We start from the raw sequence: 108,955 nt of genomic DNA on the forward strand, positions 1-108,955 counted from the left end.
CGCCAGCTCGGTTCCCAAGGTTCGAGAAAGGCGCGGCTCTCGCTGCGCAGGCGGAACCATTGCCGGTAGTCGCCCTGGCGCGGCAGGCGCAGGTAGTGGTCCGGCCCGGAAATCTCGACGGGGTCGGGATGCCGCGACAGGAACCGAAACATCGATCTCGCCATGAACACCCCCCGTCAGGCCATCCTCTCGTCTTAGCGTAAAAACAGGCCGACCGGAACGGGGAGGGGCGACGGCGCCTGCCGCAGATCGCGGCGGCGCCAAACGCGTGTGCGGCGCCCGGCCGTCGCCGTTTTCAGCCGGCGCGCGCCCTCATTCCGCGGCGGCGCGGGCGGTCCTGCGCGACAGGCCTGTCACGATCTCGTCCATGGGCGCGAGCTGGCCGAGCGGGCCGATCGCCGAGAGCGTTGGGGTCGTGTCGAAGAAGAGGCGGCCGGCAAGGTCGGTCAGCCGCTCGACGGTGATGCCGGACAGGCGCTCCATCAGCTCGCCGTTCGGGATCGGCCGGCCGTAGAGCATCATCTGCCGGGCGATCTGGCCGGCGCGCGCCGCCGGGCTTTCCTGTCCCATCAGCAGCTGGGCGCAGATCTGGGCGCGGGCGCGGTCGATTTCCTGGCCGTCGATGTGGTCGGCGGCCTTGCGCAGCTCCTCGACGATGACCGGCATCAGTTCCGGCAGGTTCTCGCCGCCGGTCGCGGCATGGACGCCGAAGATGCCGGTGTCGGAGAAGCCCCAGTGGAAGGCATAGACCGAGTAGCAGAGGCCGCGATGCTCGCGCACCTCCTGGAAGAGGCGCGAGGACATGCCGCCGCCGAGGATGTTGGCGAGGATCTGCGAACAGTAGAAATCGCGCGCGTGATAGGCCTTGCCCTCGAAGCCGAGAAGCACCTGCGCGTCCATCAGGTCGCGTTCCTCGCGCCGGTCGCCGCCGGTGTAGCGGGCGGTCTCGTTGACGGGCGGCGCGGCGGGCAGGACCGGCAGGCCGTCGAAGCGGCGCTCGACCTGGCGGACGAAGGCGTCATGGTCGACGGCGCCGGCGGCGACCACGAACATGCGGTCGGTCGTGTAGTTGCGCCCGAGATAGGCCCTGATCTCGTCGGCCGAAAACGACATCACCGTCTCCGGCGTGCCGAGGATCGGCCGGCCGACCGTCTGGTCGCGGAAGGCGGTTTCGGCGAAGCGGTCGAAGACGACGTCGTCGGGAACGTCGTCGGCCGCGCCGATCTCCTGCAGGATGACGTTCTTCTCCCGCTCCAGCTCGTCCTCGTCGAAGGAGGATTCGGTCAGGATGTCGGCGAGGATGTCGACGGCGAGCGGCACGTCGTCCTTGAGGATGCGGGCGTAATAGGAGGTCGTCTCGGTCGAGGTGGCGGCGTTGACCTCGCCGCCGACATTCTCGATTTCCTCGGCGATCTGGCGGGCGGTGCGCCGCGCCGTGCCCTTGAAAGCCATGTGCTCGAGGAGATGGGCGATCCCGTGCTCGTCCGACGTCTCGTTGCGGGACCCCGACTTGATCCAGGTTCCGAGAGCGACGCTCTCCAGATGCGGCATGGTTTCGGTGACGACGGTCAGCCCGGAGGCGAGCCGGGTGCACTCAACTTTCATCATGCGTCTTTCTGCGCTTCAGCTCCGGATGCGCGCATGTTCGCCGATAAAGCCTTCGACGGCCTCAAGCTCGGGCTCCAGAATGGTGAAACGCTCCTCCCGTTGCATCAGGCCAGCAAGCCACGTCGGAAGCGCCGGGTCAATACCGCAGGCCGATTTTACCGCATCGGGGAATTTCGCCGGATGGGCGGTGGCGAGCACCACCATCGGCACCTGCGGGTCCGTGTGCCGTTCGGCGACGAAGACGCCGATGGCACTGTGCGGGTCGAGGAGGTAGCCGCTCTGCTCCAGCGTGCGGGAGATGGTGGCGGCGACCTCTGCCTCGTCGGCGCGGCCGGCCGAGAAGAGGGCGCGGATCGCCTCCAGCGCCTGCGGCTCGATCTCGAAGGCGCCCGACTGCTTCAGCCCGGCCATCGCCGCGCGGAGCTTGCCCGCGTCACGGCCGTAGGCCTCGAACAGCAGGCGCTCGAAATTCGAGGAGATCTGGATATCCATCGACGGCGAAGTGGTCGCCTTCACCGCGCGCATCTCGTAGCGGCCGGTGGCGATCGTGCGGGCAAGGATGTCGTTCTCGTTGGTGGCGATGACGAGGCGGGCGATCGGCAGGCCCATGCGGCCGGCGGCATAGCCGGCGAAGACGTCGCCGAAATTGCCGGTCGGCACCGTGTAGGCGATCGCCCGGTCCGGCGCGCCGAGGCTGACGGCGGTGGTGAAATAATAGACGATCTGCGCCATGATCCGCGCCCAGTTGATCGAGTTGACGCCCGACAGCGCCACCCCGTCGCGGAAGGCGGCGTCGTTGAACATCGCCTTGACGAGGGCCTGGCAGTCGTCGAAATTGCCGCGGATCGCCATCGCGTGCACGTTCGCTTCCCTCGAGGTCGTCATCTGGCGCTGCTGCACCGGGGAAACCTTGCCTTCCGGGAAGAGGATGAAGATGTCGGTGCGCTCCCGCCCGGCAAAGGCGTCGATCGCAGCACCCCCGGTGTCGCCGGAGGTGGCGCCGACGATGGTGGCGCGGGCGTCGCGCTCGGAGAGGACATGGTCCATCAGCCGGCCGATGAGCTGCATCGCCACGTCCTTAAAGGCGAGCGTGGTGCCGTGGAACAGTTCCATGACGAAGGTGTTCGCGCCGATCTGGACGAGCGGCGCCACCGCCTCGTGGCGGAAGGTGGCATAGGCCGCCTCGATCATCCCCTTCAGCGCCTCCGGCGCGATCTCGCCGTCGGTGAAGCGCTCGATGACGGCGAAGGCGACCTCCTGATAGGATTTTCCGCGCAGCGCCCGGATCTCGTCGGCGGAAAACTGCGGCCAGGTTTCCGGAATATAGAGGCCGCCGTCGCGGGCAAGCCCCGCCATCAGCGCGTCGCGGAAATCGAGGGCAGGGGCCTCGCCCCGGGTGGAGACATATTTCACCGGTCACATCCTTCGTCAGGCCGTCGGCCGCGCCGGGACAGTCCGCTCGCAGGATGCGGTTCCGCCTCAGCCGGGCGACGGCGGGCGCGCGGGCATTTTTGCGCCGCCCCCAATCGATTTTTCCGTTGGCCGCTGCTATAGAGCATCGCGACGGGTCCAGAAAGACCCCGCGCGATCTTTCCGGCGACCGGCCGGGAACGGCGGCGCGATGCGGTTCAGGGTGAGGGTTTCGAACGTGTCTGGCAGAGTTTCCCGGCGTCTTCTCGCGGTCAGTGCCGCCGTCCTCCCGCTTCTGGCGGGGTGCAACACGCCTGACACCGGCGGCGCGATCGAGGCGGGCGGCAGCGCCGCCGCGCCGACGCCGGCGGTGATCCAGGGCGCCTGCCCGCAGGTCTACCTGCGCGACGGCACGGCGAGCTACCGCACCTATGCCAAGGGCGCCAAGGACGATCCGACCAAGGTCGTCTACCAGGCCTCGCTCGCCGACACGACGCGCCAGTGCGTGCAGAGCGCGACGCAGCTGACCGTCACGGTCGTCGTCCAGGGCCGCGTCGTCGCGGGTCCCGCCGGCGGGCCCGGCACGGTCAACCTGCCGATCCGCGTCGCCGCCGCCGACGGAACCTCGACGCTCTATTCGGAGCTGACGCAATATCCGGTCTCCGTGCCCGCCACCGGCACGACCCAGTTCGTCTTCACCAAGGCGGAGGTGACGATCCCCGCCGGTGCCGGCGCCGACACCAAGATCTTCGTCGGCTTCGACGAAGGCCCGCCGCCGAAGAAGAAGCGCACCTCCTGACCGGCCGCAGCCCCGCACGACGGACAGCGCTTTCCGGCGCCGTCCCGCCCGTCAATAGGACGAAGCGGTGGTGAAGAGGGCGCGCTGCGCCGCATAGGCCCGGACGAAGGCGGGGCGCGCCTCGCCGCGCGCGACATAGGCGGAAAGGTTTGGATAGGCGTCGAGGAGGCCCGAGCGGCCGAGCCGGCGCAGCACCGTCACCATCATCAGGTCGCCGGCCGTGAACCCGCCCTCCAGCCATTCGGCCCCGCCGAGCCGGCGGGAGAGGGGCGCGAGCCGCGCATGGACGCGGTCTTCCAGAAGCGGCAGGCGTTCGGCATGCCAGGGCCTGTCGCGTTCGAAGAGAAGCGCCATCGAATGCTCGACGATCGCCGGCTCGATCGTGCTCAGCGCGGAAAACATCCAGGCGATCGCGCGCATCCGCGCATCGGCCTCCGCCGGCAGCAGGCCCGCATGGCGCTCGGCGATGTGGAGCACGATCGCGCCGGATTCGAAAAGGGTCAGGCCGGCCTCCTCGAAGGTCGGGATCTGCCCGAAGGGATGGCGGGCGAGATGCGCCTCGCCTTTGAGGTCGGCAAAGGAAAGAGCGCGCACCGTATAGGGCTCGCCCACTTCTTCGAGCGCCCAGCGCACGCCCATGTCGCGCGCAAGGCCCCTGCCGCCATCCGGCGAACGTTCGAACACGGAAATCGTCGCGGCCATGGCGGCCCTCCCTGGCTGTCTCCCATGAAGACGGCCGGCGAGGCCCGGTTCCGACAGGTGCGGCCGGAATTTTCCCCGCCGCTGCGAAGCGTGGACGGGCCCCTCAGGCCGACAGGCTCTCCTGCCACTCGGACAGGGCGGCGATGACGCCCGGCAGCATGCTCATGCGCGAGACGACCGTCTCGGCGCCGGCATCGGTCAGCCGGTCGGCATGGCCCGGATAGGTGTGCGAGGCGCCGGTGAAGCCGACGACGCGCATGCCGGCGGCCCGTCCCGCATGGACGCCGTGCACCGAATCCTCGACGACGAGCACGCGCGACGGATCGATGCCGAACTGCCGTGCGCCGTGCAGGTAGATGTCCGGCTTCGGCTTGACCCGGTCGTCGCCGAGGTCGCGGGCCGAATAGATATGCGTGCCGAAATGGCCCTTGAGCCCGGTCGCCGACAGCATCAGGTCGAGGCGCGGCGTCGTCGAGTTCGAACAGACGCCCTTCGGCAGCGTCAGGCGTGCTAGCGTCGCGGCGATGCCGTCGATCGCCTTGACGGCGGCGAGGCGCTTGTCGAGCAGCCCGTCGACCTTGTCGATCAGCGAGGCGGAGAAGGGCACGCCCGCTTCCTTCTCGATCGTCAGCAGCATGTCCTTGAAGGTCAACCCGGCGAAGCGCACCGCCAGTTCCTCGGCGCTGATCGGATGGCCGGCCTCCGTCAAAAGCGACGCTTCCACCTCTGCCGCGATGATCTCGGAATCGACGAGCACGCCGTCGCAGTCGAAGAGGATGAGGTCGATGCCATTCATGTCGGGGAAAAATCCTTTTGGAGCGATGGCCTGTCTCATACACGACATGGCCTGCGACCTCAATCGCCATGGCCGGATGGCTGCCATGCGTCGTGTCCGTCCCTGTCCATTTGCGGATGATTTTCGCGATTTGATGCAGGCGCTTCAGGCTTTGGTAACCATCTTCGGTAACCATAAGGACATTCGAAGTTCCCGAGTAAGCGTAAGGTGCGTGTTGTCCATGGCCCGATTGTCTTCCAGGTTTTCGCCGGAATCCTCCCCCCGCCACGCCGTCTCGACCGGCTGGGTCGATACGATCATCAAGGGCGACTGCGTCGCCGCGCTGGAGGCCTTGCCGGACAAAAGCGTCGATGCCGTCTTCGCCGACCCGCCCTACAATCTCCAGCTCGGCGGCGCGCTGCATCGCCCCGACCAGTCGCTGGTCGACGCCGTCGACGACGAGTGGGACCAGTTCGCCTCTTTCGAAGCCTATGACGCCTTCACCCGCGCCTGGCTGCTCGCCGTGCGCCGCGTGCTGAAGCCGACGGGCACGCTGTGGGTGATCGGCTCCTACCACAACATCTTCCGCGTCGGCGCGACGCTGCAGGATCTGAACTTCTGGATCCTCAACGACATCGTCTGGCGCAAGACCAACCCGATGCCGAACTTCAAGGGACGGCGCTTCCAGAACGCGCACGAGACGCTGATCTGGGCCGCGCCGAATGCCAAGGCCAAGGGCTACACCTTCAACTACGATGCGATGAAGGCCGCCAATGACGATGTGCAGATGCGCTCCGACTGGCTGTTCCCGATCTGCTCCGGCTCCGAGCGGCTGAAGGGCGAGGACGGCAAGAAGGCCCATCCGACGCAGAAGCCCGAGGCGCTGCTCGCCCGCATCCTGATGGCCTCGACCCGGCCCGGCGACATCGTGCTCGACCCGTTCTTCGGCTCCGGCACCACCGGGGCGGTGGCCAAGCGCCTCGGCCGCCATTTTGTCGGCATCGAGCGCGAGCAGGACTATATCGACGCGGCGACGGCCCGTATCGCGGCGGTCGAGCCGCTCGGCGGCGCGACGCTGTCGGTGATGACCGGCAAGAAGGCCGAGCCGCGCGTCGCCTTCAACACGCTGGTCGAGGGCGGTCTCCTGCGCCCCGGCACGGTGCTGACCGACGCCAAGCGCCGCTACAGCGCCATCGTGCGGGCCGACGGCACGCTGGCGAGCGGCGGCGAGGCCGGATCGATTCATCGCCTGGGCGCGAAAGTGCAGGGCCTTGATGCATGCAACGGATGGACGTTCTGGCACTTCGAGGATGGGCGAGCCCTGAAGCCCATCGACGATCTCCGGACCGTCGTCCGCAACAGCCTGGCGGCCATCGGGTGATCAACCACCCGACGGCCTGACGGGGGAACGTCCCGACGTCCGGTTTTCGTACCTTCAGTCCCGGACGGCACGGACGAGACGCACCCGGGGTTCGCAAGAACCCCGGGTGATCGCGTTTGAGGGGCCTGCGACGCCGCATGAGATGATGCATGCGCAACAAAAAACCCCTCGCCGCAATGTGCGGGCGAGGGGTTCCGTCGTCGGGGCGACGGGCGCCGATCAGACGTAGAAGTCGCCGAGGGTCAGCGTCGAGACGCCGCTCACCTTGATCTGGAAGTCGGCGACGCCGTCGCCGTCGACATCGCCCGACACGACGCCGCCGCGGAAGTTCAGTTCACCGGCGGTGCCGCTGAAGCCGAGCTTGCCGATAAAGGTGAACTTCTGGTCGCCGGCACGGAATTCGTTGGCGTCGATGTCGCGCAGGTCGATCTTGTCGCGCTGGGCGCGGCTGAAGTCGAGGATCACGTCGCGGTAGCGGCCGACGGCGCTGTCGTCGATGGAGGCGAACTTGAACACGTCCGCGCCCGCGCCGCCTTTGAGGAAATCGTAGCCGAGGCCGCCGGTGAGGGTGTCGTTGCCGGTGCCGCCCTCGAGCGTGTCGTCGCCCGTGCCGCCGAGAAGCGTGTCGTTGCCGGCGAGCCCGAAGAGGAAATCGTCGCCGTCGAGGCCGGAGAGCACGTTCTTGGCGCTGCTGCCGGTGATGTCGTCGTCGGAATCGGTGCCAACGGCGTTCTCGATGCTGATCAGCGTCTCCCTGCGGCCGGCGCCGGTCGAGGCGAACTTCCCGCCGAGGTCGATGGTCACGCCGCGGCCGGCCTCCACGTCGTCCTCGTCCTGCAGCTCGTAGCTGATCGTGTCGATGCCGGTGCCGCCGTTGAAGTAGTTGTTGAAGCCGACCGACAGGAAGGTGTCGTTGCCGCTCTCGCCGTAATAGTCGCTCTCGACGCCGAGGATCTCGAAATAGTCGTCGCCGGCGCCGCCCTTGACGATGTCGAAATCGCCGTCGAGTCCGTCGAAGGCGTTGAGGATGTAGGTGTCGTTGCCGGCGCCGAGATAAATCTTGTTGCCCCCCTCGAAATCGTTCTCGACCCGATCGTTGCCCGTCCCGGCATCGACATAGTTGAAGCCGCCATCGGGGCCGACGAGATCGAGATAGATCTTGTCGTTGCCGCCATAGCCGTAGATTTCCACTTCGATGTCACCGTCCTGGTAGATGACGTCGTTGCGGTTGGTGCCGTCGATGATGACTGTCATGGATGTCGCTCCCAAAGCGTTTTCTAAAAAGATGACGTGACGATAGGCGCTAATCCATGAACCATGCCTGAACCATTCTGGGCGTTTTGGCGGCGCTTCCGCGGCCTTTTCCCGTCAGGCCGCGATGCCGTGGCCGGCAAGATCGAGGCGGAGCCGTTCGGGGTCGGTGAACACCACCGCCTGCCATCCGGCGCCCCGCGCGCCGTCCACATTGGCCGGACTGTCGTCGATGAAAAGGGTGCGCTCCGGCGTGAGCCCGAAGCGGGCCGCGTGATGCCGGTAGATCGCGACGTCCGGCTTGATCAGGCCGATCTCGGCCGACACGGTGACGCCGCGCGACATCGTCAGGAAGGGGAACTTCGCCCGCGCCTCGGCCAGCGTGTCGGCGGCGAAGTTGGTCAGCATGGTGACGTCGCGGCCGTCCCCGATCAGGCGCTTAAGGATCGCGACCGTACCGTCATAGGCATGGGGCACCATCTCGATCCAGTGGCGGCGGAAGCCGCGGATGCGTTCCTCCTGCTCCGGGTGGAGGCCGATCAGCAGGTCCTCCGCCTCGCGCCAGCTGCGGCCGCGATCCTGCTCGAGGTTCCAGTCATGGGTGCAGACGGTCTCGAAGAAGCGGCGCCGTTCGGCCTCGTCCGGGATGATCCGCGAAAACGGGATGTTCGGATCGTAGTGGATCAGCACCTTGCCGATGTCGAAGACGATGTGGTCGATGGCGGTCATGTCACGATATCCTTTCGCGGGAACGCGCCGGGTATAGCCTGCGTGATCACCTTTTTCATGACGGTCGGCAAGGCTTGCGCCGCAAGGGTCGCCGACGGTTCCCACCAGCCTTCGGGCGGATTGACCCTGGCGGCAAGCCGGACGCGGTAGACGGTAAGTTCCAGCGCGAAATGGGTGAAGACGTGGCGGATGCCGCCGCAGGCCTCCCAGCGCGCCGGAAAGGGGGCGGCGCCGGTGTCCGTCTCCCCGTCGGCCCGCGCCGTCCAGGCGCTGCCCGGCACCTCGGTCATGCCGGCGAGGAGGCCCGTGCCGCCGCGCTTCCTGAGAAGCACCGCGCCGTCGCCGTCGATCGCGACGAAGGCGGCGCCCTTGCGCTCAGGCTTCGTCTTCTTTGCCGCCTTCAGCGGATATCGCTCGGGATCGCCGTCACGCCGGGCGCGGCAGAGGCCGTTCAGAGGACAGAGCGCGCAGGCCGGCCGCTTCGGCGTGCAGATCGTCGCGCCGAGGTCCATCATGGCCTGTGCGAAATCGCCGGGCCGGTCGGCCGGGGTGATCGCCGCCGTCAAGGCGCGAAGTGCGGGGCGCGCCGAGGGCAGCGGCGTCTCGACGGCGTGGAGGCGCGAGACGACGCGCTCGACATTGCCGTCGAGCACGGCGCTCTGCCGGTTGAAGGCGATCGCCGCGATCGCCGCCGCCGTATAGTCGCCGATGCCCGGCAGCCGCTTCAGCGCCTCCTCGGTATCGGGAAAGCGCCCGGAATGGTCGCGCGAGACCGTCTCGGCGCATTTTTTCAGGTTGCGCGCCCGCGCATAGTAGCCGAGCCCGGCCCAGGCCTGCATCACCGCCTCGGTCTCGGCGGCGGCGAGGGCGTCGACCGTCGGCCAGAGCGAGAGGAACGTCTCGAAATAGGGTTTGACCGCCTGCACGGTCGTCTGCTGCAGCATCACCTCCGACAGCCAGACATGGTAGGGATCGGCCGTCCGTCCGGCCTTCGCCATCGGCGGCGTGATCCGCCAGGGCAGGCTGCGGTGGTGGCGGTCGTACCAGTTAAGGATCAGGCGGGCGGGGAGGGGGCTTTGCTCTGGGTCGGTCATCATTTGCCGGGAGGATCGGTTTCGCGCTATAGATGGCCGAGCGCGCCGCGATCCGCAAGGCGGCGCCCCGGTGAGTGAGACCCGTGAAGCAAGCCTACAGACCGCGTGGCGCAACGCAGATCAGCGATGTGGCGAACCGCCTGATCGACCCGGTGCTGACGCGCCGGGCCGGGATCAACACGCTGCTGCTCGGCTCCTGGGACGAGATCGCCGGCGCGGATTTCGCCGATTGCACGCGGCCGGAGCAGATCGCCTGGCCGGCGCGCGGCATGAACGCGCGGGACGGCGAAGGCCACCGGCCGGGCGTGCTGACGATCGCCTGCGAGGGATCGCGCGCGCTGTTCCTCAGCCATGCGCAGGGCGAGCTGATGCAGCGGATCAACGGCTTCTTCGGCTTTCCCGCGATCGGCCGGATCCGCATCGTGCAGAAGCCGGTCGTCGCCGATTCGCGCCGGCCGCGCCGGGCTCCCGTCCTCAACGGGCCTGCCGCTGTGAGGCTCGACGCGATGGTCGGCGAGGTCGAGGACGAGCGGCTGCGCGCGGCGCTGACCCGGCTCGGCACGGCGGTGCTGGCGCAGGCGGGCAAAAAACGGGCGCCATCATGACGCAGTCACAATTCTTTGAATTCGCTGCTGCTCACAGACCTTGTGGCCGCCATGGCGGCGCGTTATCCGGTCTCACACGCTTTCCATCCCTCCTCCTTCACGGGTGAACCATGTCCCTGAACGAACAGAGCTCGCGCCTTTCCCTCCTCGCCCGCCGGCGCTTCATGGCTGGGACGGCGGCGGCCGTCGCGGCGCTCGCGCTCGCCTCCTGCAGCGGCGAGGAACAGGCCTCGACCGCGACGCCCCCCGGCGTCGATCCCGTGACGACCGCGACCACGACGGCGGCGGCCGAGCTGCCCGAGGCGGAGGGCACGGTCGACGTGGCCAAGCTGATGGAGCCGGGCGCGCTGCCGGAAATGTCGATCGGCAAGGCCGACGCGCCGGTGACCATCGTCGAATACATGTCGATGACCTGCCCGCACTGCGCCAGCTTCCACGTCAACACCTTCGACGCGATCAAGGAAAAATACGTCGACAGCGGCAAGGTCCGCTTCGTCATCCGCGAGTTCCCCTTCGATCCGCGCGCGGCGGCCGCCTTCATGCTGGCGCGCTGCGCCCCCGAGGGCCAGTATTTCCCGATGGTGTCGATGCTGATGAAGCAGCAGCGCCAGTGGGCGGCGGCCGAGAACGGGCGCGATGCCCTCCTGCAGATGTCGAAGCTCGCCGGTTTTACACAGCAGAGCTTCGAGGCCTGCTTGACGAACCAGAAGCTTCTGGATGATGTGAACACGGTGATGCAGCGCGGAGCCAAGGATTTCGGCGTCCAGTCGACGCCCACCTTCTTCATCAACGGCACGCGCTATTCCGGAGACATGTCGGTTGACACCATGTCGGCCCTTATCGACACGCTGCTCTAGGCGTCCGGAAAACAGGGTCTTTTCCGGCGGGCGCGTCCGCGCGTCCGCCGTTGTCCGGTCTGGCCCATGAAGTTCAACAAGCTCCGCCTCGTCGGCTTCAAGTCCTTCGTCGAGCCCTCCGAATTCGTCATCGAGCGCGGCCTGACCGGCGTCGTCGGCCCGAACGGCTGCGGCAAGTCGAACCTCGTCGAGGCGATGCGCTGGGTCATGGGGGAGAACTCCTACAAGAACATGCGCGCGTCCGGCATGGACGACGTCATCTTCTCCGGCTCCGGCAACCGCCCGGCGCGCAACACCGCCGAAGTCGGCCTCTTCCTCGACAATTCCGACCGCACCGCGCCGGCCGCCTTCAACGACAGCGACGAGATCCAGGTGACGCGCCGCATCGAGCGCGAGAACGGCTCGGTCTACCGCATCAACGGCAAGGAGGCGCGGGCGAAGGACGTGCAGCTCCTCTTCGCCGACGCCTCGACCGGGGCGCGTTCGCCCTCGATGGTCGGGCAGGGGCGGATCGGCGAGCTGATCCAGGCGAAACCGCAGGCGCGCCGGCAGCTGCTCGAGGAGGCGGCGGGCATTTCCGGCCTCCATTCCCGCCGGCACGAGGCCGAACTGCGCCTGCGCGGCGCGGAAACCAATCTGGAGCGGCTGGAGGACGTCACCACCCAGCTCGAAAGCCAGATCGAGAGCCTGAAGCGCCAGGCGCGCCAGGCGAACCGCTTCCGCATGCTTTCTGCCGAGATCCGCCGCCACGAGGCGATGCTGCTGCACATCCGCTGGGTCGAGGCGAAGGAGGCCGAAGGCGAGGCGACGAGCCAGCTCAACCAGGCGACCTCCGCCGTCGCCGAGAAGGCGCAGGCGCAGATGGAGGCGGTGAAGACGCAGGCCATCGCCAGCCTGAAGCTCCCGGAACTGCGCGAGGCGGAGGCGACGGTCGCCGCGACGCTGCAGCGGCTGCAGATCGCCCGCGCGCAGCTGGAGGAGGATGCGGGCCGCGCGCTGCGCCGGCGCGAGGAGCTGCAGCGGCGGCTCCTGCAGCTTGCCGAGGACATCCGCCGCGAGGAGCGGCTGCTCTCCGACAATGCCTCGATGATCGCCCGGCTCGACGCGGAGGAAGAGGACCTCGCCGAGGCCGCCGCCGATGGCGGCGAGGCCGGCGAGGAGACCCGCGCGGCGCTCAATGCCGCCGCCGCGACGCTCGCGGAAAGCGAGGCGGAGATGGCGCGGCTGACGGCCGAGCGGGCCGAGGCCCAGGCGCTCTCGCAGCAACTGGAACGGCTTATCCGCGATCTCGCCGGACGGCGCGAGCGCTTCGCGCGCCAGCGCGCGGCGCAGGATGCCGAGCTTGCCGATCTCGACCGCCGCATCGCCGCGATCGCCGATCCCGTCGAGAAACGCGAACTGGCGGAGGCGGCCGCGGAACTGGCGATGGAGGCCGAGGGCGCTGCCGCCGAGACCGAATCTGCGCTTGCCGCCGCCCGCCGCGCCGAATCGGCCGCCCGGCCGCTCGCCGAGACCGCCCGCGCCCGCGCCGCCTCGATCGAGACGGAGGCCCGCACCATCCGCCGTCTCATGGAGGCGTCGGCGCCGGGCGGCGCGCTGCCGCCGGTCTCCGACGGCATCCGTGTCGATCGCGGTTTCGAGGCCGCCTTCGGCGCTGCCCTCGGCGACGATCTCGATTCCCCCGCCGATCCGTCGGCGCCCGCCCACTGGCGCGAGCCCGGCAGCCGCGCCGGCGATCCGCCCCTGCCCGACGGAGCGATCCCGCTGATCGCCCATGTCTCCGCCCCCGAGCTTCTCGCCCGCCGCCTCTGGCAGGTCGGCATCGTCGACGACGCGGCGGTGGCGGAGCGCCTGCTTCCCTTCCTGAGGCCCGGCCAGCGGCTGGTGACGCGCAAGGGCGACGTCTGGCGCTGGGACGGCCATGTCGCCGGCGCCGACGCGCCGAGCCCGGCGGCGATCCGGCTCGAACAGAAGAACCGTCTCTCGGACCTGGAGGATGAGGCCGAGGCGGCGCTGGAGGAGCGCGACCGCGCCGAGGCGCGCCTTGCCGAGGCGGCCGAGGCCGTGCGCGCCGCCGACCAGCAGCAGGCGCGCGCCCGCGACCAGGAGCGCCACGCGCAGCGCCGCCTCGCCGAGGCACGCGCCGCGCTCGCCGAGGCCGAACGCGCCTCGGGCGAGCTGAAGACCCGCCGCGCCGCGCTTCAGGAGGCGCGCGCCGACCTTGACGCCCAGTGCGAGGATCTCGATCTCCAGATCGAGGAAGCGGCCGAGACCCGCGCAGCGCAGCCGGATGTCTCCGACCTCGACCGTCGGCTCGCGCTCCAGTCCGCCACCGTTTCCGCCGAACGGGCGCGGCTCGCCGAGGCCCGCGCCACCCATGAGGGCCTGGCGCGCGAAAGCGAGGCGCGCCGCCGCCGTCTTCTCGCCATCGCGGCGGAGCGTCGCAGCTGGGCCGATCGGATGGCGGGCGCCGAGGCGCAGGTCGAGACGCTGCGCGAGCGCGAGGCCGAGGCCCGCGAGGCGATCGATGAACTGACCGACGCGCCGGATCTCTTCGAGGACAAACGCCGCGCGCTCATGAACGAACTGACGAAGGCGGAGGCCGCCCGGCGCGCCGCCGCCGATGCGCTGGCCGAGGCCGAGACCCGCCAGCGCGACAGCGACCGCATCGCGACGACGGCGCTTTCCGCGCTTGCCGAGGCGCGCGAGACGCGCGGCCGGGCCGAGGAACGCCTCGTCTCCGCCCGCGAGCGCCGTGTCGAGGCCGAGACGCGCATCCGCGAGACGCTGAACGTGCTGCCGGCGGACGTCATGCGGCTGACCGGGCTCGGGCCGGCCGACCCGCTGCCCGAGGTCGCCACGATCGAGCGCGACCTCGACCGGCTGAAGATCGAGCGCGAGCGTCTCGGCGCCGTCAACCTGCGCGCCGACGAGGAGCAGGCCGACCTCACGGAAAAGCTCTCCGGCCTGCTCGCCGAGCGCGAGGACGTCATCGAGGCGATCCGGCGCCTGCGCGCCGCCATCCAGAGCCTCAACCGCGAGGGCCGCGAGCGGCTGCTTGCCGCCTTCGACGTGGTCAACCGCGAGTTCCAGCGCCTCTTCACCCATCTCTTCGGCGGCGGCACGGCGGAATTGCAGCTGATCGAAAGCGACGATCCGCTGGAGGCCGGCCTCGAAATCCTCGCCCGCCCGCCCGGCAAGAAGCCGCAGACGATGACGCTGCTGTCGGGCGGCGAGCAGGCGCTGACGGCGATGGCGCTGATCTTCGCCGTCTTCCTCACCAATCCGGCGCCGATCTGCGTGCTCGACGAGGTCGACGCACCGCTCGACGACCACAATGTCGAGCGCTACTGCAACCTGATGGACGAAATGGCGGCCTCGACCGAGACCCGCTTCGTCATCATCACCCACAACCCGATCACCATGGCCCGCATGAACCGCCTCTTCGGCGTGACCATGGCCGAGCAGGGCGTGAGCCAGCTCGTCTCCGTCGACCTGCAGACGGCCGAGCAGATGCGCGAGGCGGTCTAGCCCTTCCGCCGAGACAGGCTCTGTCGCAATTATGCTGCAATGCAGCAAGATTATCCGGCTTCGTCATTTCCAAGGACGTGCATTTGCGCTAAACCTCTGAAACATCAGTTCCGGGTGGAGAAGGGCGATGACCAAGTGGGTGTACACTTTCGGCGGGGGAAAAGCCGAAGGTGGCGCTGGCGAGAGCGACAGGCTGGGCGGCAAGGGCGCCAATCTTGCCGAGATGTGCAGTCTCGGCCTGCCGGTGCCGCCGGGACTGACGATCGTCACCGATGCCTGCGTCTGGTTCTATGCCCATGGCAAGGCGCTGCCGCCGGGGCTCAAGGATCAGGTCCGCGCCGGGATCGCGGGCATGGAGGCGATCACCGGCCGCACCTTCGGCGACACGAGGAAGCCGCTTCTGCTCTCGGTGCGTTCCGGCTCGCGCGCCTCCATGCCCGGCATGCTCGACACCGTGCTCAATCTCGGCCTCAACGACCGTTCGGTGCAGGCGCTCGGCCATGATGCCGGCGATGCGCGCTTTGCCTGGGACAGCTACCGCCGCTTCATCCAGATGTATGGCGACGTCGTCATGGGCCTCGACCACGAGGTGTTCGAGGAAATCCTGGAGGACGAGCGCGCCCGCCTCGGCCACGAGCTCGACACCGAGCTTTCCGCCGTCGAATGGCAGCATGTCGTCCAGCTTTACAAGGACGCGATCGAGGAGGCGCTCGGCGAGCCCTTCCCGCAGGACCCCGAGGTACAGTTGTGGCGGGCGATCGCCGCCGTCTTCTCGAGCTGGATGAACGCGCGCGCCATCACCTATCGCCATCTGCACGATATCCCCGCCGCCTGGGGTACGGCCGTCAACGTCCAGGCGATGGTCTTCGGCAATCTCGGCAATGCGTCGGCGACCGGCGTCGCCTTCACCCGCAATCCCTCGACCGGCGAGAAGGCGCTCTACGGCGAGTTCCTCGTCAACGCGCAGGGCGAGGACGTCGTCGCCGGCATCCGCACGCCGCAGAGCATCACGGAAGCGGCGCGCCTGGCGTCGGGCGGCGACCGGCCGTCGATGGAAAAGCTGATGCCGGAGGCCTTTGCCAGCTTCTCCGCCATCTGCGAGCGGCTGGAGCGGCATTATCGCGACATGCAGGACGTCGAGTTCACCATCGAGCGCGGCACGCTGTGGATGCTGCAGACCCGCTCCGGCAAGAGGACGGCCAAGGCGGCGATGCGGATTGCCGTCGACATGGCCGAGGAAGGCCTGATCACCCGCCACGAGGCGGTCGCCCGCATCGATCCCGCCGCCCTCGACCAGCTGCTGCATCCGACGATCGACCCGCGCGCGCGCCGCGACATCATCGGCTCCGGCCTGCCGGCCTCGCCGGGCGCGGCCACGGGCGAGATCGTCTTCACGTCCGAAGAGGCGGTGGCGGCGGAAAAGGAGGGGCGCAAGATCATCCTGGTGCGCATCGAGACCAGCCCCGAGGACATTCACGGCATGCATGCGGCGGAAGGCATCCTGACGACGCGCGGCGGCATGACCAGCCATGCGGCGGTCGTCGCCCGCGGCATGGGCATCCCGTGCGTCTCGGGCGCCGGCAACATCCGCGTCGACCTGCGCAACGAGCAGATCATCGCCGGCCCGATCGTGCTCAACAAGGGCGACCTCATCACCATCGACGGCTCCTCCGGCCAGGTGCTGAAAGGGCGGATCGCCATGCTGCAGCCGGAGCTGTCCGGCGATTTCGGCCGCATCATGCAATGGGCCGACGCGGCGCGGCGCATGACCGTGCGCACCAATGCCGAAACGCCGCAGGATGCCCGCGCGGCCCGTTCCTTCGGCGCCGAGGGCATCGGCCTCTGCCGCACCGAGCACATGTTCTTCCAGGGCGCCCGCATCAACGTCATGCGCGAAATGATCCTCGCCGAGGACGAGAAGGGGCGCCGGGCCGCGTTGGCGAAGCTCCTGCCGATGCAGCGCTCCGATTTCGCCGACCTCTTCTCGATCATGCACGGGCTTCCGGTGACGATCCGCCTGCTCGATCCGCCGCTGCACGAATTCCTGCCGAAGACGGACGCCGAGATCGCCGATGTCGCCCTCGGCCTCGGCATGGAGCCGGCGGCGCTGCGCCGCCGGGTCGATGCGCTGCACGAGTTCAATCCGATGCTCGGCCATCGCGGCTGCCGGCTGGCGATCTCGTATCCGGAAATCGCCGAGATGCAGGCGCGCGCGATCTTCGAGGCCGCCGTCGACGCCGCGCGCGAGACCGGCGCGCCGGTTGTCCCCGAGATCATGGTGCCGCTCGTCGGCCTTCGCGCCGAGCTCGACTACGTCAAGGGCGTCATCGACGCCGTCGCGCGCGAGATCATCGACGAGTCCGGCATCGGCATCGAATATCTGGTCGGCACGATGATCGAGCTGCCGCGCGCCGCCCTTCAGGCCCACAGCATCGCCGAGGCCGCCGATTTCTTCTCCTTCGGCACCAACGACCTGACCCAGACCACCTTCGGCATCTCCCGCGACGACGCCGCCCGCTTCCTGCAGACCTATATCGAGAAGGGCATCGTCAGCCGCGATCCCTTCGTCGAACTCGATTATGACGGGGTGGGGGAACTGATCCGGATCGCCTCGGAGCGCGGCCGGCGGACGAAGAACGGGCTGAAGCTCGGCATCTGCGGCGAGCATGGCGGCGACCCGACCTCGATCCGCTTCTGCGAGGAGGCGGGGCTCGACTATGTCTCCTGTTCGCCCTTCCGCGTGCCGATCGCCCGGCTCGCCGCCGCCCAGGCGGCGATCGGCCAGGGCGGCTGACCGGCATTTATCATAAGGTCAACAATTTCTAAAGAAACCAAATCTGGTCCTTCCGAAGGGTGCGGGACCGGCGTAGAAATGTGTGCGTCCCCGCGACGGAACGACAGGCTTGGCGTGCCTGGCTGAGACGCGGGCCGATGGGCCTTCCGTGCGCGACGCCCGCCCGGACGACACGAACGCGATGATGACGCAGGCCGGAGCGGCGCGGGCCGCCGGCCATGCCCTGGGGGACGGAATGGCTGAGATCTACGGCACGAACGGCAGCGAACGGCGCGACGGCACCGAGGACGGCGACTATATCTACGGCTGGGCCCAGGGTGGCGACACCACGACCGATACCGGCGACGACCTGATCTATGGCAATGGCGGCGGCGATGTCATCTATGGCGGCGGCGGCAAGGATACGATCCATGGCGGTGCCGGCCGCGACTATCTCTACGGCGAGGCCGGCGACGACACGCTCTATGCCGGCGAAGGCGGCGCCAGCGCCTATGGCGGCATCGGCAACGACACCCTCTATGGTGGCGATGACTATGATACGCTCTACGGCGAGGCCGGCAACGACACGATCTATGGCGGCGGCAATGACGATTACATCGTCGACGGCGCGTGGAACGACGCCAGTGGCAGCGACACGCTCTACGGCGATGACGGCAACGACACGATCTCGTCATACGGTGGCAGGGATACGATTTCCGGCGGGCTCGGCAACGATTCCCTGGAGTATGACCGCAGTTACGTCCTGACGGGAATCACCTTCAATTTCGTCTCCGTCGACGCGGTCACGACCTTCGTCGGCGAGGGATCGACGGTCACCGGCGTCGAGACCTTCCGCATTACCACGGGCATCGGCAACGACACGATCGTCACCGGCGGCGGCGCCGACCAGATCACCACCCGCGAGGGCAACGACACGGTCCGCTCGGGCGCAGGTCGCGATTCCGTCTATGCCGGACTCGGCAACGATTTCATCGACGGAGGTGACGAGGCGGACTCGCTCTATGGCGAGGGCGGCAACGACGAGATCCACGGCGGCGGCGGCGATGATACGATCACGGACGGCGACTCCAACGATCCGACCGGCAACGACATCCTCGACGGCGGCGCCAACAACGACTACATCACCTCGCGCGGCGGGGCAGACACGATCGATGGCGGCGCCGATTTCGATGATCTGGCGCTCTACCGCAGTTCCGCCACTGCCTCGCTGACCTTCGTCGTCACCGCGACGGGCGCGGTGACGACGCTTGTCAACGACGGCACCACCGTCGTCAATGTCGAGCGCTTCGACATCGCCACCGGCTCCGGCCATGACCGGATCACCACTGCCGACGCCGACGACCGGATCGACACCGGCGCCGGCGACGACACCGTCGATGCCGGCGAGGGGTCGGATACGGTCTATGGCGGCGCGGGCAGCGATACCATCCTGCTTCGGGGCGGCTCGAATTTCGCCGATGGCGGCGCCGACAACGACACGATCACCGCCGGCGACGGCCGTGACACGATCTACGGCCGCCACGGTTCCGACGACATTTCCTCGGGCGGCGGCGACGATTACATCTATGCCGACGACTACAACGACGTCGGCGGCAACGACCGGGTCGATGCCGGGGCAGGCGACGACACGATCGCCTCCTATGCCGGCCGCGACACGATCGACGGCGGCGCCGGCACCGACTATCTGACGCTCGACCGTACCAAGGCGAAGGCGAGCCTGACCTTCGCCTTCACCGGACCGTCCGGCGTCACCACGCTCGTCGGCGACGGCACGACCGTCACTGGCGTCGAAAGCTTCGACATCGACACCGGCTCCGGCCATGACCGGATCACCACCGGCGACCTCAACGATTCGATTTCCGGCTATGGCGGCAACGACACGCTGACGGGCAATGGCGGCAGCGACAATCTCGACGGCGGCGCCGGCAACGACACGCTCATCGGCGGCGCCGGCTACGACTATCTCTACGGCCAGGACGGCAACGACACGCTCGACCTCGGCGCTGGCGGCGCCGCCGCGCGCGGCGGCCTCGGCAACGATATCTATATCCAGAGCGCCGGCGGCACCAACGACTATATCACGGAAGCGAATGCCGGCGGCATCGACGAGGTCCGGTCTTTCTACACCTATGCCCTGCTCTCGGTGGCGAGCTCCGAAGGCGTCTTCGAGAACCTGACGCTGATGGGGACGGCGGCGATCAACGGCACCGGCAACGAGATCGCAAACGTCATCAAGGGCAATCGCGCGGCGAACACGCTGACGGGGCTCGGCGGCAACGACTCGATCGACGGCGGCGCCGGCGCCGACCGCATGTATGGCGGGACCGGCAACGACACCTATGTCGTCGACAATGCCGGCGACCGCGTCTACGAATCCGCGAACCAGGGCACCGACACGGTCAACGCGTCCGTCAGCTTCTCGCTGGCGGGGCAGGCGCTCGAGGCCCTCGTCCTGACCGGCGCCGCCGCCATCAACGGAACCGGCAATTCGGGGTCGAACACGATCACCGGAAACGCCGCCGCCAACATCATCGACGGCGGCGTCGGCGCTGATCTCATGGCCGGCAAGGAGGGTGACGACGTCTACTTCGTCGACAACGTTCGCGACCGCGTGATCGAGGCGAGCAACCAGGGCACCGATACGGTCAACAGTTCCATCAGCTTCTCGCTGGCGGGACAGGCGATCGAGAACCTGGTGCTGACCGGAACCACGGCGATCAACGGAACGGGCAATTCCGGCGCCAACCGGATCACCGGCAACGCCGCGGCCAATATCCTCGACGGCGGTATCGGTGTCGATGTGATGGTCGGCGGCCTCGGCAACGACACCTACATCGTTGACCACATTCGCGACGTCGTGCTGGAAACGCGCGGCGGTGGGACCGATACCGTGCTGGCCTCCGCCACCTTCTCGATGGAGGGGCAGGAAATCGAGATCCTGACGCTGACCGGCACGGCCGCGATCAATGCACGCGGCAACAGCGGCGCCAACACGATCACCGGCAATTCCGCCGCCAACCTCATCGACGGCGGCGGCAGTGCCGACCTGATGGCGGGCAAGGGCGGTGATGATATCTACATCGTCGATCACATCCGCGACCGGGTGATCGAGGCGAAGAACGAGGGAACGGACACCGTCCGCTCCTATGTCAGTTTCTCGCTTGCCGGCCAGGCGCTCGAAAATCTCGTCCTCCTCGGCGCGCAACCGGTGAACGGCACCGGCAACAGCGCGGCAAACGCCATCACCGGCAATGTCGGCAACAATCTGATCGACGGCGGCGCGGGCAGGGACGTGCTGGCCGGCGGCGGCGGTTTCGATACCTTCGTCTTCTCCACGGCGCTCGGCAGCAGCAATGTGGACCGGATCACGGACTTCGACGCCGCGCAGGACGACACGATCCGCCTGTCCTCCGCCATCTTCACCGGCCTTTCCGCCGGCGGGCTCGGCGAGGCGGCGTTCAAGGACCTGGGCGTTGCCGGCGCCACCGTCGACGACAGCGACCGCATCCTCTACAATCGTTCGACCGGCGTGCTCTCCTTCGATCGGGACGGCAGCGGTGCGGCCTTTTCCGCCGTGACGTTCGCGATCCTCGACAACAAGGCCCTGCTCGGCCACGCCGATTTCATCATCGGCTGACATGGGGCCCGCGTCGCGGCGGACGGAACGTCTCCGCCGCGATTTCCCTGAAGACAGCGGGTCGCGACGGCGACCGCGTCCGTTGCGCAATGCCTGTGAACCGACCTTTGCGGCGGCTTTCGCGCGGCGGGCGATTTCGCCTATAGTCGCGCGAGCCATGACCCTCGCCGCCCGTGCGGGCGGCGCGACATCCGGAAGCCGATGATCCGCTACGAGCGCCCGCATTCCCGATCCGCTTCGCTGGCGCGCATCCTGGCAAGGCTCGCCTGCGCAATCTTCCTCGTCGCGCTCGGCCTCCACCGTTTCGGCGCCCTACCGACGGCGCAGTTCCTCGGCATCGCCATCGGCACGGCCCTGATCGCCGCGACCGCCTGCCTGCTCGCCGTCGTCGGTCTCGTCCGGCTCTGGCAGGTCGCGGCGAAGGGAGGGCGAGCCTCGCTCGCGGCCCTGCTCTACGCGGCGCCGCCGCTGGCCTTTGCCGGCTTCTTCCTCGCGGCCTTCCTCCTGCGGCCGGCGATCCACGACGTCAGCAGCGACACCGCCGATCCGCCCGCCTGGGTCGTTCCACCCCTTGCTGTCGCGGCGACGACGCCGGCAAGCCTTGCCGCCGATCACGCGGCCCAGGCGCAGGCCTATCCCGAGCTGATCGGCCGGCGCTATGATGGCGGCCTCGACCGCGTCCTCTCCGACCTGCGGCAGGTGGCGCAGGAGAACGGCGTCGTGCTTCGGAAAGCCGAAGAGAGCACGGACGGTCCTGCGCAGCCCCCCGCCGGAACGCCTGCGAGCGAGGCGGGAGAGCCGCTTCCCGACACGGTGCCGGTCCCGAGCGCCCGCCCCGTGCTTCCGGGCGATCTCGCCGCCATCGGCCAGCCGCGCGAGGCCCTCCTCCAGGGCGAGTGGCGCACGCCCCTCGTCGGCCTTCGCTACGACGTGGTCTTTCGCCTGCGGGAGGACGCGGAAACGACACTGGTCGACATGCGCATCGCGCCGCGCTTCGGCCGGCACGGTCTCGGGCTCGGCGCGGATTTCGCCGGCCGGTTCCTGCGGGCGCTGGATGCCAAGCTGCTCGGGATCGCCGGCGACTGACGGGCAAGGCGGGCCAGGCATCCGGCTGCGGTCGGCAGGTCCGCGCTCCGGCCGGAATCTCCCGGATCAGCCCGGGCGGTAATGCCCGTCGAGCGCGGGCGGGCCGTCGGTCGCAACGGCGCCGCTCTCCACCAGGCGCTCCAGATGGGAAAACACGGAGAGGGCGGCGGCCGGATGCAGGCGCGGATCCGTCGTCGCATAGAGCGCGCGGACGATGGCGCCGATCTTGCCGTCTCCGGCGATGACGCGTTCGAGGATGGCGCGTTCGCGCAGGCGGCGGTGCGCCCTCAATGCCCGGAGAAAGGTCTGCGGCCGCGTGACCGGCCCGCCATGGCCGGGCAGGAGCAGCCTGTCGTCGCGCGCGATCAGCCGGTCGAGCGAGGCGAGATAATCGGTCATCGATCCGTCCGGCGGTGCGACGATGGTGGTCGACCAGGCCATGACATGGTCGCCAGAAAAGAGGATGCGCGCCGCGCCGTCGAGCGCGAAGGCGAGGTGATTGGCCGCATGGCCGGGCGTCGCGACTGCCGTCAGCGCATCGTCGCCGAAGACGAGGCGCTGGCCGTCGGCGATCGTCCGGTCGGGGACGAAATCCGTGTCCGCGCCCTCCGAAAGCGGGTTGGTCTCGCCGGCATGGAGCGGGCGCGCCGACCGGTGCGGGCCTTCCGCCAGAACCGGCGCGCCGGTCAGCGCGCCGAGGCGCCGGGCGAGGCGGGAATGGTCGCGGTGGGTGTGGGTCACCAGGATAAGGCGGACGCGCCGGCCCTCGATCGCGGCAACGAGGGCGGCGAAGTGGCGGGCGTCGTCGGGACCGGGGTCGATGACCGCGACGTCCTTTCCTCCGACGACGTAGCTGTTCGTTCCATGGAAGGTGAACGGGCCCGCATTAGGCGCGGTGACGCGCAGCACACCCGCCGCGACGCGCACCGGCCGTCCGTGGCGGGGCTCGAAGGCCAGCTCGAATTCGGGCGTCTCCATGCGTCCGGTCAGCTCTGCTTGTACTCGATCTCGATGAAGGCCATCGGCGCGTCGCCGGCATTGACGACATTGTGCTCGACGCCGGCATCCCGGCGGTAAACCGTGCCCTCAGCGATGTCGACCCGGCGCGCGCCGGCCGTCTCCTCGATCAGGAAAGCGCAGGGCGTCATGGCGACGACCACATAGTCGAGGCCGTGGACATGGTGGCCCGTCGCCGCGCCGGGCTCGAAATCCCAGCGGGTGACGCGCACCTTGTCGTCCTCGAGAAGCAGGGTGGGCATGGCCGGTGGCCGGGCGGAATAGGGCATGGTGGTCTCCGGAACGCGCTTGCTGCGGCGATGCCGCGCCGATCTTGCCGGACCCTAGCGCAGTTCGGCGCGGCGGGAAACGCCGCAAAGGCCAATCCCCGCCTTGTCTGTTGAAGGGGGAGGGACCGGCGCATCTGCGGCCCAATCCGCATCGGAGCTGGCGCCCGGGCCCGACGACAAGTCAGAGGGAGAGGGCATGTCCCTGAGTCCGTCTTCGCCGGACAGGCCTGAAGCGCCGTGCGGCCTTTTAAATTCGCCGTCCCGGCCGACAAAGCGATTGTCGGCCGTGACGGCTTTTGCTATCACGCGCCGGACAGCGCAAGGCCCGCAGGCAGCGGCCGGCCGCGTTGGGGCGTAGCCAAGCGGTAAGGCAGCGGTTTTTGGTACCGCCATCCCCTGGTTCGAATCCAGGCGCCCCAGCCATTTCTATTTTATTCAATGAAATTAAATATTTGCGAGTCATTAAACGGCGCTAAGTGTTACAACTTGGTGGGTAATCCACGCAGACCATGTGACTATTCCACGCCTCTTGCCAATCCCTAGATTTCTGCGCAACTTAAGAGCGAGGCGTTGGGGAGGTCATATGGATTTCATATCTTGGCTGCTTGCGTTGATCGGCATCCGCAGTGATCGCGCCATGCATCAGAGCGACAGGCGGGCTGAGGTGGCGCGCCTGAATGCCGAGGTTGCCGGTGACGTTGGCCGCACACTCGATATTCTGTCGTTGGCGACACCGCGCCTGAAACGGCTGGCGTCTCAGATTGCAATAGATCATCCTGAAATACATCTGACCGTGGTGAAATTTCTGGATGAGCAGCAATCATTCGCATTGGCGTTGATGAGGCAAACAGAGGAAAACAAGATAAAAATTGCCGCGGCGGAAAGCTTTCCCGACTGGGACAAAGCAGTACGTGATTTTCAGGAATGGCGCATCACTGCATCGCGCATACCCCCATGGGTCCAGGGAATCGTTGACCGATACGATGCGGCGTTTCTTGAAAATGGCATACGGTAGTGGCAAAGCCCATCATACACGCATCGATCAGCGTATTGCCGAGGCTCAGGCCGAGTTCCTGCAAGCAGAGTGTCTGCCGATCGAGATCTGTTCGCCTTTCTGCCACGTTTGACCGATGCAGGACTTTCCGAAGATCAGCATTATTCTTCACCGGGATCGCGCAAATCTCCCTGAGGTTCTCTGGCATCGGGCTCTGCCTTAACCGCAGGCCCTCGGTCGTTCACGAGACCTGCACGACATCAAGCTGCGGCGTGCCCGGCATGGGGAGCTTCAAGGACTGGGCGGGCGACGTGTCTGGCGGCGCCCGCCTGCCATGCACCGGAACCCGTCAGTCCCGTCCGAGGAATTCCTCGCAATAGGATTGGCCGGCATCGCTCTTGCGGTCGCCGAGGATGCGGACGGAGCGGATGATGTAGTCTTCCGAAACGGTGATCTGGACGGAGCAGCTCAGAGAGACGGTGCGGGCAGGGCTCAGTCGCTTGCCGCGCTTGCCGTTCTTCAGCGTTTCGTATTCCGCCGGAATGCGCCTGGTCTTGTAGCCGCCCTTCCAGGCGTAGACCGTGCTGCCGCCGCTCTCGACGTCGGAGGCTGGCGGGCCGTATTTGGCGAAGAACATGCCGGCCGGCTTGCCGTTCCATCGCGTTTCGACGGCGTTGGTCGAAAGGCCGACCGTGGTGCAGCCGGTCAGCGCCAGAGTCAGGGCCAGCGTCGAGGCGCCGGCTGCAATCATGCGGAAATTCATGTCGTTGTCCCTCTATATGCGGATGGCAGAGAATCGCGCGCCGCGCTTGCCCCGGCGTGGTGGCGCCAGCGTCCGCCCTCGGCCTTCAAGCCCGTCTCGTGGAAACGTGCAGCGGTTTTGCGAAAAGACATGCGTAAAACCGAAGGCCTGGGGCGTGCGGGCGAATCTGGAAGATCGCGACACGCTTTAGCGTCAAACCACGGCGATGAGAATTGCGCAGGACGACGGACATCGCGATTTTGCACCGCTATGGGATTTGCGCCACGCCCGCCGCGCTCTGGTCAAGGGTGGAACAATCGCGAGGCTTATCAGAGGTTTGATCGGGATGTCCCGGATGCGGTCCGGGTGTCATGGGCAAAAGTTTCACGACTCCGTCAAAAACCTCCTTTTGCCGCTTGTGGAAACAAAACGGCTGTTCTATAGAGGCGCCGCTGGTCACGGAGTGTAGCGCAGTCTGGTAGCGCACGTCGTTCGGGACGACGGGGTCGCAGGTTCAAATCCTGCCACTCCGACCAGTCAATCCCCTGATTTAAAACTTATTTTTGTCTATGATGACGCCGCACGCCCGCTGGCGCCGCGGCTTGCCGTCGTCTCTTCGCCCGACAGTGCCGCAAACGTGATTTCGGCCTCCGGACGCTCCGGGTTAGGCTTTGTCCCGTGCACCCTCAACGGAGAATGGGACGATGACCAGACTTTTCGTGCTCACCGCCGCTCTCGGCCTTTCCGCCTCGGCCGCCTTCGCCGAATGCAGCTATCACAACAAGGTCAATGCCTCCGTCGACGTCGACCGGACGATGACGACGGCGAGCGTGCCTGCCGACGAGGCGCCCAAGGACGTGGTGCTTCTGAAGCAGCAGCGAACGCAGGTCCAGCAGCAAACGACGGAGTAAGGCCCGGGAAGCGGGGCCGGTCGTCCCCGCTTCCGCGCCTGATCAGGGCAGGCGGGGCTGTCTCTCCCGCCGCAGCTAAAGCGTGTTTCGCAAAAGCGTGCATCGGTTTTGCGAGACACGCGTAAAAACAAAGACCTAAAGCGTACGAGCGAATCTGAAAGATCGCTACATGCTTTAGTGCGCGTCCCCCTCCGGTCTGAAGGTGGCGACGCGGTAGGCATAGAGGCCGACCATCAGGATCAGAATGGCGGTCGACACCGGATCGACATAGGCCGCGACCGTGTCATAGGCCTGGCCGAGCAGGTAGCCGGACAGTGCCAGCGCCGAGGTCCAGAGCAGCGTGCCGACGGCGGAAAAGGCGAGGAAGACGGGCGGGCTCATCGCCGCGATCCCGGCCGGCAGCGAGATCAGCGTCCTGACCGCAGGGACCAGCCGGCCGAAGAGGACGGCGAGCGGTCCCCTGTCGCGAAACCAGCGGTTGGCACGGGTGATGTCGGCGGGCGTCAGCGTCAGCCAGCGCCCGTGCCGCGCCGCCAGCCGCGTCAGCCGTGCCTCGCCGAGCGCCCTGCCGGCATAGTACCACGGCACGAGGCCCGCGAGCGACCCGATCGTCCCGGAAAGGATGACCGTGACGATCGACATGTCGCCCTGCGTCGCGCGGAACCCCGCCAGCGGCATGATCAGTTCGGACGGGATCGGCGGGAAGATGTTCTCCAGGAACATCAAGAGCGCGATGCCGAAAGGGCCGAGCGACGTCATCATGGCCTGGACGAAGGATTCCATCACGCCTCGCGAGAAGAAAGGACGGGTCGAAGGGATAGGGCTGCCAAAGCGCTGTTCGATCCTGTCGAACCGGCACGGTGCGCCATGGGATTTTCTTTGGAGCACAAGCGCGCCGATCCTCGTGTCCCTCCGGTCGGATGATGCGCTGAAACCTGTCGCGATCGTCCAGCTTCGCTTCGATGCCGGAGGCATTTATCTCCACGCCCGTCTTTTCGCGACACGGCTGCATGCGCCGGCGAGACCTGTTCAGAGATCCGCATCGCTGTCGGGCGAAGGCCGTCACCCCGTTCCGTGACGCCGGCTTGCACGACAATCGCTCCCTTCCTCATTGCATGGATTGTGCGGACCGCGGTTCCATATGGGGCGCGGGCGCGGGAGTGTCGAGCCGGTGGCGAGGTCGAAATCGCCGGATTTCCTCTTCTCGGGAGCAGAAACGGAGGCCTGAGGCGCATTTCCGGTATCAGCGGCCGGCGAGCTGCGCCGGCAGCGCCTCCAGCAGGGCATCACGGGCCCGGGCGCCGGCCGAGCCGGGCTGGCGCGCCTCCTCCTGGATCAGCCGGGCGAAAACGACGGAACGGCCCGCGATCCTGCCCCAGCCGACATACCAGCCCCACGGATGCGCCCGGTCGAAACGGCCGCGCGCGTCGCGGGGATAGGCCATGCCGGTCTTGCCCTGCACGCTGGAACCGTCCACGAGGTGGCGGCGCTCGACAACGTCCAGCGTTGCGGCGATGGCCGGCTTGCCGACATCAAGGCTGCCGGTGACGAGCTTCCGCAGAAAGGCAACCTGCTCGCGCGGCGAGATCGCCAGCGACGAGGCGATCCAGGCGCGGTCGAGCCCGTTCGCCTTGCCCGGATCTCCGGAGACGTCGGCGTTGCCGTAGTCGAACCGGCGGACATAGCGCTCGAACGCCGCGCTGCCGAGCGCATGGGTGATGCGCTGCGAGTACCAGACGACAGAATGCTCGAGCCAGTGTCGCGGATCGGTCGGCTGTTTCCAGGCTGCCCCGCCCCAATCGGCGTCGCCCTTGCGATAGGCGAGCCGCGGTGCGTGGGCATCCTTCAGGAAGCCGGACTCATAGCCCATCAGCGCGAGCGCAATCTTGAAGGTGGAGGCGGGCGTCACGCGGCGGGCGCAGTCGCCGTCCTCGATCAGCACCGCGCCCGTATCCGTATCGGCGACCAGCGTGCAGATCTCGCGCGCGGATGCCGGGGCGGCAAAGGGCAGGCACAGAAGAAGGAGGACGGCAATGCGGCGTGAGGACATGAGAGCTCCCTGACGGTCTTTCGGCCATCAACCGGAGCTTCGCGGTATTCTCAAGGCAAGGCCGGAGCGGCAGTGCGCATGCGTGAGGAGACTGGAAGCCGTCGCGCGGACGCGCCGGGGACGCAACCGCGCGACAGGCGGGCCGTGCCGCCGCGCGGTCCTCCGGCCGCCCGTCCGGTTCCGCCCGCGTCCCCGTCAGCGGAGCGCGGGCGGCTCTGACGGCGCGTCAGCCGTCGAGGCCGTCGAGGATCTCCTGCGCGCGGGCCGTCGAGATGCGGCGCACCTCGACCTCGTCGCGCCGGTCGGCGAAAACCTCGGAGGCGAGCAGGCGGTCGGCGAGGTCCGCCGGCAGCGACAGCAGCACGCGGGCATTGCCGGCATTAAGCCCGCCGACATTGGCGCGCTTGCCGAGGATCATGCCGCCGGCCACCGTATTGTTCGTGTCGGGATCGATCAGGATGAAGGCGCCGGTGGTGCGGTTCTGCTCATAAGGGTCGAAGACCGCCTGTTCGTCGAACGCGAGATGCACCTTGCCGATGGCATTCATCGCCAGCGTTTCGGAATGGGGTGCCCATTTGCCCGTCTTCAGGTCGAGCTGGCTCGTCGGCTGCACGACGACGCGCTGGCGGCGGCTGCCGGATTTCAGCCAGTAGCGCTTGGCCGGCTCGATGCCGCCCGGCTGCAGCGCGACGAGCTGCGCGTCGAAGGCAAGGCCGGTCTGCGGCTGGCTGTCGATCGCGACGATCATGTCGCCGCGCGCGACGTCGACCTGGCGGTCGAGCACCAGCGTGATCGCGTCGCCGGCGACCGCCGCGTTGCGCACGAGGTCGAAGGTAACGATCTTCGTCACGTTGGCGACCATGCCGGAGGGTAGGATGACGACCGAATCGCCCGGCTTCACCGCGCCGCCGGCGACCGTGCCCTGATAGCCGCGGAAGCTTTCGCCCGGGCGCGAGACGCGCTGCACCGGCAGGCGGAAGCCGACCGTCTGCGCCGAGCGCACCGTCGCAAGCTCCAGCACCTCGACCAGCGTCGGGCCGTCATACCAGGGCATGGAGGCGCGGCCGTCATAGACGACGTTCTCGCCCTTCAGCGCCGAGACCGGGATCGCGGTGACCTGGCGCACGCCGAGCGACAGGGCAAGCTCGCGGAACTCGTGGCTGATCTCGTCGAAGCGGGCGCGATCGTAGTTCGTCAGGTCGATCTTGTTCACCGCCAGAACGAACTGGCGGATGCCCATCAGCGTCGCGATCGTGGCGTGGCGGCGCGTCTGTTCGAGGAGGCCCGCGCGGGCGTCGACCAGAAGCACGGCGAGATCGGCGGTCGAGGCGCCGGTCGCCATGTTGCGCGTATACTGCTCGTGGCCGGGCGTATCGGCGACGATGAAGGAGCGTTTGTCTGTGGCGAAATAGCGGTAGGCGACGTCGATGGTGATGCCCTGTTCGCGCTCGGCCTGCAGGCCGTCAAGCAGCAGCGCGAAGTCGGGCAGGCCGAGATCGTTCTGCTTGCCGGAGGAATCGCGCTTCAGCGTCGCGGCCTGGTCTTCCTTCACCGCCTTGGTGTCCCAGAGCAGCCGGCCGATCAGCGTCGACTTGCCGTCGTCGACACTGCCGCAGGTGATGAGGCGCAGCGGACGCGTGTCGCGGGTGACAGGGTGCAGCCCGGCGGCGGGGCGATGGGCCGCGTCCTCGGCGGGAACGGCCGCGGTCTTCGGGGAGGCGGTCATCAGAAATATCCTTCGCGTTTCTTCTTTTCCATCGAGCCGGACTGGTCGCGGTCGATGGCGCGGCCCTGCCGCTCGGAGACGGTGGCGGTTTCGAGTTCGGCGATGATGTCGTCGAGCGTGGTGGCGGTCGAGCGGATCGCGCCGGTCAGCGGGAAGCAGCCGAGCGTGCGGAAGCGGATGACGCCTTCCTGTCTCGTCTCGCCGGGCAGGAGTTCGAGGCGCGGGTCCTCGGCCATGATCATCATGCCGTCGCGCTCGACGAAGGGGCGCTTCTTGGCGAAATAAAGCGGCACGATCGGGATGTCCTCGGCCTGGATGTAGCGCCAGATGTCGACCTCGGTCCAGTTCGACAGCGGGAAGGCGCGCACGCTTTCCCCTTTTCTGATCATGCCGTTATAGATGTTCCACAGTTCCGGGCGCTGGTTGCGCGGGTCCCAGCGATGGTCGGGAGTGCGGAAGGAATAGATGCGCTCCTTGGCGCGGCTCGCCTCCTCGTCGCGCCGCGCACCGCCGAAGGCGGCGTCATACTGGCCGGCGTCGAGCGCCTGGCGCAGTGATTCCGTCTTCATGATGTCGGTGTAGAGCGCCGAGCCGTGGGTGAACGGCGTCACGTTCTCGGCCTTGCCGCGCGGATTGATGTGCTCGATCAGGTCGAGATCGTATTCCTTGACGATGCGGTCGCGGAAGGAAATCATCTCCGCGAATTTCCAGCCGGTGTTGACGTGCAGCAGCGGAAAGGGCACGCGGCCGGGATAGAAGGCCTTGCGGGCGAGATGCAGCAGGACGGAGGAGTCCTTGCCGACCGAATAGAGCATTACCGGCCGCTCGAACTCGGCGGCGACCTCGCGGAAGATGTGCACCGCCTCGTTCTCCAGCGCCTTCAGGTGCGGATCGAGCGGCGGCTTGACGCTCTGCGGGTTGTGGAGTTCCGTTTCCGGACGGGTTTCAGACATGTCGGGTCTCCGAAAGAGCGGGACGGGCTGCGGGCTCAATGGCTGGCACTCGCGGCCTCGGGCAGAAGGGTCGAAGCGGCTTCGGGCACGTGCAGGCCGCATTCGCGTTTTTCGTCGTTCTCCCACCACCAGCGGCCGGCCCGTTCGGGCTCGCCCGGCTTGATGGCGCGGGTGCAGGGCTCGCAGCCGATCGAGGGATAGCCGCGCGCATGCAGCGGATTGACCGGCACGTCGTTCGCCAGAACATAGGCGCGGATCGCCTCGATATCCCAATCGGCGAGCGGATTGACCTTGATCAGGCCGCGCTCGGCGTCAACCTCGGCAAAATGCGTTTCCGCCCTTGCGCCGGACTGACCGCGGCGAAGGCCGGTGATCCAGTAGTCGGCCCCTTCGAGTGCCCGCGCCAGCGGCTTCAGCTTGCGCACGCCGCAGCAGGCATGCCGCGCCTCGACGCTCTCGTAGAAGCCGTTCAGCCCGTAGCGCGCCGCATAGGCGTCGATGTCGGCCTGTTCCGGATGAAAACGCTCGATCATGATCCCCGTCGCCTGCTCGGTGCGCTCGATCAGCGCGACGGTCTCGTTGAAGAGGCGGCCGGTGTCGAGCGTTGCGACGCGGATGGCACGCGCGTGCCGGCCGATCGCGTCGGTGATCACCTGGTCCTCGATGCCGAGAGACGTGGTGAACACCGCCCGCCCGCCGCGACAGGCGATGAGCGCGAGACGTTCTGCGAGCGTGAGGGAGGAGAGCTGGCGGTCGAGCGCCAGGGCGGTGTCTTCAAGACTGTCGGCGGACATGACGGCAATTCCTGTCTGGCGCGGACACCATGCGGCGCTGCCGCGCAGCACGCATCCGTTCGTAGAACCGAAAGGCCACCCTGCCGTCGCAACGACGGACATGGCGGCCACCCGATGCGAGCCACTATCGCAGCCGCGAAGGCAAAGAAACAGCAAAAGCGGTTTCTATTGGCGCGGGCCTTGAGCAAATATGACCACGCCGAGGAAGTTCGGCAAAAATTATAGTAAATCAGTAGATTGACTTATTTAAACTTTGCCGCCCGCATGCCGGCGGGCTATTTTCCGAGCGATGTTCTGCTTCCAACCGGCGCCGCTCCTTCACGTCCCGGCGGATGCGCATCAACAAAACTTGAGCACCCCTTTTCGCAAGCCACCCGCGACACAGATCGCAGGGGAGCGTTTCGACCAAGGGAGGTGTGCATGCGAATGACCCTGGCAGCCGGCGTCGTGGCGACGGCGGCATTCGCGGCCGGCGGTGCCGTCGCCCATCATGGCTGGAACTGGGCGGAGGACGAGCAGACGGAACTGAGCGGCACGATCCTGAGCGTCGTCGTCGCACCGCCGCATCCGTCACTGGAAGTGGAAACCGCCTCGGACGGTGTGTGGCGGATCGAGCTCGGCAATCCGCGCCAGACCGAGCGCGCGGGCTTCACCGAGGAATCGGCGAGGCCCGGCGACCCGGTCGTCGTCCTCGGCAACCGCGCGCTGCAGGCCGGCGAGAGGCGGATGAAGGCGGTGCGGATCACGATCGCCGGCAAGGCCTTCGACGTCTATCCGGAACGCATCCACACGGAATGATCCGTGCTCTTGCCCTTCCTCGACGCGCTGGCGGCCAGCGAACCCGCCAGGCTCCTGCGTGCGTCCGCCACGGCCTATCTCGTGATCAACGCGGCGCACATCCTGTCGATCGGGCTGATCGTCGGCGCGATCCTGCCGCTCGACCTGCGGCTGGCCGGTGCCCTGCGCGCCGTGCCGCTCCGCGTCATCGCACCCTTCCTGTCGCGTGTCGCGGCGACCGGCGTCGCCTGCGCCGTGGTCACCGGACTTGCGCTTTTCAGCGTGCGGCCGGCGGAGTATGCGTCCAATTCGGCCTTTCTGGCAAAGATCGGCCTGGCCGCCCTCGGTCTCGCCAACGCGGCCGCCATCCGTTTCGGTGGTGACTGGAGCCGGGTGCTGGCGGGCGGCCCCGTCTCCGTGAGGTTGCGGATCCATGCGATCCTCTCCCTTGTCGTCTGGGTCGCGGCCGTGCTTGCGGGGCGCTGGATCGGCTTTCTCTGACGCCTACCGGTCGCTGACCGCCGCGCGCGGGTTTTGCCAGGGGATCTGGTTGGAGCGCGGCAGGCGCTTGCCGAGGATATGGTCGGCGGCCTTCTCTCCGGTCATGATCGACGGGCCGTTGAGGTTGCCGTAGGTCACATGCGGGAAGATCGATGAGTCCGCGACGCGCAGGGCCTCGATGCCGATGACCCGCGTCTCCGGGTCGACGACGGCCATCGGGTCGTCGCGCTCGCCCATCCGGCAGGTGCCGCAGGGGTGGTAGGCGCTTTCGAGGTGCTCGCGCAGGAAGGCATCGATCTCCTCGTCCGTCCGCACGCCTTCGCCCGGCTGGATCTCGGGGCCGCGGAACGGATCGAAGGCCTTCTGGCCGAAGATCTCGCGGGTGAGGCGCACGCAGTGGCGGAATTTCTCCCAGTCCTCCGGATGGCTCATATAGTTGAAGCGGATCACCGGATCGGCCATCGGATCGGCCGAACGCAGCGTCACATGCCCGCGCGACTTCGACAGGTTGTAGCCGACATGGGCCTGGAAACCGTGGCTCTTCGCCGCCGCCTTGCCGTCATAGGAGATGGCGACGGGCAGGAAATGATACTGGATGTCCGGCTGGCGGAGCCCCGGCGCCGAGCGCAGGAAGGCGCAGGCCTCGAACTGGTTCGAGGCACCGAGCCCGGTGCGGGAGAGCAGCCATTGCGCGCCCGCCACGCCCTGCCAGAACCAGGGCAGCCAGGAATAGAGCGACACCGGCTTGGTCGAGACCTGCTGGAAATAGAACTCCATGTGGTCCTGCAGGTTGGCGCCGACGCCGGGCCGGTCGGCCTTCACCTCGATGCCCATGTCCTTGAGGTGCTCACCCGGGCCGATGCCCGACAGCATCAGCAGCTTCGGCGAGTTGAACGAGGAGGCCGAGACGATCACCTCCCGGTTCGCCTTCACCACCTCGATCCGGCCGGCCCGCTCGATCTCGACGCCGGTGGCCCTGCCATTTTCCACGACAATACGACGGGCGAAGCAGTGTATGAGCGAGACGTTCGGCCGCTTCAGCGCCGGCTTCAGATAGGCGTTCGCCGCCGACCAGCGCCGGCCATTGTGGATCGTCTGCTCCATCAGGCCGAAACCTTCCTGCTTGGAGCCGTTGTAATCCTCGGTCAGTTCGAAGCCGGCCTGCTTTCCGGCATCGAGGAACGCATGGAACAGCGGATTGGTCGCCGGCCCGCGCCGGACATGCAAGGGCCCGTCCGTGCCGCGCCAGCCCTCCTCGCCGCCGTCAGAGGTTTCCATCCGCTTGAAATAGGGCAGCACGTCCTGGTAGCTCCAGCCGCGCGCGCCGAGCGCTTCCCAGCGGTTGTAGTCTTCGGCATGGCCGCGCACATAGACGAGGCCGTTGATCGAGGATGAGCCACCGATCACCTTGCCGCGCGGCGCGGTGATGCGGCGGTTGTTGAGGTTCGGCTCGGGCTCGGAAAGATAGCCCCAGTTGTAGCGCTTCATGCTCATCGGCCAGGCGAGCGCGGCCGGCATCTGGATGAACGGCCCGAAATCCGAGCCGCCATACTCGAGCACCAGCACGGTGTTCTTCCCGTCCTCGGAGAGCCGGTAGGCCAGCGCCGATCCGGCCGATCCGGAGCCGACGATGATGAAGTCTGCGCTGGTCATGATATCAGTGCCTCGTGTCCGCTGCAGCCGCAAGGGCGTGTATGGTCTGGTTGCGGAAAATATCGCTTATATGGATGGTTGGCGAATGAAGCGGATCGGCTATTCGCCTGCTGCCGTGAAGCGCTTGGCGCGCCTGCAGCCGAAGCGTAACGCGGCCATCATCGCGAAACTCGAAGCCTATGCGCTCGGCGCCGTGGTTGATATCCGCAAGATGAAGGGAAGCGAATTCCACCGCATGCGGGTCGGTCAGGATCGGGTCATCATCGACGACAAGGGAATGGTTGTCATGGTGATCGATGCCGGTCCTCGCGGTGGCACCTCCAAGGAATGACGTCAGATGAGCGACGCTCAGAAAATCACCATCAACGGGAAGAACTACGTTCTTCTGAGCGAGAAGGATTATGAGGATCTGGTCGATGGCTTTCAGGCTGCGGAAATCATGGCACGGGTCGCCGCCGGCGAGGAGACGTGGCCGCACGCACTCGTCGTGGAACTCCTGAGCACCGACAGCCGCATCCGCACCTATCGCACCTACAGGGGCATGACCGTCACCGAACTCGCAGAGGCCGCCGGCATCTCGCAGCCCTACCTCTCCGAGATCGAGAACGGCAAGAAGACAGGCTCGGTCGACGTGCTGAAGCGCATCGCCAAGGCGCTCCGCGTCGATCTCGACGATCTTGTCGTCGATGTCGAGCCGGACTGAGGCGCCCATCAATACGGCGCCTCGCACGTGCCCATGGCGACGTAGACCGTCTTCAGCTCGGTATAGTGCTCCAGTGCCGCGACCGAATTCTCCCGGCCGAAGCCGGATTGCTTCGAGCCGCCGAAGGGGATTTCCACCGGGCAGAGATTGTAGGTGTTGATCCAGAGCGTGCCCGCTTCCAGCCGGTCGACAACGCGGTGGGCGCGGGCGATGTCGGCGGTGAAGACGCCGGCGGAAAGGCCGAATTCGGTGCTGTTGGCGCGCGCGATCACCTCGTCCTCGCCCTTGAAGTCGAGCACGCACATGACCGGGCCGAAGATTTCCTCGCGGGCGATGGTCATCCGGTCGGTGACGTCGGCGAAGACGGTCGGCTGGATGTAGGTGCCTTCCGCCGGCACGGAATTCGGGATGGCGCCGCCGGTGACGAGCCGCGCGCCTTCCGCCTGGCCCTTGGCGATATACTCCAGCACCTTGGCGCGCTGCGCCTTCGACACCATCGGGCCGAGCTGGGTCGCCTCGTCCATGGGATCGCCGATGACGATCTTTTCCGTGCGCGCCTTCAGGCGGGAGAGAAACTCGTCCTTGATGCCTTTCTGCACGAAGACGCGGGTGCCGTTCGAGCAGACCTGGCCGGTCGAATAGAAATTGCCGAGCATGGCGCCGGAGACGGCGCTGTCGAGATCGGCGTCGTCGAAGACGATCAGCGGCGACTTGCCGCCGAGTTCCATCGTCACATGCTTCAGCGATCCGGCGGCGGCCGCCGCCACCTTGCGCCCCGTCGGCACCGAGCCGGTCAGCGACACTTTTGCCACGTCCGGATGGTTGACGAGGAGCGGCCCGGTGGCGCGGTCACCCTGGATGACGTTGAAGAGGCCCTTGGGCAGGCCGGCCTCGATCAGGATCTCGGCGATCTTCAGCGCGCCGAGCGGCGTCATTTCCGAGGGCTTGAACACCATCGCATTGCCGGCGGCAAGCGCGGGGGCCGCCTTCCAGCAGGCGATCTGCTGCGGATAGTTCCAGGCGCCGATGCCGACACAGACGCCGAGCGGCGCCCGCTTCGTATAGGCGAAGTCGCCACCGAGCGGGATATGCGACCCGTTGAGGGCGGCGGGCGCGATGCCGCCGAAGAATTCGAGCGAATCCGCGCCCGAGGTCGGATCGGCGACGATCGTCTCCTGGATCGGCTTGCCGGTGTCGAGCGTTTCGAGCTCGGAAAGCTCCCGGTTTCGCGCGCGCATGATCTCGGCGGCGCGCTTGAGGATGCGGCCGCGCGCGGTCGGGCTGATTGCCGCCCATTCCGGCTGGGCGCGCTTCGCCGCCGCGACCGCCATCTCGACGATGGTCGGCGTCGCGGCGCGCAGCTTGGCGATGACTTCGCCGGTCGCCGGATAGACGCTGTCGAACGGCGCGCCCTCCATGTCCTCGACATAAGTGCCGTCGATGAAGTGCGAGGCTTTCGGCTGGGCTTTCATGCGCGGTTCTCCGGCGTCCGGGCCTCGTGGGCCTGCAAGAATGTTTCGAGGAGTTTCGGCTGCCGCGTCCAGGCGGCCTTGAAGGCGTCGAGATAGATCGCCGCCGCCTCCTTGCTGCCGGCGGCGACGAAGTCCGATTTCGGCGGCCTCGGCCATGCGCCGCCGCGGGCGGCGATAGCAAGTGCCGGCAGCACATGGGCGTTGCATTCGTCGATCGCGGCAACATGCGCGGCGAAATCGATCTTCCTGCGTGTGGCGATATCGACGAGCAGGCGCGTCGCGATGAATTCGATCGACCAGTCGTCCGGATAGTCGGCGAAGAGGACCTTACAGGTGCCGTAGTCGCCGTCCTCCGCCGCCATCTGCAGCAGCAGCATGCGGATGCCCTGGTTGTCGCCGGGATTGAAGCCCTTCAGGCGCTTGAACACGTCGATGGCTTCGGGGCGGTCGCCGGCCTGCACCAGCGCGAGGCCGAGATTGTGCTGCGCGCGCATCCACGGCCGCATGCCGAGAAAGCCCCAGAGTCCTTCCTCGTCCCCGGCGCTTTGCGCGATCACGGTCGCAAACAGCCGGTCGCCGATCCGCACCGCCTCGCGAAACAGCGCGATCCGCTCGCCATGGGTCGCCGCATGGATGCCGAGGATGTTGTAGGCGTCGAGCGCGTCGAGATCGACGTCGATCGCCTTGCGCGCGAGCTTCACCCGCTGCGCCGCGGTCTCCGCATCCCAGGCCTCGCTGACGAGGTCATCGGCCGGGCTGTCGATATCCGGTCCGAAACCGCCTTCGTGGAAAATGGCCTTGCGCGGCCCCTCGCGCTTCCTGGTTTTCCGCATGCCTCACTCTCCCCTCGGATAACGTTTCGATTCTTCCAGAGTATCGAGGTTCATGTGGTTGCGCATGTAGCGTTCGGAGGCCTTTTGCAGCGGCTGGTGGTCCCAGGGATAATAGGCGCCGTTCCGGAGCGCCTCGTAGACGATCCACCGGCGCGCCTGGCTCTGGCGCACGCTCGCGTCGAAGGCGGCCATGTCCCAGCGCGCCTCGCGCATCTGCCGGAAGGCGTCGAGCGTCGCGCGGATCACCGGAGCGTCCGAGGTGGCGAGGTTGTCGAGCTCCCGCGGATCGGCATCGAGGTCGTAGAGCTGCTCCGGGTCGAGGTCGCAATGGATGTATTTCCACTTGCCCTCGCGGATGCCGACCAGCGGCGCGTGGGATGCTTCCGCCGCATATTCCATCAGCACCGGCGAGACCCGCGCCGCGCCGTTGATGACGGGCACGAGGCTTTCCCCGTCCGTCCAGGGGATCACCTCGTCCATCGAGATGCCCGCCAGATCGCAGAGCGTCGGCGTCACGTCGAGCGTGGACACCGGCGCGAGATGCAGGCCGGGCTTCACCCCGGGCCCGGCGATCATCAGCGGCACCCGGGCCGAGCCCTCGAAGAAGTTCATCTTGAACCACAATCCGCGCTCGCCGAGCATGTCGCCATGGTCGGAGCAGACGAGGATCAGCGTGTCGTCGAGCATGCGGGTGCGCGTCAGCGTGTCGATCAGTTCGCCGACCTTCTCGTCCAGATAGGAGATGTTGGCGAAATAGGCGCGGCGCGAGCGGCGGACATCCTCGTCGGCAATCGCGAAGCTGGCATGATCGCAGGAGTGCAGGATGCGGGCCGAATGCGGATCCTGCGTGTCGAGCATGCCGACCTCGGGCATCAGATGGGCGCAGTCCTCATAGAGATCCCAGAATTTTTTCCGCGCCACGTAGGGGTCGTGCGGATGGGTGAAGGAGGCGGTCAGGCACCAGGGACGGCGGCCGGCATCGTCGGCCTCGCGGGAAAGCTGGTAGAGCTTCTGGTTGGCGAGGAAGGCGACCTCGTCGTCATACTCCATCTGGTTGGTGATCTCGGCGACGCCGGCGCCGGTGACCGAGCCCATGTTGTGGTACCACCAGTCGATCCTCTCGCCGGGCTTGCGGTAATCCGGCGTCCAGCCGAAATCGGCGGGATAGATGTCGGTGGTCAGCCGTTCCTCGAATCCGTGCAGCTGGTCCGGCCCGACGAAATGCATCTTGCCGGAGAGCGCCGTGTAATAACCGGCGCGGCGCAGGTGATGGGCGAAGGTCGGGATCGAGGAGACGTATTCGGCGGCGTTGTCGTAGACCTCGGTGCGGCTCGGCAGCTGGCCTGCCATGAAGGAGGCGCGGGCCGGCGCGCAGAGCGGCGAGGCGGTGTAGGTGTTGCGGAAGCGGGCCGAGCGCTGAGCGAGCCGCTTCAGGTTCGGTGCGTGCAGGAAATCGGCCGGGCCGTCCGGAAAGAAGGTCCCGTTCAGCTGGTCGACCATGAGGATCAGGATGTTCGGCCGGTCGGCGGTCATGCGCGCTGTCCTTCGAGGGCGTTCAGATGCAGGGTGATGGAGCGGTCGGTCAGCGCGATCGCCTCCGCGCTCGTCAGCGGCGAGGAATTCAGCGCGCGGCGGATATAGAGGCCGTCGATCATCGCCGCCGCCGCTTCGGCGATCCGTGCCGCTTCCGCCCGGCCTGAGAGCGGGCGGAGACTGGAGACGAGATTGGAACGGAGCCGCCGCGCATAGAGCGTCAGCAGGCGGCGCGTCTCGTCTGAACGATGGGCGTCGACATAGAAGGCGAGCCAGGCGGCCACCGTCGCGGGATCGAACTGGTCGGCCTGGAAACTGACGGCGATGATGGCGGAGACCCGCGCGCGCGGGCTTCGCGCGGCCCGAAGCGCCGCCACCGCGTCCTGGCGGAGCTGGCGCAGCAGGCTGCGCACCGTCTCGAGCAGCAGGCGCTCCTTGCTGCCGAAATAGTGGTGGGCGAGGGCGGCCGACACGCCGGCGTCGCGGGCGATGTCCGCCATGGTGACGGAGAGCGTCCCCTGGTCGCCGATCACGCGCAGCGCCGCATCGACGAGCGCCCTGCGCCGCAACGGCTCCATTCCGGTCTTCGGCATCGCTTTATCCTTGTCCAGAAGAGAAAGTGTATTTTTGATTGATCGGTCAATCAATCAAAATCGCGACGTTTGCCGTTCGACCGGCGGCGGCAAGGCGACCCGTCCGTGCCGATCCTTTTTCGTCTGGGTCTCGGGGTGGAACAGAGCGGCGCCGTGTGGCAAGGACGGGCAGGGCGGACATGGACGGAGGATGACCGGAATGATGCTTTCCTGGACGTTCTGGGCACTCGCCTCGGCGGTCTTTGCGGCGCTCACCGCCATCTTCGCCAAGATCGGCATCGAGAATGTCGCCCCCGATGTCGCGACCTTGGTGCGCACAGTGGTGATCCTCGTCGTCGTCGCGGCGATCCTGACCGCCACGCGGGGCTGGCAGGCTCCGTCGACGATTTCCGGCAGGAGCTGGCTGTTCCTCATTCTGTCGGGAGTGGCGACCGGCGCGTCCTGGCTTTGCTATTTTCGCGCGCTGACGCTCGGCGACGCCGCCCGCGTCGCCCCGGTCGACAAGCTCAGCGTCGTTCTCGTCGCCGTCTTCGCGGTCCTGTTCCTCGGCGAGAAACTGTCGCCCGCCCACTGGTTCGGCGTCGGCCTCATCGGCGCCGGCGTCGTTCTCCTCAGCCTGAAGATCTGACGATGCCGGCTCTCAGAGGATGAACATGCCCTTGGCAAGGATGAGCGCATCGTCGAGATGGATCGCCATGTCCGCTTTCCGGTCGCCGTTGACGTCCATGAAGACATAGGTGTCGGAGGCCTTGGTCTCGTAGCGCAGCTCGCCGGCCTTGCCGCTGAAGGCGGCCGTTTCGATGAAGGTGAAGGCCTGGTTGCCGTTTGCCTTGCCATTGGCGTCGATCGCCTTGAGATCGATCCGGTCGCCGGCCGCAAAGTCGAAGATCGTGTCGCGACCGCGCGCGCCGGGCGTCGAGTCCGCCGTTGCCCGATAGAGGAAGACATCCCTGCCGGCGCCGCCATGGAGGTCGTCGGCGCCCAGGCCTCCGGTCAGCCGGTCGGAGCCCGCGCCGCCCGCCAGCGTGTCGTCACCGGCACCGCCGTCGATGCGATCGTTGCGATTGCCGCCGGTGACCGTGTCGTTGCCCTCTCCGGCCAGAAAGGTGGTCGCGGCCTTCCAGCCCGCGATCCTGCCGGCATTCGGCAGGAAGACGACGTCGTTGCCGCCCATCGCGTCGTAAAGTGCCTCGCCGGCGGCGATCGCCTCGGCCTGCTTGGCGGTCAGCGCGTTGAAATCGACCGTGTTGTTGAAACTGGTGAACAGGCCGGGCTTCAGTTCGAAGCCGAAATCGCCGTCGGGGTCGACATTGTCGCCGAGAACCTTGTCGCCGTTGCGAATGCGCATGGTCACCCCGCGATCGAGCGTCATGCGGTGAAAGTTCTGCAGCGACATCTCGAAAGTCGAGGTGCCGGTCTGCATGAAGACGTTGGCGAAGCCGTCGCCGTCAAGGGCGCGCCCCACATAATTCCCCGTCACCTTGACGTAGACGACGTCATTCTTGACGTAGCCGAGCGTTCCGAGTTCCAGCACGAAAACGCGCAGGGCGGGATCGACGTGAATAAAATCGTTCATGATAAAATCCTTGATAAATGAAATCCTTGCCAACAGCGCTCGATGATCTTCGTTTGCCGGGCCGTGTCAAGGCGTTCCTTCGGGGCCGCGTTGTTCAACGCGCCGCGTCATCAAACCTTCATGCCGGGGAAAGTGTTTCTTGAGCAAATGGGGTCATCTTCCGCGGCGACGCCGCCGTTCCCGCGCGGGAGGGGGCGATGCCCGGAGATAAGCCATGCTGACCGCAAAAGCGCCCGAACCCGCCCTCGTCCGACGCTATGCCGGCGCCCAGATGATCACGCTTGCCAAGCTCGTCCTCGAGACCGCCTTCCAGCCGATCGTCGAGGTCGCGACCGGGCGCGTCTTCGGCTATGAATCGCTGATGCGCGGCCATGAGCGGCTCGGCTTCGAGACGCCGCTGATGCTGCTCGATCAGGCCGCCGGGAGCGGCCAGCTTCTCGCCGTCGAGCAGCTTCTGGCGTCGCGCGCGCTGGCGAAGTTCGCGACCCTGCCGGACTTCGCCTCGACGACGCTGTTCCTCAATCTCGATGCGCGGCTGATCGGCACGGGCGGCGAGGTGCTCGACCGCCTGGTCCAGCACCTGCGCAAGGCCGGCATCCCTCCGTCCTCGCTCTGCTTCGAACTGTCGGAGCGCGTCGACAACACCAGCGTGCCGGATTTCGCGGCGCTGGTGGAGCGGATGCGCCGGGCCGGCTTCAAGCTCGCCATCGACGATTTCGGCGTCGGCCATGGCGAGATGAAGCTGCTCTGCGACCATCCCGTCGACTACCTGAAGATCGACCGTCATTTCGTATCCGGCATCGACCGCCATCCGCGCAAGCGCCAGATCGTCAAGGCCATCGTCGCGACCGCCCATGTGCTCGGCATCCGCGTGATCGCGGAAGGGGTCGAGACGGAGGCCGAGGTCCTCGCCTGCCGGTAACAGGGCGTCGACCTGATCCAGGGCTGGTACGTCGCGCGCCCGACGGTGCATCCGGCCGAGCTTCCCGCAGCCTTCCCCCATCTCGGCCGCGCGACCCTTCACCGGTCCTCGACGGCAAGCCTCGACGAGATCTTGATCCGCCGCCAGATCGAGCACCTGCCGACCGTCTTCGAGAACGACGGCATCGACACGGTCTTCGAGCTCTTCCGCCGCAATCCGCGCCAGGCCTTCTTCCCGGTGCTGAACGCCAATGGCGAGCCGCGCGGCGTCATCAACGAGTACCACCTGAAGGAATACATCTACCGGCCCTTCGGCCGCGACCTTCTGAAGAACAAGGTCTACGAGCGCTCCGTCTCCTATTTCGTCGAGCGGGCGCCGATCGTCGGCCTCGATGCCGGGGCGGAACGGCTGATGACCATCTTTGCCGACATGGATGGCAGCGCCTGCATCATCCTGACGGAGAACATGCGCTATGCCGGCGTCGTCTCCGCCGCCTCGCTGATCCGCGTGATCAACGAGAAGCGGTTGAAACGCGCCCAGGACCAGAACCCGCTGACCGGCCTTCCGGGCAACCGCGCCATCGGCGACTTCATGCTGTCGGCCGGCCGCGACGAGGACGCGACGCGCTTCTTCTGCTACTGCGACTTCGATAATTTCAAGCCGTTCAACGACACCTACGGTTTCCCCGCCGGCGACCACGCGATCTCCCTTTTCGCCGCGCTGATGCGGCGATACGTCTTCTCGGAAGGCAGCTTTCTCGGCCATGTCGGCGGCGATGATTTCTTCATCGGCCTGTCCGGCTGGCAGCGCGACGACCTCGTCGAGATCCTCGAACGCCTGCTCGGCGATTTCCACGACGACGTCGTCGCGCTCTATTCGCCCGAGGACCGCAGCGCCGGCCAGATCCTCGGCCATGACCGCAACGGCGTCGAGCGGATGTTCCCGCTGCTGCGCTGCTCGATCGGCGTGCTGGAACTGCCGGCCGGGCTTCTTCTCGACGATACGACCCGCATCGGTCCGGCGATCGCCGCCGTCAAGGCGCTGGCGAAGGACAGCGGCGAGGGCCTGACGCTGCGCGTCTTCGGCGACGCCGGCTGAACGCCCGCGCTTCAAAAAGACCGCGAACGGGCTTAAACCGGAGGGAGAACACCAGAAGGAGGCGAGAATGACGCTGCCGCAGACCATGACCCATGTCGATCTCGTGGCGGCCGGCGGTCCGGAGAACCTGCGGCTCGTGGCCGGGCGGGTGCCCGTGCCGAAGCCGGGCGAGATCCTCGTGCGGGTCGCCGCCGCCGGCATCAACCGGCCCGACGTGCTGCAACGCGAGGGCGCCTATCCGCCGCCGCCGGATGCGAGCCCGATCCTCGGCCTCGAGATTTCCGGCGAGGTCGTGGCGCTCGGATCCGGGACGACCGGCTGGCGCATCGGCGACCGCGTCGCGGCATTGTGCAACGGCGGCGGCTATGCCGAATACTGCGCCGTTCCCGGCACGCAGGCGCTGCCCTGGCCGGACGGCTACGACGCGGTGCGCGCCGCCGCGCTTCCCGAAACCTTCTTCACCGTCTGGGCCAACGTCTTTTCCATGGCCGGGCTGAGGGCGGGCGAGACCCTGCTCGTCCACGGCGGATCGAGCGGCATCGGCACGACGGCGATCCAGCTCGCCTGGGCGCGCGGCGCGACCGTGCTGGCGACGGCCGGCAGTGCCGAAAAATGCGCCGCCTGCGAGGCGCTCGGCGCGCGCCGCGCGATCAACTACCGGACGGAGGATTTCGTGGCCGTCGTCAGGGAAGAAACGGGCGGTGCCGGCGCCGACGTCATCCTCGACATGGTGGGCGCCCCCTATTTCGGCCGCAACCTCGCCGCGCTCGCCCCGGACGGTCGCCTGTCGATCATTGCCTTCCTCGGTGGGGCGAAGGTGACGGATGCGAGCCTCGCGCCGATCCTGTCGCGACGCCTGCAGGTGATGGGGTCGGCGATGCGGCCGCGCACGGCGGCCGAGAAACAGGCGATCCGCGACGATCTCCTGCGGGAGGTCTGGCCGCTCGTCGCCTCCGGCGCGGTTGCCCCCGTCATCCAGTCCGTCCTGCCGCTCGCGCGGATTGCCGATGCCCATCGCGAGATGGATGCCGGCGCCCATATCGGCAAGATCGTCGTCACCGTCGGCTGATCCCGGCGCTCAGGCGGCGAGGCGCCCCGCAGCCGGCGGCCGGCTCAGCGCGACGAGATCGGCGCGCAGCCTGAGCGCGTCGCCGCCGGGCAGCTCCGCCTCGATGTCGCGGTGCAGCCGCGTCCAGATCGGCACCGCGGCGATGAGCGCCGCCATGCCGCTTTCCGTGAGGCTCAGCCGCCGGGAGCGCCGGTCCTTCGGGTCGGGCGTCACCCTGACGAGGCCGCGCTGCTCGAGCGGCTTCAACGCCGCCGTCAGCGTGGTGCGGTCCATGGCGAGCAGCGCCGCGACCGGCGCCATCGGCGGCGGCTCGGGCCGGTTCAGCGACATCATCAGGGAAAACTGGCCGTTGGTCAGGCCGACGGGACGCAGCGCCTCGTCGAAGCGCCGCGCCAGCGCGCGCGCCGCCCGCTGGGCATGCAGGCAGAGGCAGGTGTCGCGGACAAGCAGCGTCGTCTGGAAGGGAACGGAATCATCTTTTGACATGGGGTAATTATGTTGATATCAACCTTTCACGTCAAGGCGCCCGTCCGGCAGGGCCGTTGAAAAATCGGCGCGGCCGAGGGCTCCGGGCCCTTGTTTTTAGCGCCGTGTTCGCGATGCGGAAGCGGCCGGCTTCGTGCTTGAGGGGGACGCGGTCGGCGATCGTTTTCGCGGGAGCCGGTCGAGGACGCCGCTGCAGGGCGTCGGGGGCGCCACGCGGCCGTCACGGACGGCGCGATACAAGGGATGAAACCGCAAGAGGAGGAATGAGCGATGGAGTTTTCGAAGCCCGGCAGGGAGCATGCGTTTCTGCAGCGGCTGGTCGGCGAATGGGTGGCGGTCTCCGAGCGCCACGGCGAGACGACGCGCGGCGCCGAGGACCTGAACTGGGTCGAGACGACGCGCTCAGTCGGCGGCCTGTGGTTCATCAGCGAGGGGCACGGCACGATGCCGGACGGCGACCCCGCCCACATGGTGATGACGCTCGGCTACGATGCCGAGGCCGGCCACTATGTCGGCACCTGGATCGGCTCGATGATGACGAAGCTCTGGATCTACAAGGGCTGGGTCGAGGCGGACGGCCACACCCTCATCCTCGAGGCCGAGGGGCCGCGCATGGACGGGGAGGGGACGGCGCTCTATCGCGACGTGATCACGCTCCTTGACGACGATCACCGCCGCTTCGCCGGCAGCATCCAGCAGGAGGACGGCGCCTTCCGCGAGTTCATGTCCTCCGATTTCAAGAGAAAGGTCTGACCCCATGTCCGGATATCACGGAAAACTCATCTGGGCCGAACTGATGACCACCGACACGGCGGCGGGCGGGGCCTTCTACGGCGATGTCGTCGGCTGGCGGGTGCGGGACATGAGCATGCCGGACATCGGGACCTACCATGTCTTCGAGATGGACGACGAGGGCGGCGTCTGCCACGGCGTCGGCGGCATGATGACGATCCCGCCGGAGCTCGACGGCAAGGTGCCGCCGAACTGGACCGGCTACATCGCCGTCGACGACGTCGACCGCTCGGTTGCCGACGCCGTGGCGCTCGGCGGCAGCGTCCGGCGCCCGGCCGAGGACATTCCCTCGATCGGCCGTTTCGCCGTGATCGCCGATCCCCATGGCGGCGTGGTCTGCATCATGACGCCGCTGCCGATGCCGGACGCGCCGCCGCCGCCGTCGATGGTGGCGCGCGGCCAGGTCGGCTGGCAGGAACTCTACGCCGGCGACCTCGAGGAGGCCTTCGCCTTCTATTCGAAGCTCTTCGGCTGGACCGTCAACCAGGACATGGACATGGGCGAGATGGGCGTCTACCGCATCTTCGCCTACAAGGGCGAGCCGGTCGGCGGCATGATGAAGCGGCCGGCGACGATGCCGATGGCCTTCTGGTGCTATTATCTCAACGTCGAGGCGATCGACGCGGCGATCGCCCGCGTCACGGGGAAGGGCGGCAAGATCGTCTTCGGGCCGCAGGAGGTTCCGGGCGGAAGCTGGATCGTCCAGGGGGTCGATCCGCAGGGCGCCTTCTTCGCGCTGGTCGCGCCGAAGCGCTGAGGGTTTGACGGGCGGCGTCATGCCGCCCGTGATCCTCCGTCGATCGCCTAGACGAGCAGGTCGCCGGTGCCGATCGATGCGAGCTGCGTGTTGGCGAGCCAGACCTCGGCGCCGCCCTCGAAGCGGAAGACGACGTCGGCGCCGGCCTGCGACGCATGGCCGAGCGCGTCGGTCGCGGTGGTGAAGTCGAAGGCGGTCAGGTCGAGCTTGTCGGTGCCGCCCTGGAAGTCGGTGACGCGGTCGAGGCCTGAGAGCTTGTCGAAGACGAAGATGTCGGCGAGCGTGCCGCCGGTCAGCGTGTCGTTGCCGGGCCCGCCGACGAGCACGTCCCGCCCCGCGCCCCCGTCCAGGCTGTCGTTGCCGTCGCCGCCGTAAAGCACGTCATCGCCCGCGCCGCCCGCGAGCGTGTCGTTGCCGGTGAAGCCGTCGACAACGTCGTTGCCGGCGCCGGCCTTGACCTTGTCGTCGCCGCCCCCGGCAAGCAGAAGGTCGGCCTTGGCCGTGCCGTTCAGCGTCTCGGAGCCGGCCTTGCCGATCTTGGCCGCCAGGATGCCGTCGGCCCGCATCGGCTTGCCGAAGTTGAAGTCGCCGAAGATCTTGACGATCGAGCCGTCCTTCAGCGTCGCATAGCTCGCCTGGCCGTTCATCGTGCCCATTTCGCCGGGGGTCTTCAGATAGTCGAAGTGTTCCGTGACGATCTCGCCGGAGACCGCCTTGCCGCGCGCATCGAAATAGCGGATCACATGGTCGAGCTCGGGCGAGCCGAGGATGCCGCCGGTCGACCAGGCGACGGCGAAACCGCCGGACTTCAGCGCCACCACGTCGGGCTGGAACTGGCCGCCGGCGCGCTCGACATTGACGAGGATGTCCTTGCCGATCGCCTTGCCATTCTCGGCGAAGACGCGGGCGCGGATGTCGAAGTCGAGCGCGTTGCCGTAGTTTTCGCGCGACGTCCAGACCGCGACGAAGCCGGTCTTCAGCTCCGCCGTCTCGATGCGCATCGAGGCGGCGTCGAAGGCGGTCAGTTCCTCGGTGCGGGTCGTGTTGAGCTGGAAGGCCTTGGCCGGCTTGCCGGCGGCGTTGAAGGCGCTGCCATAGATCTGGTGGTCGGTGTAGTTGCGGTAGAAATAGACGCCGCCCCGGCCGTTTTCCACCATCGCCTCGTCGGAGGGCGCGGTGAAGGGCGGCGAGAACAGGCTGTAGGTGACGGAATAGGCATCCTTCGCAGTGCCGACCTGGTTCATCGTCGCGCCGAACACGGCGAGGCTCTGCGTCATCGTCGCCTTCAGCGCGGCCGTGTCGGACTCGACGCTGTGGAAGGCGACGGCGAACTTGCCGCCGCCGAGCGCGACCGCCTTGTGCTCGTTGTCCATCTGGTTCTCGCCGAGCACGGCGGTGCGGCCGAGCGCGCCGGTGCGCGTGTCGAGCGTCACGCCCTTCACCGTCACGCCGGTCTGGAAGACGATCGCCACCTTGCCGGCGGCAATGTCGATGACGTCGGCGGCGCCTGCCGGGGCGTCCGGCCCGAGCTTGCCGGAGGCGATGGTGAGAAGCTTGCCGACCGCCGTGCCGTCGAGGTCGAAGCGCTGGGCCATCAGCGACGTCTTCATGGCGCCGGGCTTGTTGTCCGCGCGCACCCAGACGGCGAGGAAGCCCTTGTCCGTCGCCACGACCACGGGCTTGTCGTCGATCGCGGTCTTCGGCGGCTTGGTGATGCGGATCGGCGTCGATGACACGGCCATGCGTAAAATCCCTCTGCTGACGGTGCCGCCGACGAAGCGGTCGGCGGGGAAACGGTCAGCAGGTAATCCGCTTGCGCGCCCGGCGGCAAGCATCCCAAACGCGTCATTTTTGGTGCTAATTTAGCGTGCGCCGGAAGCGCCGTGCCGTAGGGCGCAGTCGCGGTCTTCCGGATCCGCGCCGGCGCCCCAGATCCTTGCTGTCATGCGGATCTCATCGCAAGACCGCGGCCCGATCTTGCGCGACAGGCGTCAGCGCTTCAGGCTGCCGAGGATGCCGCGCACCAGCGCCCGGCCGACCTGGGTGGCGACGGTGCGGGCGACCGATTTCATCGCCGCCTCCATCACCGTTTCGCGCTGGTAGCCGCTGCGCGCACGCGGCCGGCCGGCGGTTGAGGCCTTTTCCGCGTCGTCGTCGCCGAAGCCCGGCAGCGTCCAACGGCTCTTGCCGGAGGCCTCCTGTTCCTCGGCTTGTTTCGCGGCTTCCGCCTGCTCGGTCGCCTTCGCCGCGCGGGCGGCGAGCATCTCGTAGGCCGATTCGCGGTCGAAGGTCTCGTCGTAGAGGCCGCGCACCGGGCTGACGGCCATCACCTGGCGGCGCTCGTCCTCGCTCAAGGGGCCGAGGCGGGAGGCCGGCGGGCGGATCAGCGTGCGCTCGACCATCGACGGCGCACCCTTGCCTTCGAGCGTCGAGACCAGCGCCTCGCCGGTGCCGAGCTGGGTGATCACGGTGGCGCAATCGAAATCGGGATTGGGACGGAACGTGTCGGCCGCCGTCTTCACCGCCTTCTGCTCGCGCGGCGAATAGGCGCGAAGCGCGTGCTGGACGCGGTTGCCGAGCTGGGCGAGCACCGTTTCCGGCACGTCGAGCGGGTTCTGCGTGACGAAATAGACGCCGACGCCCTTGGAGCGGATCAGGCGCACCACCTGCTCGACGCGCTCGGTCAGCACCTTCGGCGCGTCCTTGAAGAGGAGATGCGCCTCGTCGAAGAAGAAGACCAGCTTCGGCTTTTCCGGGTCGCCGATCTCGGGCAGTTCCTCGAAGAGCTCCGACATCAGCCAGAGCAGGAAGGTGGCATAGAGGCGCGGGTTCATCATCAGCCGGTCGGCGGCGAGCACCGAGATCGCGCCGCGCCCGTCATTGGTGACGCGCATGATGTCGGAGACCTTCAGCGCCGGCTCGCCGAAGAAGTTCTCCGCGCCCTGCTGTTCGAGGATCAGCAGCTCGCGCTGCAGCGAGCCGACCGAGGCCTTGGAGATGAAGCCGTAGCGGTTCGACAGCGCCGTCGCGTTCTCGCCCATGTAGTTCAGCAGCGCCTGCAGGTCCTTGAGGTCGAGGAGCGGCAGCCCGCCCTCGTCGGCGATCTTGAAGGCGATGTTGAGCACGCCTTCCTGCGCGTCCGTCGCGTTCATCAGCCTCGAGAGCAGCAGCGGCCCCATCTCCGACATGGTCGTGCGCACGCGGTGGCCCTTCTCGCCGTAGAGGTCCCAGAAGATCACCGGGAATTCCCGGAACTCGTAGGGGTCGAGGCCGATCTCGGTGGCGCGCTTCTGCAGGAAATCCTTCGGCTGGCCGATCGCGGCGATGCCGGAGAGGTCGCCCTTGATGTCGGCGCAGAAGACCGGCACGCCGGCCTCGGAGAAGCCCTCGGCGAGGATCTGCAAGGTCACGGTCTTGCCGGTGCCGGTCGCGCCGGTGACGAGGCCGTGGCGGTTGCCGAACTTCAGGTCGAGATATTCGGCCTTGTTGATCGTGTCGTCCGGCTTGCGGCTCGCGCCGATAAAGAGCTTGCCATCCTGCATCATCGCCTGCGTTCTCCGCTTCCTGCCGGGCCTTCATCGGGCTGTCGTCGGCTCCTTATAGGGTGCGGGCCGCAAACCGGCAACATGATGGCCCCGTGCCCTTGCGCAGGCGACGACGAGATGCCGCGCTTTCGCGCGCGCGGCGGGCATTGTATTCGCCGGCCCGGCGTGAAACGATGCCGGCAGGAGGCATCGTTTCACGCCCTGCCGCCGGCAAGGGCACCTTGCCCGTCGCCATCATCCTTGAGGAGTTGAACCCATGAACGAACTGATCACAGGCATTGCCGAGCGCGTCGGCATCGAACCGGCGCTGGCCGAGAAGGCGATGGGCATGATCCTCGGCTTCCTGCAGCGCGAGGCGGCCGACGGGCCGGTGGCGCAGATGATCGAGGCCATTCCGGGCGGGCCGGACCTGGTGGCGCGCTTCAACGGCGAAGGCTCCGGCGGCGGCGGCCTGCTCGGCGGGCTGCTCGGCTCGGTCGGCCTCGGCGGCGGCGTGATGGCGCTCGGCCAGCAGCTGATGGGCGAGGGCCTCGGCATGGGCGAGATCGGCGCGCTCGCCAAGGAGACGATCGCGGTCGCCAAGCAATATGCCGGCGATGAGGTCGTCGACCAGGTCGTCGCCTCCGTTCCCGGCCTCAGCCAGTACGTCTGAAAGACAGGAGCGGGACGGGGGCTTCCCCCGTTCCGCCGCCGGCCTCACGCGGCCTTCGCCACGCCCGGAACCTCGTTCAGGTCGAACCAGACCGGGATGCCGCGCTCGCGGGCGATCCGGACGTCATTGTCCGCCCCCTTCGAGGCGCCCGGCAGCCGGAGCACGCCGTCGCAGAGCATCAGCAGCCTGCCCGCCACCGGATGGAAGATCTCCTCGTAGAGGTCGTCGCCGACATGCTGCCCGCCCGCCGCATGCCAGACCGGCAGCGCCACCCATTCGCCGATCATCGGCACATGGCCCGCCCGAAACAGCGCATGGGACGGCGCCTCCAGCGCCTTCAGATTGTCCGCCATCTTTACCGGGTCGTCCCCGGTCCCCGAGCGATAGGGTCCTGCGATCAGGATGAGCATGCGTGTTTCCTTCCAAGGGTCGAGAGATGAATATCACGAAATTGCACGAAATTTCTTGATAAAATAAAAAATCATGCAAAAATAGGAAATGTCAAGAGGCATCGGAGGGTCCCATCATGCTGACATCGCAACGCCGCGCGCTGATCACCGCGCGGCTTTCCCGCGACGGCGAGGTCGTGGCGAAGGCCTTGTCGGAGGAACTGGCTCTCTCGGAGGACACGATCCGGCGCGACCTGCGCGAGATGGCGGCGGAGGGTCTGCTGCGCCGCGTCCATGGCGGGGCCTTGCCGCTCGAACCGGCGCTGCCGGATTTCTCCGAGCGCCGGGCGATCGGCGCCGACGTGAAGCAGGCGCTCGGGCGCAAAGGGGCGGAACTGATCCGCCCCGGCCAGCTCGTCTTCCTTGACGGGGGAACCACCAATGCGGCGCTCGCCCGCGCCCTGCCGCGCGACATGAAGGCGACGATCGCCACCCACAGCCCGACGATCGCCGCCGAACTGGAGCGCCATGCCGCCGAGGTCATCCTCGTCGGCGGCGTCCTCTACAAGCATTCGATGGTGGCGGTCGGCAGCCTGGCGCTGTCGGCGATCGCGACGATGCGGCCGGACCTGTTCTTCCTCGGCGTCACCGGCCTCCATCCCGTATCGGGCCTGACGACGGGCGACATGGAGGAGGCGGCGATCAAGCGGGCGATCGCCGGGCAGGCGGCGGAGACGGTGCTGCTCGCCGCAGCGGACAAGTTCGACGCGGTCTCGCCGCACCGGATCATGGCGACCGACAGGCTGTCGCGGCTGATCGTTCCGGAGGGACTGGAGGACGCGGCGCTCGCGCCCTATCGCGCGCTCGGCATCGCCGTCATGCCTGCGTGAGCGCGTCGCTCACGCGGATCTCGCCGACGGCCGTGCCGTTCCAGTTGCGCATCGTGCGGTTCGCCTCGGCGAGAAGCGCCGCCTCGAGCGCCGGGTCGTCGCGCAAGCACCGCGCGAGCACCGCCGCGACCATCGCCTCGGCCGCGCGCGTGGCGCCATCCTCGCATTTGAGCGCGATGCCGAGCCCCTTCTCCGGGATCGCCGCGCAGAACACGCCTTCCGCCCCGGTCTTGACGAAGATGCGGCCGGGGGCGAGCCGCATCAGCGTCGTGCAGGCCCGCTTGGTGCCGGCGACATAGAAGGGTTCGGCCATGCAGGCGGCGATCAGCCGGCGCGAGGCTTCCGCGCGCAGCCGCCCGAGCCCGATGCCGGTCGCCATCCTGGCAAACCCGTGGGCGAGCCGATCAAGCGGCACGGCATAGGTCGGGATGGAGCATCCGTCGATGCCGCAACGGTCGGCGTCGATCAGCGTTCCCGTCAGGTCCTCCATGGCGGAGCGGATCTCGGCCTGCAGCGGATGGCCGTAGGCGACATAGCCGCGCGGCTCCATGCCGGAATGGCAGGCGGCGCAGAGGAAACCGGCATGCTTGCCGGAACAGTTGTTGTGCAGGGCGGTCGGCCGGTCGAGACTGCGGGCCTGGCCGATCAGGGTCGGCTGGTCGAAGGACCAGTGCGCGCCGCATTCGAGCGCCTCCGCCTGAAGGCCCGCCACCTGCAGCATCCGCCCGGCAAGCGCGACATGCTCGGGCTCGCCATTGTGCGAGGCGCAGGCGAGCGCCAGTTCCGCGTCGCCGAAGCCATAGGCGTCCGCCGCGCCGCTCTCGACCAGCGGCAGCGCCTGCATCGCCTTGCAGGCCGAGCGGGGAAAGACCGGATCGGAGACGGCGCCGAGCGCGAAGACCCGCGCGCCGTCGCCGTCGACGATGGCGACGGACCCGCGATGGCGGCTTTCGACGCGCCCGCCACGGGTGGCCTCGACGAGAACGGGACTGGACATGGGCGAGGCCTCCGGTTGCAGTGTCGCGCCGCCTTCTACAGCAGCGTTTCCGTCTTGGAAATCGCCCCGGCCGAAATCCCATCGCCGGCGTCGTGCGACATGGGAGACGGTCCGTCTTCGACGCGATCGGCGTTGAGTTCGTTGCTCAGGCGCTGCAAGGCGTCGCGCAGCGCCGCGGCCTCCTGCGCCGTGCAGCCGGCGGCGCGGCCGATGCGCTCAAGGATGCCGAAGGCTTCGGGCTTCATCGCCAGGCCCCGTTCGGTCAGGCTGACGATCACCTGCCGCTCGTCCGCCCGGTCGCGCCGCCGGTTGACAAGGCCTGATGCCTCAAGGCGCTTGAGGAGCGGCGAGAGCGTGCCGGAATCGAGCCCGAGTTCCTCGCCGAGCCGCTTCACCGGCAGCCTGTCGCCCTGCCAGAGCGTCAGCATGACCAGATATTGCGGATAGGTGAGGCCGAGCCGGTCGAGGAGCGGCTTGTAGGCGCGGGTGAAGGCGTGGGCGGCGGAATAGACGGCGAAACAGAGCAGCCGGGCCGGCGCGATGTCGGCATCCGTCAGCCCGGATTCGGGTGTTTCGTCGGCTGTCGCCATCCTCTCGTCGGTTCCTGTCATGGGGAAGAGTGTCGCAGGTCTCGGCCGGAAATGCAATTTGCAAAATTCTATTGCGCGCAATTTAAATATGCGCTATCGAAATTCCCGTACCGAACAACAGGGAGACAGACGATGCCCATCCTCTACACCACCAAGGGTTCCGCCACTGGCGGCCGCGCCGGCCATGGTGCCAGCGAAGACGGCGTTCTCGACGTGACGCTGACCGTGCCGAAGGCGCTCGGCGGCGACGGCGCCACCGGCACCAATCCCGAGCAGCTCTTCGCCGTCGGCTATTCGGCCTGCTTCCTCGGCGCCCTCAAGGCGGTCGCCGCCAAGGAGAAGGTGAAGATCCCGGAGGATGCCAGGGTCACCGCGACCGTCGGCATCGGCCCGCGCGAGGACGGCACCGGCTTCGGCATCGAGGTAGCGCTCTCCGTCGACATTCCGGGGATGGACAGGGCTGAGGCCGAAAAGCTCGTCGCCGCCGCCCATATCGTCTGCCCCTACAGCCACGCCATGCGCACGGCGACGGAAGTGCCGGTCACGCTCGCCTGACCGTCGCCGCCGCCCGTTCCTCGGCCCGCCCGCGGTGAAGACCGCGGCGCGGGCCGATAGGCGTTCTGCGCGGCGTCGGCGGTCCTGGTCCGAGGGATCGCCTGCCGCCAGCGCCGCGCCGGGCCGGCCGGGCGGCTGACGATCTCCGCGATCGCGATCGCCGGCCAGCCGTCGCCGACGATTGTCGGCGCGGATGCGATCGGTCGACCGGCACTTCCGGCCGCGTGCATCCCGTGAGATGAAGGCCGGGCGGGTCTTTCGAAGAGGAGAAGCGACGATGATGACCTTCTATTTTGCCCCCGGCACCTGCTCGCTCGCGAGCCATATCGTGCTGGAGGAGGTGGGCGCGGCCTATCGGGCCGTCAGGATCGACACGGGGAAGGGCGAGCAATACGGATCGGCCTACAGGGAGATCAATCCGAAGTCGCGCGTGCCGGCGCTTTCGACCGATCGCGGCATCCTGACGGAGACGCCGGCGATCCTCGCCTTCCTCGCCCAGGCCTATCCGGATGCCGGGCTTGCGCCGCTCGACGATCCCTTCGCCTTCGCCGAGATCCAGGCCTTCAACAGCTATCTCTGCTCGACCGTGCATGTGGCCCATGCCCATGGCCGGCGCGGCAGCCGCTGGGCCGACGATCCGGCGGCGGTCGCGGCGATGAAGGCGAAGATGCCGGGCAACATGGCCGCCTGCTTCGAGCTGATCGAGGCGACGATGGTCGCCGGTCCCTGGGTCATGGGCGCGCGCTACAGCATCGCCGACGCCTATCTCTACACGATCGCCGGCTGGCTTGCCGGCGACGGCGTCGATCCGGCCCGCTTCGACAGGATCGCCGACCACACGCGTGCGATGGAGAAACGCCCCGCTGTGCAGGCCGCACTCGCCGCCGTCGGATCGTCATAGGCCGGCATCGGCAGGTCGCCGAGGCCGCGCTGGTCGAGGGCGTCGAGCGCGGGATGGGCGAGCGGATCGGCGCGCCAGTCGGCCGCGCCGGCGGATGTCGAAAGAGGATGGAGCATCGTTCTCTCCCTGTGATCTCGACACGATCATTCGCTTTCACCCCCGTGAATTCAATTGAGATTGCCGGGACGCCACTATAGAAAATCTATATGCGCGACCTGAACGCCCTTCACCTGAACGGATTGCGCGCCGTCGAGGCGGCCGGACGGCTGGGCTCGCTTGCGGCGGCGGCGGCCGAGCTTGGCGTCACCGTCGGCGCCGTCAGCCAGCAGATCATCCGCACCGAGCGGCAGCTCGGACGGACGCTGTTTGAGCGCACGCCGAAGGGGCTCGTGGCGACGGAGGCCGGCGATCGGCTGGTCGCGCGGCTGACCGGCGGCTTCGGCGAGATCGCGCAAGGGGTGGCGGCCGCGCGCCGGCGCGAGGAGGGGGTGCTGGTCATTTCCGTCGCGCCGGTCTTTGCCGCGCGCTGGCTGGTCTACCGGCTCGACCGTTTCGCCGCCGCCCATCCGGACATCCGCCTGCGCATCGACGCGACGACGCGCCTCGTCAACCTCGACACGTCCGATGTCGACATCGCGATCCGCGTCGGCGCCGGCCGCTGGCCGGGCGTGACCTCGGAGCTGCTGCTGCCGCAGGCGGTCTTTCCCGTCTGCGCGCCGGCGCTCGCCGAGCGGCTGCGGGCGCCGTCCGATCTTCTTTCCCTTCCGGTGGTCATCGACGACCGGGCGATGTTCGGCTGGGATCTGTGGCTGGAGGCAGTCGGCCTCGCGGGTGCCGCGGTCCGGGTGCGCCACGTCTTCAACGACGCCTCGCTCTGCCTCGACGCGGCGGTGGCGGGGCAGGGCGTGTTTCTCGGCTGGGCGACGCTTGCGGCCCATGCGCTTCAGGCGGGCCAGCTCGTCGCGCCGTTTCCCGAGCGTGCGCCGACCGGCTTCGGCCACTATTTCGTCACCTCGCCGTCGCGCAGGGAAAGCCGCGCGGTCGCGGCCTTCAAGGCCTGGGTGCGCGCCGAGATCGCCGGGCTCGACGCGCTCTGAGCCTCACACGACGAGGATCGGCGCCTTCTGCCGCACGCGGTCGTAAAGGTCGATCACGTCCTGGTTCATCAGCCGGACGCAGCCGGACGAGACGGCGCGGCCGATCGACTTCCATTCCGGCGAGCCGTGCAGGCGGTAGAGCGTGTCCTCGCCGTTCTGGAAGATGTACATCGCGCGCGCGCCGAGCGGGTTGTCGAGGCCGGGCGGCATGCCGCCGTTCTCGATCGAGTATTTGACGAGTTCGGGCTGGCGCGCCACCATCTCGTTCGGCGGCTTCCAGCGCGGCCATTTCTGCTTCCACTGGATGACGCCGCGGCCCGACCAGGCAAAGCCCTCGCGGCCGATGCCGACGCCGTAGCGCATCGCCGTGCCGCCGGGCTGGGTCAGGTAGAGGAAACGGTCGGACGTGTCGACGATGATCGTGCCCGGCGCCTCGCCGAAGGGATCGGAGACCTCCTGGCGATAGTAGCGCGGATCGATCTGGCGGTAGGGCACGGCCGGGATCGCATAGCCCTCGTCATACACGGGGCCGTAGATTTCGGCATAACGGTCGTCCTGCGGCGGCAGGCCCGTCGGCTCGCCGACGCGGCCTTCCAGCCGGTCCGCGAAACGGTTCTCGTAGGCGGGGTTGCGAAAGACCGGCGCGGTTTCCTGCCGGAAGCGCGCCGTGCTGGTCGAGGTGCAGGAGGACAGCGCCGCCGAGGCGGCGGCAAGGCCGGTCCATGCGAGAATGCGCCGGCGGTCGAGGAGGGGAGATGACGTCATGACGGAACGGGTCCTGCCACGGTCGGGCCGGACACCGTTCCGGCACGACCGCTACGCGAATGTTGAACGGGGCGCAGCGGGTTTCAAACGAACCGATGCGTCAACTGTCGGGAAGGCGGCGCCCGTCCGGGGGGAGGAACCGGCCAGGCGTCGCTGCCCGATGAAGAACTAGCGCAAATGCGGCTGGAACGAGGCTTGAGCGCCGTCCTCGCGACGATTTCATGGTCGCAAGCGGGCGGCTGTAACATAAACGCCACATCAGGCCGCCGGCGGCCTGCCGGAGGGGCCGGCGGCGAGCAGCTTTTCCATCTGCCCGGCCGGCAGCGGCCTGCTGAAGAGGTAGCCCTGGATCTCCTGGCAGCCGCAGCGGCGCAGGAAGTCGGCCTGGGCCTGCGTCTCCACCCCCTCGGCGATCACCCGCATGTCGAGGTTGCGCGCCAGCGAGACGATGGCGCTGGTGATCGCCATGTCGTCCTCGTCGTCGGGAATGGCGGTGATGAAGGAACGGTCGATCTTCAGCCGGCTGACGGGAAAGCTCTTCAGCGCGCTGAGGCTCGAATAGCCGGTGCCGAAATCGTCGATGGCGAGGCGCACGCCGAGCGCCTCCAGCCGGTGCATGGTCTCGATCGCCGTCTGCATGTCCTGCATGATCAGGCTCTCGGTCAGCTCCAGCTCGAGATGGCGCGCATCGAGCCGGCTCGACGACAGCGCGCAGGCGACGCGCTCGGCGAAGTCGCGCTCGATGAACTGGCGTGCCGAGACGTTGACGCTGACGGTGATCGGCGCCAGGCCGGCATCCTGCCAGGCCCTGTTCTGCCGGCAGGCCTCGCCGAGCACCCAGTCGCCGATCGCGCCGATCAGCCCGGTCTCCTCGGCGAGCGGAATGAAATCGCAGGGAGGGACGAGGCCGCGCGTCGGATGACGCCAGCGCACCAGCGCCTCGCAGGCGAAGACGGCGCCGTTGGCGAGGTTCACCTGCGGCTGGTAGTGCAGCTCGAATTCCGCGCGCGCCACGGCGTCGCGCAGCTCGGCGTGCTGGTTCAGCCGCTCGCCGGTGTCGTCCGCCATGTCGGCGCTGTAGAGGAGGAGCGCGTTGCGGCCGAGCGCCTTGGCCTGGTACATCGCCGCGTCCGCATGGGCGAGCAGTTCGCTGGCCGTCTCGCCGTGCTGCGGCGCGCAGGCCGCCCCCATGCTGCAGGTGATCTGCAGGCTGCGCCCGTCGATCACCATCGGCTGGGCGATCGCGGCGCGGATCGCCTCCAGCCTCTTGCTGAGCAGCCGCTCGTCGCGCGGAATGTCGTTGATGAGAAGGATGAACTCGTCGCCGCCCTGGCGCACGGCGATGTCGCTCCTCCGGATCGCCGCCTCGGCCCGGCTGGCGACGATCTTCAGCAGCTCGTCGCCGGCATGGTGGCCGAGGCTGTCGTTGACGAGCTTGAAATTGTCGAGGTCGATGAAGGCGAGCGCCACCGACTGGCCGGCATCTCGCGCCGCCTTCAGCGCCGCGTCGAAACGCTCGTCGAAGGAGCGGCGGTTGAGCAGGCCGGTCAGCGCGTCGTGCTGGGCGAGGAAGCGGATGCGGGCCTCGGTCTCGCGCCGTTCGATGGCGATGCCGGCGAGATGGGTGGCGACCGCGATCAGGTCGAGGGCGGAAGCGGCCGGCAGGCCCGGCGTCCTAGAATAGAGCGCGAAGGTGCCGAGCACCTCGCCATGGGAGGAGCGGATCGGCGTCGACCAGCAGGCACGGTAGCCGAAGGGGGCCACCGCCGCCCGATATTCCGCCCATAGCGGATCGGTCAGGATATCCTCGACCATCACGGGCTCGCCGCGCCACACCGCCGTGCCGCAGGAACCGACGCGCGGACCGATGGCGACGCCGTTGATCAGCGCGCTGTAGGCGGGATCCATGCTCGGCGCGGCCCCGGTCAGGAGGTGGCGGCGGTCCGGCGACAGGAGGAGGACGGAGCCCTCGACCCCGTCGAGTTGCGATTCGATCATCCGGATCAGGTCTTCGAAGAAGGTCTGGTCGGGCGTGCCCTTGGCGATCATCTCGAGGAGGCGCGCCTGGCCGCGATGCAGCGCCTCGGCCCTGCGCCGCTCGGTGATGTCGCGCGAGATGCCGATCAGGCCGACGATGCGGCCGGTCGCGTCGCGCATCGGCAGCTTGGAGGTCAGGAACCAGTGGTCGGGCAGTTCGCGCGACACCGCCCGTTCCTCGATGCCGAACATCGCTTCGCCGGTCGCCATGATCTGCCGTTCCGCCGCGCGGAACACCTCGGCCTCCTCCGGCGCGTGCAGGTCGAAATCCGACTTGCCGACGATCTCGGCCATGGTGGAAAGGCCATGGTCGGCGAGCGTGGCGCGGTTGGCGACGACGAAGCGGCTGTCGAGATCCTTGGCATAGAGATGGTCGGGGATCTGGTCGACGATGGTCGCCAGCCACTCCGTATGGCGGGCCATGTCGGAGGCCGCGGGAAAGAGCCGTGCGGCTTCCTCGGCCAGCCGGTGGCTCGCGGCGATGAGCTTCAGCGTGTCGTCGTCGACGCTGGCATTCCTGTCGATCCTGTTTCGAGAATAGGACATGCTGTTCCTCGCCCGCCAGCCGCGCGCCCTTTGGCCGTCGCGCGCGGCCCTCTCCCCTTCCCGTTCGCATGGACGATAACAGCCAAGGGTTATTCTTCCCTGAACGGATCGCTCTTTCCGCGTGGCGCAAAACTTGCTGGTCGTCCGGAAATCCCCGGAGTGCCCGTCCATGTTGAAACAGATTTCGCCCGTCGCCGTGCCGATATGGCACATTCCGGGCTTGTGCGGTGTCCGCGGGAAAACCCTGTCATGCTGACGCGCCGCCATCTGCTTGCGCTTGGCGGCGGGCTGGCGGGTCTGGCGACGGCAGCCGCCGCCCGCGCCGGGGCCGACCATGGCCTCGTTCCAGGCGCCCGCTTCGACCAGACGGCCGCGCTTGCCGCCTGCCTCGAACGGGCGGCGGCGCGCGGCGAGCCGGCCGTCCTGCCCGGCGGCGACTACCGGATTTCCACCCTCGACCTGCCGGACGGGACCGACCTTTCGGGCCTTGCCGGCCGTACCCGGCTCGTCGCCGTCGGCGACGGCCCGCTCCTGCGCGCCCGGGGTGCGGCGCGCATCACCCTTGCCGGGCTGACGCTCGACGGCGGCGGGAGGCCGCTCGACCCGTCCGCCGCCGGTCTTCTCGACTGCGTCGACGTCGCCGACCTTTCGCTTCGCGACTGCCGCGTCCAGGGATCGTCGCGCCATGGCGTCTCGCTCGACCGCTGCGGCGGCCGGGTCGAGGCGTGCGTCCTGCAGTCTGCCGGCGCGGCCGGCCTCTTCGCGCTCGACAGCCGCGGGCTCGCGATCGCCGGCAACCGTGTCGGCGACTGCGGCAATGGCGGCATTCTCGTCCACCGCTCCAAGATCGGCCCCGACGGCACGCTCGTCGAGGGCAACCGTATCCTCCGCATCGCCGCGCGCGATGGCGGCACGGGCGAAAACGGCAACGGCATCAACGTCTTTCGCGCCGGCAACGTCATCGTCTCCGGCAACCACGTCTCCGACTGCGCCTTTTCCGCCGTCCGCGTCAACAGCGGGTCCGGCGCGATGATCCGCGGCAACCAGTGCCTCTCCTCCGGCGAGACGGCGATCTACGCGGAATTCGCCTTCGAAGGCGCGATCGTCTCCGACAACCTCGTCGACGGCGCGGCGAACGGCATCCTCGTCGTCAATCTCGACGTCGGCGGCCGGCTTGCTACGGTCTCCGGCAACATCGTCCGCAACCTTCGCCTCGACGGGCCCTATGTGCATGACGGCGCCGGCTTCGGTTTCGGCATCGCCGCCGAAGCCGACACGGCGATTGCCGGAAACGTCGTCGAGAACGCGCCGACATACGGGCTGATGCTCGGCTGGGGCCCCTACATGCGCGCGGTGTCGGCGACCGGCAACATCGTGCGCGACGCGGCCGTCGGCTGCGCCGTCACCGTGGTCGAGGGGGCCGGCAGCGCGCTCGTCGCCGACAACCTGTTCGAGGCCTGCCGGGAAGCGGCGATCGCCGGCTATCGCTGGAACGCGCGCACGGCGGGCGAGCTGATCGCCGGCGCGCCGGATTTTCCGCATCTGACGATCACGGGCAACCGCCGCTCCTGACGCCGTGCACCTGCCGCCGACGAAGCCGGGGATCACGGGCATGCCCCACGGGGCCGGACCGATCCCGCCTCGACCGGCCATGCCCGGAGCCGTGTCCGGCCGAAGCGGGATCGCCTCGGCGCCGGTTCTTCCGGAGAAACCGAAGGAGAAAGCGGGTCTGGTCCGCCGGTCGTTACCGGGACATGCGTAACGTCCGGGATCTGCAGCGAACGAGCGACGCTGGAACCTCGCGACACAGTAAAGCGCCCTCGGTGAACACCGTTTCACCCAGGGTACCCTCTCCTTTTGTTTTTGCCGCAGTGTCCGACGCCGAAGCGATCCCGCTTCGGCTGGACATGCTCTAGAAACGGGTGATGACGCCGATGCCGGTCTCGCGCGACGCATCCATGCCGACCAGCGCCGGGACGGCCTCCTCGAGGCTCATCGTCCGGCCGATCAGCAGCTGCGGCTTCAGCGCGCCGCTTGCGATCATCGTGAGCATCGCGCCGTAGCGCCAGGCCTGCATGCCATGGGTGCCGTAGATCTCCAGTTCGCGGCCGATCACCTCGGCCATCGGGATCTGTGGCGTCGCCTGGTCGCCGAGCATCAGCCCGGCCTGGACGTGGCGGCCGCGCCGGCGCAGGTTGCGGATCGAGTTGAAGCAGGTGACCGGCGAGCCGAGCGCGTCGATCGACAGATGCGCGCCGCCGCCGGTGATCTCGCGCACCGCGCCGGCGATGTCGTCCGTTTCCGTTGCATTGATCGCCGCCACCGCGCCGGCCTTGACGGCGAGCGCGAGCTTGTCCTTCGAAATGTCGATCGCGACCGGCTGCGCCCCCATCGCCGCGGCGATCATGATCGCCGAGAGGCCGACGCCGCCGGCGCCGTGCACCGCCACCCATTCGCCGCCGCGCACCCGCCCCTGGTCGACGATGGCGCGGAAGGCGGTGGCGAAGCGGCAGCCGAGGCTCGCCGCCGTCGCGTCGTCGATCGCGTCCGGCAGGCGGACGAGATTGTGGTCGGCATGGTCGATGGCGACATGGGTCGCGAACGAGCCCCAATGGGTGAAGCCCGGCTGGAACTGTTCCTCGCAGACCTGCTGGTTGCCGGAGCGGCATTCGGCGCAGCGCGCGCAGCCGGAGACGAAGGGCACCGTCACCCGCTCGCCGACGCGCACCGTCCTCACCTCGCGTCCGGTCGCGGCGACGATCCCGGCAAGCTCGTGGCCGGGGACATGCGGCAGGCGGATGTCCGGATCATGGCCCATCCAGCCGTGCCAGTCGCTGCGGCAAAGCCCGCTCGCCGTCACCTCGATGACGACCCCGCCGGCGGCAGGCTCGGGATCGGGCAGGCTACGGATCTCCGGTGTCTTGCCGAAGGCGTCGTAGTACATGGCTTTCATGGCACGTCCCGTCGCAGTTGCCTCTGATCTGCCCACGCGCCAGGGCGGCACTTCAAAGCAGGAAGTCGTTCTTCACCATTGTTACAGGCAGATCGAGGTGAATGGAAAGATCTGCCTGGCGATCGCCGTTGACGTCGGCAAGAATCGTGGTGTCTGCCTCCGTCATGGTAAATCGCAATTCGCCCGGCTTGCCGCTGAACGCCTTCCACCCGATGAATGCAAATGCCTGGTTGCCTGCCTTGAGCGTATCGGCATCGATCGAAGAGAGAACGATCCTGTCGCGGTCGGCGCGCTGAAAATCGTCGATCCTGTCTTTGTCGGAAACTGCCGGCCCTGAATCGGACGCCGAGCGGAACACGAAGAGATCGCGCCCACGGCCTCCCCACATCTGGTCCGCGCCGTCGCCGCCGATCAGAATGTCGTTTCCCTGTCGGCCGTAAAGAACGTCGGCGCCATCGCCACCTACGAGACGGTTGTCGCCCGCGCCACCCACCATCCTGTTGCTAAGGCCGTTGCCTGTCCCATCGAGGTTTGCCGCGGAGGCAAGAATCAGGTTCTCGACATCACCGGTGACGAAGGGGCCTGTCGGCGACAGGCTGAAACTGACGGTGCTCCGCACTGTATCGTTTCCGTCTCCGCTGTCGGAAACTTCGTCGACCCTGTCACCGTCGCTGTCGATGATGTAGGTATCGTCGCCAAGTCCGCCGATGAGAAGGTCGTTGCCGATCCTTCCGTCGAGAATGTCATTGCCGCCATAACCTCGAAGGATGTCGTGAGATCCCGTTCCCGCATGGCGCGCCGAAGCATCGCGCGGATCGGGAATGTTCGGATGTCCATTCTTGTCGAGTGCGATCTTTTCATTGGGAAATTCGAGGAACTCCACGCCCTTCATGCCAAGGCCCAATCCACTGGCGACACCCGTGGCGGGATCGATGAAATGAATGAAGGTTTCTTCGCCAATGATGGAAAACACATACATCGAGCGGTCTTCACTCAGTGTCACAACGTCCTGACCACTTCCGCCATCGAAATGGACATCATAGACATGCCCGAACGGTACGTCGCTCGAAAAGGTGAAGAACTGGAAGGCGTCGTCCCCATCATCGCCGCTGACCCGCGCGGATGGCACCTTCGTCCCGTCCGGGAGTGCCGCATAGGCCGGCGACGAGGCACCTGACATGTAGGAAAACCTATCATTGCCGTTTCCGCCGGAGGCCGCGGTTATGGAACGGAAAACGCCGATGAAATCGTCGCCATTCCCGCCATAGACCTCGTCGCCCAGACCGGCGCCGAGGATTTCGTCATTGTCATCGCCGCCATCGATGTAGTCCTTGCCGTCACCGGCGAAAAGAGCGTCTTGTCCTCCTCCTCCAAAAAGGATGTTCCCGGAAGCACCACCGGTGATGGTGTCGTTCCCGTTCTCGGCGTCGATATAATTGAGGACGGCCGCCGCTCCGGAGAAACGGTCGTCGAACTGGCTGCCCTGGAAGATCTGGAAGCCGCGAAAGCGGTCGTTTCCTGTCTGGGAATACGCGCGACCATTGTCGATCGTCACGCTGACGGCGGAAGAGTTCGTGATGAACGACAGGACATTCGTATATTCGCTTTCCCGATAGCCCTTGTGCGGACCGCGAGCGCCGTCTCCGGCAAGACGGTCGTCCCCATCACCGCCCAGGATGACGTCATTTCCTTCCATTCCGAAAATGGTGTCGTCGCCCGGCCCGCCCTCAATCTCGTCGTCGTAGCCACTGCTCCGGCCGCCACGCGCCTTTATGGAATCAAGGGCAAGGGCTCGGTCGGCGTCGCCGAGAATGATGTCCGCACCCGGTGTGCCGATGACGCGGTCATTGCCGGCGCCGGCAAAGACACGCGCCGCCAATTGGTCGTTGCCGGGAACGATCGTATAGAGATTGACGAGATCGTTGCCGGCTCGTGTGATGAAATCGGCGGTGTTCCCTGCGCTGAAGTCCGACTGGCGAAAAACGACGTCGTCGTCGGAACGTCCAAAGAAGAAGCGCTTTGCATTTTCTGGCATGGTCTCACTCTTTCGCCATCGGCTTGCGATTCGCAGCGTTGCCTGAAGTCGTGGCAAGGCGCAACGCAAGGACGCCATCGTTGCGCAACACGTTGTCGTGCGGAATGTCACGGGTTAAGAAAATTGACCGCAGAAGAGGAGGGAGAGCGCCATGCCCGTCAACACCGCCGCCGCGACGCGGACCTGGACCTTTGTCGACGGAGACTGGCTCGAGGGCAATCCGCCGATCCTCGGGCCGAGGAGCCATGCCTTCTGGCTCGGCTCCTCCGTCTTCGACGGCGCGCGCTGGTTCGACGGCATTGCGCCGGACCTCGATCTTCATTGCCGCCGCGTCAATGCGTCCGCCCGCGCCCTCGGCCTGGCGCCGACGATGGAGGAGGGCGCGATCGAGGCGCTGACCTGGGAGGGTGTTGCGAAATTCGACGGACGGACGGCGCTCTACATCCGGCCGATGTACTGGGCCGAGCACGGGCTTGCCGGCGTGGTGCCCGCCGATCCGGCGTCGACGCGCTTCTCGCTCTGCCTGTTCGAGGCGCCGATGGGCGGCGGCCATGGCGGATCGTCGCTGACCGTGTCGCCCTTCCGCCGGCCGACGAACGAATGCATGCCGACCGATGCCAAGGCGGGCTGCCTCTATCCGAACAATGCCCGCATCATGATGGAGGCCCGCGCGCGCGGCTTCGACAATGCGCTGGTGCGCGACATGCTCGGCCATGTCGCGGAGACGGGCTCCTCCAACGTCTTCATGGTCAGGGACGGCGTCGTCTTCACGCCCGCCGCCAACCGCACCTTCCTCGCCGGCATCACCCGCGCCCGCGTCATCGGCCTCCTCAGGGACGCCGGCTTCGAGGTCGTCGAACAGGCGCTGACGCTCGCCGATTTTGAGACGGCCGACGAGATCTTCACCTCCGGCAACTATTCGAAGGTGGTGCCCGTCACCCGCCTCGAGGCGCGCGACCTGCAGCCGGGCCCCGTGACGGCCAAGGCGCGCGACCTCTACATGGACTGGGCCCGCTCCGGCGGCGACGCCTGACGGGACAGGCGCAAGAACAAATCTGCAAAGCGGATCGGCGGCTCTGGAATGCGTCGAGACGCGTCGGGCCCGGGTCTCAGGCGACCGACGGCCGGGCGCGCCCGCGATGCAGGCTCCAGGCCTGGTAACAGATCCCCGTCAGGAAGATCAGCGCCAAGAGTGCCGTCGCCGTCTGCACCGGCGGCGAGTCCGGTCCGTTGCCGATCGGGTTTGAGGGCGGCAGGCGCGACAGCGTCTCGTTGATCCCCGGGATCAGCAGCAGGAAGAAGGTGAAGGACATCGCCAGCGGCCTCAGGTAGTAGGAGGCGCGGCCGACGATGGGGAGCCTCTCGGCGACGAGCACGAAGCCCGAGACGAGAAGCGTGAGGATGCCGATCGCATGGCCGGCATTAAAGCCGCCGGTGGAGGACAGGCCGAAGGATGTGATCGAGGAAAGCGCCAGCGTCGCCAGATAGGCCTTGCCGGCGCGGGTGAACGGCGGGATCGCCCCGTGCCGGACGAGACAGGCAAGCCCGATGGCGACGGGCGCGATGCTGATAACGGTATGGATGATGCCGAGCATGGACAAGGGATTGGCCATGGAAGTCCCCCTGGTGGCGGCGGGCCCGTCCCTCCGGGCAGAGGCCCTGCGCGCGATGACGTGAAACGGTTGAGCGTCTGGTCAGGCATCCGGCGCGCCCCGCGCCGGACAGGAAATGCTGGCGACTGCGTGATGCATGCGGCATGGAGGAAGAACGGACGAAGTGAAGCAGATCGGCGGGGCCGCGTCCAGTCCGGCGATCCTTGGACATGGGCGCAGGGAAGGATCGGACGCGACATGGATGCGCAGACGCTTGCGGCACGCTATCGTGCCTATATCGATTGCCTGAACCGGCGCGACTGGGACGGGCTTGCCGCCCATGTCGATCCGGCGGTCAGCCGCAACGGCGAGACGCTTGGGCTAAACGGCTATCGGGCCATGCTGGAAGCGGATGTCAGGGCGATCCCGGACCTCAGCTTCGAGATCGCGCTTCTCGTCGCTGAGCCGCCGATGGTCGCGAGCCGGCTCGCCTTCGACTGCAGGCCGCAAGGCCTGTTCCTCGGCCTTCCGGTCGACGGGAGGCGTGTCCGCTTCTACGAGAACGTCTTCTATGCCTTCCGCGACGGCAGGATCGCCGAGGTCTGGTCGGTGATCGACCGGGCGGCGATCGAGGCGCAGCTTTGAGCGCCTGCCGGGGGGCACTCGGCCGGCTCGATCGGGCGATGTTGTCATGCCCGGTCTTGTCGACAACGGCCCGGTCTTTCGGCCTGCCAGTTAAACCCGCCGCGGCCCGGTCAGGGAGAGGGGGCTGCGGCCTCGCCGGAGGCGGGCAGCTCCTCGGCCGGGATCTCGCTGCCGACCTCGGCCGCCTTCGTCTGCTTGTCGTAGACGCAGATATGGCTGACGGTGCCGCTCGCGCCCTTCGGCGTGCCGCTGACCAGCGCCAGCCCGTAATGCTCTGAGCCGGTCGGATCGACGACCGCGGTCGGATCGTAGAGCTGGTCGCCGACCGCGGCGATACAGGCCTTCGAGACGTCGGCGCGAAACGCCGCCCAGGCATCGTCGGAGGAGGCGCGCGCCGGGGCGAGCGGCACGGCGGCGAGGAGCGGCACGAAAAGCGCGAGGGAATGTCTCATGGATCTCTCCTTTCATCTGTCGGACACGCCCCTGACATAGGCCGGCGGCGTGGCGGGACCATGCCGCGGGCCATGATCGGAACGGCAAAATTATGCCCGCGTTACCGGTTGCCTCGGGACTGTCCGGTGCCTATGTTCCGACGCACCGGATTTCATTGACGAATTCAACGGCCAAGAGGAGACCCGCCATGGCGTTCGAACTTCCGAATCTTCCCTATGATTACGACGCGCTCGCGCCCTACATGTCGCGCGAGACCCTGGAATATCACCACGACAAGCATCACCTCGCCTATGTGACCAACGGCAACAAGCTGGCCGAGGATGCCGGACTTGCCGACCTGTCGCTGGAGGAGATCGTCAAGAAGTCCTACGGCACCAACCAGCCGCTGTTCAACAATGCCGGCCAGCACTACAACCACCTGCATTTCTGGAAGTGGATGAAGAAGGGCGGCGGCGGCAAGAGCCTGCCGGGCAAGCTCGAGACGGCGGTCGCCTCCGATCTCGGCGGCTACGACAAGTTCCGTGCCGACTTCATCGCCGCCGGCACCACGCAGTTCGGGTCCGGCTGGGCCTGGCTCGCCGTCAAGAACGGCAAGCTGGAGATCTCCAAGACGCCGAACGGCGAGAGCCCGCTCGTCCACGGCGCCACCCCGATCCTCGGCGTCGACGTCTGGGAGCATTCCTACTACATCGACTACCGCAATGCCCGGCCGAAGTACCTGGAAGCCTTCGTCGACAACCTGATCAACTGGGACTACGTGCTCGAGCTTTACGAAGCCGCCGCCTGACCGGCCGCGCGCTAAGGATAAAAGGACGCCCCGGCACCCGCGCCGGGGCGTTTTTTTTGAGCCCGCGCGACGTCAAGAAAAAGTGACTTTCTTCAGCGTATCGGCATGCAATCATGGAAAGCGCCCCGGCCGGGCTGACGGCGGGGGGACAGTCAAAGGAGATGGAAATGAAAGCCAGGATGCTGGTCGTCGCCGCGATGTCCGCGGTGCTTGCCGCAGGCGCGGTCACGGCCGCCGATTCGCCGCAGGTCACACGTCAGGCCGACATGAAGCGCATCGGCGGCGCGATGGGCGCCCTTGCCGGCATGGCCAAGGGCGAGAAGCCCTATGACGCGGCCGTCGTCACCCAGTCGCTGACGACGATCAGCGAGATGTCGAAGGTGTTTCCGACCCTCTTCCCCGAAGGCAGCGAGACCGGCGACGAGACCGAGGCGAGCCCGGCGATCTGGCAGAACATGGCGGATTTCAAGGCCAAGGCGGAAAAGCTCGGCGCCGACGCCGATGCGCTTCTCGCCAATCCCCCGGCCGACCAGGCAGCGCTCGGCGCGGCCGTGGGCACGCTCGGCCCGAATTGCGGCGGCTGTCACAAGGTCTATCGCGTCGACAAGTGACGCGATAGGCCGGCAATCTGCCGTTTTCTGCCTCCTTTTCGCCGGCCGGGATCCGTCCCCGCCGCCGCGATGTCTCGGAGGGAACGCAACGGCTGTGGCCGGCCGCCGCCGTCATCCAATGCCTCCGCCGCGGGGGACGGCCCCCGGCATGGCACGGAGTCGTGCCGGGGCCGGTCGGCCCACCGCCGCGCGAGGCGACGGGTTTCAGAGAAAGGGACGATCTCATGGGCAGGCTCTTGCGGCGGATCGGCGCCGGTATCGTCGCTCTCGGCCTCCTGGGCGGCGGCGCCTTCTGGTTCCTGACGCGGCCGGATCCCTGGCCGGCGGCGCACTGGGAAGGCCTGCCGGCGCCCGATCTCGCCCGGGGCGAGCAGCTGTTCTGGGCCGGCGGCTGCGTCAGTTGCCATGCGGCGCCGGGCGCGGAGGGCGATGCCAAGCTGACGCTTGCCGGCGGCCTGGCGCTGAAGAGCCCCTTCGGCACCTTCCATGTGCCCAACATCTCTCCCGATCCTGACGCCGGGATCGGCGCCTGGACGCTGGCGCAGTTTGGCGATGCGATGACGCGCGGCGTCGGCGCGCAGGGCGAGCATCTCTATCCGTCCTTTCCCTACGGTTCCTATGCGCGGATGACCGCAGGCGACGCCAACGATCTCTGGGGCTACCTGAAGACGCTGCCGGCGAGCGACCATGTCGCGGCCCCACACGACCTGCCGTTCCCCTTCAACATCCGCCTCGCGCTCGGCGGCTGGAAGCTGCTCTTCCTCACCGACGCGCCGCGCACCGCGGTCGACACCTCCGATCCCGAGATCGCGCGCGGGCAATATCTCGTCGAGGGGCCGGGCCATTGCGGTGAGTGCCACACGCCGCGCAATGCGCTCGGCGGCTTCGAGCCGGACCGCTGGCTTGCCGGCGCCGCCAACCCGGAGGGCGAGGGGCGTATTCCGAACATCACCCCCGGCTCGAAAAGCATCGGCGGCTGGAGCGCATCGGACATCGCCACCTATCTGGAGACCGGCTTCACCCCGGATTTCGATTCCGCTGGCGGCTCGATGGTCGACGTCCAGCAGAACATCGCCCGCCTGCCGGCCTCCGACCGCGCGGCGATCGCCGCCTATCTGAAGGCCGTGCCGGCGCGGGAGTGAGGCGCCGGGCCTTGTACATGTCCGGTGATCGGGGGATCACGGGAGCTGGTCTGATGTCTTGTTTTCGCCGCCTTGTCCGACGCCGAAGCGACCCCGCTCCGGCTGGACATGCCGTAAAGCGTGTCTCGCAGAGGTGTGCAGCGGTTTTGCGAAAAGACACGTGTAAAAAACAAAGACCTAAAGCGTATGAGCGAAGCTGAAAGATCGCGACACGGTTCAGTAAAACAGAACGTCGTTGATGCCGAGTGATTTGACGCCGTCCAGGATGGCGATCTCGACGCCGTGAAAGAGCAGCGCGCCGGTTGCTTTCTCCAGCTTGATCTGCGCAAACGCCTCCTTGTCCTTGTGGAAATCGCTGACCGAGCCGGTTTCGCCGCGTCCGTCTTCCCCGCGCCCCTCATGCGTCCAGGAATAGAGGGAAATGCTTCCCTCCCAGATGCTCTGGTCGATCAGGATCTTGTCGGCACCACGACGAAAATCGGTGACGACGATGTCCTTCGATTTGAAGGGCGACGCCGTGAAGACAAAATAATCCTTGCCGAGTCCGCCCGTCAGCTCTCCCCTGCCGACGAGAATGTCGCTGCCTGCCCCGCCTTTCAGTTCGTTGTGGCTGCCCCCGGCGAGGATCAGATCGTTGCCGGCGCCGCCGTCGATATGGTTGTTGATGCCGGCCGTGAAGTCGAAGACCTCGTTTGCCTTGGTTCCCTTGACATGGGATTCCATCTGCAGCGCCGATTTATAGGTATAGTAGACCTGTTCCACATGCTTCAGCGTGATGTTCTTCGCCAGCACCGCCGCGTTGAAGACGACTTTCGCATCGCCGCTTTCCTGAATGTCGACAACGACCGTGTCGAAACCCGTGCCGCCGTCGATCACGGATCCTGTGGAAAAGGATTGCTTCGGATCCTTGAGATGGATCGCGAAATCAAGGATCGTGTCGTCGCCGGCCCCCGCCAGGATTTTCTCGGCGGTTTTGCTGAAGATGAAATCCCCGGAATTCGCAAGGATCCGGTCGTCTCCGGCAAGGCCGTAGATCACGTCGGACTCGGACGTCCCGTCGAGAACATCGGCGCGGTTCGATCCTCGGATCTTCATGAAACATCCTTTCCGGAATTCTCTTGCCCGTCGCTACGTATTTTAAAAACGTCTTTTAAAGCCATATATCGCGCAAGCAGGACGCGCAACAAGGTTTCGGCGGACGGGTATTGCTGCACGCGGAAGGCGCGGTCCAGCGCGGCGCCGCCATCGGCGCCGCAGGCTTCTTTGGTTTCCCCTGATCGGCGGCGACAGTCCGGCTTTCCGGCGCGCATCCTGCAACGGCGGCGCTGCCGGATGCCGCGCGGCTTTTTCCTGCGGGCCTCAGGCAAGCGTCTGGATGTAGCGCATGCCGGTCACCGGGCCGGGCGTGAACTGTTCGGATTCGTAGAAGCGGTGCGCCTTGAAGTTTCCGGTCGCGGCACTGACGGAGAGGTAGGCGCAGCCGGCGATGCGGGCCTGTTCGCGCGCTTTCGCCACCAGATGGCGGCCGATGCCGGTGCCGCGATGGGCGGGGGCGACGTAGAGCTGGTTGAGCTCCATGCCGCGCATGCCCTGCCAGGCGCGGTAAAGCGGCGTCAGCAGCGCGAAGCCGATGAGCGTGCCGCCGGTCTCGGCGATGAGCGCCTGCGCCCAGGGCATGTCGCCGAAGAGGTCGCGCCCGAGTTCGGCCGGCGTGACGGCGGCGAGGTCGCCATGGTCGCGGGCAAGCTCGACGATCATCGCGGCGAGCCCGTCGATGTCGCGCGGCCGCGCGGCGCGGATCGTCAGCATGCCGCCGGTGCGTATCGCTGCGGCGGGGGGAAGCGAGGGGATGTCTGCGGATGCGGTGTCAAGCATGGTCGGCTCCTCTGGGTCGCCCCACCAGGTGCCTGTTCAAAACAAAAGCCGCCTGATGGCGGCTTGTTGAACGAGATCACTCGCGCCGCGCCTATCGGAGCAGCGTAAAGTACCAGGTCGAATGGGTTGCGGTCGTGATCATGACGCCGACATGGGGCATTTTCGCGCGCCTGTCAATGGTCTCCCTCGCAGAGCCCGTGATCGCCGAGCGCTTTCAGCACGTGGCAGGCGCCGGCCGGCCCGCCGGCGCAGCTCGTCGCGATGCGGGCGAGCTCCGCTTCGAGCCGTTTCAGCCGGGCGATGCGGGCGCGCACGTCGGCAAGCTGCTCGGCGGCGATCCGGTCGGCATCCGCGCAGGGCTGTTCGGGATGCTCGCCGAGCTCGATCAGCGACCGGATCGCCTCGATCGGCAGGCCGAGGTCGCGGGCATGGCGGATGAAGCTCAGACGGTCGAGCGCGCGCCGGTCGTAGCGCCGCTGGTTGCCCTCGCTGCGCTCGGGCGGCGGCACCAGCCCGACATCCTCGTAATAGCGGATCGTCGGCACCTTGACGCCGGACCGCTTCGACAGGTCCCCGATCGACAGCATGGCGTGCGTCCTTCCCCGTTTCCTTGAGACGGAACGGATATGGCGCTGAAACGGCGGCGGTGCAAGGCGAAGCTCAGGTACCGCAGAAGGTGCGCGTGACGACCTCTTCCGGCGTCGGCGGCGCACGGAAGGCGTTGAAGCGCGGGTCGTCGTCATAGGGGGCGGCAAGGGCCTCGTTCAGGGCGTGGAACGGGCCGAAATTGCCATCCTCGGTCGCCGCAGCGATCGCCTCGGCGATGCGGTGGTTGCGGGCAATCACCGCCGGGTTGACGGAGCGCATCGCGCCCGCGCGTTGCGTGTCGTCGAGCCGATCGCGGGTGCAGCGGGCGCGCCAGCGGAGGAGCCATTGCGCCGCCGGGGCCGGGTCGGTGAAGAGCGCGAGGACGGCCTCCTGCGACACGCTGCCGTCGGCAAGGTCGCTCAGCGCGCGGAAGGCGAGGGTGAAATCGGCCGCGCCCGCATGGAGGGCGGCCAGAAAATCCTGCACCAGTTCGAGGTCGCCGTCCTCCACCGTCTCGAGGCCGATCTTGCGGGCCATGCCGTCGAGCCAGGCGGCCTGGAAGCGCGCGCCGTAGCCGGCGATCACCTCTTTCGCCGCCGCGACCGCCGCCTCCTGGTCCTCGCTGATGACGGGCAGCAGCGCCTCGGCGAGGCGGGCGAGGTTCCACTGGGCGATCGCCGCCTGGTTGCGGTAGGCGTAGCGGCCGCCGCGGTCGATCGAGGAGAAGACCTTGGCCGGATCATAGGCGTCGAGGAAGGCGCAGGGCCCGAAGTCGATCGTCTCGCCGGAGACCGCCATGTTGTCGGTGTTCATCACGCCGTGGATGAAGCCGACCTGCATCCAGCGGGCGACGAGGGCGGCCTGCCGCCCGGCGACGACCGACAGCAGCGCGAGCGCCGCGTCGTCGCGTCCCGCAAGCTCGGGATAGTGGCGGGCGATCACGTGGGCCGTCAGCGCCCTCAAGCCCTCGACGTCGCCGCGCGCGGCAAAGACCTGGAAGGTGCCGACGCGGACATGGCTGGCGGCGACGCGCGTCAGCACCGCGCCGGGCTGCACCGTCTCGCGGTAGACCGGCTCGCCGGTGACGACCGCCGCAAGCGCCCGTGTCGTCGGAACCCCGAGCGCGTGCATCGCCTCGCTGACGATATATTCCCGCATGACCGGGCCGAGCGCCGCCCGCCCGTCGCCGCGCCTCGAATAGGGTGTCGCGCCGGCGCCCTTCAACTGGATGTCGCGGCGCTCACCGTTGCGGCCGACGACCTCGCCGATGAGGATCGCCCGCCCGTCGCCGAGCAGCGGCACGAACTGGCCGAACTGGTGGCCGGCATAGGCCATGGCGAGCGGCTCGGCGCCGTCCGGCAGGCTGTTGCCGGAAAAGAGCGCCGCGCCGTCCGCAAGCAGCGCCTCGGCGTCGAGGCCGAGGTCCTCGGCGAGCGGGCGGTTGAAGGCGAAGAGCCAGGGCTCGCTGACCGGCGTCGGCCGCGCGGCGGCAAAGAAGCCCTCGGGCAGGCGGGCATAGCTGTTGTCGAAACGGATGGGCTGCGGCATGTCGGATCTCCCGGCGGCGGGCGGCGGCATCGTGCCGCCGTCATTTCTTCGGTTGCCTTCGAAGCTCCGATATAGGCCGCGCGCCTCGCAATTGCGATGGGCGCGTCTCTCGCGGACGCTGCCCGTCTGAAGACACGCGGCCGATGTGGCGTTTCGAGGGGGGAAATGGCATCGAGCCATGCAGAAAACGCATGGCTTCCCGGCGGTTTCGGAGGCTATAGTGCCGGTGCATCCTTGTTCGCATGACGCGATCGTCCGCGCTCCTGGCGTTTCGACAGGCAGCCCCATCCGGAGCGAGCCGACGTTCCCATGTCGGACCAGACCCTTGACACCACCGGCGCCCGCCCGCCGGTCCACTACCGCATCGTCTCGCTGATCGTCGCCAGCGGCCTGTTCATGGAAATGTTCGACGCCACGGTGCTGGCGACGGCGCTGCCGACCATGGCGCGCGATTTCGACGTCGCGCCGCAGGACATGAGCATCGCGCTGACCTCCTACCTGCTGAGCCTTGCCGTCTTCATTCCGGCCAGCGGCAAGATGGCCGACCGTTTCGGCGCGAAAACCGTGTTCCGCGCGGCGATGCTGCTCTTCGTCGTCAGTTCCATCCTCTGCTCGCTGGCGCCGAGCCTTGCCGACCTCGTCGGCGCGCGCCTGTTGCAGGGATTTGCCGGGGCGATGATGGTGCCGGTCGGCCGCCTCGTCATCCTGCGCTCGGTGCCGCGCCGCCACATGGTCGACGCGACGTCCTGGCTGCTCGTGCCGAGCCTGCTCGGCCCGATGCTCGGGCCCCCGGTCGGCGGTTTCATCACCACCTATCTCGACTGGCGCTGGATCTTCTACATCAACATCCCGATCGGCATCCTCGGCTTCATCGCCGCCACCCTCTTCATCGAGGACATGGAGGGAGACAAGGCGACGCGCTTCGACCTTGCCGGCTTCCTGTTTTCCGGCGCCTCGCTCGGCTGCCTGCTCTTCGGCTTCGAAATGGCGAGCCGGCCTGAGGAGGCGCTCGCGGCGGCGGCGCTGATCGGGGCCGGCACGCTGTCTGGCCTCGTCTATCTGCGCCATGCGCGCGGCCATCCCGCGCCGATCCTCGACACGACGCTGATGCATATCCCGAGTTTCCGCAAGGCGATGATCGCCGGCTCGCTGACGCGGATCACCCAAGGGGCGCAGCCCTTCCTGCTGCCGCTGATGTTCCAGGTCGGCTTCGGCTGGTCGGCGGCAGCCTCCGGCCAGCTCCTGCTCGCCACATCCCTCGGCGCGATCGCGATGAAGGTGTTCGCGCCGCGCCTCATCCGCCGCTTCGGCTTCCGCGCGACGCTGGTCGCGAACGGGGTCCTCGCCAGCGGTGGCTATGCGGCCTGCGCCTTCTTCGCGCCCGGCTGGCCGGTCGCGCTGATCTTCGCGACGCTGATGGCGGCGGGCCTCTTCATGTCGCTGCAGTTCACCGCCTACAACACCGTCGCCTATGACAGGGTCGAGCCGCACCGCCTCAGCGCGGCGGCGAGCTTCTACACCACGTTCCAGCAACTGATGCTGTCGCTCGGCATCTGCATCGGCGCCCTGTCGCTCTCCGTCTCGATGCTGGTTGCCGGCCGCGACGGGCCGGCGCTCGCCGATTTCTCCCATGCCTTCCTCGCCGTCACCGCCATCTCGCTTGCGGCAACGATCTGGAACCTGAAATTCACGGCGAGCGACGGGGCGGACATGCGCGGCGGCCGGACCGAGGCGGACTGATCCCGCCGCCATGGCGCCCTTCGACCGGCCGGCACGGTGTTTCCGTGATGCATGATGCCGGGGACGGGCCGGTTCCTCGGGAAAATCCGGCAGCCGCTCACCCGGGCGGGGGACGCGCGATCGCTCGCGAGCCGCTACCTTGCGACAGGAGCGGCCTGTGCAGTCGCGACGAGACGGGCAGGACGAGGGGAGCGGCAGGATGCGGAAGAAGGGGATCGCCTGGGCGATGGCGGCTGTGGCCTGGAGCGGCTTGCCGGTGCCGCCCGTCGTTCCGTCGCCCGCCGGCGCGGGATGGGCCGGCCGGAGCGCCGCCGTCCTGGCATCGGCGCTTGACGGGATCGCTTCGCTGGTCGCGGTCCGTCCCGCTCTCGCAGCGGAACCGGGCACGGCCTACACGATGACGTTCGACGGCGTGCCGCAGCAGGCGGAGATCACGACGCGCGACTACTACCAGATGAACCGCTATGTCGAGGGCGGCTATGTCGTCACCAGCAGCCTCGATGCCACCGAGGCGCTCTATTCGCCGCGGGAGAAGGGCGGGCGCGGCTTTTGGGCCGGTTCGACGGCGCTCGGTTCCAACTGGGGATACACCGCGATCATCGTCGCCCGGCAGGACGACGGCCCGTTCCGCCTGCAGTCGCTGCGGATCGACACGTTCGAACTCTTCCCGCAGCAGGTGAGCGTCACCGGTCTCACCCGCGACGGGACGATCGTCACCGAAACGATCGCCATGGACACGGTGCGCGGCTTCCAGACCCACACCTTCCAGGCGGCCTTCGCGGTCGATGTCATCCGTGTGATGGTCACAGGGGCGCCGAATGCCAACCGCTCGCTCGACGACGTCGTCCTGCTGGCGGGGGAGACGGGCCCGGCGGTGTCGGGCCTGTCGCGCGGCAATGCCGGCGGGGCGGCAAATGCCGGCAAATGACGGGTCCGGCGACGCGTGAGGCGCCGGGACGCGGCCGGAACGATCTCAGGCCTTGCCCGCGACCTTCAGCGCGAAGGCATATTCGAAGGCGACCTCCTCCAGCCGCTGGAAGCGGCCGGCGGCACCGCCGTGGCCGGCATCCATGTTGGTCTTGAGCAGGATCGGCGCGGTGCCGGTCGTCTTCTCGCGCAGGCGCGCCACCCATTTCGCCGGCTCCCAGTAGGTGACGCGCGGATCGGTGAGGCCGCCGAGCGCCAGGATCGCCGGATAGGCCTTCTCCCCGACATTGTCATAGGGCGAATAGCTGGCGATGTGGCGGTAGGCCTCCGCGTCCTCGATCGGATTGCCCCATTCCGGCCATTCCGGCGGCGTCAGCGGCAGCGTGTCGTCGAGCATGGTGTTGAGCACGTCGACGAAGGGCACGGCGGCGATGATGCCGGCGAATTTCTCCGGCGCGAGATTGGCGACCGCGCCCATCAGCATGCCGCCGGCCGAGCCGCCTTCCGCGACGATCCGGTCATAAGCGGTGAAGCCTTGCGCCACCAGATGGTCGGCGGCGGCGATGAAATCGGTGAAGGTGTTGGTCTTGCGCCCCATCTTGCCGTCCTCGTACCAGGCGAAGCCCTTGTCCTTGCCGCCGCGCACATGGGCGATGGCATAGACGAAGCCGCGGTCGACGAGGGAGAGGCAGCTCGTGTTGAAGGCGGCGGGGATGGTGATGCCGTAGGCGCCGTAGCCGTAGAGCAGGCAGGGCGCGGTGCCGTCGAGGGCCGTGTCGCGGCGGTAGAGCAGGCTGACCGGCACCTCCGCGCCATCCTTCGCCTTCGCCAGCACGCGGCGGGTGACGTAGTCGGCGGCGTTGTGGCCGGAGGGCACCTCCTGCGTCTTCAGAAGCGTGCGTTCCCGCGTCGCCATGTCGTAGTCGAAGAGCTGCGACGGCGTCGTCATCGAGGAATAGGAGAAGCGGATGACGTCGGTGTCGTACTCGGCGGCTCCCTGGAGACCGAGCGAATAGGCTTCCTCGGCGAAGGCGATCGCGTGCTCCTCGCCGGACCGCCGGTCGCGGATCTTGATCTGCGGCAGGCCGTTCTCGCGCTCCAGCCAGACGAGATGGCGGGCGAACGCCATGTGGCTGATGATCAGCCGGCCCGGCGTGTGCGGCACGACGTCGCGCCAGTTCGCGCGCGCCGGCGCGCCGACCGGCGCCTCGACGATCTTGAAGTCCTTGGCGCCGTCGGCATTGGTGAGGATGTAGAAGACGTCGCCGCCCTCCGTCATCTCATATTCGATCCCGGTCTCGCGCGCGGCGACGAGCACGGGTTCGGCGTCGAGGTCCTTCGTCGACAGCAGCCGGTACTCGCTCGTCTCGTGGTCGTGGATGTCGATATAGATGAAGTCGTCGAGCAGCGAGCCGCCGACGCCCATGAAGAAGCCCGGATCCTCTTCCTCGTAGACCAGGCGGTCCTCGGCCTGCGGCGTGCCGATCACGTGCCGGAAGATCTTCGACGGACGGTGGTTGTCGTCGAGCACGGTGTAGAAGAAGCTCCGGCCATCCGGCGCCCAGGCGCCGCCTCCGCCGGTGTTCTCGATCACGTCGGAAAGATCCGCGCCGGTGCCGAGATCGCGCACGCGAAGGGTGAAATATTCCGAGCCCTTGTCGTCATAGCCCCAGAGGCCGAGCGCATGGTCGCTGCTCGCGTCGATCCCGGAGAGGCGGAAATAGGCCTTCCCGTCCGCCTCGCGGTCGCCGTCGAGCAGGATCGTCTTCTCGCCGCCGTCGCGCGGCGTGCGGAAATAATGCGGCTGCTCGCCGCCGGTGACATAGAGCGTGCCGTAGGCGTAGGCGCCGTCCTTCACCGGAACGGAGGAATCGTCCTCCTTGATGCGCCCCTTCATTTCGGCGAACAGCACCTTGCGTAGCGCCTCCGTATCGGCCATCGCCGCCGCCTGGTAGGCGTTCTCCGCTTCGAGATGGGCACGGATCGCCGGATCGAGGATCGACGGATCGCGGAACATCGACTGCCAGTTGTCGGCGCGCAGCCAGCCGTAATCGTCGCTGCGGGTCACCCCGTGGCGGGTGTCCGTCGCGGGGCGCTTCTCGGCTGCGGGCGGGGCGGGCAGGTTCTTGAACGTCGACACGGGATGCGCTCTCCGGGCTTTGGCGGGGTGCGCCAGAGATAGAGACGCGGGCAGGGGGGATCAAGCGGGAATCGGCGCGGGCCGCGCCCGGTCGCCGATCCCGCCGCGCATGACCCCGCTCCCGCGTTCAGACCGACAGCGTCAGGCCGACAGCGTCAGGCCGATGCCCCAGGGATCGGTCAGCGACACGCCCTCGCCGCCGCGCGTCGTTGCGATCGCCTGCCGGTCCAGAGCGGCGAGCGCCGTGTCGAGGGCGGCGCGGTCGTTGAAGCGGATCCTGTACCCGGAAAGCCCGGTCATCGCGCCGCTGCGCTTCGGCTGGTTGCGGGAGTTCCAGACATTGGCGCCGACATGGTGATGGTACTGGCCGGAGGCGAAGAAGGTCGCGCCCGGATAGCGCGCCATCACGTCGAGACCGAGCACGTCGCGGAAGAAGGCGTCGGCCTCCGGAATGTTGCTGACCTGGAGATGGATGTGGCCGAGCGCGGTGCCCTCCGCCATGCCGCCCCACCGCTCCTGCGGCGCCTCGTCGTAAAGTGCCTGCAGGTCGAGCGGCAGCGTCGCCATCTTCACCCCGCCCTCGGGCAGAAACTCCCATTCGTCGCGGTCGCGGTCGCGATAGACCTCGATGCCGTTGCCCTCGGGGTCGTCGAGATAGATCGCCTCGCTGACGAGATGGTCCGAGGCGCCGGTGAGCGGCACGCGGCTGTTGGCGACATGGGCGAGCCAGCGCGACAGCTCCGCCCGGCTCGGAACGAGGAAGGCATTGTGGAAGAGGCCGGGCGCCGTGCGCGGCTGGCGGCGCGCGGCACCGTCCGTCTCAAGTGTGAGGAGCGGCGTTCCCGCCACGCCGAGGATGACGCCGCTTGCGCCCGTCTCGATCGGGGAAAGGCCGAGCGCCTTTTCGTACCAGGCGGCCATCATCGGCAGGTCTTCCACGACGAGATGGGCCTTCTCGACATAGGAAGGCATCAGCACGGGCCGCCCGGACGGTGCGTCGGGGGTCGCGGTCTTGGCGTCGGCATGCATGGTGGTGCCTCCTGTGATGAGCGCGGCGGCCGAGAGGCCGAGAAAGTCGCGTCTGTCGACCTCAGTCATGGGTCTCTTCCGTCGTCTGTTGCGTGGAGAGAGTATGGTGCGTCCCGCATGTTCAAGAAAGACGGCGGGAAGGCGATGTACTGTTCAGCAAATGTTGACGGTTTGACCGGGAGGATTGATCCCGATCAAGCGGGAAGCCTCTCCTGCTGCTAGGATCGCCTGATCATCCGATCACCGGAAAGGGCAGGAGACGCCATGTACACCAAGATCATCGTTCCCGTCGCCATCGATCAACTGCCGCACGGGGAGCGGACGCTGCGCATCGCGCAGTCCCTGCTCGGCGAAGGCGGCGAGATCGTCCTCCTCAACGTCGTCGAGGACCTGCATGCCTATGCGCAGGGCTATATGCTGGTCGATTTTCCGGTGTCGCTGATCGAGGAATCGCGCGAGCAGGCGCGCAAGCTGCTTCTGGAACTGGCCGAAAAGACCGGCATTGCCGCCCGCGTCGAGATCCGCACGGGTGGCGCCGCGCCGACGATCAACGAGATCGCGACCGACGAGAAGGCCGATCTCGTCATCATCGCCTCGCACCGGCCGGGGCTGAAGGACTATTTCATCGGTTCGACGGCGAGCCGCGTCGTCAGCCATTGCCCCGTTGCCGTCCTGGTCGACCGTTAAGGTTTCGCGTCAACCATAACAGTTAAGGCTAATTTTGCTTTGTCCCTGGAAAAGGCGGGGAAACGCCCGCCTGTTCTTTTCCCGTTCATCCGCGCATGGCACATTTTCGTCATGGCCTTCGGGCATTTGTTAACGAAACATGATGACGAAACGGGTGGGATCCGCGGGCCGTGGAGATCAAGGGCATCAAATGGAGCTATGACCGGGACGAACTGATCGCGGACGGCATCGTCCACGGCATCGGGCTCGCCCTGGCGCTGGTCGGGGTGACGGCGCTGATCTTCTATGCGTCCGTGTTCAGCACGCAGGGGCAGCTGATCGCCGCCTGGATCTACGGCCTCGGCCTGATCGCGACGATCTCGATCTCGTTCCTCTACAATCTCTGGCCGGCCTCGCGCACGAAATGGTTCCTGCGCCGCTTCGACCATTCCTCGATCTTCATCCTGATCGCGGCGACCTATACGCCGTTCCTGCAGCGCGGCCTCGACGACCCGTTCCTCTTCGCCATGCTGATCGGCATCTGGGCGATCGCCCTGCTCGGCATCGTGCTGAAATGCGCCTTTCCCGGCCGCTTCGACCGGCTGGCGATCCTGCTCTACCTCGCGATGGGCTGGAGCGGGCTCCTGGCCGGCGAACAGCTCTACAGCGCGCTTTCGGAGACGACGATGACGCTGATCGTCGCCGGCGGCATCATCTATTCCCTCGGCGTCGTCTTCCATGTCTGGGAGAGGCTGCGCTTCCAGAACGCGATCTGGCATGCCTTCGTCATCGCCGCCGCCGCCGTGCACTATTCGGCGGTGGTCTCCTGCGTCGCCGGCGCGCGCCTCTGACGGGCGCCGGCGTCACCGCTCAGGCGTCTGCCGGCTCGAACACCAGCGCGTTTCCGTTCATGCAGTAGCGCAGGCCCGTCGGCGGCGGACCGTCGGGAAAGACGTGGCCGAGATGGGCGTCGCAATCGGCGCAGCGGATCTCGGTGCGCACCATGCCGTAGGAAAGGTCGCGGTGCTCGTCGACCGCGTCTGGTGCGAGCGGCGCCGTGAAGCTCGGCCAGCCCGTGCCCGAATTGAACTTCGCGTCGGATCCGTAAAGCGCCCGGCCGCAACAGACGCAGTGATACGTCCCCTTCTTGCCGAGGTCGAAATCGGGGCTCGAAAAGGCCCGCTCCGTTCCGTGCTGGCGGGTGATGCGATACTGTTCCGCCGTCAGTTGCTGGCGCCATTCGGCGTCGGTCTTCTCGACCTTGAAGGTCTTCGTCTCTGCCATCGGCAATCCTCCTGGAGTGGCTCCGCAGTCATGGCCGGAATATAGGAAGGCCGTGTCCGGCCCGCAATCGGCCGTCGCGGCGAAGCGCCACGCGACAACCGAAAACGCTTGAGACCGCTCTGCCGTTCCCGTATTGCGGGGGCTACGACCAGAGATTGGCGAAGGGAAAAACGGAAAAGGCATGGATGTCGCGATCCTGACCGCTGCTGCGCTGGCATTGCCGTTTCTGGGGGCGCTGGCCGCTCCGCTGGCTGTCCGCCTGATGGGGGACCGCGCCGTTCTTCCGCTCGCGCTGCTGCCGGCGGCGGTGTTCCTGCACTTCTCGCGCTTCTATCCCGAGGTCGCGCGCGGCGAGATCGTTACCGGCGGCTTCGACTGGATCCCTTCCTACAATGTCAGCTTCTCCTGGCTGGTGGACGGACTGTCGCTGACCTTTGTCCAGCTCATCTCCGGCATCGGCTCGCTCGTCGTGCTCTATGCCGGCGGCTACCTGAAGGGCCATGCCGACCTCGGCCGTTTCTTGGGCTTTCTCTTCGCCTTCATGGGGGCGATGCTCGGCCTCGTCGTTTCCGACAGCTTCCTGATGCTGTTCGTCTTCTGGGAACTGACCTCGATCACCTCCTTCCTGCTGATCGGCTTCGACCACGGCCGGGAACGGGCGCGCCGCGCGGCGCTGCAGGCGCTCGTCATCACCGGCGGCGGCGGGCTGATGCTGCTTGCCGGGCTGATCCTGCTCTGGAACGTCAGCGGTGTGACGCAGTTTTCCGCGCTGACCGTGTTCGAGGTCGATCCGCGCGCGAGCCCCTTCTACCTCGCCATCCTGCTTCTCGTGCTCGGCGGCGCCTTCACCAAGTCGGCGCAGTTCCCCTTCCACGCCTGGCTGCCGAACGCGATGGAGGCGCCGACGCCGGTGTCGGCCTATCTGCACTCGGCCACCATGGTGAAGGCCGGCGTCTACTTGCTGATGCGCCTGCAACCGACGCTCGGCGGCACGATGGCCTGGGAGATCATCCTGCCGCTTGCCGGCGGCGCGACGCTGATCGCCGGCGCGGTCCTCGCGGTCGCGGCGACCGACCTCAAGCGCATGCTCGCCTATACGACCATGGCCTCGCTCGGCCTTCTCGTGCTTTTGACCGGGCTCGGCAGTCCCCATGCGATCGAGGCGGCCGCGCTCTATCTTATCGCCCATTCGCTGTTCAAGGGCGCGCTGTTCATGGTCGCCGGCATCATCGACCACGAGACCGGCATGCGCGATGCCACCCGCCTTTCGGGCCTTCGCCGCGCCATGCCGGTGACGTTCGCCGCCGCACTCCTCGCGGCACTGTCGATGGCCGGCCTGCCGCCCTTCTTCGGCTTCCTCGCCAAGGAGGAGATCTACACCGCCCTTGCCGCCGGCGAGGCGCGCTCCATCGCGTTGGCCGCGGTCGTCCTCCTCGGCAATGCCCTGATGGCGGCGGTCGCCTATGGCGTCGGCGTCGCGCCCTTCCTCGGCGCCCGGCTGAGCACGCCGCGCAAGCCGCACGAGGCGCCACCGCTGCTTCTTGCCGGGCCGGTCGTGCTCGCCCTTGCCGGTCTCGCCGCCGCCGTCCTCTCCGCTCCGTTCCACGCCGCCGTCACCACGCCGATGGCGGGAGCGATCGCCGGCGCGCCGCGCGCCGTCACGATATCCCTCGCGCCGCATCTCGGCGTGGCGCTGCTCCTGTCGGTCGCCACGCTCGTCCTTGCCGCCGCTGCCGTCGTCCTCGCCCGGCCGCTCCGGCGCGGCATCGGCCTTCTCCTTGCCGACATCGGCTGGGGGCCCGACCGCGGTTTCGACCAGGCGATGCAGGGCCTGCTGCGCGTCTCCGTCCGGCTGACCCGCCGCCTGCAGGCGGGACGGCTCGAGCTTTACCTGACCGTCACCTTCGCCGCGCTCGCCTGCCTGCTTCTCGCCACGCCCGCCGTCTTCGGCGAATGGCCGGCGCTTCCGGCGGAGGCCGGCGGCCTCGCCCTCCATGAATGGGCGATCATCGCCATCGCGCTTCTCGGCCTCGCCGGTGTGCTCGTCGCGCGCGACCGGCTGACGGCGATCGTCTCGCTCGGCATCCAGGGTTTTGCCGTCGCCGTGATCTTCCTCCTCTACGGCGCGCCGGACCTCGCCTTCACCCAGTTCATGATCGAGACCCTGTCGGTGGTGATCCTGGCGCTGGTCATGACCCGGCTCGATCTCGCCCCCTCCGACCGCAGGCCGCCACGCGAGCGCATTCCCGACATCGCGATCGCGCTTGCCTGCGGCATCGGCCTGACCATGCTGCTCTGGAGCGTGCTGGCGCTTCCCTTGGACGCGCGTCTCTCCGAATTCTTCGCCGCCTATGCCAAGACGGTCGCGCATGGCGCCAACATCGTCAACGTCATCATCGTCGATTTCCGCGGCGTCGATACGCTCGGCGAGATCGCCGTGGTGATGATGGCGGCGGTCGCGATCCTGTCGCTGATCCGCTTGCGCCCGCTCGCCCGCATCGCCGACAATGATCCCGAGCGGGAGGACGACTGATGCAGACGCTGATCCTGCGCGCGGTGGCGCCGTTCCTTACCAGCCTGATGCTGCTGTTCTCCGTCTTCGTGCTGCTGCGCGGCCATAACGAGCCGGGCGGCGGGTTCATCGGCGGTCTGATCGCCGTCTCGGCCCTCGCCGTCTACGGCATCGCGTTCGGCGTCGCGACCGTGCGCCACGCGCTGCGCGTCGATCCGCTGGCGATCGCCGGGGGCGGCCTTCTGCTTGCGGCCCTTGCCGGCTTCGTCTCTGCGGCCGCCGGCGTTCCCTTCATGACCGGGCTCTGGGTGACGCCGGTGATCGCCGGCTATGCGGTGCCGCTGTCGACGGTCATGGCCTTCGACATCGGCGTCTATCTCGTCGTCGTCGGCGCGATCACGGCGGTCGCGCTCGCGCTCGAAGAGCGGGAGGACTGAGATGGAACCCGTTCTCGCGGTCGTCACCGGCCTGTTCTTCGCCGCCGCCGTCTACCTGATGCTGTCGAAATTCGTCGTGCGCATCCTGATCGGCGTCGTCCTTCTCGGCAATGCCGTCAACCTGACGATCTTCGTCAACGGCCGGCTGACGCGCGAGGTGCCGCCGGTGATCGCCGAAGGTCTCGATGCGCCGGTCGCGGCGATCGCCAATCCGCTGCCGCAGGCGCTCATCCTGACGGCGATCGTCATCTCCTTTTCCTTCTTCGCGTTTCTTCTCGTCCTGTCCTGGCGCGCCTTCCGCGACCTCGGTGTCGACGACACGGACCAGATGCGGCTCGCCGAGCCGAAGCGCGACGCGGCCCCGCCGGAAGGATACTGAACCCGCCATGGCCGCCCCCGTTTCCTCCTTGCTCGACCAGGTCTATGTCGCCGGCCCGACCGGCGCCTCGGACTGGCTCGCCGTGCTGCCGCCCGCCTGGTGCCTGTCGATCGGCGCGCTCCTGGTGATGCTGCGCGGGCGCGCCGCGCTGCAGGCGCCGCTGTCGATCGCCGGCCTCGCCCTTCTCGTCGTCATCGACATCATGCTTCTGGGAAAGGTCGCGGCGGACGGCCCGCTGACGATGATGATGGGGCGCTGGCTGCCGCCCTTCGGCATCGCCTTCACCGTCGACCTGACCGGCGCCCTCTTCGCGCTCGCCGCCGGCTTCGTCGGTCTCGTCATGGCGGTGTCGGCGACGCGCGACATCGCGCCCGGCCCGGTCCGGCACGGCTTCTACCCGATGCTCCTCCTGCTGATGGCGGGTGTCAGCGGCGCCTTCGTCACCGGCGACATCTTCAATCTCTACGTCTGGTTCGAGGTGATGCTGATCGCGTCCTTCGGCCTGATCTCGATCGGCGGCGAACGCCGGCAGGTCGACGGCGCGGTGAAATACGGCTTCCTCAACCTCGTCGCGACGACGCTGTTCCTCCTGGCGATCGCCTTTCTCTACGGCACCTTCGGCACGCTCAACATGGCGGACCTGGCGGTGAAGGCGGCGGCCGCGCCGGTGACGGCGCCGCGCATGACGATCATGGCGCTCTTCCTGTTCGCCTTCGCCATGAAGGCCGCCGCCTTCCCGCTGCAGGCCTGGCTGCCGGCCTCCTACCACACGCCGCCGATCACCGTGTCGGCGCTCTTTGCCGCGCTGATGACCAAGGTCGGCATCTATGCGATGCTCAGGGTCGGCGGCATGCTGTTTCCGGCCGAGCGCGAGGGCCTGAGCTTCGCGCTGGCGCTCGTCGGCGCGGCGACGATGCTCGCCGGTGCCCTGGGCGCGCTCGCCATGGCCGACCTGCGCCGCATCTTCGGCTTCCTGGTGATTTCGGGCGTCGGGGCGATGATCGCCGGCATCGCCGTGGCGGGGCCGGGCGGCATCGGCGGGACGATCGTCTACGCGCTGCATTCGATCGTGGTGATGGCGGGGCTCTATCTGGTCGCGGGGCTGGCGGGGAAGCTTGCCGGCGGCTTCAACCTTGGCGGCGTCGCCGGCCTCTACCGCGCCGACGGACGGTTCGCCGCCCTGTCGCTGATGCTCTTCCTCTCCGTCTCCGGCCTGCCGCCCTTTTCCGGCTTCTGGCCGAAGGTGATGATCCTGAAGGCCGCGCTCGACATCGGCGCCTGGTGGCTGTCGGCGACGCTGCTCGTCGCCGGCCTCCTGACGACGATCGCGACGCTCCGCCTTTTCCTTCTGGCGTGGTGGCGCCCGGCAGCGGACGGCACCGTCCTGCCCCGGGCGACGCGGCGCGACCTTGCCCCGGTCGCGATCCTCGCCTTTGCCAGCCTCCTTGCCGGGATCTATCCGGAGCCGTTGCTTAAGGCGGCGCAGGATGCCGCCGCCGGCCTTGCGGCGCCCGAGGCCTATGTCGGCTCCGTTTTCGGTGCGGGAGAGACGCCATGACCTCGTCGAGGAGCGGAAACGCGGTTCGCCTTGCTTTGCTCGTCGCCGTCTGGGCGGGGCTCAGCGGCTCGGTCTCGCCACCGAACCTGATCCTCGGCGCCGCCGTCGGCTGGCTGGTGCTCGCCATCGTCGCCCGGGGCATCGGCCGCGCCGGCCACCGGCTGCGGCTCGTGCCGCTGCTCCGGCTGGCGCTTCTCTTCCTGAAGGAGCTCGCGGTCTCGGCCTGGAGCGTGGCGCGCATCGTCGTGCGGCCGAAAATGGACCTGAAGCCGGGCATTCTCGCCTACCGGCTCGGTGTGACGCGCGACATCGAGATCGCGCTTCTCGCCAACCTGATCACGCTGACGCCCGGAACGCTGTCCGTCGACGTCTCCGCCGACCGGACGACGCTCTTCATCCACGCGCTCGACTGTTCCGACGCCGAGGCGACGCGCCGCGCGATCGCCGGCGGCTTCGAGGCACGCATCCGCGAGGTGTTCGCATGAACCCGGCCGATCTCGTCACCGGCGCCGTCGCCGTCGCGCTCGTCGTGCTGTCCGGCGCCTTCCTCGTCACGGTGCTGCGAATCCTGCGCGGGCCGACGCTCGCCGACCGCGTGCTCGGCCTCGACATGCTGGCGGGCGTCGCCATCGGCTTCATCGCGCTTCTGGCGATGAAGACCGGCTTCGATCTCTATATCGACATCGCGCTCGGCCTCGGCCTCGTCGGATTTCTGGCGACGGTCGCGCTCGCCCGGCTGATCCTGGCGCGGGCGGAGGCGGGGTCGCGCCGCCGCGCCGCGCCGGTCCGGCGCCGCAAGGGAAGGGGACGGTGATGGCCTCGACCTCGATCTTGACCTGGATCCTTTCGGGCGCGGTCGCGCTTCTGACGATCGGCGGGGCGGTTTTCACCCTTCTCGCCGCCATCGGCATCCTGCGCTTTCCCGACCTCTACACCCGCATGCATGCGGCGTCGAAGGCGGGCACGGTCGGCTCCGGGCTTCTGCTGCTTGCGGCCGGGCTGAATGCGGCCGATCCCGCCGTCCTGATGCGGGCGCTGCTCGGCTTCGTCTTCTTCATCCTCACCGCACCGGTCGCCGCCCATCTCCTCGCCCGCGCGGCCCATGCCGCCGGACAGAAACAATATGGTCTATCGGCCGTCGACGAAATGAAACGCGCAAGCAAAGCGGAAAAGGCCAAGCACTAGCGCGCGACTCAACCGATTTTTCCGGCGGGTACAACCGCGCTTCCGCGCTTTGTCAGGTCTCGCGGCACGCTTCAAGTTAAATTCCGGTAGAGTTCTCCATTTTATTGTTGGAATTTCTGGGTATCGATGATAATCGACGCCTGTAAAAGTGTCCGACCGGATATTACTTCGAATCACAGTTCCAGCCTGGGATGCGCAGCGCGGCCGTTGCTTTGAAGTGCTTGCTATGCAAGTGCTTTGGCATGGCCGCGATACGCCCGCCTGCGCTTGCGGCCCTGTCAACGCTCCGGCGCGCCCGCGCCCGGCGGCGGCATGGCCGGTCCGGTGAAGGATTCTTTCCACTGTATCGATCCCGGGCGGGCAAACGACGCCCGGTCCCTTTTACTGTAATCAGGAGACCGTCAATGAACGAAACCGCCGAGGCGACAGGGCAGCATCTTCTCGTGGAGCTGACCGCCGACATCGTGGCCGCCTATGTCAGCAACCATGTCGTTCCGGTGACGGAGCTTTCCGGCCTGATCGCCGACGTGCATGCCGCGCTGAACAGCACCAACAGCCCCGCGCCGCCGGCCGTCGTCATCGAGAAGCCGAAGCCGGCCGTTTCGGTGCGCAAGTCCGTGCAGGACGACCAGATCACCTGCCTGGAATGCGGCGGCACCTTCAAGTCGCTGAAGCGCCACCTGATGACCCATCATTCGCTGTCGCCCGAGGAATATCGCGAGAAGTGGGATCTGCCGACCGACTATCCGATGGTCGCCCCCGCCTATGCCGAGGCCCGCTCCCGGCTCGCACGCGAAATGGGCCTCGGCCAGCGCCGCAAGGGCCGCGCGCCGAAGGCATAGGCTCCCCGATCCTCAACAGGGTCGACAAGCATGGCCGGGCGATCGAGCCCGGCATTTTTTGTTGAAGTGTAGAGGAAAAAAAACCTAGAAATTTTTCTGAGATTACGAAAAAGCGTTGAAAATCAACGCAGAGTTGCGGCGACTTGGTTTCTTTCATCTCCGCTCTCCCCGTAGGATGTATGAATTAATTCCTATTCAGGGAGTGACTCATGCGCCAGGCCCCGCCGCCGATCCCCGCTTTTCCCGGCCGAATGCCGCGATCCTATTCGATCCCGCTCGCAGCCTGCCTCGAGGAAGACCGCCCGCGCCTCGGCGAGGGCGTGCCGATGCCGCAGCCGACCGACCTCGACCGCCGCCATGTCTGCCGCAGCATCCGCCTGCTGACCGCCGAGCTCTTCCTCCTTGCCGGAGACCGGGTCCAGGCCCGGCGCGACCGGCGGCGCGCCGCCTGCCATGTCCGGCAGATCTCGATGTATGTCTGCCACGTCGCCCTGCGCCTGTCGCTGACCGATATCGGCATCGCGTTTGGCCGGGACCGCACCACCGTCGGCCATGCCTGCAACGTCGTCGAGGACCGGCGCGACAATCAGGTCTACGACGCCTTCGTGTCCTCCGTCGAGCGCATCGCCGCCGCGGTTTACGGCGTGGAGGACGACCATGGTTGAGGCAGGTGGCGCGCGGGGCGAGGCGGCGCTGTTCCGGCTCTTGCGGCGGCTCTCCCGTGATGCGGGCGAGGGCGGGGCTTCGGTTCCCGACGGGGAGGAGATGGCGGTCACGCTCGACGAGGCCTGCCGGCGCGGCCTCGCGCAGCGCACCGGCGACACGGTGCGGCTGCTGCCGGCGGCGCGGACGTTCCTGCGCCGCGTCCTCGCGGACCGTGACACGGCCTTTTCCGACCAGCATGGCGGCCGAGTTCAACTGGAGGGACGCGCCGGGTCCGCGCCGCGCGTCAATCTGGCCGAATCGCCGCTGTCCGGCCTGGCGCGGCTGAAGGACAAGGCGGGCGCGGCCTACCTGCCGGCCTCCGCGATCGCCGCCGGCGAGCGGCTCCATCGCGATTTCACCCGCGCCGGCCTGCAGCCGCGCCTGACGATGACCTATGCGCCACGCCTGGAAACCCGCACGAAGGGGGCGGCGCCGACCGGCGCGGCGCAGGAGGAAGGAGCGGAGGCGGCCCGGCGGCGCTTAAGCCGGGCGATCGAGGCGATGGGGCCGGAACTGTCGGGCGTGGCGATCGACGTCTGCTGCTTCGAGAAGGGGCTGGAGACGGTCGAGCGGGAGCGGCAATGGCCGGCGCGCTCGGCCAAGCTGATGCTGCGCGCCGCGCTGATGGCGCTCGCCCGCCATTATGCGCCGCCCGGGCCGGAGCGCTCGGGCCCGAAGCCCCGGCACTGGGGCGCGGAGGACTATCGGCCGGCGGCGTCCGGCTACGGCGAGGGGGGCGGCTGAGGTCAGCCGGCCGCGCGCCGCGCCCGGGCCTCGTCCTGGATACGCCGGACCATCGACCGCAGGCCGTTGGCACGCTGGGAGGAAAGATACTCGATCAGGCCCATCCGGTCGAAAAGGGCGAGCGCGTCCGTCTCCACGATCTCGGATGCCCGTTTGCCGGAGAAGATCGACAGGACGATGGCGACGAGGCCCCGCACGATATGGGCATCGGACTCGCCGCGAAAGGCGAGCACCGGATCGTCGCCCGCCTCGGCGGTCTCCGTCACCAGCCAGACCTGGCTTGCGCAGCCCTGCACCTTGTTCGCCGCCGTGCGTTCCTCGGGCGCGAGGTCGGGGATCTTCCGGCCGAGCTCGATGACATAGCTCATCCGGTCCTGCCAGTCGTCGAGATAGGCGCAATCGTCAAGGATCTGGGCGAGCGGCGTCATGGCAGTCCTGCAGGCGGCGGGCGGCGTCCACCACGGGCGCCGACGCGGCTGATATAGTGCAGCCGCCGCCAAATGAGAACCGCGAAATCTCCCTGCGTCCTACGGCGCCGCCCGGGGCCTCGGCGCGGGGATCGGCAGGTTGAGGATGTCGTCGATGCCGGCATCGGCGATCGCCGGCACCGCCTTCGACGTCTCGCCCGCGTCGCGGGCGACGGTCCCGGTCTTGAGCGCGTCCGAGGGCGCGAAACGGGCGTCGAGGAATTCGAAGGCGACACGGGCGCCCTCGCGGGCGCGGTGGCCGAGGGCGACGACGGTTTCGGCGCCCTTCTGGCAGACGTCCGGTTTCTCGACGCACATGGCGCCGACATAGCTCAGCGCCTCGCTCGCGGCGCCGAACGCCCCGCCGATCTCGACCGACGGGCCGGCCTCCAGCGTCTCCTGCGCCGAACGGTCGACCATCGGCAGCAGCACCAGCACCAGCGAGAACCAGAACGTTCCCTTGATCAGAAACCACATCGCCTTCACCTCTGCGGACCGGATGCGGACAGGGGCCGCAGGCGGTTCTCGACGGATTGCGCCCTGACCCTAGGGCGACGGGTGACAAGATGGCTTTGCCAAAACGGCACGCATTTGGCGCAAACTTAGCTAAAATGGGAATGAGCGGCATTTGATGCGCATTCGAGCCATATTTGACCGGCCGATCTTAAGGACTGGGGCAGAGCCGCGGGCGCATCCGCCGCTGCGCCACAGGGACTTTGGCGCGACAGCGCCGCCACAGAGGTTAACGCCTCAGCAAAAAGTGCTGAAAATTCAGCGATTACACGCTGTTAACCACAAACCGGGAAGGTCCCGCCAATCGGGCCAAAACCCGCCGTTCCGGACCTCTGCCGCCCCTTGCGGAGGGTGCCATTTATCCTTTCATTAAGCCGCCGATGCGACATTCGGCACTGTGTTCGCGGGTGCGGAAATCGTGTTTCGAGGCCGCCGCCGCGACATCCGGAATGCACCGGGCCGATGCCTGACCGCACCGCAAGAATGTGCGGAGACGGCATCGAGGATACGGGGCGCCTAAGGTTCTACAGGGTCGAGACAGTGGCTGTATTGCGTAAGATTGGCGACCGGACGGTGTCCCCGACAGCGGGCGACGCGACCTGCCGCGCGGCGGCGGGAGCCGTGGCCGACGGCGGGCGTGCGGCGGAAGGCGCAAGGCTGCGCCTCATCGCCGCCGCCGCCCTCGCGGGGCTGCCGATCATGCCGCTCGTCCTGTCGGTCGCCTGGCCGCTGTCGCTCGCCTTGCCGGTCGGCGTCGCCGTCGTCGCGGCGCTGGCGCTCTTTGCCGCCGCGCTGACGCTGGCGCAGCGCCGTCCGGATGCCGCAAACCCGATCGTCCCCGTGCCCGAGGCGCTTCCGGACCCGCGTGTCTACGACCTCTTTCCCGGCCTCGTGACGCTGCACGATCCGCGCGGCGCGCTGCTCTCCGTCCATGGCCGCGATGCCCCGGCGCTTCTCTCGACGCTGCGCGTGCCCGAGGGGCGCGGCTTCGTCGAGAAGGTGCATGTGTCGGATCGCATCGCCTTCCTCCAGGCGATCGACGGGCTGCGCCAGGGCGGCGACCGCGCGACCGTCGACATCCGCTTCGACCGGCCGGAGATCCGCGTCGAGGGCGAGCAGTTCGTCCATCTGCGCGCCGACCTCTCGGCGCTGCGCGATGCCGGCGGCCGGCTGATCCGCGTCGTCGTGCAGTCGCGCGACATTTCCGAGGAGATGGCGCTGCGCACGGCGGCGACCGCGATGGCGGCGCTGGCCGAATCGGCCAACGAGGCGAAGACGCGCTTCCTCGCCGCCGTCAGCCACGAGCTGCGCACGCCGCTGAACGCGATCCTCGGCTTTTCCGGCATCCTGGCCGGCGAGTATTTCGGCCGGCTCGAAAACGATCGCCAGCGCGAATATGTCGACCTGATCCACAAGTCGGGAACCCATCTGCTCGCCGTCGTCAACACGATGCTCGACATGAGCAAGATCGATGCCGGGCGCTACGAGCTCGTCTGCGAGGCCTTCGACGCGGCGGAGGCGGTCTCGTCCTGCGAACAGATGCTGAGCCTGCAGGCGCGCGACAAGGGCGTGTCGCTGACGAGCCGGATCCAGCGCGGCGTCGGCGAGGTCACCGCCGACCAGCGCGCCTTCCAGCAGATCCTGATCAATCTCGTCGGCAATGCGATCAAGTTCACCGACCAGGGCGGGGTGGTCACCATCGATGCCGCCGTCACCGGCCGCGACCTCGTGCTCACCGTCGGCGATACGGGCATCGGCATCGCCGAGGACAAGCTGGCGCTGATCGGCCAGCCCTTCGTCCAGATCCAGAGCGACTATACCCGCAGCTATGAGGGCACAGGCCTCGGCCTGTCGCTGGTCAAGGGCCTCGTGGCGCTCCATGGCGGCACATTCTCGATCGGCAGCAGGCTTAACGAGGGAACAGTCATCACCGTCACAATTCCGCTCGAACCGGAGGCTAGGCCGGGCGAGGGTGGCGATGCGCAGCGTTTCGAATTTCCGCCGCGATTGAAGGAGACGGGCGCATCGGCGCAGGCGGCATCCGCACGGAGCCGGCTGGGCATGCCGCAGCCGGCCGCAAGGAACGGGGACGCAAGCCATGCCGGCACGCAAGCAAAAACGGCCTGAGAAGGCAAGGGCGCGCAGGCCCGCGCCCGGCAGCCTCGTCGTCGGCGGTCTCGCCTTCGTCGGGCGCTTCGCGCTGCGTCATCCGGGGCCGGTCGCCGGCGGCTTCGTCTTCGCCGCCGTCTTCGGCTTCGTCGCCGCCAATGCGATGTGGCAGCAGCAGGGCATGCATCCCGCGCCGCTGATGCGCACGCGCCTCCCCGCCGGAATGGAGGCGCCGCCGGCCGAAACCGACGCCGCGCCGCGCAAGGTGACGACCTTCGTCATCGAGCGTGAGCCCCCCGCTGCGGGTGCCGGCCCGGCGACGGACGCGGCGGCGGCCGGGATCGAGACGGCGTCGCTTCCGCCGGGCGATCCGTCCTCCCTCTCGACCGACGAGGCCGGCGACCTGCTGACGGTGCGCAAGCCCGAAACCGAGCCCGTGCCCGCCGGGGCGGAACTCGTCACGGCCGTGCAGGCCGAGCTCTACCGCCTCGGCCTCTACGACGGCCGGGCCGACGGCAAGCCGGGACCGAAGACGAGCGCGGCGATCCGGGCCTTCGAGCGCCGGGTCGGGCGCAGCGAGACCGGGACGGCAAGCGAGGACCTTCTGGCGCTGCTGACAATGGCGGCGCCGGCCGGCGGGCCGGCGCGCGACGCGGTGGCGATCCCGGCGGACCGGCCGCTGAAGACGGGCTCGACGAAGGCCGGCATCGATCCGGTGGCGGCCGCGATCCGCGACGCCGAGGGTATCCGCGAGCTGAAGGACAGTCCCGCGGCGGCCACCGTCGAACTCGTCAGCTCGATCCAGCGCGGCCTTGCCAATCTCGCCTATGACGGCATCGTCGTCGACGGCGTGGCGGGCGAACAGACGCGGGCGGCGATCCTGCGCTTCCAGAAGCATTACCGGCTGCCGCCGAACGGCGAGCCGAGCCTTGCGGTGCTGCGCAAGATGAAGGATATCGGCGCCCTGTGAGCGCGCGGCATCCGGTCGCGCGCCTGCCCGGAGCATGCCGCGGTCCCCAAGATCCACGCCGTTCCAGGCCTTTTTCACACCTGTCTCCTGGAAAAACCGCCGCGCGCGTCCAAGAGACAGGCTTTGACGGATCGGACGCGACCATGGCCATCTCCATCGAGACAGGCATCTTGGCGGAGGCGCGCGCGTGACGCCGCGCCTGCGCTCCGACATCGTCGTCGCGGCGCTGCTCCGGCGCGCCTATGCGGCCGGCGACTACGGCGCCGTGCTGCGCAAGGGAAGCGCCGAGGCGGGGGCGATCTTCATCCGCCAGCGCCGGCGCGACGGTTCGGAGCGGCTTTTCGGTCCGGCGCCGCAAAGCCTCGTCGGGGACGAGGGCAGGGCCCGTCTCTTCGAGGCCCGCGCGGCAGCCGGAGAGGACGGCATCGACGCCATTCTTGCGCGGGAGATTCGCTTCGATCCCGATTGCTGGATCGTCGAGGTCGAGGCCGAGCGGATCGAGACCCTCATCGACCTCGCCGGCGAGGGCGGCTGATCACCAGCCGTTGACGCGCATGCCCTGGCGGAAGCCGTAGCCGTAGGCGGGCTCGTCCTCGTCTGCCGGCCGGTTGCTGTTGGCCGCCGCCTCGGCATCGGTCTCGTCGTCGGCGCGAAGCCAGGCGGCGATGCGTGCCTCGGCCTCGCTGCGGCGCGTGGCGGCGAGCAGCGCCTGGGCGCGCGTGGCGGCGCCGAGCCGCTCGGCAAGGTGCGGATAGATCGCCTCCAGCATGTCGCGCGCGTCGTCCGCGGCAATGGCGAGCACCAGCAGGGTGGCGGCGAGCTGCTGGCCGGAGACGTCGAGCAGGATGCGTTCGGCAAGGCTGCGGCTCGACCCGAGCGCGGAGGCGAGCGCGGTGGTGAACAGCACGGTCTCGTCGGCGCGGGCGAAACGCCAGAGCAGCGCGACATGGGTGGGATCGGCCGCGGCCGGGGCGCCGATCTCCGGGGCTGCCGGGGCCGCGGCCCGGGCAAGCGCCTTCAGCTCCTGGCGCAGGCGTTCGTCCGCCTGGAGACGGCCCTCGTCCTCCTCCGCATGCCGTGCCGACGGCGGCGGGCGGCGGCGATGGCCGACGAGAGCGTCGACGACGACCGGGGAGAGATCCGGGCGCCTTGCGATCGCCTGGGCATGGCTTTCTCCGGTCGCCTGGAGGATCTCGATCAGGTCGCGATCGGAAAGCGCAGCGGAACCGGTGAGGAAGGTCGCGGCGACGGCGATCGGCTGGGTGCCGATCAGCAGGGCCGCCTCGGCCGGAACCACCGGGCAGCGCGACAGGGCGGCCGCGGCCTGGCGCCGCGCGGCCATGCTCGAGGCGAGGAAGAGCGGTTCGAACAGTTCGGAAAACTGCCGGAGATCGGAACGGCGCGGGTGGCGCAGGCTTTCGAAGCCGGTCACCGTCGCCATCAGGACGACGTCTTTCAGCCGACCGGTCTGCGGTCTTTCCAATTCACGAAACTGGTCCGCCACGGGCATATCCACTCAACGCAATACCAACGACCCGGTCCGACACGCGGGCATGCCGATAAAATTACGGCAAAATCCTTAGCGGACTGTTAACTATGGGCCTTGGCGTTTGATTCAGTCCTGCGGCAAGGCTGCCTGCGGGGAACAAAGCCGGTCACGGGACGTTTCGGGCATGACGCCGATCGCGCCCGCGGCGCGCCCCCCGAACAAGGAGAACCCGACATGGTGGATGAAAAACTCGAAGCCTTTTCCGCAGTGAAGGAGGCGAAGGCCTCGGTGGAATCGGAGGCCGCAAAGAGCGACGTGGAGGCGCAGATCGCCGAATTGCGCGCGGAAATCAGCCGGCTGACCGAAACCATCTCCGCGATCGGCTCCGGCGCCAAGGCTGTGGTCGAGAGCGAGGCGGAACTGCTCGCTGAGCGGGTCCGCGACCGCGTCCGGCGCGAGCCGGTGACGACGCTCCTGACGGTTGCCGGCGTCTCCTTCCTCTTCGGGCTGATCGCCCGGCGATAGGCACCGGCGCGCCTCTCATGCCGGAGTGTTGCCGGTTTTCAACACAGGCAGGGGAATGGGGCGATCCGGCGACAGGCCGCCCCATTCCGAACCTGCCGATGCCGCAGAGTTTAATGGCTTGTTAACGCTTGGCGTGGCTCACTATGGCCATGGCGGGCACGAGGGTGTCCTCACTGTCGCCCGCCTCGATATCCACATGGCATGCGCAGTATCCGGCCCGCCGCAGATCGGCAGGCGCCGGACATCGGGAGACAGGAGAAAAAGGCGCGCTTCCGGACGGCGGACAACCGTCGCGATGCGCCGGCCCGGAAACGGGCAGGATGGAATAGGCCCGTTCCTCCGTCTCGGAGCCTCGTATGGAGACGAGCATGGCAGAGATCATCAGCATGGCAGACCGCAGGCCGCGACCGCCGCGGGCAAAACCGGAGCGGGTCGGCTTCGTGGAATTTCATAGCGCGCGCGTCCTCTTGTTCACCGGGATCCGGTATGAGCGGCTCGAGACGGCGACGCCGTCCTATCCGCAGGCGCCGGGCGGTTCGGGAAAAACCACGAAGCAGTGACGCCGGGAAAACGGGCTTACCGGATTTACATTCTTCCTGCCGCTGCAGCGCCAGTCGGTAAGAAACCTCGCTTCGACTGGACGCGGTCCAGAGAGCATCGCTGTCCTTCGGCTTCGCCGTTAGGCGTCAAGCCTGCGGTTTTACGACTGTCTTTGCGATGAACCACCGCGTATTCATGCAAGGACATGCCTCAGTTTTGCGGCTCGAGGAGGAGCGGCTCGCAGACCGCCTCGGTGAGGAATTGCCGCGCTTCCTCCTCGTAACTCTCGGTCGGCGCCAGCGCCCGCAGCACGGCAAAACCTTCATCGTCCGCATGTTCGACGAGGATGGACTTCTCAAGGCCCGGCGGCAGGGACTTGCGCAGCGCCACGAGTTGCGCCGGCGTCGCGACGACAAGATCGAGCCGGCGATCGACCGCTGTGCGGTCGTTCATGCTGAACACCTCGTTCGAGCGGCTGTCGAACACGCCGAGCGACCAGAGCGGCACCGGCCCTTCGGCGTAGAATCGCACCGGACCTTCCTTCACCGAATAGCCGCAGACCGCGACCCTTAGGAACGGATCGCCGTTCGAAAGCCCGGTGGGACCGGGCCGCCGCGTCAACTGGAAGAAACTGTCCATCTCGTAGAGTTCGAAGACGCGCGCATGGGCGTCCCGGGCCGAGAGCGAGGGCAGGGCGAGGATGATGACGATGTGCAGGAGGGCGGCGCCGACGAGGCCGATGGCGACGGCGAGGAGGAGGCTACGCATCGCAGCCCGTCCGCAGGATCGAGGGCATGGTGAGCGCGACCACGCGCGAGGAGCCGGCCGCCGGCGTATCGAGCAGCGTCAGCGCCAGGCGGAAGCGGCCCTCCGCCCGGATCGCCAGCCAGTTTCCCGGCTGCGAGGCGGCCGAGACGCCGATGTCGAAGCTGTTGTCCGCCTTGCGCAGCACCGTCCAGGCATTGAGCGCGGCCGGCAGTTCGGGGCCGGGATCGAGCGGCGCGCCGCTGTCCGAAAGCGCGTAGAGCGTCCAGAAGCGGGCGGGGGGCGTCAGCCCCGACAGGCGATAGGTGCAGCGCGCGTCGAGCGGCCGCCCGTCGTCGTCGGCAGAGGCGGTGAAGGCGAGGCCCTCCGCCTCGCCGAGAAGCAGCGCGCCGGCCCGCGCCTTCTCCGCCTTGGCATAGGGATCAGCCCGATCCGTCTGGGCGGCCGGACGGGCGGTCCAGCCGCCGATGGCGATCGTCCCGAAGCCCGGCGCAGCCGCGAGCGCGGCCAGCACCGACCAGATACCGAGGCCGAACGCGATCGCAAGGCTCACGGCGACGAAGAGAGGAAGACGCAGGACCGGCGGCATCGGGTCTTCCCGCTCACTGGCTCGACGCCGTCGCCGTCCCGTCGATGGCGGCATCGAGGCTCGCCACGGGGCCGGCGGCCGGCTGCTTCAGCGCCGGGGCCTCGGCAAGGCGGCGTTCGAGCGCCTTCATCAGCCGCGTCGCCTCGATCGACAGCATGCGCGGACGCATCAGCGGCGCAAGCGCGCCGTCCTCGGCGGAGGCCACCGCCGCCTCGCCCGTCTTCGACGGCCCGGGCAACGGGTTGTCGATGCCCGGGATCGGCTGGTGGGCGATGCCCTGCTCGGCATAGTCCATCAGCCGCTTGAAGGTCTGCGCGGGAAGCGAGCCGCCGGTCATGTTGTTGGTCGGCGTGTAGTCGTCGTTGCCGAACCAGACGGCGGTGGTGTAGTCGCCGGAAAAGCCGACATACCAGGCGTCGCGATAGGCCTGGGTCGTGCCGGTCTTGCCGCCGGAGACGATGCCGCCGGCAAGGGCCGCCTTGCGCGCCGTGCCGATCACCGGGATCTGGGTGAGGATCTGGTTCATCGAGGCGACCGCCTTTTCGGAGAGCACCCGCCGCGGCGCCGGCGCGTCGCGGGAAAAATCGTAGAGCACCTCGCCGGCATAGTTCATGACCTGCGCGATGCCGTGGCGGCGCGATTCGAGACCGCCGGCGGGGAAGACCGCATAGGCCGTCGCCTGGTCGAGCACGGTGACCTCGGATGTGCCGAGCGGCATGGTCTTGTCGGTGCGGATCGGTGTTTCGACCCCCATCGCCTTCGCCGTCTCGGCGATGATCTCGGTGCCGAGCACGTCCTTGGCGAGGCGGACGGGAACGGTGTTGATCGACTTCGCCAGCGCGGTCGCCATCGTCACGCGGCCGGAGAAGGAGCGGCCGTAATTCTGCGGCGACCAGCCGCGCCAGGTGATCGGCGCATCGGTGACGACGGTCTGCGGCGTCATGCCCTTCTCCATCGCCGCCGCATAGGTATAGACCTTGAAGGAGGAGCCCGGCTGGCGCAGCGCGCGGGTGGCGCGGTTGAACTGGCTTTCGCCATAGTCGCGCCCGCCGACCATGGCGCGCACCTCGCCGCCGTTCTCGACCATGACCAGGGCGCCCTGGCGCACGCGAAAGCCCTCGCCATACTGCCTGAGGCCGGTCTCGACCGCCTCTTCCGCCGCGCGCTGCAGCCCCATGTCGATGGTGGTGCGCACGATCAGCGAATGCTGGTCGAAATCGGCCGCGATGCGGCGGACCTCGTCGAAGGCCCAGTCGAGGAAGAAGTCCGGCGCCTTGATCCCGCTCGCCGCGCGGCCGGCAACCGAGGCCGGATTGAGGCGCGCGGCGATCACCTGGCCCTCGGTCATCAGCCCGCTCTGGACGAGATTGCTCAAGACCTCGTTCGCCCGGCCGCGCGCGGCCGGCAGGTCGACATGCGGGGCATAGCGGGCCGGCGCCTTGAAGAGGCCGGCAAGCATGGCGGCCTCGGCCAGATTGACGTCGGTGATCGGCTTGCCGAAATAGAACTGCGCGGCCGCGGCCGCGCCGAAGGTGCCGCCGCCCATATAGGCGCGGTCGAGATAGAGGCGCAGGATCTCCGTCTTCGACAGGTTCGCCTCCAGCCAGAGGGCAAGGAAGGCCTCCTTGATCTTGCGCTCGATGGTGCGCTCGTTGGAGAGGAACAGGTTCTTGGCGAGCTGCTGCGTCAGCGTCGAGCCGCCCTGGACCACGCCGCCGGCACGGGCATTTTCCGTCATCGCGCGGGCAAGGCCGACGAGGTCGATGCCGTAATGGTCGAAGAACCGGCGGTCCTCGGTCGCCAGCACAGCCTTGACGAAATGGTCCGGCAACGCCTCGATCGGCACGGCATCCTCGTGGATGATGCCGCGATGGCCGATCTCGTTGCCGTAGCGGTCGAGGAAGGTGACGGCGAAGTCGCCCTGGGCCTGCCAGTTGCCCTTGGTCTCCTCGAAGGCGGGCAGAGCGAGCGCCAGCATCAGCACGGCGCCGGCCGCACCGAGCGTCATGCCCTCGCCGGCCACCTCGAAGGCGGCCTTCTTCCAGCCGGTGACGCGGAAGCGGGCGAAGAAGATGTTGATTTCCTCGACGATCTCGCCGGCGCGGGTCGCCGCCGTCCAGAGGGTGGAATCGATCCACGCGTCGAGGCGCAGCAGCCTGTGGCGCTTCAGCAGCGTGGTTTCCTCGTCGTCATGTTCCGGCACGGCGCGTCCTGCATCTTCCTCGGATCGGGCCGATATTTGCATGGGGGAGGTTTCTATTCTACTTGCATGTGCCGATCCTGGCGGGAAAACCGGGGATCACGGTAAAGGCGGCAGGCTGACAGGACGAACATGGCGGAAAGCAGGCCCTTCTGGAAGACGAAGTCTCTCGAGGCGATGAGCGACGCGGAGTGGGAGAGCCTCTGCGACGGCTGCGGCCGCTGTTGCCTGAACAAGCTGGAGGACTGGGACACCGGCGAAATCGCCTGGACCCGCATCGCCTGCACGCTGCTCGACGGCACGAGCTGCCGCTGTCGCGACTACGAGAACCGGCAGGCGACCGTGCCGGACTGCATCCGGCTGACGGCGGAGGCGGTGCGCGAGATCAGCTGGCTGCCGCCGACCTGCGGCTACCGGCTGGTGCGCGACGGCGAGGATCTCTACTGGTGGCATCCGCTTCTCTCGGGCGATCCGGAGACCGTGCATGCGGCCGGCATCTCGGTGCGCGGGCGCACCGTGCCGGAGGACGGGATCGACATCGACGACTACGAGGACTATCTGGTCGACTGGCCGATGGAGGAGGGACCCGGCTGAAGGGGCGGCTCAGGCGGGCGGCAGCGGCATGGACTGGAAGGCGCGCTCCAGCCGTCTCGGTGCGACGTTGCGCCAGGCCCGCTCGATGACGTCGCGGACGACCGCGCCATCGGCCTCGGTGAAATAGAGCGACGTCCAGCCCCGTGCGCCCCAACCGCCGGACACGGCCACGGCGAGACCCGGCTCGGTCGCGAGCAGCAGCGCCTGCTGGTCCGGCGTCAGCTTGACGACGGCGCGGCCCGGCTCCGGAAACGACATGAAGATATGCTTGCCGACGCGAAAGTCGCGTTTGCCGAAATGGGAACTCTCCCGCGTTCCCGGCAGCGCAAGCGCCATGTTTTCCAGCGTTTCGGATCGCATGAGAAAGGATAGCACGGAACGGCGGCCGCGCAAGGCGGCGGTCCGGCGTGGCGTCAGGGATGCGTCCGGATCAGGCGAACCGAGAGAAAATAGGAAAATAATCCTTGACGGCGTCACGGTGCTCTGGTAGGTTTTTCCTACAGTCGGAGACATGGGCGAACGGCCCGGCGCCAAGGCCGGTGGGCTTGGCTGATCTCCTCTAGACGGCGGCAATCATGACAGCGATGGAGCGTTCGGCCGGCGCGCCTTCGCGCGGCGGAGCGGATCCGTGTTTGCGGAGACGGGACGATGGGTCGGGCGGTGGATGCGGCGGTGGATGCGGTCAGTGCGGACCTCTTCGGCTTCTGGGGGCCGGCGGAGGCCTATGACGGGAACGGCCCGGTTGTGGTCGTCGGTGCCGTGCTCGACACCAAGGGCGAAATCGACGCGGACGGGACACGGCCGCTGCAGGACATGCTCAACGGCATGACCAAGGAACTGCGCGAGCAGCTCCAGCTGTTCCAGCGGCTGCGGCGGCAGGCCGAGGCCGATGCCGCCACCGAGGGGCTCGACCGCAAGCAGGCGCAGGCCGACGCCAAGGCGGCGCTCGAGGCGCTGCAGCTGATCATCCGGACGCTCGAGAAGATCGACGCGATGCAGCGGACGATCGCCGCCGACCGGCGCCGCACCGCCGAGGCGGGCGAGGAGGCCGATTATGCCCGTCTCGTCGCCCTGTTCGAGCGCCGGGTCGAGGAGCGGGCGATCGCGCTGGTCGCGGCGCGCACGGGAGAACCCGGGCCGCCGGACGGAGCCGGATGAGGCGGCGCGGGCGCGGCGGCAAGGCGGACACGCACGCGACGAAGGCATGGATCGCAGCGACGGAGCGGATCGTGACGGACCAACGGACGCGCTTCGACGCCATCATGCAGACCCATGCGCAGACCATGACCGGAGGGCGCGACCTCCTGGAGCGCGCGGGCGCCACCTTAGAGAATGTCTCGCAAAACTGTGCAGCGGTTTTGCGAAAAGACACGCGTAAAAACAAAGACCTAAAGTGTACGAGCGAATCTGAAAGATCGCGACACGCTTTAGCCGGAGACCGGACGGATGCAGCGCGAGCGGACATGGGCGGATCGACGCCGGTCGATGGTGCGGCGGGCGACGGCGGAGCGCCGGCGGAGGCCTGCCTGCGGCGCTTCCTCCACGACTGGCGCTTCCTCGGGCGGCCGGAGCAGATGGCGCCGGAGGGCGACTGGCGCGTCTGGCTGATGATGGGCGGGCGCGGCTCGGGCAAGACGCGGGCGGGCGCCGAATGGGTGCAGGCAACGGCGACGGCGACGGCGGGCCTGCGCATCGCGCTGGTGGCCGAAACGCTCGGCGACGCGCGCGAGGTGATGGTCGACGGGGTCTCCGGCATCTGCGCCATCGCGCGGCGTATGGCGCCGGATTTCGAGGCGTCGCGGCGCAGGCTCGTCTGGCCGAACGGCTCGATCGCGCAGATCTTCTCGTCGGAAGATCCGGAAAGCCTGCGCGGACCCCAGTTCCACGCCGCCTGGTGCGACGAACTCGGAAAATGGCGACATCCGCAGGAGACCTTCGACATGCTGCAATTCGCGCTGCGCCTCGGCGAGCAGCCGCGGATGCTGGTGACGACGACGCCGCGACCGATCCCGCTCCTGAAAGCGCTGACCGGCGAGCCCTCGACGGTGCTCCGGCGCATCCGCACGGTCGACAATGCGGACAATCTCTCCGCCGGGTTCGTCGCGGCGATGCAGGCCCGCTATGGCGGCACGCGGCTCGGACGGCAGGAGCTCGGCGGCGAGATGATCGCCGACCGCACCGACGGGCTGTGGTCGCGCGAGCGGATCGAGGCGCTGGTGCGGCGCGACGGCGCCGCGACGGGGCGCATCGTTGTCGCCGTCGATCCGCCGGCGGCGGCGGGCCGGCAGTCCTGCTGCGGCATCGTCGTCGCCGGGCTTGCGGCGGACGGTCGCGGCGTAGTGCTGGCCGACGCGTCCGTCGAGGGCGCGGGACCGGCGGTCTGGGCACAGGCGGTCAGCCGCGCCTATCGCCGCTTCGGCGCCGACCGGGTGGTCGCGGAAATCAACCAGGGCGGCGACATGGTGGCGGCGGTGCTGGCGAGCGTCGATCCCTCGCTTCCCGTCTCGTCGGTGCGGGCGACGCGCGGCAAATGGCTGCGCGCCGAGCCTGTGGCGGCGCTCTACGAGCAGGGGCGGGTGGTGCATGCCGGGCATTTCCCGGCGCTGGAGGACCAGATGTGCGATTTCGGGCCGGAGGGCCTCTCCTCCGGGCGCTCGCCGGACCGGCTCGATGCGCTGGTCTGGGCGCTGACGGCGCTGATGATCGACACCGGCGCCGAGCCGCGGGTGCGGGAGCTCTGATCCCCCCTCCGCCGTCTGTGACGACTACTGGTCGCGGGGCGTGGGCGGGGTCGGCCGGGACGGCTCGCGCATCTGGCGCCATTCATTTTCGAAGCGCTGAATGAGGGCGGGCGATACCGTGTTCGGCTTGAGGTCGACATCGGTCGTGGTCTGGGTCGTCATGGTGCTCTCCCGGAATGGTGGTGCGGCGATACGCGTCTCACGCGCCGAATTTCTTGTAAAGATCCAAGAAAAATCCTTAAACGATTTAAAAATCCTCAAATCGATTGAAACTTGCGGTGGGGTTAACGCATGATTGTCGACCGGAGTTCCTTTTTCGACCGGGTACGTACCTCGCTGTTTGGCGGGCGTCTCGGCGCGGCGCAGGTCGCGGGCATCGAACGCATCCTCGACCGATTCGAAGCGGACTGGCCGGACGGCGATCCGCGCTTCCTCGCCTATATCCTCGCCACCGCCCATCACGAGACCGGGCGGGCGATGGTGGCGGTCGAGGAAAACCTCAACTACTCCGCCGCGCGGTTGCGGGCGGTGTTCCCACGTCGCTTTTCCGTGGCCGAAGCGGCCGCCTATCAGCACCGGCCCGAACGGATCGCCAACCGCGTCTATGGCGGGCGGCTCGGCAACGGGCCCGAGGCCTCCGGCGACGGCTGGCGTTTTCGCGGACGCGGGCTGGTGCAGATCACCGGCCGGGCGAACTACGCGACTTACGGGATCGTCGAGCGGCTCGAGGCGGCGATGGAGCCGGACACGGCGGCGCGCATCCTGATCGACGGCATGGTCCACGGCCGTTTCACCGGCATGCGCCTTGCCGACCGGTTCACGGCGACGGGAAGCGACTGGGTCGGGGCCCGCCGCATCGTCAACGGCCTCGACTGCGCCGAGGCGATCGCGGGCTATGGCCGGCTCTACCGCGACGCACTTTGACATTTCAACGGGATCATCACGATGAGATACGGATTTCGTCTGCCCTGGCGCCGCGCGCCCGTGCCGGAGACCAAGGCCGCGCACGGCTTCGTCGCCTTCCAGGAGGAGATGCAGGCGCGCTGGACGGGGCGTTCCTACGAGAGCCTGGCGCGCGAGGGCTTCATGCGCAATCCCGCCGCCTACCGGGCGATGCGGCTGGTCTCGGAGGCGGCCGCCGCTGTGCCGCTGCTGCTTTATGACGGGGCGGAGGAGCTGGACACCCATCCGCTCCTCGCCCTTCTCGCCCGGCCGAACGGCCGGATGGGGGGCGTCGATTTCCTCGAGACGCTTTACGGGCACCTGCTGCTCTCGGGCAATGCCTATGTCGAGGCGGTGGCGCTCGACGGGAGCCTTCGCGAGCTGCATCTGCTGCGGCCCGACCGGATGTCGGTGCTCGCGGCGGCGGACGGCTGGCCGGAGGCCTACGAATACTGGGTCGGCGGACGAGCGCGGCGCCATGCGGCCGAGGACGGCATGCTGCTGCACCTGCGGCTCTTTCACCCGCTCGACGACCGGCTCGGCTTTCCGCCGCTGGCGGCGGCGCAAGTTGCCCTCGATCTTTCCAATGCGGCGGCGGCCTGGAACAAGGCGCTGCTCGACAATTCCGCCCGGCCTTCCGGCGCGCTCGTCTACCAGCCGAAGGAGGGCGGCAACCTGACCGCCGACCAGTTCGAGCGGCTGAAGAGCGAGCTGGAGGAGGGCTATTCCGGCCCGGCGCGCGCGGGACGGCCGCTGCTGCTCGAGGGCGGGCTCGACTGGAAGGCGATGAGCCTCTCGCCGAAGGACATGGATTTCGTCGAGGCGAGGAACGGCGCGGCGCGCGATATCGCGCTCGCCTTCGGCGTGCCGCCGATGCTGCTCGGCATTCCCGGCGACAACACCTATGCCAACTACCAGGAGGCGAACCGCGCCTTCTACCGGCTGACCGTGCTGCCGATGATCGGGCGGACCCTGTCGACGCTCTCGGCCTTCCTCGCCCGCTGGCACGGCGGCGACCTGCGGCTCGTGCCCGACCTCGACCAGGTCTCCGCGCTCTCCGTCGAGCGCAGCGAGGTCTGGTCGCGGCTGAAGGAGGCGGATTTCCTCACCGAAGCCGAAAAGCGGCAGGCGGTCGGCTATTCGGAATAGCGTTTCCGGCCGGACTGGCTGCGATCGAGCGCGGATATCGGAAAATTCATTGAATACAAGAGGATGGAGAATTTCCGAGGATCCGGTGACCGCGGGAAACGTTTCCGGAAAGACGTTCTCCGTCAGTGGTTTGCCGCGGGCAGGCGATTCCGGGTCTCAATGCGCCCCTCGAAAGAGGATGAGGCGGCGGAATCGCTTTCTGAGCAAAACGCGGCAAACCCTGGCGGCGACTCCGGCTTTTCGCTCCGGCAGACCGGCCCGGCGGGCCTTGGCAACGCTTTCATCATCGCATGAGGACCTTAACGATGGCTGACATCGGCAATGACGGCCTGTGGGTCGCGCGCGGCGTCGGCGCGGCGGCCGGCGCCGCGGTGGCGCTCGCCTACATGCTGCCGAAGGGCAGGCGCGAGGCGGCGTCGCGCTTCTTCACCGCGCTTGCCTGCGGCCTCGTCTTCGGCGGGCCGGCGGGCGTCTGGCTCGCAGGGCGCCTCGGGATCGCCGGCGACCTGACGGCCTTCGAGACGCTTCTCAGCGGTTCGGCCGCCGCCAGCCTTTCCGCCTGGTGGACGCTCGGCGCGCTTGTGCGCACGGCGGAACGTTTCGGCCGGCGCGGCTAGCACCTCCCCCTAATCCTGAACATGGAGACATGCATGATCACCGACGACCTTCCGGTCTGGCGGACGAAGGCCTATGCGCCGCTGTCGATCTCGACCGTCGGGGCCGAGGGACGCTTCACCGGCTATGCCAGCCTCTTTGGCGAGGTGGACCTCGGCAAGGACGCGATCGAGCCCGGCGCCTTCTCGAAATCGCTGGTGAAGCGCGGTGCCTCGGGCGTGCGCATGCTGTTCCAGCACGATCCGGCCGAGCCGATCGGCGCCTGGAAGACGATCCGCGAGGACGAACGCGGCCTTTTCGTCGAGGGCCAGCTGGCGATCGGCGTGGAGCGGGCACGCGAGGTGTACCAGCTGCTCAAGGGCCGGGCGCTCGACGGGCTTTCGGTCGGCTTCCAGACGCTGCGCTCGCGCACCGACCGGGGCAGCGGCGTGCGCCGCATCCTCGAGGCCGATCTCTGGGAGATCTCGATCGTCACCTTCCCGATGCTGCCTTCGGCGCGGGTCTCGAACGTGAAGAATGCGCGGTGGTTCCGCGACCGGGAAACCGAACTCGTCCGCAGCCTGCGGCGGGCCTCCCGGATGTTGAAACGTACCATGATGAAGGATGACAGATGACGGACATTCTGACTGCCGCACCGGAAATCAAGTCGGCTCCGGACACTTTCGACAGCGCCTTCGACGACTTCATGCAGGCCTTCGAGGCCTTCAAGGAGGTGAACGACCGGCGGCTCGGCGAGGTCGAGAAGAAGCTCACCGCCGACGTCGTCACCCGCGACAAGGTCGAGCGCATCAACCGGGCGATGGACGAGCAGAAGCGGGTGATCGACCAGATGCTGCTGAAGCGTGCCCGGCCGGCGCTCGCCGGAACCGAGCCGGCCGGGCTCGACGATCTGGAACACCGCGCCGCCTTCGACAGCTATATCCGCAAGGGCGACGAGCAGGGCCTGCGGGCGCTCGAGCAGAAGGCGATGTCGGTCGGCTCCTCGGCCGATGGCGGCTATCTGGTTCCCCCGCAGACCGACGGCGAGATCGGCCGCAGGCTCTCCGTCGTCTCGCCGATCCGGGCGCTTGCGACGGTGCGGCAGGTGAGCGGCACGGTGCTGAAGAAACCCTTCGCCACGACCGGCTTTGCCGCCGGCTGGGTCGCGGAAACCGGCAGCCGCAGCCAGACGACGACGCCGACGCTTGCGGAAATGTCCTTCCCGACCATGGAACTCTACGCCATGCCGGCGGCGACGCCGGCGCTGCTCGACGACACCGCGCTCGACATCGAGGCCTGGATCGCCTCGGAGGTCGACATCGCCTTCGCCGAGCAGGAGGGCACCGCCTTCGTCACCGGCGACGGAACCAACAAGCCGAAGGGGTTCCTGACCTACACCGCCGTTGCCGACGGCAGCTGGAGCTGGGGCAATCTCGGCTATGTCGCCACCGGCGCGGCCGGCGCCTTCAAGGCGTCCGGCCCCTCCGACACGCTGGTCGAGACGATCTATGCGCTGAAGGCGGGCCATCGGCAGAACGCGGTCTTCGTCATGAACCGCAAGACGCAAGGCGACATCCGGAAGTTCAAGGATGCGGACGGCAACTATCTCTGGCAGCCACCCTCCGGCCCCGGCCAGCCCGCTTCGCTGATGGGCTTTCCGGTGACGGAGGCCGAGGACATGCCCGATGTCGGCGCCAATGCGCTTTCGATCGCCTTCGGCGACTTCCGCTCCGGCTATCTCGTCGTCGACCGCGCCGGCGTGCGGGTGCTGCGCGATCCCTATTCGGCCAAGCCCTATGTGCTCTTCTACACGACGAAGCGCGTCGGCGGGGGCGTGCAGAATTTCGAGGCGATCAAGCTGATCAAGTTCGCCGCCTCTTAAGCGGCGCGCGCCTTCCCGCCGGCCTGTTCCCGGGCGGCGGGACGGCGGACGCGGCTTTCCCTCCCGGCCGCGTCCGCCAACGAAACAGAATTTCCGGAGAGATCCCATGACGATTGCCGAACTGACGGCGCCCGCGACGGAGCCGCTGACGCTGGACGAGGCGAAGGCGCATCTGCGCATCGACCTCGACGCGGAGGACGAACTGATCGCCGGCCTGATCGCCGCCGCCCGCGCGCATCTCGAAAACGAGACGGGGCTCGCGCTGATGGCGCGGACCTTCCGGCTCTATCGCGACGACTGGCCGGCCTCCGGCATCGTCGAGATCGGCCGCTGGCCGGTCACCGCCATCGAGGCGGTCACCGTCTATGACGGCGACGGGGTGGCGATCGCGCCCGCGCTCGGCGCCGCGCGGCTCGACGGGCAGGCGCGGCCGGCACGGCTCTTCCTGCCCGAGCGACCGTTGCCGGGCGTGGAGGTGAACGGCATCGAGATCGATTTCACCGCGGGCTTCGGCGAAACCGGCGCGGACGTGCCGGACGTGCTGAAGCGGGCGATGCTGACCCATGTCGCGGCGATGCATGCCGTTCGCGGCGCCGTCGCGCCCGGCGACCAGCCAGCGGTCGTGCCGGCGGGATACCGACGGCTGATCGGTGCCTATCGGAGGGTGGGCCTGTGATGCGGATCGACCTTCACGATGCCGGGCAGATGAGCGCCCGGCTTTCCCTCGAGGCCTTTGCCGGTACCGGCGACGGGCAGGGCGGCACGGACGGGGCCTATGCGCCGGTCGCGGCGCTCTGGGCGCGGATCGAGCCGGTGTCGATGGCTGCCGAGGAACGGTCCGGCGAGGACGTCGCCGTCGTCACCCATCGCATCTGGCTGCGCTTTCGCCATGACGTCGTCTCCGGAATGCGGCTGACCGGAGCGGGCCGGGTCTTTTCCGTGCGCGCGACGATCGATCCGGACGAGACGCGGCGCTTCCTTGTCTGCCTCTGCCGGGAGGAACGGCCGTGAGCGCCGCCTCGGCGCTGCAGGCGGCGATCTTCGCCAGGCTTTCCGGCGACGCCG

At 67.9% G+C, this 108,955-nt stretch carries 110 protein-coding genes, 2 tRNA genes and 1 pseudogene (2 of these 113 cut by a window edge); 63 read left to right on the forward strand and 50 right to left on the reverse strand.

What is annotated here, in order from left to right; all coding sequences use genetic code 11:
• The 3 genes from ACEVQ6_RS07335 to thrC form a co-directional block, all read right to left on the reverse strand.
• Nucleotides 1–164, reverse strand: partial view of a GNAT family N-acetyltransferase gene (locus ACEVQ6_RS07335; RefSeq protein WP_374888283.1) — the start only. 451 nt of this gene lie to the left of the window's left edge; 164 of the gene's 615 nt are visible here — the first part of the coding sequence; its start codon is at nt 162–164; the stop codon falls past the left edge of the window.
• A 148-nt stretch (nt 165–312) separates the two neighbouring features.
• Nucleotides 313–1,608: a M16 family metallopeptidase gene (locus tag ACEVQ6_RS07340; RefSeq protein ID WP_374888284.1), complete on the reverse strand. Its 1,296-nt coding sequence runs from the start codon at nt 1,606–1,608 to the stop codon at nt 313–315.
• A 15-nt stretch (nt 1,609–1,623) separates the two neighbouring features.
• Nucleotides 1,624–3,021, reverse strand: a complete 1,398-nt coding sequence (gene thrC, locus ACEVQ6_RS07345; protein WP_374888285.1) for a threonine synthase — start codon at nt 3,019–3,021, stop codon at nt 1,624–1,626.
• 235 nt (nt 3,022–3,256) lie between these two features.
• Here thrC and ACEVQ6_RS07350 point away from each other — a divergent pair, with 235 nt between their 5' ends.
• Complete coding sequence (locus ACEVQ6_RS07350; protein WP_374888286.1) at nt 3,257–3,817, forward strand: hypothetical protein; 561 nt, start codon at nt 3,257–3,259, stop codon at nt 3,815–3,817.
• Nucleotides 3,818–3,868: 51 nt separating this feature from the next.
• Here the strand turns inward: ACEVQ6_RS07350 and ACEVQ6_RS07355 are convergent, their stop codons facing one another.
• Both ACEVQ6_RS07355 and ACEVQ6_RS07360 read right to left on the reverse strand, forming a co-directional pair.
• Nucleotides 3,869–4,519 (reverse strand): glutathione S-transferase family protein, encoded by a 651-nt coding sequence (locus ACEVQ6_RS07355; RefSeq protein ID WP_374888287.1) that lies wholly within the window; start codon nt 4,517–4,519, stop codon nt 3,869–3,871.
• Nucleotides 4,520–4,622: 103 nt separating this feature from the next.
• The gene (locus ACEVQ6_RS07360; RefSeq protein ID WP_374888288.1) at nt 4,623–5,315 is read right to left on the reverse strand and encodes an HAD family hydrolase; all 693 of its coding nucleotides are present in this window, start codon (nt 5,313–5,315) and stop codon (nt 4,623–4,625) included.
• Between the two features lie 220 nt (nt 5,316–5,535).
• Between ACEVQ6_RS07360 and ACEVQ6_RS07365 the strand changes: the two genes are divergently transcribed.
• Nucleotides 5,536–6,675 (forward strand): site-specific DNA-methyltransferase, encoded by a 1,140-nt coding sequence (locus tag ACEVQ6_RS07365; RefSeq protein ID WP_374888289.1) that lies wholly within the window; start codon nt 5,536–5,538, stop codon nt 6,673–6,675.
• A 219-nt stretch (nt 6,676–6,894) separates the two neighbouring features.
• Here ACEVQ6_RS07365 and ACEVQ6_RS07370 read toward each other — a convergent pair whose 3' ends face one another.
• The 3 genes from ACEVQ6_RS07370 to mutY form a co-directional block, all read right to left on the reverse strand.
• Nucleotides 6,895–7,929 carry a calcium-binding protein gene (locus ACEVQ6_RS07370; protein ID WP_374888290.1) on the reverse strand — a complete coding sequence of 345 codons (1,035 nt, stop codon included), beginning with the start codon at nt 7,927–7,929 and terminating at the stop codon, nt 6,895–6,897.
• Between the two features lie 114 nt (nt 7,930–8,043).
• Nucleotides 8,044–8,655 (reverse strand): HAD family hydrolase, encoded by a 612-nt coding sequence (locus tag ACEVQ6_RS07375; protein ID WP_374888291.1) that lies wholly within the window; start codon nt 8,653–8,655, stop codon nt 8,044–8,046.
• Entirely contained in the window at nt 8,652–9,752 is a 1,101-nt protein-coding gene (gene mutY / locus ACEVQ6_RS07380) for an A/G-specific adenine glycosylase (RefSeq protein ID WP_374888292.1), read from the reverse strand. Before mutY ends, ACEVQ6_RS07375 begins: the two co-directional genes overlap by 4 nt.
• A gap of 80 nt (nt 9,753–9,832) precedes the next feature.
• Between mutY and ACEVQ6_RS07385 the strand changes: the two genes are divergently transcribed.
• From ACEVQ6_RS07385 to ACEVQ6_RS07410, 6 genes are all read left to right on the forward strand, one after another.
• Complete coding sequence (locus ACEVQ6_RS07385; RefSeq protein WP_374888293.1) at nt 9,833–10,354, forward strand: DUF721 domain-containing protein; 522 nt, start codon at nt 9,833–9,835, stop codon at nt 10,352–10,354.
• Nucleotides 10,355–10,464: 110 nt separating this feature from the next.
• Complete coding sequence (locus ACEVQ6_RS07390) at nt 10,465–11,211, forward strand: DsbA family protein (protein WP_374888294.1); 747 nt, start codon at nt 10,465–10,467, stop codon at nt 11,209–11,211.
• A gap of 66 nt (nt 11,212–11,277) precedes the next feature.
• Entirely contained in the window at nt 11,278–14,742 is a 3,465-nt protein-coding gene (locus ACEVQ6_RS07395) for a chromosome segregation SMC family protein (RefSeq protein WP_374888295.1), read from the forward strand.
• 127 nt (nt 14,743–14,869) lie between these two features.
• The gene (ppdK, locus tag ACEVQ6_RS07400) at nt 14,870–17,536 is read left to right on the forward strand and encodes a pyruvate, phosphate dikinase (RefSeq protein ID WP_374888296.1); all 2,667 of its coding nucleotides are present in this window, start codon (nt 14,870–14,872) and stop codon (nt 17,534–17,536) included.
• A 235-nt stretch (nt 17,537–17,771) separates the two neighbouring features.
• Nucleotides 17,772–21,173, forward strand: coding sequence for a beta strand repeat-containing protein (locus tag ACEVQ6_RS07405; protein ID WP_374888297.1), 3,402 nt, complete (start codon nt 17,772–17,774; stop codon nt 21,171–21,173).
• Between the two features lie 201 nt (nt 21,174–21,374).
• Nucleotides 21,375–22,259 (forward strand): DUF1499 domain-containing protein, encoded by an 885-nt coding sequence (locus tag ACEVQ6_RS07410; RefSeq protein WP_374888298.1) that lies wholly within the window; start codon nt 21,375–21,377, stop codon nt 22,257–22,259.
• A gap of 66 nt (nt 22,260–22,325) precedes the next feature.
• Here the strand turns inward: ACEVQ6_RS07410 and ACEVQ6_RS07415 are convergent, their stop codons facing one another.
• The gene (locus tag ACEVQ6_RS07415; RefSeq protein ID WP_374888299.1) at nt 22,326–23,237 is read right to left on the reverse strand and encodes an MBL fold metallo-hydrolase; all 912 of its coding nucleotides are present in this window, start codon (nt 23,235–23,237) and stop codon (nt 22,326–22,328) included.
• Nucleotides 23,238–23,245: 8 nt separating this feature from the next.
• Entirely contained in the window at nt 23,246–23,545 is a 300-nt protein-coding gene (locus ACEVQ6_RS07420; RefSeq protein ID WP_374888300.1) for a cupin domain-containing protein, read from the reverse strand.
• A 348-nt stretch (nt 23,546–23,893) separates the two neighbouring features.
• On the opposite strand from ACEVQ6_RS07420, the gene ACEVQ6_RS07425 reads away from it, so the two are divergent.
• Nucleotides 23,894–23,968: transfer RNA gene (locus ACEVQ6_RS07425), tRNA-Gln, on the forward strand.
• Between the two features lie 160 nt (nt 23,969–24,128).
• Complete coding sequence (locus tag ACEVQ6_RS07430; RefSeq protein ID WP_374888301.1) at nt 24,129–24,560, forward strand: hypothetical protein; 432 nt, start codon at nt 24,129–24,131, stop codon at nt 24,558–24,560.
• Nucleotides 24,561–24,888: 328 nt separating this feature from the next.
• On the opposite strand, the gene ACEVQ6_RS07435 is transcribed toward ACEVQ6_RS07430, so the two are convergent.
• Nucleotides 24,889–25,302 carry a hypothetical protein gene (locus ACEVQ6_RS07435; protein ID WP_374888302.1) on the reverse strand — a complete coding sequence of 138 codons (414 nt, stop codon included), beginning with the start codon at nt 25,300–25,302 and terminating at the stop codon, nt 24,889–24,891.
• A 438-nt stretch (nt 25,303–25,740) separates the two neighbouring features.
• Here ACEVQ6_RS07435 and ACEVQ6_RS07440 point away from each other — a divergent pair.
• Together ACEVQ6_RS07440 and ACEVQ6_RS07445 are read left to right on the forward strand one after the other, a co-directional pair.
• Nucleotides 25,741–25,817 (forward strand) — tRNA-Pro (locus tag ACEVQ6_RS07440).
• A gap of 168 nt (nt 25,818–25,985) precedes the next feature.
• Nucleotides 25,986–26,192 carry a hypothetical protein gene (locus tag ACEVQ6_RS07445; RefSeq protein WP_374888303.1) on the forward strand — a complete coding sequence of 69 codons (207 nt, stop codon included), beginning with the start codon at nt 25,986–25,988 and terminating at the stop codon, nt 26,190–26,192.
• A 174-nt stretch (nt 26,193–26,366) separates the two neighbouring features.
• Here the strand turns inward: ACEVQ6_RS07445 and ACEVQ6_RS07450 are convergent, their stop codons facing one another.
• Complete coding sequence (locus ACEVQ6_RS07450) at nt 26,367–26,975, reverse strand: DedA family protein (protein ID WP_374888304.1); 609 nt, start codon at nt 26,973–26,975, stop codon at nt 26,367–26,369.
• Between ACEVQ6_RS07450 and ACEVQ6_RS07455 the strand changes: the two genes are divergently transcribed.
• A complete protein-coding gene (locus ACEVQ6_RS07455; RefSeq protein WP_374888305.1) occupies nt 26,953–27,270 on the forward strand; it encodes a hypothetical protein in 318 nt (105 codons plus the stop codon). The genes ACEVQ6_RS07450 and ACEVQ6_RS07455 overlap by 23 nt on opposite strands.
• A 165-nt stretch (nt 27,271–27,435) precedes the next feature.
• Here the strand turns inward: ACEVQ6_RS07455 and blaOXA are convergent, their stop codons facing one another.
• From blaOXA to ACEVQ6_RS07475, 4 genes are all read right to left on the reverse strand, one after another.
• Nucleotides 27,436–28,242 (reverse strand): class D beta-lactamase, encoded by an 807-nt coding sequence (gene blaOXA / locus ACEVQ6_RS07460; protein WP_374888306.1) that lies wholly within the window; start codon nt 28,240–28,242, stop codon nt 27,436–27,438.
• A 226-nt stretch (nt 28,243–28,468) separates the two neighbouring features.
• On the reverse strand, nt 28,469–29,968 hold the full coding sequence (gene cysN, locus ACEVQ6_RS07465) for a sulfate adenylyltransferase subunit CysN (RefSeq protein WP_374888307.1): 1,500 nt from the start codon (nt 29,966–29,968) through the stop codon (nt 28,469–28,471).
• The gene (cysD, locus tag ACEVQ6_RS07470; RefSeq protein ID WP_374888308.1) at nt 29,968–30,921 is read right to left on the reverse strand and encodes a sulfate adenylyltransferase subunit CysD; all 954 of its coding nucleotides are present in this window, start codon (nt 30,919–30,921) and stop codon (nt 29,968–29,970) included. The genes cysN and cysD overlap by 1 nt, the downstream gene beginning before the upstream one ends.
• A 35-nt stretch (nt 30,922–30,956) precedes the next feature.
• Entirely contained in the window at nt 30,957–31,715 is a 759-nt protein-coding gene (locus ACEVQ6_RS07475) for a phosphoadenylyl-sulfate reductase (RefSeq protein WP_374888309.1), read from the reverse strand.
• A gap of 426 nt (nt 31,716–32,141) precedes the next feature.
• Between ACEVQ6_RS07475 and ACEVQ6_RS07480 the strand changes: the two genes are divergently transcribed.
• Together ACEVQ6_RS07480 and ACEVQ6_RS07485 are read left to right on the forward strand one after the other, a co-directional pair.
• Nucleotides 32,142–32,513 (forward strand): DUF6152 family protein, encoded by a 372-nt coding sequence (locus ACEVQ6_RS07480; protein WP_374888310.1) that lies wholly within the window; start codon nt 32,142–32,144, stop codon nt 32,511–32,513.
• A gap of 3 nt (nt 32,514–32,516) precedes the next feature.
• Complete coding sequence (locus ACEVQ6_RS07485) at nt 32,517–32,993, forward strand: DUF2214 domain-containing protein (RefSeq protein WP_374888311.1); 477 nt, start codon at nt 32,517–32,519, stop codon at nt 32,991–32,993.
• 3 nt (nt 32,994–32,996) lie between these two features.
• Here the strand turns inward: ACEVQ6_RS07485 and betA are convergent, their stop codons facing one another.
• The gene (gene betA, locus ACEVQ6_RS07490) at nt 32,997–34,646 is read right to left on the reverse strand and encodes a choline dehydrogenase (RefSeq protein WP_374888312.1); all 1,650 of its coding nucleotides are present in this window, start codon (nt 34,644–34,646) and stop codon (nt 32,997–32,999) included.
• On the opposite strand from betA, the gene ACEVQ6_RS07495 reads away from it, so the two are divergent.
• Together ACEVQ6_RS07495 and ACEVQ6_RS07500 are read left to right on the forward strand one after the other, a co-directional pair.
• A complete protein-coding gene (locus ACEVQ6_RS07495) occupies nt 34,624–34,977 on the forward strand; it encodes a type II toxin-antitoxin system RelE family toxin (protein WP_374888313.1) in 354 nt (117 codons plus the stop codon). The genes betA and ACEVQ6_RS07495 overlap by 23 nt on opposite strands.
• Before the next feature lie 6 nt (nt 34,978–34,983).
• Nucleotides 34,984–35,349, forward strand: coding sequence for a helix-turn-helix domain-containing protein (locus tag ACEVQ6_RS07500; RefSeq protein ID WP_374888314.1), 366 nt, complete (start codon nt 34,984–34,986; stop codon nt 35,347–35,349).
• Nucleotides 35,350–35,357: 8 nt separating this feature from the next.
• Here the strand turns inward: ACEVQ6_RS07500 and betB are convergent, their stop codons facing one another.
• From betB to betI, 4 genes are read right to left on the reverse strand one after another with little or no spacing between them, the layout of a single operon-like run.
• Nucleotides 35,358–36,821, reverse strand: a complete 1,464-nt coding sequence (betB, locus tag ACEVQ6_RS07505) for a betaine-aldehyde dehydrogenase (protein WP_374888315.1) — start codon at nt 36,819–36,821, stop codon at nt 35,358–35,360.
• Nucleotides 36,818–37,654 (reverse strand): hypothetical protein, encoded by an 837-nt coding sequence (locus ACEVQ6_RS07510; protein ID WP_374888316.1) that lies wholly within the window; start codon nt 37,652–37,654, stop codon nt 36,818–36,820. The genes betB and ACEVQ6_RS07510 overlap by 4 nt, the downstream gene beginning before the upstream one ends.
• A 3-nt stretch (nt 37,655–37,657) precedes the next feature.
• Nucleotides 37,658–39,187 (reverse strand): choline-sulfatase, encoded by a 1,530-nt coding sequence (betC, locus tag ACEVQ6_RS07515; RefSeq protein ID WP_374888317.1) that lies wholly within the window; start codon nt 39,185–39,187, stop codon nt 37,658–37,660.
• Nucleotides 39,184–39,780 carry a transcriptional regulator BetI gene (gene betI, locus ACEVQ6_RS07520; RefSeq protein ID WP_374888318.1) on the reverse strand — a complete coding sequence of 199 codons (597 nt, stop codon included), beginning with the start codon at nt 39,778–39,780 and terminating at the stop codon, nt 39,184–39,186. The genes betC and betI overlap by 4 nt, the downstream gene beginning before the upstream one ends.
• A gap of 190 nt (nt 39,781–39,970) precedes the next feature.
• Here betI and ACEVQ6_RS07525 point away from each other — a divergent pair, with 190 nt between their 5' ends.
• Nucleotides 39,971–40,408, forward strand: a complete 438-nt coding sequence (locus tag ACEVQ6_RS07525) for an EamA family transporter (RefSeq protein ID WP_374888319.1) — start codon at nt 39,971–39,973, stop codon at nt 40,406–40,408.
• 12 nt (nt 40,409–40,420) lie between these two features.
• Here ACEVQ6_RS07525 and ACEVQ6_RS07530 read toward each other — a convergent pair whose 3' ends face one another.
• Nucleotides 40,421–41,356: a M10 family metallopeptidase C-terminal domain-containing protein gene (locus tag ACEVQ6_RS07530; protein ID WP_374888320.1), complete on the reverse strand. Its 936-nt coding sequence runs from the start codon at nt 41,354–41,356 to the stop codon at nt 40,421–40,423.
• A gap of 214 nt (nt 41,357–41,570) precedes the next feature.
• Here ACEVQ6_RS07530 and ACEVQ6_RS07535 point away from each other — a divergent pair.
• Nucleotides 41,571–43,376, forward strand: a pseudogene (locus tag ACEVQ6_RS07535) (bifunctional diguanylate cyclase/phosphodiesterase).
• A gap of 67 nt (nt 43,377–43,443) precedes the next feature.
• Nucleotides 43,444–44,445, forward strand: a complete 1,002-nt coding sequence (locus ACEVQ6_RS07540; protein ID WP_374888321.1) for an NAD(P)H-quinone oxidoreductase — start codon at nt 43,444–43,446, stop codon at nt 44,443–44,445.
• Nucleotides 44,446–44,454: 9 nt separating this feature from the next.
• On the opposite strand, the gene ACEVQ6_RS07545 is transcribed toward ACEVQ6_RS07540, so the two are convergent.
• Nucleotides 44,455–44,931 carry a MarR family winged helix-turn-helix transcriptional regulator gene (locus ACEVQ6_RS07545; protein ID WP_374888322.1) on the reverse strand — a complete coding sequence of 159 codons (477 nt, stop codon included), beginning with the start codon at nt 44,929–44,931 and terminating at the stop codon, nt 44,455–44,457.
• Between the two features lie 270 nt (nt 44,932–45,201).
• Between ACEVQ6_RS07545 and ACEVQ6_RS07550 the strand changes: the two genes are divergently transcribed.
• On the forward strand, nt 45,202–45,684 hold the full coding sequence (locus ACEVQ6_RS07550; protein WP_374888323.1) for a DUF1579 domain-containing protein: 483 nt from the start codon (nt 45,202–45,204) through the stop codon (nt 45,682–45,684).
• 4 nt (nt 45,685–45,688) lie between these two features.
• Complete coding sequence (locus ACEVQ6_RS07555; RefSeq protein WP_374888324.1) at nt 45,689–46,480, forward strand: VOC family protein; 792 nt, start codon at nt 45,689–45,691, stop codon at nt 46,478–46,480.
• A gap of 47 nt (nt 46,481–46,527) precedes the next feature.
• Here the strand turns inward: ACEVQ6_RS07555 and ACEVQ6_RS07560 are convergent, their stop codons facing one another.
• Nucleotides 46,528–48,222 carry a calcium-binding protein gene (locus ACEVQ6_RS07560; protein WP_374888325.1) on the reverse strand — a complete coding sequence of 565 codons (1,695 nt, stop codon included), beginning with the start codon at nt 48,220–48,222 and terminating at the stop codon, nt 46,528–46,530.
• Nucleotides 48,223–48,471: 249 nt separating this feature from the next.
• Entirely contained in the window at nt 48,472–50,025 is a 1,554-nt protein-coding gene (locus ACEVQ6_RS07565; RefSeq protein WP_374888326.1) for a helicase HerA-like C-terminal domain-containing protein, read from the reverse strand.
• A gap of 256 nt (nt 50,026–50,281) precedes the next feature.
• Here ACEVQ6_RS07565 and ACEVQ6_RS07570 point away from each other — a divergent pair, with 256 nt between their 5' ends.
• Nucleotides 50,282–50,677, forward strand: a complete 396-nt coding sequence (locus ACEVQ6_RS07570; protein ID WP_374888327.1) for a hypothetical protein — start codon at nt 50,282–50,284, stop codon at nt 50,675–50,677.
• Nucleotides 50,678–50,721: 44 nt separating this feature from the next.
• Here the strand turns inward: ACEVQ6_RS07570 and ACEVQ6_RS07575 are convergent, their stop codons facing one another.
• Entirely contained in the window at nt 50,722–51,087 is a 366-nt protein-coding gene (locus ACEVQ6_RS07575; protein ID WP_374888328.1) for a DUF4406 domain-containing protein, read from the reverse strand.
• A 116-nt stretch (nt 51,088–51,203) separates the two neighbouring features.
• Between ACEVQ6_RS07575 and ACEVQ6_RS07580 the strand changes: the two genes are divergently transcribed.
• Nucleotides 51,204–51,956: a DeoR/GlpR family DNA-binding transcription regulator gene (locus ACEVQ6_RS07580; protein ID WP_374888329.1), complete on the forward strand. Its 753-nt coding sequence runs from the start codon at nt 51,204–51,206 to the stop codon at nt 51,954–51,956.
• Here ACEVQ6_RS07580 and ACEVQ6_RS07585 read toward each other — a convergent pair.
• Together ACEVQ6_RS07585 and ACEVQ6_RS07590 are read right to left on the reverse strand one after the other, a co-directional pair.
• A complete protein-coding gene (locus ACEVQ6_RS07585) occupies nt 51,943–52,953 on the reverse strand; it encodes an asparaginase (protein ID WP_374888330.1) in 1,011 nt (336 codons plus the stop codon). The two genes, ACEVQ6_RS07580 and ACEVQ6_RS07585, sit on opposite strands and share 14 nt — an antisense overlap.
• A gap of 35 nt (nt 52,954–52,988) precedes the next feature.
• Complete coding sequence (locus ACEVQ6_RS07590) at nt 52,989–53,543, reverse strand: MarR family winged helix-turn-helix transcriptional regulator (RefSeq protein ID WP_374888331.1); 555 nt, start codon at nt 53,541–53,543, stop codon at nt 52,989–52,991.
• 132 nt (nt 53,544–53,675) lie between these two features.
• Between ACEVQ6_RS07590 and ACEVQ6_RS07595 the strand changes: the two genes are divergently transcribed.
• The 3 genes from ACEVQ6_RS07595 (at nt 53,676) to ACEVQ6_RS07605 (ending at nt 56,096) form a co-directional block, all read left to right on the forward strand.
• Nucleotides 53,676–54,098: an organic hydroperoxide resistance protein gene (locus ACEVQ6_RS07595; protein ID WP_374888332.1), complete on the forward strand. Its 423-nt coding sequence runs from the start codon at nt 53,676–53,678 to the stop codon at nt 54,096–54,098.
• A 277-nt stretch (nt 54,099–54,375) separates the two neighbouring features.
• Nucleotides 54,376–54,999 carry a glutathione S-transferase family protein gene (locus ACEVQ6_RS07600; protein ID WP_374888333.1) on the forward strand — a complete coding sequence of 208 codons (624 nt, stop codon included), beginning with the start codon at nt 54,376–54,378 and terminating at the stop codon, nt 54,997–54,999.
• 206 nt (nt 55,000–55,205) lie between these two features.
• Nucleotides 55,206–56,096 (forward strand): LysR substrate-binding domain-containing protein, encoded by an 891-nt coding sequence (locus ACEVQ6_RS07605; RefSeq protein WP_374888334.1) that lies wholly within the window; start codon nt 55,206–55,208, stop codon nt 56,094–56,096.
• A gap of 3 nt (nt 56,097–56,099) precedes the next feature.
• On the opposite strand, the gene ACEVQ6_RS07610 is transcribed toward ACEVQ6_RS07605, so the two are convergent.
• Nucleotides 56,100–56,861 carry a L,D-transpeptidase gene (locus ACEVQ6_RS07610; RefSeq protein WP_374888335.1) on the reverse strand — a complete coding sequence of 254 codons (762 nt, stop codon included), beginning with the start codon at nt 56,859–56,861 and terminating at the stop codon, nt 56,100–56,102.
• Between the two features lie 258 nt (nt 56,862–57,119).
• Nucleotides 57,120–59,444, reverse strand: a complete 2,325-nt coding sequence (locus tag ACEVQ6_RS07615; protein ID WP_374888336.1) for a putative bifunctional diguanylate cyclase/phosphodiesterase — start codon at nt 59,442–59,444, stop codon at nt 57,120–57,122.
• A gap of 249 nt (nt 59,445–59,693) precedes the next feature.
• Between ACEVQ6_RS07615 and ACEVQ6_RS07620 the strand changes: the two genes are divergently transcribed.
• Nucleotides 59,694–61,016 (forward strand): TIGR03808 family TAT-translocated repetitive protein, encoded by a 1,323-nt coding sequence (locus ACEVQ6_RS07620; RefSeq protein ID WP_374888337.1) that lies wholly within the window; start codon nt 59,694–59,696, stop codon nt 61,014–61,016.
• A gap of 340 nt (nt 61,017–61,356) precedes the next feature.
• On the opposite strand, the gene ACEVQ6_RS07625 is transcribed toward ACEVQ6_RS07620, so the two are convergent.
• Together ACEVQ6_RS07625 and ACEVQ6_RS07630 are read right to left on the reverse strand one after the other, a co-directional pair.
• The gene (locus tag ACEVQ6_RS07625; protein WP_374888338.1) at nt 61,357–62,397 is read right to left on the reverse strand and encodes a zinc-dependent alcohol dehydrogenase family protein; all 1,041 of its coding nucleotides are present in this window, start codon (nt 62,395–62,397) and stop codon (nt 61,357–61,359) included.
• 52 nt (nt 62,398–62,449) lie between these two features.
• Nucleotides 62,450–64,432, reverse strand: coding sequence for a calcium-binding protein (locus ACEVQ6_RS07630; RefSeq protein WP_374888339.1), 1,983 nt, complete (start codon nt 64,430–64,432; stop codon nt 62,450–62,452).
• A 151-nt stretch (nt 64,433–64,583) separates the two neighbouring features.
• Here ACEVQ6_RS07630 and ACEVQ6_RS07635 point away from each other — a divergent pair, with 151 nt between their 5' ends.
• Entirely contained in the window at nt 64,584–65,465 is an 882-nt protein-coding gene (locus tag ACEVQ6_RS07635) for a branched-chain amino acid aminotransferase (RefSeq protein WP_374888340.1), read from the forward strand.
• A gap of 76 nt (nt 65,466–65,541) precedes the next feature.
• On the opposite strand, the gene ACEVQ6_RS07640 is transcribed toward ACEVQ6_RS07635, so the two are convergent.
• Nucleotides 65,542–66,045, reverse strand: a complete 504-nt coding sequence (locus ACEVQ6_RS07640) for a hypothetical protein (RefSeq protein ID WP_374888341.1) — start codon at nt 66,043–66,045, stop codon at nt 65,542–65,544.
• 237 nt (nt 66,046–66,282) lie between these two features.
• On the opposite strand from ACEVQ6_RS07640, the gene ACEVQ6_RS07645 reads away from it, so the two are divergent.
• Nucleotides 66,283–66,669 carry an ester cyclase gene (locus tag ACEVQ6_RS07645; RefSeq protein WP_374888342.1) on the forward strand — a complete coding sequence of 129 codons (387 nt, stop codon included), beginning with the start codon at nt 66,283–66,285 and terminating at the stop codon, nt 66,667–66,669.
• A 110-nt stretch (nt 66,670–66,779) separates the two neighbouring features.
• Here the strand turns inward: ACEVQ6_RS07645 and ACEVQ6_RS07650 are convergent, their stop codons facing one another.
• Nucleotides 66,780–67,121: a hypothetical protein gene (locus ACEVQ6_RS07650; protein ID WP_374888343.1), complete on the reverse strand. Its 342-nt coding sequence runs from the start codon at nt 67,119–67,121 to the stop codon at nt 66,780–66,782.
• A gap of 188 nt (nt 67,122–67,309) precedes the next feature.
• On the opposite strand from ACEVQ6_RS07650, the gene ACEVQ6_RS07655 reads away from it, so the two are divergent.
• The 3 genes from ACEVQ6_RS07655 to ACEVQ6_RS07665 all read left to right on the forward strand — a co-directional run bounded on the left by ACEVQ6_RS07655 (nt 67,310) and on the right by ACEVQ6_RS07665 (nt 69,662).
• Nucleotides 67,310–67,909 carry a superoxide dismutase gene (locus tag ACEVQ6_RS07655; RefSeq protein ID WP_374888344.1) on the forward strand — a complete coding sequence of 200 codons (600 nt, stop codon included), beginning with the start codon at nt 67,310–67,312 and terminating at the stop codon, nt 67,907–67,909.
• Nucleotides 67,910–68,076: 167 nt separating this feature from the next.
• Entirely contained in the window at nt 68,077–68,520 is a 444-nt protein-coding gene (locus ACEVQ6_RS07660; RefSeq protein ID WP_374888346.1) for a c-type cytochrome, read from the forward strand.
• Between the two features lie 224 nt (nt 68,521–68,744).
• Entirely contained in the window at nt 68,745–69,662 is a 918-nt protein-coding gene (locus ACEVQ6_RS07665; RefSeq protein ID WP_374888347.1) for a c-type cytochrome, read from the forward strand.
• Nucleotides 69,663–69,878: 216 nt separating this feature from the next.
• On the opposite strand, the gene ACEVQ6_RS07670 is transcribed toward ACEVQ6_RS07665, so the two are convergent.
• The 5 genes from ACEVQ6_RS07670 to ACEVQ6_RS07690 form a co-directional block, all read right to left on the reverse strand.
• On the reverse strand, nt 69,879–70,757 hold the full coding sequence (locus ACEVQ6_RS07670) for a M10 family metallopeptidase C-terminal domain-containing protein (protein WP_374888348.1): 879 nt from the start codon (nt 70,755–70,757) through the stop codon (nt 69,879–69,881).
• Nucleotides 70,754–70,972, reverse strand: a complete 219-nt coding sequence (locus ACEVQ6_RS07675; protein ID WP_374888349.1) for a hypothetical protein — start codon at nt 70,970–70,972, stop codon at nt 70,754–70,756. Before ACEVQ6_RS07675 ends, ACEVQ6_RS07670 begins: the two co-directional genes overlap by 4 nt.
• 49 nt (nt 70,973–71,021) lie before the next feature.
• On the reverse strand, nt 71,022–71,537 hold the full coding sequence (locus tag ACEVQ6_RS07680; protein WP_374888350.1) for a GNAT family N-acetyltransferase: 516 nt from the start codon (nt 71,535–71,537) through the stop codon (nt 71,022–71,024).
• 173 nt (nt 71,538–71,710) lie between these two features.
• Entirely contained in the window at nt 71,711–72,124 is a 414-nt protein-coding gene (locus ACEVQ6_RS07685) for a MerR family transcriptional regulator (protein WP_374888351.1), read from the reverse strand.
• 73 nt (nt 72,125–72,197) lie between these two features.
• Nucleotides 72,198–73,673: a protein adenylyltransferase SelO gene (locus tag ACEVQ6_RS07690; protein WP_374888352.1), complete on the reverse strand. Its 1,476-nt coding sequence runs from the start codon at nt 73,671–73,673 to the stop codon at nt 72,198–72,200.
• A gap of 309 nt (nt 73,674–73,982) precedes the next feature.
• Between ACEVQ6_RS07690 and ACEVQ6_RS07695 the strand changes: the two genes are divergently transcribed.
• Both ACEVQ6_RS07695 and ACEVQ6_RS07700 read left to right on the forward strand, forming a co-directional pair.
• Nucleotides 73,983–75,413, forward strand: a complete 1,431-nt coding sequence (locus tag ACEVQ6_RS07695; RefSeq protein WP_374888353.1) for an MFS transporter — start codon at nt 73,983–73,985, stop codon at nt 75,411–75,413.
• Between the two features lie 199 nt (nt 75,414–75,612).
• Complete coding sequence (locus ACEVQ6_RS07700; protein WP_374888354.1) at nt 75,613–76,341, forward strand: hypothetical protein; 729 nt, start codon at nt 75,613–75,615, stop codon at nt 76,339–76,341.
• Nucleotides 76,342–76,386: 45 nt separating this feature from the next.
• Here the strand turns inward: ACEVQ6_RS07700 and ACEVQ6_RS07705 are convergent, their stop codons facing one another.
• Together ACEVQ6_RS07705 and ACEVQ6_RS07710 are read right to left on the reverse strand one after the other, a co-directional pair.
• A complete protein-coding gene (locus ACEVQ6_RS07705) occupies nt 76,387–78,480 on the reverse strand; it encodes a S9 family peptidase (RefSeq protein ID WP_374888355.1) in 2,094 nt (697 codons plus the stop codon).
• A gap of 141 nt (nt 78,481–78,621) precedes the next feature.
• Nucleotides 78,622–79,509, reverse strand: a complete 888-nt coding sequence (locus ACEVQ6_RS07710) for a VOC family protein (protein WP_374888580.1) — start codon at nt 79,507–79,509, stop codon at nt 78,622–78,624.
• Nucleotides 79,510–79,773: 264 nt separating this feature from the next.
• Between ACEVQ6_RS07710 and ACEVQ6_RS07715 the strand changes: the two genes are divergently transcribed.
• Together ACEVQ6_RS07715 and trhA are read left to right on the forward strand one after the other, a co-directional pair.
• The gene (locus tag ACEVQ6_RS07715; RefSeq protein WP_374888356.1) at nt 79,774–80,196 is read left to right on the forward strand and encodes a universal stress protein; all 423 of its coding nucleotides are present in this window, start codon (nt 79,774–79,776) and stop codon (nt 80,194–80,196) included.
• 170 nt (nt 80,197–80,366) lie between these two features.
• Nucleotides 80,367–81,026, forward strand: a complete 660-nt coding sequence (gene trhA / locus ACEVQ6_RS07720; RefSeq protein ID WP_374888357.1) for a PAQR family membrane homeostasis protein TrhA — start codon at nt 80,367–80,369, stop codon at nt 81,024–81,026.
• A 19-nt stretch (nt 81,027–81,045) separates the two neighbouring features.
• On the opposite strand, the gene msrB is transcribed toward trhA, so the two are convergent.
• Entirely contained in the window at nt 81,046–81,459 is a 414-nt protein-coding gene (gene msrB / locus ACEVQ6_RS07725) for a peptide-methionine (R)-S-oxide reductase MsrB (protein WP_374888358.1), read from the reverse strand.
• 181 nt (nt 81,460–81,640) lie between these two features.
• Here msrB and ACEVQ6_RS07730 point away from each other — a divergent pair, with 181 nt between their 5' ends.
• The 10 genes from ACEVQ6_RS07730 (at nt 81,641) to ACEVQ6_RS07775 (ending at nt 89,821) form a co-directional block, all read left to right on the forward strand.
• Nucleotides 81,641–83,992: a putative monovalent cation/H+ antiporter subunit A gene (locus ACEVQ6_RS07730; protein WP_374888359.1), complete on the forward strand. Its 2,352-nt coding sequence runs from the start codon at nt 81,641–81,643 to the stop codon at nt 83,990–83,992.
• Nucleotides 83,992–84,408, forward strand: a complete 417-nt coding sequence (locus tag ACEVQ6_RS07735; RefSeq protein WP_374888360.1) for a Na+/H+ antiporter subunit B — start codon at nt 83,992–83,994, stop codon at nt 84,406–84,408. Before ACEVQ6_RS07730 ends, ACEVQ6_RS07735 begins: the two co-directional genes overlap by 1 nt.
• Before the next feature lies 1 nt (nt 84,409).
• Nucleotides 84,410–84,787 carry a Na+/H+ antiporter subunit C gene (locus ACEVQ6_RS07740; RefSeq protein ID WP_374888361.1) on the forward strand — a complete coding sequence of 126 codons (378 nt, stop codon included), beginning with the start codon at nt 84,410–84,412 and terminating at the stop codon, nt 84,785–84,787.
• Nucleotides 84,788–84,794: 7 nt separating this feature from the next.
• Complete coding sequence (locus tag ACEVQ6_RS07745) at nt 84,795–86,345, forward strand: Na+/H+ antiporter subunit D (protein WP_374888362.1); 1,551 nt, start codon at nt 84,795–84,797, stop codon at nt 86,343–86,345.
• Complete coding sequence (locus ACEVQ6_RS07750; protein WP_374888363.1) at nt 86,342–86,830, forward strand: Na+/H+ antiporter subunit E; 489 nt, start codon at nt 86,342–86,344, stop codon at nt 86,828–86,830. The genes ACEVQ6_RS07745 and ACEVQ6_RS07750 overlap by 4 nt, the downstream gene beginning before the upstream one ends.
• Complete coding sequence (locus ACEVQ6_RS07755; RefSeq protein ID WP_374888364.1) at nt 86,827–87,159, forward strand: cation:proton antiporter; 333 nt, start codon at nt 86,827–86,829, stop codon at nt 87,157–87,159. Before ACEVQ6_RS07750 ends, ACEVQ6_RS07755 begins: the two co-directional genes overlap by 4 nt.
• The gene (gene mnhG / locus ACEVQ6_RS07760; protein ID WP_374888365.1) at nt 87,159–87,530 is read left to right on the forward strand and encodes a monovalent cation/H(+) antiporter subunit G; all 372 of its coding nucleotides are present in this window, start codon (nt 87,159–87,161) and stop codon (nt 87,528–87,530) included. Before ACEVQ6_RS07755 ends, mnhG begins: the two co-directional genes overlap by 1 nt.
• Before the next feature lie 404 nt (nt 87,531–87,934).
• Nucleotides 87,935–88,372 carry a MucR family transcriptional regulator gene (locus ACEVQ6_RS07765; protein WP_374888366.1) on the forward strand — a complete coding sequence of 146 codons (438 nt, stop codon included), beginning with the start codon at nt 87,935–87,937 and terminating at the stop codon, nt 88,370–88,372.
• Nucleotides 88,373–88,581: 209 nt separating this feature from the next.
• The gene (locus ACEVQ6_RS07770; RefSeq protein WP_374888367.1) at nt 88,582–89,037 is read left to right on the forward strand and encodes a helix-turn-helix domain-containing protein; all 456 of its coding nucleotides are present in this window, start codon (nt 88,582–88,584) and stop codon (nt 89,035–89,037) included.
• Entirely contained in the window at nt 89,030–89,821 is a 792-nt protein-coding gene (locus ACEVQ6_RS07775) for a DUF6456 domain-containing protein (RefSeq protein ID WP_374888368.1), read from the forward strand. The genes ACEVQ6_RS07770 and ACEVQ6_RS07775 overlap by 8 nt, the downstream gene beginning before the upstream one ends.
• 2 nt (nt 89,822–89,823) lie before the next feature.
• Here ACEVQ6_RS07775 and ACEVQ6_RS07780 read toward each other — a convergent pair whose 3' ends face one another.
• Nucleotides 89,824–90,249 carry a SufE family protein gene (locus tag ACEVQ6_RS07780; protein WP_374888369.1) on the reverse strand — a complete coding sequence of 142 codons (426 nt, stop codon included), beginning with the start codon at nt 90,247–90,249 and terminating at the stop codon, nt 89,824–89,826.
• A 99-nt stretch (nt 90,250–90,348) separates the two neighbouring features.
• Complete coding sequence (locus tag ACEVQ6_RS07785) at nt 90,349–90,765, reverse strand: DUF5330 domain-containing protein (RefSeq protein ID WP_374888370.1); 417 nt, start codon at nt 90,763–90,765, stop codon at nt 90,349–90,351.
• A gap of 576 nt (nt 90,766–91,341) precedes the next feature.
• Here ACEVQ6_RS07785 and ACEVQ6_RS07790 point away from each other — a divergent pair.
• The 3 genes from ACEVQ6_RS07790 (at nt 91,342) to ACEVQ6_RS07800 (ending at nt 94,415) form a co-directional block, all read left to right on the forward strand.
• Nucleotides 91,342–92,928: a sensor histidine kinase gene (locus ACEVQ6_RS07790; protein ID WP_374888371.1), complete on the forward strand. Its 1,587-nt coding sequence runs from the start codon at nt 91,342–91,344 to the stop codon at nt 92,926–92,928.
• A complete protein-coding gene (locus ACEVQ6_RS07795) occupies nt 92,900–93,880 on the forward strand; it encodes a peptidoglycan-binding domain-containing protein (RefSeq protein WP_374888372.1) in 981 nt (326 codons plus the stop codon). Before ACEVQ6_RS07790 ends, ACEVQ6_RS07795 begins: the two co-directional genes overlap by 29 nt.
• 187 nt (nt 93,881–94,067) lie before the next feature.
• Nucleotides 94,068–94,415, forward strand: a complete 348-nt coding sequence (locus ACEVQ6_RS07800) for a DUF1491 family protein (protein ID WP_374888373.1) — start codon at nt 94,068–94,070, stop codon at nt 94,413–94,415.
• On the opposite strand, the gene ACEVQ6_RS07805 is transcribed toward ACEVQ6_RS07800, so the two are convergent.
• A complete protein-coding gene (locus tag ACEVQ6_RS07805; RefSeq protein WP_374888374.1) occupies nt 94,416–95,384 on the reverse strand; it encodes a DUF2336 domain-containing protein in 969 nt (322 codons plus the stop codon).
• Between the two features lie 219 nt (nt 95,385–95,603).
• On the opposite strand from ACEVQ6_RS07805, the gene ACEVQ6_RS07810 reads away from it, so the two are divergent.
• Nucleotides 95,604–95,894, forward strand: a complete 291-nt coding sequence (locus tag ACEVQ6_RS07810; protein ID WP_374888375.1) for a hypothetical protein — start codon at nt 95,604–95,606, stop codon at nt 95,892–95,894.
• A gap of 368 nt (nt 95,895–96,262) precedes the next feature.
• A complete protein-coding gene (locus tag ACEVQ6_RS07815; RefSeq protein ID WP_374888376.1) occupies nt 96,263–96,454 on the forward strand; it encodes a hypothetical protein in 192 nt (63 codons plus the stop codon).
• Nucleotides 96,455–96,644: 190 nt separating this feature from the next.
• Here ACEVQ6_RS07815 and ACEVQ6_RS07820 read toward each other — a convergent pair whose 3' ends face one another.
• Genes ACEVQ6_RS07820 through ACEVQ6_RS07830 form a run of 3 tightly spaced genes read right to left on the reverse strand, consistent with a single transcriptional unit; the run spans nt 96,645 to nt 100,033 of the window.
• Nucleotides 96,645–97,202 (reverse strand): DUF1254 domain-containing protein, encoded by a 558-nt coding sequence (locus ACEVQ6_RS07820; RefSeq protein WP_374888377.1) that lies wholly within the window; start codon nt 97,200–97,202, stop codon nt 96,645–96,647.
• Nucleotides 97,195–97,788: a DUF1214 domain-containing protein gene (locus ACEVQ6_RS07825; RefSeq protein ID WP_374888378.1), complete on the reverse strand. Its 594-nt coding sequence runs from the start codon at nt 97,786–97,788 to the stop codon at nt 97,195–97,197. Before ACEVQ6_RS07825 ends, ACEVQ6_RS07820 begins: the two co-directional genes overlap by 8 nt.
• Nucleotides 97,789–97,801: 13 nt before the next feature.
• Nucleotides 97,802–100,033, reverse strand: coding sequence for a transglycosylase domain-containing protein (locus ACEVQ6_RS07830; RefSeq protein WP_374888379.1), 2,232 nt, complete (start codon nt 100,031–100,033; stop codon nt 97,802–97,804).
• Nucleotides 100,034–100,120: 87 nt separating this feature from the next.
• Between ACEVQ6_RS07830 and ACEVQ6_RS07835 the strand changes: the two genes are divergently transcribed.
• Nucleotides 100,121–100,582: a YcgN family cysteine cluster protein gene (locus ACEVQ6_RS07835; protein ID WP_374888380.1), complete on the forward strand. Its 462-nt coding sequence runs from the start codon at nt 100,121–100,123 to the stop codon at nt 100,580–100,582.
• A 9-nt stretch (nt 100,583–100,591) separates the two neighbouring features.
• Here the strand turns inward: ACEVQ6_RS07835 and ACEVQ6_RS07840 are convergent, their stop codons facing one another.
• A complete protein-coding gene (locus ACEVQ6_RS07840; RefSeq protein ID WP_374888581.1) occupies nt 100,592–100,942 on the reverse strand; it encodes an MmcQ/YjbR family DNA-binding protein in 351 nt (116 codons plus the stop codon).
• A 288-nt stretch (nt 100,943–101,230) separates the two neighbouring features.
• On the opposite strand from ACEVQ6_RS07840, the gene ACEVQ6_RS07845 reads away from it, so the two are divergent.
• Both ACEVQ6_RS07845 and ACEVQ6_RS07850 read left to right on the forward strand, forming a co-directional pair.
• Complete coding sequence (locus ACEVQ6_RS07845) at nt 101,231–101,740, forward strand: hypothetical protein (RefSeq protein ID WP_374888381.1); 510 nt, start codon at nt 101,231–101,233, stop codon at nt 101,738–101,740.
• A 305-nt stretch (nt 101,741–102,045) separates the two neighbouring features.
• Nucleotides 102,046–103,323, forward strand: a complete 1,278-nt coding sequence (locus tag ACEVQ6_RS07850; RefSeq protein WP_374888382.1) for a DNA-packaging protein — start codon at nt 102,046–102,048, stop codon at nt 103,321–103,323.
• Between the two features lie 24 nt (nt 103,324–103,347).
• Here the strand turns inward: ACEVQ6_RS07850 and ACEVQ6_RS07855 are convergent, their stop codons facing one another.
• The gene (locus tag ACEVQ6_RS07855) at nt 103,348–103,485 is read right to left on the reverse strand and encodes a hypothetical protein (RefSeq protein WP_374888383.1); all 138 of its coding nucleotides are present in this window, start codon (nt 103,483–103,485) and stop codon (nt 103,348–103,350) included.
• Nucleotides 103,486–103,614: 129 nt separating this feature from the next.
• Between ACEVQ6_RS07855 and ACEVQ6_RS07860 the strand changes: the two genes are divergently transcribed.
• The 8 genes from ACEVQ6_RS07860 to ACEVQ6_RS07895 form a co-directional block, all read left to right on the forward strand.
• Complete coding sequence (locus ACEVQ6_RS07860) at nt 103,615–104,247, forward strand: hypothetical protein (RefSeq protein ID WP_374888384.1); 633 nt, start codon at nt 103,615–103,617, stop codon at nt 104,245–104,247.
• A 21-nt stretch (nt 104,248–104,268) separates the two neighbouring features.
• Nucleotides 104,269–105,414, forward strand: a complete 1,146-nt coding sequence (locus ACEVQ6_RS07865) for a phage portal protein (RefSeq protein ID WP_374888385.1) — start codon at nt 104,269–104,271, stop codon at nt 105,412–105,414.
• Between the two features lie 305 nt (nt 105,415–105,719).
• Entirely contained in the window at nt 105,720–106,031 is a 312-nt protein-coding gene (locus tag ACEVQ6_RS07870) for a DUF6107 family protein (RefSeq protein WP_374888386.1), read from the forward strand.
• Nucleotides 106,032–106,064: 33 nt separating this feature from the next.
• Nucleotides 106,065–106,643 carry an HK97 family phage prohead protease gene (locus tag ACEVQ6_RS07875; RefSeq protein ID WP_374888387.1) on the forward strand — a complete coding sequence of 193 codons (579 nt, stop codon included), beginning with the start codon at nt 106,065–106,067 and terminating at the stop codon, nt 106,641–106,643.
• Nucleotides 106,640–107,890 (forward strand): phage major capsid protein, encoded by a 1,251-nt coding sequence (locus ACEVQ6_RS07880; RefSeq protein ID WP_374888388.1) that lies wholly within the window; start codon nt 106,640–106,642, stop codon nt 107,888–107,890. Before ACEVQ6_RS07875 ends, ACEVQ6_RS07880 begins: the two co-directional genes overlap by 4 nt.
• Before the next feature lie 106 nt (nt 107,891–107,996).
• Nucleotides 107,997–108,566, forward strand: a complete 570-nt coding sequence (locus ACEVQ6_RS07885; RefSeq protein ID WP_374888389.1) for a head-tail connector protein — start codon at nt 107,997–107,999, stop codon at nt 108,564–108,566.
• Entirely contained in the window at nt 108,566–108,901 is a 336-nt protein-coding gene (locus ACEVQ6_RS07890; protein WP_374888390.1) for a phage head closure protein, read from the forward strand. Before ACEVQ6_RS07885 ends, ACEVQ6_RS07890 begins: the two co-directional genes overlap by 1 nt.
• Nucleotides 108,898–108,955 carry the beginning of a DUF3168 domain-containing protein gene (locus ACEVQ6_RS07895; protein WP_374888391.1) on the forward strand. It continues 341 nt past the right edge of the window, so 58 of the gene's 399 nt are visible here — the first part of the coding sequence; its start codon is at nt 108,898–108,900; its stop codon lies beyond the right edge, outside the window. The genes ACEVQ6_RS07890 and ACEVQ6_RS07895 overlap by 4 nt, the downstream gene beginning before the upstream one ends.

Origin of the sequence: Ensifer soli (assembly GCF_041928815.1) — a bacterium.
Classification (GTDB): Bacteria; Pseudomonadota; Alphaproteobacteria; order Rhizobiales; family Rhizobiaceae; genus JBHFEI01.

Bases quoted from the DNA above. Each gene is read 5' to 3' on its own strand.
- ACEVQ6_RS07495 (WP_374888313.1), top strand. From the start codon at position 34,624: ATGATGAAGTCTGCGCTGGTCATGATATCAGTGCCTCGTGTCCGCTGC.
- ACEVQ6_RS07815 (WP_374888376.1), top strand. From the start codon at position 96,263: ATGGCAGAGATCATCAGCATGGCAGACCGCAGGCCGCGACCGCCGCGG.
- ACEVQ6_RS07865 (WP_374888385.1), top strand. From the start codon at position 104,269: ATGAGATACGGATTTCGTCTGCCCTGGCGCCGCGCGCCCGTGCCGGAG.
- betC (WP_374888317.1), bottom strand. From the start codon at position 39,187: ATGACCGCCGACCGGCCGAACATCCTGATCCTCATGGTCGACCAGCTG.
- ACEVQ6_RS07850 (WP_374888382.1), top strand. From the start codon at position 102,046: ATGGGCGGATCGACGCCGGTCGATGGTGCGGCGGGCGACGGCGGAGCG.
- ACEVQ6_RS07665 (WP_374888347.1), top strand. From the start codon at position 68,745: ATGGGCAGGCTCTTGCGGCGGATCGGCGCCGGTATCGTCGCTCTCGGC.
- ACEVQ6_RS07835 (WP_374888380.1), top strand. From the start codon at position 100,121: ATGGCGGAAAGCAGGCCCTTCTGGAAGACGAAGTCTCTCGAGGCGATG.
- ACEVQ6_RS07420 (WP_374888300.1), bottom strand. From the start codon at position 23,545: ATGCCCTATTCCGCCCGGCCACCGGCCATGCCCACCCTGCTTCTCGAG.
- ACEVQ6_RS07825 (WP_374888378.1), bottom strand. From the start codon at position 97,788: ATGCCGCCGGTCCTGCGTCTTCCTCTCTTCGTCGCCGTGAGCCTTGCG.
- ACEVQ6_RS07830 (WP_374888379.1), bottom strand. From the start codon at position 100,033: ATGCAAATATCGGCCCGATCCGAGGAAGATGCAGGACGCGCCGTGCCG.
- ACEVQ6_RS07650 (WP_374888343.1), bottom strand. From the start codon at position 67,121: ATGAGACATTCCCTCGCGCTTTTCGTGCCGCTCCTCGCCGCCGTGCCG.
- ACEVQ6_RS07745 (WP_374888362.1), top strand. From the start codon at position 84,795: ATGGCCGCCCCCGTTTCCTCCTTGCTCGACCAGGTCTATGTCGCCGGC.
- ACEVQ6_RS07590 (WP_374888331.1), bottom strand. From the start codon at position 53,543: ATGGCGACAGCCGACGAAACACCCGAATCCGGGCTGACGGATGCCGAC.
- ACEVQ6_RS07765 (WP_374888366.1), top strand. From the start codon at position 87,935: ATGAACGAAACCGCCGAGGCGACAGGGCAGCATCTTCTCGTGGAGCTG.
- ACEVQ6_RS07750 (WP_374888363.1), top strand. From the start codon at position 86,342: ATGACCTCGTCGAGGAGCGGAAACGCGGTTCGCCTTGCTTTGCTCGTC.
- ACEVQ6_RS07550 (WP_374888323.1), top strand. From the start codon at position 45,202: ATGGAGTTTTCGAAGCCCGGCAGGGAGCATGCGTTTCTGCAGCGGCTG.
- ACEVQ6_RS07880 (WP_374888388.1), top strand. From the start codon at position 106,640: ATGACGGACATTCTGACTGCCGCACCGGAAATCAAGTCGGCTCCGGAC.
- ACEVQ6_RS07475 (WP_374888309.1), bottom strand. From the start codon at position 31,715: ATGTCCGCCGACAGTCTTGAAGACACCGCCCTGGCGCTCGACCGCCAG.
- cysD (WP_374888308.1), bottom strand. From the start codon at position 30,921: ATGTCTGAAACCCGTCCGGAAACGGAACTCCACAACCCGCAGAGCGTC.
- ACEVQ6_RS07560 (WP_374888325.1), bottom strand. From the start codon at position 48,222: ATGGCCGTGTCATCGACGCCGATCCGCATCACCAAGCCGCCGAAGACC.
- ACEVQ6_RS07415 (WP_374888299.1), bottom strand. From the start codon at position 23,237: ATGGAGACGCCCGAATTCGAGCTGGCCTTCGAGCCCCGCCACGGACGG.
- ACEVQ6_RS07530 (WP_374888320.1), bottom strand. From the start codon at position 41,356: ATGAACGATTTTATTCACGTCGATCCCGCCCTGCGCGTTTTCGTGCTG.
- ACEVQ6_RS07645 (WP_374888342.1), top strand. From the start codon at position 66,283: ATGGATGCGCAGACGCTTGCGGCACGCTATCGTGCCTATATCGATTGC.
- mnhG (WP_374888365.1), top strand. From the start codon at position 87,159: ATGGCCTCGACCTCGATCTTGACCTGGATCCTTTCGGGCGCGGTCGCG.
- ACEVQ6_RS07370 (WP_374888290.1), bottom strand. From the start codon at position 7,929: ATGACAGTCATCATCGACGGCACCAACCGCAACGACGTCATCTACCAG.
- ACEVQ6_RS07710 (WP_374888580.1), bottom strand. From the start codon at position 79,509: ATGCATGCCGACGCCAAGACCGCGACCCCCGACGCACCGTCCGGGCGG.
- ACEVQ6_RS07690 (WP_374888352.1), bottom strand. From the start codon at position 73,673: ATGCCGCAGCCCATCCGTTTCGACAACAGCTATGCCCGCCTGCCCGAG.
- ACEVQ6_RS07585 (WP_374888330.1), bottom strand. From the start codon at position 52,953: ATGTCCAGTCCCGTTCTCGTCGAGGCCACCCGTGGCGGGCGCGTCGAA.
- ACEVQ6_RS07595 (WP_374888332.1), top strand. From the start codon at position 53,676: ATGCCCATCCTCTACACCACCAAGGGTTCCGCCACTGGCGGCCGCGCC.
- ACEVQ6_RS07700 (WP_374888354.1), top strand. From the start codon at position 75,613: ATGCGGAAGAAGGGGATCGCCTGGGCGATGGCGGCTGTGGCCTGGAGC.
- ACEVQ6_RS07450 (WP_374888304.1), bottom strand. From the start codon at position 26,975: ATGGAATCCTTCGTCCAGGCCATGATGACGTCGCTCGGCCCTTTCGGC.
- mutY (WP_374888292.1), bottom strand. From the start codon at position 9,752: ATGATGACCGACCCAGAGCAAAGCCCCCTCCCCGCCCGCCTGATCCTT.
- ACEVQ6_RS07455 (WP_374888305.1), top strand. From the start codon at position 26,953: ATGGCCTGGACGAAGGATTCCATCACGCCTCGCGAGAAGAAAGGACGG.
- ACEVQ6_RS07615 (WP_374888336.1), bottom strand. From the start codon at position 59,444: ATGTCCTATTCTCGAAACAGGATCGACAGGAATGCCAGCGTCGACGAC.
- ACEVQ6_RS07375 (WP_374888291.1), bottom strand. From the start codon at position 8,655: ATGACCGCCATCGACCACATCGTCTTCGACATCGGCAAGGTGCTGATC.
- ACEVQ6_RS07695 (WP_374888353.1), top strand. From the start codon at position 73,983: ATGTCGGACCAGACCCTTGACACCACCGGCGCCCGCCCGCCGGTCCAC.
- ACEVQ6_RS07355 (WP_374888287.1), bottom strand. From the start codon at position 4,519: ATGGCCGCGACGATTTCCGTGTTCGAACGTTCGCCGGATGGCGGCAGG.
- ACEVQ6_RS07365 (WP_374888289.1), top strand. From the start codon at position 5,536: ATGGCCCGATTGTCTTCCAGGTTTTCGCCGGAATCCTCCCCCCGCCAC.
- ACEVQ6_RS07445 (WP_374888303.1), top strand. From the start codon at position 25,986: ATGACCAGACTTTTCGTGCTCACCGCCGCTCTCGGCCTTTCCGCCTCG.
- ACEVQ6_RS07390 (WP_374888294.1), top strand. From the start codon at position 10,465: ATGTCCCTGAACGAACAGAGCTCGCGCCTTTCCCTCCTCGCCCGCCGG.
- ACEVQ6_RS07525 (WP_374888319.1), top strand. From the start codon at position 39,971: ATGACCGGAATGATGCTTTCCTGGACGTTCTGGGCACTCGCCTCGGCG.
- ACEVQ6_RS07875 (WP_374888387.1), top strand. From the start codon at position 106,065: ATGATCACCGACGACCTTCCGGTCTGGCGGACGAAGGCCTATGCGCCG.
- ACEVQ6_RS07410 (WP_374888298.1), top strand. From the start codon at position 21,375: ATGATCCGCTACGAGCGCCCGCATTCCCGATCCGCTTCGCTGGCGCGC.
- ACEVQ6_RS07600 (WP_374888333.1), top strand. From the start codon at position 54,376: ATGATGACCTTCTATTTTGCCCCCGGCACCTGCTCGCTCGCGAGCCAT.
- ACEVQ6_RS07775 (WP_374888368.1), top strand. From the start codon at position 89,030: ATGGTTGAGGCAGGTGGCGCGCGGGGCGAGGCGGCGCTGTTCCGGCTC.
- ACEVQ6_RS07610 (WP_374888335.1), bottom strand. From the start codon at position 56,861: ATGACGTCATCTCCCCTCCTCGACCGCCGGCGCATTCTCGCATGGACC.
- ACEVQ6_RS07685 (WP_374888351.1), bottom strand. From the start codon at position 72,124: ATGCTGTCGATCGGGGACCTGTCGAAGCGGTCCGGCGTCAAGGTGCCG.
- msrB (WP_374888358.1), bottom strand. From the start codon at position 81,459: ATGGCAGAGACGAAGACCTTCAAGGTCGAGAAGACCGACGCCGAATGG.
- ACEVQ6_RS07840 (WP_374888581.1), bottom strand. From the start codon at position 100,942: ATGCGATCCGAAACGCTGGAAAACATGGCGCTTGCGCTGCCGGGAACG.
- ACEVQ6_RS07480 (WP_374888310.1), top strand. From the start codon at position 32,142: ATGACCCTGGCAGCCGGCGTCGTGGCGACGGCGGCATTCGCGGCCGGC.
- ACEVQ6_RS07625 (WP_374888338.1), bottom strand. From the start codon at position 62,397: ATGAAAGCCATGTACTACGACGCCTTCGGCAAGACACCGGAGATCCGT.
- ACEVQ6_RS07810 (WP_374888375.1), top strand. From the start codon at position 95,604: ATGGTGGATGAAAAACTCGAAGCCTTTTCCGCAGTGAAGGAGGCGAAG.
- ACEVQ6_RS07820 (WP_374888377.1), bottom strand. From the start codon at position 97,202: ATGCGTAGCCTCCTCCTCGCCGTCGCCATCGGCCTCGTCGGCGCCGCC.
- ACEVQ6_RS07500 (WP_374888314.1), top strand. From the start codon at position 34,984: ATGAGCGACGCTCAGAAAATCACCATCAACGGGAAGAACTACGTTCTT.
- betA (WP_374888312.1), bottom strand. From the start codon at position 34,646: ATGACCAGCGCAGACTTCATCATCGTCGGCTCCGGATCGGCCGGATCG.
- betI (WP_374888318.1), bottom strand. From the start codon at position 39,780: ATGCCGAAGACCGGAATGGAGCCGTTGCGGCGCAGGGCGCTCGTCGAT.
- ACEVQ6_RS07360 (WP_374888288.1), bottom strand. From the start codon at position 5,315: ATGAATGGCATCGACCTCATCCTCTTCGACTGCGACGGCGTGCTCGTC.
- ACEVQ6_RS07575 (WP_374888328.1), bottom strand. From the start codon at position 51,087: ATGCTCATCCTGATCGCAGGACCCTATCGCTCGGGGACCGGGGACGAC.
- ACEVQ6_RS07675 (WP_374888349.1), bottom strand. From the start codon at position 70,972: ATGCGCGCCGGAAAGCCGGACTGTCGCCGCCGATCAGGGGAAACCAAA.
- ACEVQ6_RS07635 (WP_374888340.1), top strand. From the start codon at position 64,584: ATGCCCGTCAACACCGCCGCCGCGACGCGGACCTGGACCTTTGTCGAC.
- ACEVQ6_RS07845 (WP_374888381.1), top strand. From the start codon at position 101,231: ATGGGTCGGGCGGTGGATGCGGCGGTGGATGCGGTCAGTGCGGACCTC.
- ACEVQ6_RS07890 (WP_374888390.1), top strand. From the start codon at position 108,566: ATGCGGATCGACCTTCACGATGCCGGGCAGATGAGCGCCCGGCTTTCC.
- ACEVQ6_RS07545 (WP_374888322.1), bottom strand. From the start codon at position 44,931: ATGTCAAAAGATGATTCCGTTCCCTTCCAGACGACGCTGCTTGTCCGC.
- ACEVQ6_RS07605 (WP_374888334.1), top strand. From the start codon at position 55,206: ATGCGCGACCTGAACGCCCTTCACCTGAACGGATTGCGCGCCGTCGAG.
- ACEVQ6_RS07540 (WP_374888321.1), top strand. From the start codon at position 43,444: ATGACGCTGCCGCAGACCATGACCCATGTCGATCTCGTGGCGGCCGGC.
- betB (WP_374888315.1), bottom strand. From the start codon at position 36,821: ATGAAAGCCCAGCCGAAAGCCTCGCACTTCATCGACGGCACTTATGTC.
- ACEVQ6_RS07395 (WP_374888295.1), top strand. From the start codon at position 11,278: ATGAAGTTCAACAAGCTCCGCCTCGTCGGCTTCAAGTCCTTCGTCGAG.
- ACEVQ6_RS07770 (WP_374888367.1), top strand. From the start codon at position 88,582: ATGCGCCAGGCCCCGCCGCCGATCCCCGCTTTTCCCGGCCGAATGCCG.
- ACEVQ6_RS07565 (WP_374888326.1), bottom strand. From the start codon at position 50,025: ATGATGCAGGATGGCAAGCTCTTTATCGGCGCGAGCCGCAAGCCGGAC.
- ACEVQ6_RS07555 (WP_374888324.1), top strand. From the start codon at position 45,689: ATGTCCGGATATCACGGAAAACTCATCTGGGCCGAACTGATGACCACC.
- ACEVQ6_RS07730 (WP_374888359.1), top strand. From the start codon at position 81,641: ATGGATGTCGCGATCCTGACCGCTGCTGCGCTGGCATTGCCGTTTCTG.
- ACEVQ6_RS07630 (WP_374888339.1), bottom strand. From the start codon at position 64,432: ATGCCAGAAAATGCAAAGCGCTTCTTCTTTGGACGTTCCGACGACGAC.
- ACEVQ6_RS07870 (WP_374888386.1), top strand. From the start codon at position 105,720: ATGGCTGACATCGGCAATGACGGCCTGTGGGTCGCGCGCGGCGTCGGC.
- ACEVQ6_RS07795 (WP_374888372.1), top strand. From the start codon at position 92,900: ATGCCGGCACGCAAGCAAAAACGGCCTGAGAAGGCAAGGGCGCGCAGG.
- ACEVQ6_RS07580 (WP_374888329.1), top strand. From the start codon at position 51,204: ATGCTGACATCGCAACGCCGCGCGCTGATCACCGCGCGGCTTTCCCGC.
- blaOXA (WP_374888306.1), bottom strand. From the start codon at position 28,242: ATGTCCTCACGCCGCATTGCCGTCCTCCTTCTTCTGTGCCTGCCCTTT.
- ACEVQ6_RS07680 (WP_374888350.1), bottom strand. From the start codon at position 71,537: ATGCTTGACACCGCATCCGCAGACATCCCCTCGCTTCCCCCCGCCGCA.
- cysN (WP_374888307.1), bottom strand. From the start codon at position 29,968: ATGACCGCCTCCCCGAAGACCGCGGCCGTTCCCGCCGAGGACGCGGCC.
- ACEVQ6_RS07620 (WP_374888337.1), top strand. From the start codon at position 59,694: ATGCTGACGCGCCGCCATCTGCTTGCGCTTGGCGGCGGGCTGGCGGGT.
- ACEVQ6_RS07405 (WP_374888297.1), top strand. From the start codon at position 17,772: ATGGCTGAGATCTACGGCACGAACGGCAGCGAACGGCGCGACGGCACC.
- ACEVQ6_RS07735 (WP_374888360.1), top strand. From the start codon at position 83,992: ATGCAGACGCTGATCCTGCGCGCGGTGGCGCCGTTCCTTACCAGCCTG.
- ACEVQ6_RS07670 (WP_374888348.1), bottom strand. From the start codon at position 70,757: ATGAAGATCCGAGGATCGAACCGCGCCGATGTTCTCGACGGGACGTCC.
- ACEVQ6_RS07860 (WP_374888384.1), top strand. From the start codon at position 103,615: ATGATTGTCGACCGGAGTTCCTTTTTCGACCGGGTACGTACCTCGCTG.
- ACEVQ6_RS07655 (WP_374888344.1), top strand. From the start codon at position 67,310: ATGGCGTTCGAACTTCCGAATCTTCCCTATGATTACGACGCGCTCGCG.
- ACEVQ6_RS07570 (WP_374888327.1), top strand. From the start codon at position 50,282: ATGAACGAACTGATCACAGGCATTGCCGAGCGCGTCGGCATCGAACCG.
- ACEVQ6_RS07740 (WP_374888361.1), top strand. From the start codon at position 84,410: ATGGAACCCGTTCTCGCGGTCGTCACCGGCCTGTTCTTCGCCGCCGCC.
- ACEVQ6_RS07435 (WP_374888302.1), bottom strand. From the start codon at position 25,302: ATGAATTTCCGCATGATTGCAGCCGGCGCCTCGACGCTGGCCCTGACT.
- ACEVQ6_RS07855 (WP_374888383.1), bottom strand. From the start codon at position 103,485: ATGACGACCCAGACCACGACCGATGTCGACCTCAAGCCGAACACGGTA.
- ACEVQ6_RS07715 (WP_374888356.1), top strand. From the start codon at position 79,774: ATGTACACCAAGATCATCGTTCCCGTCGCCATCGATCAACTGCCGCAC.
- ACEVQ6_RS07885 (WP_374888389.1), top strand. From the start codon at position 107,997: ATGACGATTGCCGAACTGACGGCGCCCGCGACGGAGCCGCTGACGCTG.
- ACEVQ6_RS07510 (WP_374888316.1), bottom strand. From the start codon at position 37,654: ATGCGGAAAACCAGGAAGCGCGAGGGGCCGCGCAAGGCCATTTTCCAC.
- ACEVQ6_RS07640 (WP_374888341.1), bottom strand. From the start codon at position 66,045: ATGGCCAATCCCTTGTCCATGCTCGGCATCATCCATACCGTTATCAGC.
- ACEVQ6_RS07785 (WP_374888370.1), bottom strand. From the start codon at position 90,765: ATGTGGTTTCTGATCAAGGGAACGTTCTGGTTCTCGCTGGTGCTGGTG.
- ACEVQ6_RS07430 (WP_374888301.1), top strand. From the start codon at position 24,129: ATGGATTTCATATCTTGGCTGCTTGCGTTGATCGGCATCCGCAGTGAT.
- ACEVQ6_RS07755 (WP_374888364.1), top strand. From the start codon at position 86,827: ATGAACCCGGCCGATCTCGTCACCGGCGCCGTCGCCGTCGCGCTCGTC.
- ACEVQ6_RS07340 (WP_374888284.1), bottom strand. From the start codon at position 1,608: ATGATGAAAGTTGAGTGCACCCGGCTCGCCTCCGGGCTGACCGTCGTC.
- ACEVQ6_RS07780 (WP_374888369.1), bottom strand. From the start codon at position 90,249: ATGACGCCGCTCGCCCAGATCCTTGACGATTGCGCCTATCTCGACGAC.
- ACEVQ6_RS07660 (WP_374888346.1), top strand. From the start codon at position 68,077: ATGAAAGCCAGGATGCTGGTCGTCGCCGCGATGTCCGCGGTGCTTGCC.
- ppdK (WP_374888296.1), top strand. From the start codon at position 14,870: ATGACCAAGTGGGTGTACACTTTCGGCGGGGGAAAAGCCGAAGGTGGC.